This is a genomic window from Corynebacterium hylobatis (genome assembly GCF_003955685.1).
Classification (GTDB): Bacteria; Actinomycetota; Actinomycetes; order Mycobacteriales; family Mycobacteriaceae; genus Corynebacterium; species Corynebacterium hylobatis.
In genome coordinates this window covers 112,460-214,539 of record NZ_RXHJ01000007.1, presented here as the reverse complement: position 1 = coordinate 214,539, position 102,080 = coordinate 112,460, and the positions used below count along the sequence as shown (strand labels likewise).

At 68.0% G+C, this 102,080-nt stretch carries 96 protein-coding genes (1 of these 96 cut by a window edge); 69 read left to right on the top strand and 27 right to left on the bottom strand.

Translation table 11 applies throughout. The features are described 5' to 3' along the window. Together EAH68_RS07935 and arr are read left to right on the top strand one after the other, a co-directional pair. Nucleotides 1-693 (top strand): HNH endonuclease signature motif containing protein (locus EAH68_RS07935; protein WP_164546434.1); only part of this gene is annotated, 693 nt, incomplete at its 5' end. Between the two features lie 195 nt (nucleotides 694-888). Beyond that, nucleotides 889-1,317 carry an NAD(+)--rifampin ADP-ribosyltransferase gene (gene arr / locus EAH68_RS07930; RefSeq protein WP_126120802.1) on the top strand — a complete coding sequence of 143 codons (429 nt, stop codon included), beginning with the start codon at nucleotides 889-891 and terminating at the stop codon, nucleotides 1,315-1,317. Nucleotides 1,318-1,328: 11 nt separating this feature from the next. Here the strand turns inward: arr and ypfJ are convergent, their stop codons facing one another. Continuing rightward, on the bottom strand, nucleotides 1,329-2,213 hold the full coding sequence (ypfJ, locus tag EAH68_RS07925) for a KPN_02809 family neutral zinc metallopeptidase (RefSeq protein WP_126120772.1): 885 nt from the start codon (nucleotides 2,211-2,213) through the stop codon (nucleotides 1,329-1,331). A 289-nt stretch (nucleotides 2,214-2,502) separates the two neighbouring features. Between ypfJ and aspS the strand changes: the two genes are divergently transcribed. The 16 genes from aspS (at nucleotide 2,503) to EAH68_RS07845 (ending at nucleotide 19,276) form a co-directional block, all read left to right on the top strand. Next, the gene (gene aspS, locus EAH68_RS07920; RefSeq protein WP_126120771.1) at nucleotides 2,503-4,314 is read left to right on the top strand and encodes an aspartate--tRNA ligase; all 1,812 of its coding nucleotides are present in this window, start codon (nucleotides 2,503-2,505) and stop codon (nucleotides 4,312-4,314) included. A 23-nt stretch (nucleotides 4,315-4,337) separates the two neighbouring features. Then, nucleotides 4,338-5,564: an aminoglycoside phosphotransferase family protein gene (locus tag EAH68_RS07915; RefSeq protein ID WP_126120770.1), complete on the top strand. Its 1,227-nt coding sequence runs from the start codon at nucleotides 4,338-4,340 to the stop codon at nucleotides 5,562-5,564. Further along, complete coding sequence (locus tag EAH68_RS07910; protein WP_439647618.1) at nucleotides 5,561-6,907, top strand: replication-associated recombination protein A; 1,347 nt, start codon at nucleotides 5,561-5,563, stop codon at nucleotides 6,905-6,907. Before EAH68_RS07915 ends, EAH68_RS07910 begins: the two co-directional genes overlap by 4 nt. A 70-nt stretch (nucleotides 6,908-6,977) precedes the next feature. Then, nucleotides 6,978-9,644, top strand: a complete 2,667-nt coding sequence (gene alaS, locus EAH68_RS07905) for an alanine--tRNA ligase (RefSeq protein ID WP_126120769.1) — start codon at nucleotides 6,978-6,980, stop codon at nucleotides 9,642-9,644. Nucleotides 9,645-9,740: 96 nt separating this feature from the next. Continuing rightward, a complete protein-coding gene (gene ruvX / locus EAH68_RS07900; RefSeq protein ID WP_126120768.1) occupies nucleotides 9,741-10,250 on the top strand; it encodes a Holliday junction resolvase RuvX in 510 nt (169 codons plus the stop codon). After that, nucleotides 10,247-11,440 (top strand): endolytic transglycosylase MltG, encoded by a 1,194-nt coding sequence (gene mltG, locus EAH68_RS07895; protein WP_241228353.1) that lies wholly within the window; start codon nucleotides 10,247-10,249, stop codon nucleotides 11,438-11,440. Before ruvX ends, mltG begins: the two co-directional genes overlap by 4 nt. After that, nucleotides 11,437-12,279 (top strand): shikimate dehydrogenase, encoded by an 843-nt coding sequence (locus EAH68_RS07890; protein ID WP_126120767.1) that lies wholly within the window; start codon nucleotides 11,437-11,439, stop codon nucleotides 12,277-12,279. The genes mltG and EAH68_RS07890 overlap by 4 nt, the downstream gene beginning before the upstream one ends. 11 nt (nucleotides 12,280-12,290) lie before the next feature. Then, nucleotides 12,291-12,737, top strand: a complete 447-nt coding sequence (locus EAH68_RS07885; RefSeq protein ID WP_241228352.1) for a prepilin peptidase — start codon at nucleotides 12,291-12,293, stop codon at nucleotides 12,735-12,737. A gap of 12 nt (nucleotides 12,738-12,749) precedes the next feature. Further along, a complete protein-coding gene (gene aroC / locus EAH68_RS07880) occupies nucleotides 12,750-13,970 on the top strand; it encodes a chorismate synthase (RefSeq protein ID WP_126120766.1) in 1,221 nt (406 codons plus the stop codon). Continuing rightward, the gene (locus EAH68_RS07875; RefSeq protein WP_126120765.1) at nucleotides 13,971-14,501 is read left to right on the top strand and encodes a shikimate kinase; all 531 of its coding nucleotides are present in this window, start codon (nucleotides 13,971-13,973) and stop codon (nucleotides 14,499-14,501) included. It abuts the gene before it with no gap. Between the two features lie 24 nt (nucleotides 14,502-14,525). Next, nucleotides 14,526-15,602, top strand: a complete 1,077-nt coding sequence (gene aroB / locus EAH68_RS07870) for a 3-dehydroquinate synthase (RefSeq protein WP_126120764.1) — start codon at nucleotides 14,526-14,528, stop codon at nucleotides 15,600-15,602. After that, nucleotides 15,603-16,034, top strand: a complete 432-nt coding sequence (gene aroQ / locus EAH68_RS07865; RefSeq protein WP_126120763.1) for a type II 3-dehydroquinate dehydratase — start codon at nucleotides 15,603-15,605, stop codon at nucleotides 16,032-16,034. Between the two features lie 40 nt (nucleotides 16,035-16,074). After that, nucleotides 16,075-17,166 (top strand): aminopeptidase P family protein, encoded by a 1,092-nt coding sequence (locus tag EAH68_RS07860; protein ID WP_126120762.1) that lies wholly within the window; start codon nucleotides 16,075-16,077, stop codon nucleotides 17,164-17,166. 49 nt (nucleotides 17,167-17,215) lie between these two features. Further along, nucleotides 17,216-17,779: an elongation factor P gene (efp, locus tag EAH68_RS07855; RefSeq protein WP_126120761.1), complete on the top strand. Its 564-nt coding sequence runs from the start codon at nucleotides 17,216-17,218 to the stop codon at nucleotides 17,777-17,779. A 12-nt stretch (nucleotides 17,780-17,791) separates the two neighbouring features. Next, a complete protein-coding gene (gene nusB / locus EAH68_RS07850) occupies nucleotides 17,792-18,397 on the top strand; it encodes a transcription antitermination factor NusB (RefSeq protein ID WP_126120760.1) in 606 nt (201 codons plus the stop codon). A 27-nt stretch (nucleotides 18,398-18,424) separates the two neighbouring features. Beyond that, nucleotides 18,425-19,276: a PPK2 family polyphosphate kinase gene (locus tag EAH68_RS07845; protein WP_126120759.1), complete on the top strand. Its 852-nt coding sequence runs from the start codon at nucleotides 18,425-18,427 to the stop codon at nucleotides 19,274-19,276. Here EAH68_RS07845 and EAH68_RS07840 read toward each other — a convergent pair whose 3' ends face one another. The 3 genes from EAH68_RS07840 to EAH68_RS07830 are packed head-to-tail and all read right to left on the bottom strand — an operon-like array spanning nucleotide 19,277 to nucleotide 21,643. Beyond that, nucleotides 19,277-19,744, bottom strand: coding sequence for a YbjN domain-containing protein (locus EAH68_RS07840; RefSeq protein WP_126120758.1), 468 nt, complete (start codon nucleotides 19,742-19,744; stop codon nucleotides 19,277-19,279). It lies immediately after the preceding gene. After that, entirely contained in the window at nucleotides 19,737-20,240 is a 504-nt protein-coding gene (locus tag EAH68_RS07835) for a YbjN domain-containing protein (protein ID WP_126120757.1), read from the bottom strand. Before EAH68_RS07835 ends, EAH68_RS07840 begins: the two co-directional genes overlap by 8 nt. Then, a complete protein-coding gene (locus EAH68_RS07830) occupies nucleotides 20,237-21,643 on the bottom strand; it encodes a TIGR01777 family oxidoreductase (protein ID WP_126120756.1) in 1,407 nt (468 codons plus the stop codon). The genes EAH68_RS07835 and EAH68_RS07830 overlap by 4 nt, the downstream gene beginning before the upstream one ends. 154 nt (nucleotides 21,644-21,797) lie before the next feature. Between EAH68_RS07830 and pyrR the strand changes: the two genes are divergently transcribed. The 16 genes from pyrR (at nucleotide 21,798) to EAH68_RS07750 (ending at nucleotide 40,934) form a co-directional block, all read left to right on the top strand. Next, on the top strand, nucleotides 21,798-22,382 hold the full coding sequence (gene pyrR, locus EAH68_RS07825; protein WP_126120755.1) for a bifunctional pyr operon transcriptional regulator/uracil phosphoribosyltransferase PyrR: 585 nt from the start codon (nucleotides 21,798-21,800) through the stop codon (nucleotides 22,380-22,382). Then, nucleotides 22,382-23,323 (top strand): aspartate carbamoyltransferase catalytic subunit, encoded by a 942-nt coding sequence (locus EAH68_RS07820; protein ID WP_126120754.1) that lies wholly within the window; start codon nucleotides 22,382-22,384, stop codon nucleotides 23,321-23,323. Before pyrR ends, EAH68_RS07820 begins: the two co-directional genes overlap by 1 nt. 8 nt (nucleotides 23,324-23,331) lie before the next feature. After that, nucleotides 23,332-24,681 (top strand): dihydroorotase, encoded by a 1,350-nt coding sequence (locus EAH68_RS07815; protein WP_126120753.1) that lies wholly within the window; start codon nucleotides 23,332-23,334, stop codon nucleotides 24,679-24,681. Between the two features lie 24 nt (nucleotides 24,682-24,705). Continuing rightward, on the top strand, nucleotides 24,706-25,899 hold the full coding sequence (carA, locus tag EAH68_RS07810; RefSeq protein ID WP_126120798.1) for a glutamine-hydrolyzing carbamoyl-phosphate synthase small subunit: 1,194 nt from the start codon (nucleotides 24,706-24,708) through the stop codon (nucleotides 25,897-25,899). 29 nt (nucleotides 25,900-25,928) lie between these two features. After that, nucleotides 25,929-29,270, top strand: a complete 3,342-nt coding sequence (gene carB, locus EAH68_RS07805) for a carbamoyl-phosphate synthase large subunit (protein WP_126120752.1) — start codon at nucleotides 25,929-25,931, stop codon at nucleotides 29,268-29,270. Nucleotides 29,271-29,272: 2 nt separating this feature from the next. Next, on the top strand, nucleotides 29,273-30,097 hold the full coding sequence (gene pyrF, locus EAH68_RS07800; protein ID WP_126120751.1) for an orotidine-5'-phosphate decarboxylase: 825 nt from the start codon (nucleotides 29,273-29,275) through the stop codon (nucleotides 30,095-30,097). Nucleotides 30,098-30,304: 207 nt separating this feature from the next. Further along, complete coding sequence (gene mihF, locus EAH68_RS07795; protein ID WP_126120750.1) at nucleotides 30,305-30,628, top strand: integration host factor, actinobacterial type; 324 nt, start codon at nucleotides 30,305-30,307, stop codon at nucleotides 30,626-30,628. A 3-nt stretch (nucleotides 30,629-30,631) separates the two neighbouring features. Continuing rightward, nucleotides 30,632-31,213, top strand: a complete 582-nt coding sequence (gene gmk, locus EAH68_RS07790) for a guanylate kinase (protein WP_126120749.1) — start codon at nucleotides 30,632-30,634, stop codon at nucleotides 31,211-31,213. Nucleotides 31,214-31,272: 59 nt separating this feature from the next. Then, the gene (rpoZ, locus tag EAH68_RS07785) at nucleotides 31,273-31,563 is read left to right on the top strand and encodes a DNA-directed RNA polymerase subunit omega (RefSeq protein WP_126120748.1); all 291 of its coding nucleotides are present in this window, start codon (nucleotides 31,273-31,275) and stop codon (nucleotides 31,561-31,563) included. A gap of 116 nt (nucleotides 31,564-31,679) precedes the next feature. Further along, a complete protein-coding gene (coaBC, locus tag EAH68_RS07780) occupies nucleotides 31,680-32,924 on the top strand; it encodes a bifunctional phosphopantothenoylcysteine decarboxylase/phosphopantothenate--cysteine ligase CoaBC (protein ID WP_126120747.1) in 1,245 nt (414 codons plus the stop codon). Between the two features lie 122 nt (nucleotides 32,925-33,046). After that, on the top strand, nucleotides 33,047-34,273 hold the full coding sequence (gene metK / locus EAH68_RS07775; protein WP_126120797.1) for a methionine adenosyltransferase: 1,227 nt from the start codon (nucleotides 33,047-33,049) through the stop codon (nucleotides 34,271-34,273). A gap of 11 nt (nucleotides 34,274-34,284) precedes the next feature. After that, nucleotides 34,285-36,309 (top strand): primosomal protein N', encoded by a 2,025-nt coding sequence (locus tag EAH68_RS07770; RefSeq protein ID WP_126120746.1) that lies wholly within the window; start codon nucleotides 34,285-34,287, stop codon nucleotides 36,307-36,309. A gap of 99 nt (nucleotides 36,310-36,408) precedes the next feature. Then, a complete protein-coding gene (locus EAH68_RS07765) occupies nucleotides 36,409-37,890 on the top strand; it encodes an HNH endonuclease signature motif containing protein (RefSeq protein ID WP_126120745.1) in 1,482 nt (493 codons plus the stop codon). Nucleotides 37,891-37,971: 81 nt separating this feature from the next. Next, entirely contained in the window at nucleotides 37,972-38,481 is a 510-nt protein-coding gene (gene def / locus EAH68_RS07760; protein ID WP_126120744.1) for a peptide deformylase, read from the top strand. Between the two features lie 18 nt (nucleotides 38,482-38,499). Beyond that, complete coding sequence (gene fmt / locus EAH68_RS07755) at nucleotides 38,500-39,447, top strand: methionyl-tRNA formyltransferase (protein WP_126120743.1); 948 nt, start codon at nucleotides 38,500-38,502, stop codon at nucleotides 39,445-39,447. Continuing rightward, nucleotides 39,444-40,934, top strand: a complete 1,491-nt coding sequence (locus EAH68_RS07750) for an RsmB/NOP family class I SAM-dependent RNA methyltransferase (RefSeq protein ID WP_126120742.1) — start codon at nucleotides 39,444-39,446, stop codon at nucleotides 40,932-40,934. The genes fmt and EAH68_RS07750 overlap by 4 nt, the downstream gene beginning before the upstream one ends. Here the strand turns inward: EAH68_RS07750 and EAH68_RS07745 are convergent, their stop codons facing one another. Continuing rightward, nucleotides 40,935-41,702 carry an enoyl-CoA hydratase gene (locus tag EAH68_RS07745; RefSeq protein ID WP_126120741.1) on the bottom strand — a complete coding sequence of 256 codons (768 nt, stop codon included), beginning with the start codon at nucleotides 41,700-41,702 and terminating at the stop codon, nucleotides 40,935-40,937. It abuts the gene before it with no gap. Nucleotides 41,703-41,774: 72 nt separating this feature from the next. Beyond that, entirely contained in the window at nucleotides 41,775-42,911 is a 1,137-nt protein-coding gene (locus EAH68_RS07740) for a hypothetical protein (protein WP_164546433.1), read from the bottom strand. A gap of 202 nt (nucleotides 42,912-43,113) precedes the next feature. Between EAH68_RS07740 and EAH68_RS07735 the strand changes: the two genes are divergently transcribed. The 16 genes from EAH68_RS07735 to secG all read left to right on the top strand — a co-directional run bounded on the left by EAH68_RS07735 (nucleotide 43,114) and on the right by secG (nucleotide 60,188). Then, nucleotides 43,114-43,980, top strand: a complete 867-nt coding sequence (locus EAH68_RS07735) for a DUF4349 domain-containing protein (protein ID WP_164546432.1) — start codon at nucleotides 43,114-43,116, stop codon at nucleotides 43,978-43,980. A 10-nt stretch (nucleotides 43,981-43,990) separates the two neighbouring features. Beyond that, complete coding sequence (rpe, locus tag EAH68_RS07730; RefSeq protein ID WP_126120738.1) at nucleotides 43,991-44,647, top strand: ribulose-phosphate 3-epimerase; 657 nt, start codon at nucleotides 43,991-43,993, stop codon at nucleotides 44,645-44,647. A gap of 6 nt (nucleotides 44,648-44,653) precedes the next feature. Next, nucleotides 44,654-45,643 carry a bifunctional diaminohydroxyphosphoribosylaminopyrimidine deaminase/5-amino-6-(5-phosphoribosylamino)uracil reductase RibD gene (gene ribD, locus EAH68_RS07725; RefSeq protein WP_126120737.1) on the top strand — a complete coding sequence of 330 codons (990 nt, stop codon included), beginning with the start codon at nucleotides 44,654-44,656 and terminating at the stop codon, nucleotides 45,641-45,643. A 3-nt stretch (nucleotides 45,644-45,646) separates the two neighbouring features. Beyond that, a complete protein-coding gene (locus tag EAH68_RS07720) occupies nucleotides 45,647-46,267 on the top strand; it encodes a riboflavin synthase (protein WP_126120736.1) in 621 nt (206 codons plus the stop codon). Between the two features lie 11 nt (nucleotides 46,268-46,278). Then, nucleotides 46,279-47,556 carry a bifunctional 3,4-dihydroxy-2-butanone-4-phosphate synthase/GTP cyclohydrolase II gene (locus EAH68_RS07715; protein WP_241228349.1) on the top strand — a complete coding sequence of 426 codons (1,278 nt, stop codon included), beginning with the start codon at nucleotides 46,279-46,281 and terminating at the stop codon, nucleotides 47,554-47,556. Further along, complete coding sequence (ribH, locus tag EAH68_RS07710) at nucleotides 47,553-48,035, top strand: 6,7-dimethyl-8-ribityllumazine synthase (protein ID WP_126120735.1); 483 nt, start codon at nucleotides 47,553-47,555, stop codon at nucleotides 48,033-48,035. Before EAH68_RS07715 ends, ribH begins: the two co-directional genes overlap by 4 nt. Before the next feature lie 4 nt (nucleotides 48,036-48,039). After that, nucleotides 48,040-48,594 (top strand): PH domain-containing protein, encoded by a 555-nt coding sequence (locus EAH68_RS07705; protein ID WP_126120734.1) that lies wholly within the window; start codon nucleotides 48,040-48,042, stop codon nucleotides 48,592-48,594. A gap of 12 nt (nucleotides 48,595-48,606) precedes the next feature. Further along, nucleotides 48,607-50,640 (top strand): excinuclease ABC subunit UvrC, encoded by a 2,034-nt coding sequence (gene uvrC, locus EAH68_RS07700; RefSeq protein ID WP_126120733.1) that lies wholly within the window; start codon nucleotides 48,607-48,609, stop codon nucleotides 50,638-50,640. Then, a complete protein-coding gene (rapZ, locus tag EAH68_RS07695; RefSeq protein WP_126120732.1) occupies nucleotides 50,637-51,530 on the top strand; it encodes an RNase adapter RapZ in 894 nt (297 codons plus the stop codon). The genes uvrC and rapZ overlap by 4 nt, the downstream gene beginning before the upstream one ends. A gap of 41 nt (nucleotides 51,531-51,571) precedes the next feature. After that, entirely contained in the window at nucleotides 51,572-52,543 is a 972-nt protein-coding gene (locus EAH68_RS07690; RefSeq protein ID WP_277600465.1) for a gluconeogenesis factor YvcK family protein, read from the top strand. Between the two features lie 46 nt (nucleotides 52,544-52,589). Beyond that, nucleotides 52,590-53,573: a DNA-binding protein WhiA gene (whiA, locus tag EAH68_RS07685; RefSeq protein WP_241228348.1), complete on the top strand. Its 984-nt coding sequence runs from the start codon at nucleotides 52,590-52,592 to the stop codon at nucleotides 53,571-53,573. Between the two features lie 305 nt (nucleotides 53,574-53,878). Continuing rightward, nucleotides 53,879-54,886 carry a type I glyceraldehyde-3-phosphate dehydrogenase gene (gene gap / locus EAH68_RS07680; protein WP_126120730.1) on the top strand — a complete coding sequence of 336 codons (1,008 nt, stop codon included), beginning with the start codon at nucleotides 53,879-53,881 and terminating at the stop codon, nucleotides 54,884-54,886. A gap of 162 nt (nucleotides 54,887-55,048) precedes the next feature. Beyond that, nucleotides 55,049-56,266 carry a phosphoglycerate kinase gene (gene pgk, locus EAH68_RS07675; RefSeq protein WP_126120729.1) on the top strand — a complete coding sequence of 406 codons (1,218 nt, stop codon included), beginning with the start codon at nucleotides 55,049-55,051 and terminating at the stop codon, nucleotides 56,264-56,266. Nucleotides 56,267-56,299: 33 nt separating this feature from the next. After that, complete coding sequence (tpiA, locus tag EAH68_RS07670) at nucleotides 56,300-57,082, top strand: triose-phosphate isomerase (RefSeq protein ID WP_126120728.1); 783 nt, start codon at nucleotides 56,300-56,302, stop codon at nucleotides 57,080-57,082. 37 nt (nucleotides 57,083-57,119) lie between these two features. Further along, a complete protein-coding gene (gene ppc, locus EAH68_RS07665; RefSeq protein ID WP_126120727.1) occupies nucleotides 57,120-59,891 on the top strand; it encodes a phosphoenolpyruvate carboxylase in 2,772 nt (923 codons plus the stop codon). A 60-nt stretch (nucleotides 59,892-59,951) separates the two neighbouring features. Further along, nucleotides 59,952-60,188 (top strand): preprotein translocase subunit SecG, encoded by a 237-nt coding sequence (secG, locus tag EAH68_RS07660; RefSeq protein ID WP_126120726.1) that lies wholly within the window; start codon nucleotides 59,952-59,954, stop codon nucleotides 60,186-60,188. Here the strand turns inward: secG and EAH68_RS07655 are convergent. The 6 genes from EAH68_RS07655 to tkt are packed head-to-tail and all read right to left on the bottom strand — an operon-like array spanning nucleotide 60,185 to nucleotide 67,605. Then, on the bottom strand, nucleotides 60,185-61,102 hold the full coding sequence (locus tag EAH68_RS07655; protein WP_126120725.1) for an alpha/beta fold hydrolase: 918 nt from the start codon (nucleotides 61,100-61,102) through the stop codon (nucleotides 60,185-60,187). The two genes, secG and EAH68_RS07655, sit on opposite strands and share 4 nt — an antisense overlap. After that, the gene (pgl, locus tag EAH68_RS07650) at nucleotides 61,102-61,842 is read right to left on the bottom strand and encodes a 6-phosphogluconolactonase (protein WP_126120724.1); all 741 of its coding nucleotides are present in this window, start codon (nucleotides 61,840-61,842) and stop codon (nucleotides 61,102-61,104) included. Before pgl ends, EAH68_RS07655 begins: the two co-directional genes overlap by 1 nt. Nucleotides 61,843-61,859: 17 nt before the next feature. Continuing rightward, complete coding sequence (locus EAH68_RS07645) at nucleotides 61,860-62,786, bottom strand: glucose-6-phosphate dehydrogenase assembly protein OpcA (protein ID WP_126120723.1); 927 nt, start codon at nucleotides 62,784-62,786, stop codon at nucleotides 61,860-61,862. A 21-nt stretch (nucleotides 62,787-62,807) separates the two neighbouring features. After that, complete coding sequence (gene zwf / locus EAH68_RS07640; RefSeq protein ID WP_126120722.1) at nucleotides 62,808-64,352, bottom strand: glucose-6-phosphate dehydrogenase; 1,545 nt, start codon at nucleotides 64,350-64,352, stop codon at nucleotides 62,808-62,810. 39 nt (nucleotides 64,353-64,391) lie between these two features. After that, entirely contained in the window at nucleotides 64,392-65,471 is a 1,080-nt protein-coding gene (gene tal / locus EAH68_RS07635) for a transaldolase (RefSeq protein ID WP_126120721.1), read from the bottom strand. A gap of 34 nt (nucleotides 65,472-65,505) precedes the next feature. Then, nucleotides 65,506-67,605 (bottom strand): transketolase, encoded by a 2,100-nt coding sequence (gene tkt, locus EAH68_RS07630; protein ID WP_126120720.1) that lies wholly within the window; start codon nucleotides 67,603-67,605, stop codon nucleotides 65,506-65,508. Nucleotides 67,606-67,925: 320 nt separating this feature from the next. Here tkt and EAH68_RS07625 point away from each other — a divergent pair, with 320 nt between their 5' ends. After that, entirely contained in the window at nucleotides 67,926-68,858 is a 933-nt protein-coding gene (locus EAH68_RS07625) for a heme o synthase (protein WP_126120719.1), read from the top strand. 30 nt (nucleotides 68,859-68,888) lie between these two features. Here the strand turns inward: EAH68_RS07625 and EAH68_RS07620 are convergent, their stop codons facing one another. The 5 genes from EAH68_RS07620 to mptB all read right to left on the bottom strand — a co-directional run bounded on the left by EAH68_RS07620 (nucleotide 68,889) and on the right by mptB (nucleotide 74,307). Then, complete coding sequence (locus tag EAH68_RS07620; protein ID WP_126120718.1) at nucleotides 68,889-69,854, bottom strand: quinone oxidoreductase family protein; 966 nt, start codon at nucleotides 69,852-69,854, stop codon at nucleotides 68,889-68,891. A gap of 14 nt (nucleotides 69,855-69,868) precedes the next feature. Beyond that, nucleotides 69,869-70,852, bottom strand: a complete 984-nt coding sequence (locus EAH68_RS07615; RefSeq protein ID WP_126120717.1) for a COX15/CtaA family protein — start codon at nucleotides 70,850-70,852, stop codon at nucleotides 69,869-69,871. A 61-nt stretch (nucleotides 70,853-70,913) separates the two neighbouring features. Then, nucleotides 70,914-71,699 (bottom strand): ABC transporter permease, encoded by a 786-nt coding sequence (locus tag EAH68_RS07610; protein WP_241228345.1) that lies wholly within the window; start codon nucleotides 71,697-71,699, stop codon nucleotides 70,914-70,916. A 1-nt stretch (nucleotide 71,700) separates the two neighbouring features. Continuing rightward, nucleotides 71,701-72,672: an ABC transporter ATP-binding protein gene (locus tag EAH68_RS07605; protein ID WP_126120716.1), complete on the bottom strand. Its 972-nt coding sequence runs from the start codon at nucleotides 72,670-72,672 to the stop codon at nucleotides 71,701-71,703. 6 nt (nucleotides 72,673-72,678) lie between these two features. After that, the gene (gene mptB, locus EAH68_RS07600; RefSeq protein WP_206436382.1) at nucleotides 72,679-74,307 is read right to left on the bottom strand and encodes a polyprenol phosphomannose-dependent alpha 1,6 mannosyltransferase MptB; all 1,629 of its coding nucleotides are present in this window, start codon (nucleotides 74,305-74,307) and stop codon (nucleotides 72,679-72,681) included. A gap of 250 nt (nucleotides 74,308-74,557) precedes the next feature. On the opposite strand from mptB, the gene EAH68_RS07595 reads away from it, so the two are divergent. The 7 genes from EAH68_RS07595 to EAH68_RS07565 are packed head-to-tail and all read left to right on the top strand — an operon-like array spanning nucleotide 74,558 to nucleotide 80,843. After that, nucleotides 74,558-75,280: a helix-turn-helix transcriptional regulator gene (locus EAH68_RS07595; RefSeq protein ID WP_277600464.1), complete on the top strand. Its 723-nt coding sequence runs from the start codon at nucleotides 74,558-74,560 to the stop codon at nucleotides 75,278-75,280. After that, the gene (gene sufB / locus EAH68_RS07590) at nucleotides 75,277-76,731 is read left to right on the top strand and encodes a Fe-S cluster assembly protein SufB (RefSeq protein ID WP_126120714.1); all 1,455 of its coding nucleotides are present in this window, start codon (nucleotides 75,277-75,279) and stop codon (nucleotides 76,729-76,731) included. The genes EAH68_RS07595 and sufB overlap by 4 nt, the downstream gene beginning before the upstream one ends. Before the next feature lie 3 nt (nucleotides 76,732-76,734). Further along, entirely contained in the window at nucleotides 76,735-77,928 is a 1,194-nt protein-coding gene (gene sufD / locus EAH68_RS07585; protein WP_126120713.1) for a Fe-S cluster assembly protein SufD, read from the top strand. Nucleotides 77,929-77,972: 44 nt separating this feature from the next. Continuing rightward, nucleotides 77,973-78,728: a Fe-S cluster assembly ATPase SufC gene (gene sufC, locus EAH68_RS07580; RefSeq protein ID WP_126120712.1), complete on the top strand. Its 756-nt coding sequence runs from the start codon at nucleotides 77,973-77,975 to the stop codon at nucleotides 78,726-78,728. Next, nucleotides 78,728-79,993 carry a cysteine desulfurase gene (locus EAH68_RS07575; protein ID WP_126120711.1) on the top strand — a complete coding sequence of 422 codons (1,266 nt, stop codon included), beginning with the start codon at nucleotides 78,728-78,730 and terminating at the stop codon, nucleotides 79,991-79,993. The genes sufC and EAH68_RS07575 overlap by 1 nt, the downstream gene beginning before the upstream one ends. After that, entirely contained in the window at nucleotides 79,993-80,448 is a 456-nt protein-coding gene (sufU, locus tag EAH68_RS07570; protein WP_126120710.1) for a Fe-S cluster assembly sulfur transfer protein SufU, read from the top strand. The genes EAH68_RS07575 and sufU overlap by 1 nt, the downstream gene beginning before the upstream one ends. Continuing rightward, nucleotides 80,445-80,843, top strand: coding sequence for a metal-sulfur cluster assembly factor (locus EAH68_RS07565; protein WP_126120709.1), 399 nt, complete (start codon nucleotides 80,445-80,447; stop codon nucleotides 80,841-80,843). The genes sufU and EAH68_RS07565 overlap by 4 nt, the downstream gene beginning before the upstream one ends. Here the strand turns inward: EAH68_RS07565 and EAH68_RS07560 are convergent. Beyond that, nucleotides 80,840-81,418: a hypothetical protein gene (locus tag EAH68_RS07560; protein WP_126120708.1), complete on the bottom strand. Its 579-nt coding sequence runs from the start codon at nucleotides 81,416-81,418 to the stop codon at nucleotides 80,840-80,842. The genes EAH68_RS07565 and EAH68_RS07560 overlap by 4 nt on opposite strands. Before the next feature lie 77 nt (nucleotides 81,419-81,495). Here EAH68_RS07560 and EAH68_RS07555 point away from each other — a divergent pair, with 77 nt between their 5' ends. Further along, nucleotides 81,496-83,127 (top strand): ABC-F family ATP-binding cassette domain-containing protein, encoded by a 1,632-nt coding sequence (locus tag EAH68_RS07555; protein ID WP_126120707.1) that lies wholly within the window; start codon nucleotides 81,496-81,498, stop codon nucleotides 83,125-83,127. Here EAH68_RS07555 and EAH68_RS07550 read toward each other — a convergent pair. The 4 genes from EAH68_RS07550 to EAH68_RS07535 are packed head-to-tail and all read right to left on the bottom strand — an operon-like array spanning nucleotide 83,124 to nucleotide 88,214. After that, nucleotides 83,124-83,864, bottom strand: a complete 741-nt coding sequence (locus EAH68_RS07550) for a glutamine amidotransferase (RefSeq protein ID WP_241228344.1) — start codon at nucleotides 83,862-83,864, stop codon at nucleotides 83,124-83,126. The two genes, EAH68_RS07555 and EAH68_RS07550, sit on opposite strands and share 4 nt — an antisense overlap. 10 nt (nucleotides 83,865-83,874) lie before the next feature. Further along, nucleotides 83,875-86,526: a cation-transporting P-type ATPase gene (locus tag EAH68_RS07545; RefSeq protein WP_277600463.1), complete on the bottom strand. Its 2,652-nt coding sequence runs from the start codon at nucleotides 86,524-86,526 to the stop codon at nucleotides 83,875-83,877. Between the two features lie 34 nt (nucleotides 86,527-86,560). Continuing rightward, nucleotides 86,561-87,928 (bottom strand): PFL family protein, encoded by a 1,368-nt coding sequence (locus EAH68_RS07540; protein WP_126120705.1) that lies wholly within the window; start codon nucleotides 87,926-87,928, stop codon nucleotides 86,561-86,563. A 16-nt stretch (nucleotides 87,929-87,944) separates the two neighbouring features. Then, nucleotides 87,945-88,214, bottom strand: coding sequence for an ACT domain-containing protein (locus tag EAH68_RS07535; RefSeq protein ID WP_126120704.1), 270 nt, complete (start codon nucleotides 88,212-88,214; stop codon nucleotides 87,945-87,947). Between the two features lie 54 nt (nucleotides 88,215-88,268). Here EAH68_RS07535 and EAH68_RS07530 point away from each other — a divergent pair, with 54 nt between their 5' ends. Genes EAH68_RS07530 through EAH68_RS07520 form a run of 3 tightly spaced genes read left to right on the top strand, consistent with a single transcriptional unit; the run spans nucleotide 88,269 to nucleotide 89,740 of the window. Continuing rightward, entirely contained in the window at nucleotides 88,269-88,508 is a 240-nt protein-coding gene (locus tag EAH68_RS07530) for a PLDc N-terminal domain-containing protein (RefSeq protein ID WP_241228343.1), read from the top strand. Next, nucleotides 88,505-89,020 (top strand): DUF1990 domain-containing protein, encoded by a 516-nt coding sequence (locus EAH68_RS07525; protein WP_126120703.1) that lies wholly within the window; start codon nucleotides 88,505-88,507, stop codon nucleotides 89,018-89,020. The genes EAH68_RS07530 and EAH68_RS07525 overlap by 4 nt, the downstream gene beginning before the upstream one ends. Nucleotides 89,021-89,029: 9 nt before the next feature. Next, nucleotides 89,030-89,740, top strand: coding sequence for an NAD(P)H-binding protein (locus EAH68_RS07520; protein ID WP_126120702.1), 711 nt, complete (start codon nucleotides 89,030-89,032; stop codon nucleotides 89,738-89,740). Here the strand turns inward: EAH68_RS07520 and EAH68_RS07515 are convergent. Beyond that, a complete protein-coding gene (locus tag EAH68_RS07515; protein ID WP_126120701.1) occupies nucleotides 89,737-90,648 on the bottom strand; it encodes a VOC family protein in 912 nt (303 codons plus the stop codon). The genes EAH68_RS07520 and EAH68_RS07515 overlap by 4 nt on opposite strands. Nucleotides 90,649-90,928: 280 nt before the next feature. On the opposite strand from EAH68_RS07515, the gene EAH68_RS07510 reads away from it, so the two are divergent. Further along, nucleotides 90,929-91,426: a DUF3267 domain-containing protein gene (locus EAH68_RS07510; RefSeq protein WP_206436378.1), complete on the top strand. Its 498-nt coding sequence runs from the start codon at nucleotides 90,929-90,931 to the stop codon at nucleotides 91,424-91,426. Nucleotides 91,427-91,448: 22 nt separating this feature from the next. On the opposite strand, the gene EAH68_RS07505 is transcribed toward EAH68_RS07510, so the two are convergent. The 3 genes from EAH68_RS07505 to acnA form a co-directional block, all read right to left on the bottom strand. Next, nucleotides 91,449-92,189 carry a glutamine amidotransferase gene (locus tag EAH68_RS07505; protein ID WP_126120699.1) on the bottom strand — a complete coding sequence of 247 codons (741 nt, stop codon included), beginning with the start codon at nucleotides 92,187-92,189 and terminating at the stop codon, nucleotides 91,449-91,451. A gap of 33 nt (nucleotides 92,190-92,222) precedes the next feature. Then, entirely contained in the window at nucleotides 92,223-92,789 is a 567-nt protein-coding gene (locus EAH68_RS07500; RefSeq protein ID WP_126120698.1) for a TetR/AcrR family transcriptional regulator, read from the bottom strand. 122 nt (nucleotides 92,790-92,911) lie between these two features. After that, on the bottom strand, nucleotides 92,912-95,692 hold the full coding sequence (acnA, locus tag EAH68_RS07495) for an aconitate hydratase AcnA (RefSeq protein ID WP_206436377.1): 2,781 nt from the start codon (nucleotides 95,690-95,692) through the stop codon (nucleotides 92,912-92,914). 293 nt (nucleotides 95,693-95,985) lie between these two features. On the opposite strand from acnA, the gene EAH68_RS07490 reads away from it, so the two are divergent. The 3 genes from EAH68_RS07490 (at nucleotide 95,986) to EAH68_RS07480 (ending at nucleotide 99,964) form a co-directional block, all read left to right on the top strand. Next, nucleotides 95,986-96,501 (top strand): Rv1476 family membrane protein, encoded by a 516-nt coding sequence (locus EAH68_RS07490; RefSeq protein WP_126120696.1) that lies wholly within the window; start codon nucleotides 95,986-95,988, stop codon nucleotides 96,499-96,501. A gap of 452 nt (nucleotides 96,502-96,953) precedes the next feature. Further along, nucleotides 96,954-98,840: a DIP1281 family NlpC/P60 protein gene (locus tag EAH68_RS07485; RefSeq protein WP_241228342.1), complete on the top strand. Its 1,887-nt coding sequence runs from the start codon at nucleotides 96,954-96,956 to the stop codon at nucleotides 98,838-98,840. A gap of 47 nt (nucleotides 98,841-98,887) precedes the next feature. Continuing rightward, nucleotides 98,888-99,964 carry a ferrochelatase gene (locus EAH68_RS07480; protein WP_126120695.1) on the top strand — a complete coding sequence of 359 codons (1,077 nt, stop codon included), beginning with the start codon at nucleotides 98,888-98,890 and terminating at the stop codon, nucleotides 99,962-99,964. Here EAH68_RS07480 and EAH68_RS07475 read toward each other — a convergent pair. Next, complete coding sequence (locus EAH68_RS07475) at nucleotides 99,931-100,668, bottom strand: Rv1486c family protein (RefSeq protein WP_126120694.1); 738 nt, start codon at nucleotides 100,666-100,668, stop codon at nucleotides 99,931-99,933. The genes EAH68_RS07480 and EAH68_RS07475 overlap by 34 nt on opposite strands. 33 nt (nucleotides 100,669-100,701) lie before the next feature. Between EAH68_RS07475 and EAH68_RS07470 the strand changes: the two genes are divergently transcribed. The 3 genes in view from EAH68_RS07470 to EAH68_RS07460 are tightly spaced (at most 23 nt apart) and all read left to right on the top strand, a layout consistent with a single transcriptional unit that may run on beyond the window. Further along, complete coding sequence (locus tag EAH68_RS07470) at nucleotides 100,702-101,550, top strand: DUF3097 domain-containing protein (protein ID WP_126120693.1); 849 nt, start codon at nucleotides 100,702-100,704, stop codon at nucleotides 101,548-101,550. A 23-nt stretch (nucleotides 101,551-101,573) separates the two neighbouring features. After that, nucleotides 101,574-102,002 carry an NfeD family protein gene (locus EAH68_RS07465; RefSeq protein WP_126120692.1) on the top strand — a complete coding sequence of 143 codons (429 nt, stop codon included), beginning with the start codon at nucleotides 101,574-101,576 and terminating at the stop codon, nucleotides 102,000-102,002. Between the two features lie 3 nt (nucleotides 102,003-102,005). Beyond that, nucleotides 102,006-102,080, top strand: partial view of an SPFH domain-containing protein gene (locus EAH68_RS07460; protein ID WP_126120691.1) — the beginning only. Its footprint extends 1,134 nt past the window's final position; only the first 75 of its 1,209 coding nucleotides appear in the window; it begins with the start codon at nucleotides 102,006-102,008; its stop codon lies off the right edge, out of view.

Here is a 102,080-nt window from a genome sequence, read left to right as displayed (position 1 = left end):
GGCATCAGCCAGGCCCGCGCGATGGTCATGCTCATCCTCGGTCAGTCCACCACCTCGGTGACCACCCACCTCTACACCGCCAAAGATGTCCCCGGTGCGCCGGTGTTCCACCCGCTGGCGGGTGTGCTCACCGAGCAGGCCGCCGCCCGTCTGCTGGCCATCTCTGAGCGCACCACGGATATGGACACTGCTGCCACCGCGCACACCCCGGCCTACACCCCGACCGAAGCGATCCGGGCGTTTCTGGTGGGTCGGGACTGGTGCTGCCGGTGGCCGGGCTGCGGGACGCTCGCATTCGGTGGGGATAATGACCACCGGATCAACCACCACGAGGGTGGGCCCACGACAGCGGCGAACATGGTGATGCTGTGCCGGCACCACCACAACCGCAAGACTGACCTCCAGGCGCACTATCTGCTCGATCCCATCACGGGGGATGTGTTCTGGTTGTTCGCCGACGGTACCTGGGCGGTGGATCATGCGGAGGGGCCGTTGGCGCCGGTGGAGAAACGCTGGGTGCAGACCTACACGCAACGCCGCCAACGTCGGGGTGAGCGGGCAGCAGCGAGGGCGGCGGCGCAGGAATTCGAGGCGTACCAGTACGGGGCGGAAGCGCGTGCCCGGGCGCAGGAGGAATTCGAGGAGGCCATCAACCAGGCCAAGGCTGAAAACGGCCCCGATCCACCCGAGTAACAACCGACCCCGGGCACCTGGATGGTGACCCGGGGCGGAGCTCACGCAGGATCAGGCCTCGCCACCATCATGTTCCTACGGACCGGATGGCTGAAGGGGCTTTTCGGAACCATGCTCGGGCCGGGCCATGTCAGCGATTCCGCACGGATCGACCGCAGCGTAAAGTGACCCTTCCCACTCTGAAAGAGGCTCACCATCAACGTTGATCCATCCCGCTACGGCTCGACTGACCCGGGCCCGTTCTATCACGGTACGAAAGCTGAACTGCAACCCGGTGACCTGCTGGTTCCTGGGCGCAATTCCAACTTCGGTACAGGGAAGGTCGCCAACTTCATTTATCTCACTGCCACGCTAGATGCGGCCACGTGGGCAGCTGAGCTGGCGTCCGGGGAGGGGAAAGGCAGGATATACCGGGTCAATCCCACCGGCCCCTTCGAGGACGATCCGAACCTGACGGACAAGCGGTTTCCCGGCAACCCCACGCGGTCCTACCGCACCCGTGCGTCACTTCGCGTGATGGAGGAGGTGATGGGCTGGCAGCCGCATCCGCCTGAGCGGGTCCGGGAGATGCGCAGACACCTCACGGAACTGGAACGCCAGGGGATTGAGGCCATCAATGATTGAGGGGTAGGTGCCTAACTGCGGTAGACGCCGCGATCCAGGGTGTCGCAGGCGGCCATCGTGCCCTCGTTGTAGCCGGTGATGAAGGCGCTCTGGCGCTGCTCGGAAGAGCCGTGTGTCCACGTGTCGGGACGGACCTGGCCGCCGGAGCGCTGCTGGATGTTGTCGTCACCGACGGCGCGGGCGGTGTCGATGGCGGAGGCGACCTGTTCGCGGGTGACCGGCTCGAGCCAGGCACCCTCACCCTTGTCGGCGTGGGAGACCCAGATACCGGCGTAGCAGTCGGCCTGGAGCTCGATCTTCACGGCGTTGGAGTCGGCACCGGGGTCGTTGTAGTTCGACAGTGACAGCGTGCCCTCGAGCTGCTGGATGTGATGGCCGAATTCGTGGGCGACGATGTACATCTGCGCCAGTGGGGAGTTGGTGCCACCCAGCTGGTCGAGCTGGTCGAAGAAGGAGACGTCGAAGTAGGCCGACTGGTCAGCGGGGCAGTAGAAGGGGCCGGTCGCTGCCGAGGCCTGACCGCATCCGGACTGGGTCGCACCTTGGAAGACGACGCGGCCGGGCGGGACGTACTCGATGCCGGCCTGCTCCGGGAGCAGGGTCTCCCACATCTGGTCGACCGCACCGGCGGTGTAGTCGACGCGGCAGTCGGCGTGGATATTTCCGTCCTCGGGTGTGTTGCAGTGCTCCAGCTCGCTGGTCTGCCCGCCCGGCAGCTGGGCCTGGTTGCCGCCGCCGATCATCTGGCCGATGTCCCCCGGATTTCCACCCATCAGGAGAAATAGCCCGATGAGCAGCAGTGAGCCGATGCCGCCACCGGCCGCGATCCTGCCGCCTCTGCCACCGGTGGTGGCTTTCCGGCGGCCGCTGATGTCAGCGTCTTCACGGAACGTCATGCTCTGATCATGCCATATTCAGAGGGTGGTCAGAGCAGGATCTTCCGGAGCCCTCTCCGCCCTCCGGTGGGCGGGATCGTCGGGGAGTTGTTTGTGTGTGGAGATCAGGGAAAAACCCTAAAATATGCGCTCGTCCGCATTATTGTGGAGTACATGTACGGACGCCATCCCGGCGGTATGGCTGCTGCGGGGGTTGGAGGGGCGTCGATAAGCAGGGTGGCGGGACCAGGTAGAATGCCCGTGTTGTCTATAAGCCCCACCCCACCCCACACGGAAGGACCACCAGCACGTGCTCCGCACTCATCTTGCAGGCGAACTGCGTAAAGAACACGCCGGACAGACCGTCACCCTCACCGGATGGGTCTCACGGCGCCGTGACCACGGCGGCGTGATCTTCATCGACCTGCGCGACCGCTCCGGTCTGGCCCAGGTCGTATTCCGTGAATCCGATGTTGCCGAGCGCGCCCATGATCTGCGCAGCGAGTTCGTGCTGCAGGTCACCGGTGTGGTGGAGCCGCGTCCGGAGGGTTCGGAAAACCCTAACCTGTCCTCCGGTGACATCGAGCTCAACGTCACCGAGCTCAACGTCCTCAACACCTCCGCGGCGCTGCCATTCCAGATCGGCGACTCCGCCCAGGGTGGTGGCGAGGTCGGTGAGGAGACCCGCCTGAAGTACCGCTACCTGGACCTGCGCCGCGACCGTCAGGCCGAGGCCCTGCGTCTGCGTTCCCGCGCGAACCAGGCCGCCCGCCGCGTACTGGACAACCACGACTTCACCGAGATCGAGACCCCGACGCTGACGCGTTCCACCCCGGAGGGTGCTCGTGACTTCCTGGTTCCGGCACGCCTGAAGCCGGGCTCCTTCTACGCCCTGCCGCAGTCCCCGCAGCTGTTCAAGCAGCTGCTCATGGTCGCCGGCATGGAGCGTTACTACCAGATCGCCCGCTGCTACCGCGACGAGGATTTCCGTGCGGACCGTCAGCCGGAGTTCACCCAGCTGGACGTCGAGATGAGCTTCGTCGACCAGGATGACGTCATCGCCCTGGCCGAGGAGGTCCTGGCCGAGCTGTGGAAGCTGATCGGCTACGAGATCACCACCCCGATCCCGCGTATCACCTACGCCGAGGCCATGCGCCGTTTCGGTTCCGACAAGCCGGACCTGCGTTTCGATATCGAGATCACCGAGTGCACCGACTTCTTCGCCGACACCACCTTCCGGGTGTTCAAGAACGAGTACGTGGGCGCCGTGGTCATGAAGGGCGGGGCCTCCCAGCCGCGCCGTCAGCTCGACGCCTGGCAGGAGTGGGCCAAGCAGCGCGGTGCGAAGGGCCTGGCCTACATCCTCGTCGGTGAGGACGGGGAGCTCGGTGGCCCGGTGGCCAAGAACATCACCGACGCGGAGCGTGCCGGCATCGCCGCCCACGTCGGCGCGGAGCCGGGCGACTGCATTTTCTTCGCCGCAGGTGAAACCAAGTCCTCCCGCGCCCTGCTGGGTGCGGCCCGCGGTGAGATCGCCGAGAAGCTGGGCCTGATCAAGGAGGGTGACTGGGCCTTCACCTGGGTCGTCGACGCCCCGCTGTTCGAGCCGGCCGCTGACGCGACCGCCTCCGGTGACGTGGCCCTGGGCAGCTCCGCCTGGACCGCCGTCCACCACGCCTTCACCTCCCCGAAGCCGGAGTTCCTCGACACCTTCGACGAGAACCCGGGTGAGGCCAACGCCTACGCCTACGACATCGTCTGCAACGGCAACGAGATCGGTGGCGGTTCCATCCGTATCCACCAGCGTGACGTGCAGGAGCGGGTATTCAAGGTCATGGGTATCTCCGAGGAGGAGGCGCAGGACAAGTTCGGCTTCCTGCTCGACGCCTTCGCCTACGGTGCCCCGCCGCACGGCGGCATCGCCTTCGGCTGGGACCGCATTGTGTCCCTGCTGGGCGGTTTCGACTCGATCCGCGACGTCATCGCCTTCCCGAAGTCCGGTGGCGGTGTGGACCCGCTGACCGAGGCCCCGGCGCCGATCACCGCGCAGCAGCGCAAGGAGGCGGGCATCGACGCCAGGCCGGAGAAGAAGAACGAGAAGAAGGGCGAGAAGACCGAATAGTCCCCGGTCTGACGGAACACATCATGATCAAGCTCAAGCACGCCGACATCGTCGACACCGCGGAGGATCTCCTCTCGAAGCGTTTCGGGGGAGCGCAGGAGCTCAGCGAGGTAACTCAGCTCAGCGGCTCCGGCACTGCGGTGGTACTCCGCGCCCGCGTGGCGACATCGCCGTTCCTGCAGCAGCGTTCCGTCATCCTCAAATACGTCCCCGAGGCCGGCGACCCCATCGATGATGCGGCGCTGGTCCGGGAGATCGTCTCCTACCAGTTCACCACCTCCCTCAGCGAGGAGGTCCGCCCAGGCCCGGTGCTGCTGGCCCATGACGTGAAGAAGCGCATCATGGTGCTCAGCGACTCCGGTGACGGCGACACCTTCGCTGACCTCCTGCAGCTGGAGGACCCGGAGCGGCGGGTGGCGATCCTGCGCAACCTGGGCACCTCCCTGGGCCGCATGCACGCCGGCACGGCGCAACGGGAGCAGGACTTCAACACCCTGCTCTCCCGTATGCTGCGCCAGCACCCGGACTCCGCCGAGATCCAGGAACTGCGTGACACGGCGCTGATCCAGTCCATCCAGGTGGGTGAGGAGCTGCTGCGCCAGGCTGACATCGAGCTTCCGGAGCTGGTCAGCGAGTTCGCCGCCGAGGGGCGCAACCGGCTGCTGGGGGCCCACCACCGGGCCTTCACCCCCTTCGACCTCTCGCCGGACAACATCATCGTCGCCGAGGAGACCCACTTCCTCGACTACGAGTGGGCGGGTTTCCGTGACGTCAGCTTCGACCTGGCGTGCGTCATCGCCGGTTTCCCGCAGTTCCTGTTCAGTCACCCCATCTCGGATGACGAGGCGGACGTCTTCGTCGAGGCGTGGGTCCACGAGGTCAACTCGCTGTGGCCGAACGTGAACAACGAGGCCCACCTGCATTCGCGGATCATGGCGGCGCTGCTGGGTTGGGCGTTGTCGAGTGTGGCGCTGCTGCACTTCGGTTCCGTGTCTGCGGCGATCGGGATGCTCCACGAGGGGGAGGAGCAGCTGGACCCGAACCTCGTCGAGGGGGTCAGCGATCTGCTGCGGCCGGCCTCCCACGGGCCGTTCACCGCGGAGGAGGTCGTGGTGCGCCGGGATCTCTTCGAGACCTTCGAGGCGCTGGCCCGCTACGCCGCCCGCGGCACCGACCCCTCCTTCGGCGTCATCGCGGCCTTCAGCCAGGGCATCGCGGACCGGGTGGCGGAGCCCGGCGCGGGCCGGTGACCCAGGACTCGTTGTTCGGGGCGCCGGAGCCCGAACGCCCGCCCGGGTCCGATTTCTTCCGGGCCGGCGACCATGCCCCGCTGGCGGCACGCATGCGCCCGCGCACGCTCGATGAGATCGCCGGCCAGGAGCACCTGCTCGGTCCCGGCCGGCCGTTACGTCGGCTGGTGGAGGGTTCGGGGGAGGCCTCGGTCATCCTCTACGGCCCGCCGGGTACGGGCAAGACGACGATTGCCTCGCTGATCTCGACGGCGACAAACCAGCACTTCGTGGGGCTCTCCGCCCTGGATTCGGGGGTCAAGCAGGTCCGGGAGGTCATTGACCGTGCCCGCCGGGACCTCATCCAGGGGCAGCGCACCGTCCTGTTCATCGATGAGGTGCACCGGTTCTCCAAGACGCAGCAGGATGCGCTGCTCGCCGCGGTGGAGAACCGTACGGTGCTGCTCGTCGCGGCAACGACGGAGAACCCATCCTTCTCCGTGGTCGCGCCGCTGCTCTCCCGCTCGCTGCTGCTCCAGCTCCAGCCGCTTGACGACGCCGCCGTCCGCGAGGTCGTCACCCGCGCACTGGTCGATGAGCGGGGCCTGGGCGGGCGCGTCACCGCCGATGAGGAGGCCCTCGACCAGCTGGTCCTGCTCGCGGGGGGCGATGCGCGCCGCGCGCTGACCTACCTGGAGGCGGCCGCGGAGGCGGTGGCGGACGGGGCGTCGATAAGCGTGGCGGTGATCCGGGAGAACGTCAACCGGGCTGTCGTGCGCTATGACCGTGACGGCGACCAGCACTACGACGTGGTCAGCGCCTTCATCAAGTCGATCCGCGGCTCGGATGTCGACGCCGCCCTGCACTACCTCGCGCGGATGCTCGAGGCGGGGGAGGACCCGCGGTTCATCGCCCGCCGGCTGGTCATCCACGCCAGCGAGGACATCGGCATGGCCGACCCCTCCGCCCTGCAGTCGGCGGTGGCCGCCGCACAGGCTGTCGCGCTGATCGGCATGCCCGAGGCGCGGCTGACCCTGGCGCAGGCGACCGTGCACCTGGCCACCGCTCCGAAGTCGAATGCCGTCTACGAGGCAATCAACCGCGCGCAGCAGGACGTCCGCGAGGGGAGGATCGGGCACGTGCCGGCCCACCTGCGCGACGGCCATTATGAAGGGGCGAAGAAGCTCGGTAACGCGGTGGGCTACCTGTACCCGCACGATGACCCGCGCGGGGTGGTCAGCCAGCAGTATCTGCCCGGCCAGCTCGGCGACGCCGTCTACTATGAACCCACCGACCACGGTGCGGAGAAACGGATCCGTGACTACATCGGTCGTCTGCGCCGGATTGTACGGGGGAAGCAGTAGTCTCCCCTCCGTGGGAGTAGAGTGGTGAGCCGACCCAGACAACAATCTGTCAGAAGCGAGGACCACTGCCGTGCAGACCCATGAGATCCGGGAGCGTTTCACCCAGCACTTCGTCAAGGCCGGCCACACCGCCGTGCCGAGTGCATCCCTCATCCTCGAGGACCCGGACCTGCTCTTCGTCAACGCCGGCATGGTGCCGTTCAAGCCCTACTTCCTCGGCCAGCAGAACCCGCCGTACCCCAACGGCACCGCCACCTCCATCCAGAAGTGCGTGCGCACCCTCGACATCGATGAGGTGGGCATCACCACCCGCCACAACACCTTCTTCCAGATGGCCGGCAACTTCTCCTTCGGCCAGTACTTCAAGGAAGGCGCCATCACCCATGCCTGGGAGCTGCTGACCAGCTCGATCGAGGACGGCGGCTACGGCCTCGACCCGGAGCGCCTGTGGGCCACCGTCTACCTCGACGACGACGAGGCCGCCGAGATCTGGGAGAAGAAGATCGGCCTGCCCGCCGAGCGCATCCAGCGCCTGGGCATGGCCGACAACTACTGGCACATGGGCGTGCCCGGTCCCTGCGGACCCTGCTCCGAGATCTACTACGACCGCGGCCCCGAGCACGGCCAGGAGGGTGGCCCGGCAGTCGACGACACCCGCTACCTGGAGATCTGGAACCTCGTCTTCATGGAGAAGGAACGCGGGCAGAGCACCGGCCCGGACTCCTTCGAGATCCTCGGCGACCTGCCGAAGAAGAACATCGACACCGGCATGGGTGTGGAGCGTGTCGCCGCCCTCCTCCAGGGCGTGGACAACGTCTACGAGACCGATCTCCTGCGCCCGGTCATTGACGCCGCCCAGGAGATCACCGGCGCGGAATACGGCACCGACGACACCGCTGACGTGCGCTTCCGCGTCATCGCCGACCACTCGCGCACCGGCATGATGCTCATTCTCGACGGCGTGACCCCCGCCAACGAGGGCCGCGGTTACATCCTGCGTCGCCTGCTGCGCCGCATCGTGCGTTCCGCCCGCCTGCTGGGCGCCACCGGTGAGACCCTCGAGCAGTTCATGACCGTGATCATGGACACCATGACCCCCTCCTATCCGGAGATCGCCGACAACCGCGAACGCATCACCCGCGTCGCCGTCGCCGAGGAACGCGCCTTCCTCAGGACCCTGGAATCCGGCACCCACCGCTTCGACGAGGCCGCCACCAAGACCCGCGGGACCGGGGCGAAGGTATTCTCCGGCGAGGAGGCCTTCACCCTCCACGACACCTACGGCTTCCCGATCGACCTGACCCTCGAGATGGCCGCCGAGGCCGGACTCGAGGTCGACGTCGCCGGCTTCGAGGCCGCCATGAGCGAGCAGCGGGCCCGCGCCAAGGCCGACAACCTGGCCAAGAAGCACGGCCACGCCGACGAGTCCGTCTACCGCGAGTGGGTGGACAACAACCCGACCGAGTTCGTCGGTTTCTCCGAGCTGACCGCCGACGCGAAGATCCTCGGCCTGGTCGCCGACGGTGTCTCCGTCACCCATGCCGCCGCGGGCGATGAAATCGAGGTCATCCTCGACGTCTCCCCGATGTACGCAGAATCCGGCGGCCAGCTCGGCGACCGCGGCCGCCTCGTCACCGACGGCACGATCCTGGACGTCACGGACGTGCAGAAGATCGGCAAGCGCCTGTGGGTGCACAAGGCGACCGTCGTCTCCGGCGGCCTCGACCTGGGGCAGTCCGTCCGCGCCGAGGTCGACGCCGACTGGCGTCACGGCGCCACCCAGGCACACACCGCCACCCACCTCATCCACGCCGCACTGCGGCAGGTGCTCGGCCCCACCGCAGTGCAGGCCGGTTCCCTCAACCGCCCCGGCTACCTGCGTTTCGACTTCAATTACACCGAGCAGCTCAGCCCGGCCCAGCTGGAGGAGATCGCCCTGATCACCAACCAGGCCGTCGACTCCAACCTGGCGGTCAACACCATCGAGACCTCCCTTGATGAGGCGAAGAAGATGGGCGCCATGGCCCTGTTCGGCGAGAACTACGGCGATGACGTCCGCGTCGTCGAGATCGGCGGGCCCTTCTCCATCGAGCTGTGCGGCGGCACCCACGTGGACTCCTCCGCCCAGATCGGCCCCGTCGCCGTCCTGGGCGAGTCCTCCGTCGGCTCCGGGGCACGGCGCATCGAGGCCTACTCCGGCATGGACTCCTTCAAATACCTGTCGAAGGAGACCGCCCTGGCCACCGGGCTGGCCGCCTCCCTCAAGGCCCCGACCGAGGAGCTGCCGGACCGCGTCGCCCAGCTCACCGAGAAGCTGCGTGCCGCCGAGAAGGAGATCGCCAACCTGCACCGCCAGCAGCTGGCGGCCCAGACCGGCGCCCTGGTCGAGCAGGCCACAGAGGTGGGTAAATTCACCGTGCTCACCCACCGTCTGCCCGACGGTGTGTCCGGTGGAGACCTCCGCACCGTCGCCACCGACCTGCGCGGCCGTCTGGCCGGCAGGCCCGGCGTGGTGGTGCTCGCCTCCGCCGAGGGGGAGAAGCTGCCCTTCATCGTCGGCGCCACGAAGGAGGCCGTTGAGTTGGGGGTGAAGTCCGGCGAGCTGGTCAAACTGCTCTCCGGCTACGTCGACGGCCGCGGCGGCGGCAAGCCTGACATGGCCCAGGGCTCCGGTTCGAAGCCCGCGGGGCTCGACGCCGGCTTCCACGCCCTGCGCGAGGAGCTGGCCGGCCGCTGAGCCGGGGCGGAGACACGCCGGGGGACATGTCATCGACCGGCGTGCCTCCCCGCTACCGTGTACATCGACCTACGTGACGAAAGGGAACCGACGACGATGAAGGTGACCCCGGATACTCCAGGAGCCGATGACCCGGGAACGGGCAGACGCATCGGCCTCGACGTGGGGACGGTGCGCATCGGCGTGGCCGTCTCCGACCGGAACGCGAAACTCGCCACCCCCGTGGAGACCGTCGCGCGGGAGACCGGTTTGCGGGACCGCGACAAGGGCGACATCGACCGCCTGCTGGAGATCATCGAGGAATACGACGCCGTCGAGATCGTCGTCGGCCTGCCACGGGATCTGAAGGGGCACGGCTCCGTCAGCGTCAAACACGCGAAGGAGATCGCCTTCCGCCTCAACCGGCGGTTGACCGGGGCGGGGAAGACCATCCCGGTGCGCATGGGCGATGAGCGGCTGACCACTGTGGCCGCGACCACCGCGTTGCGCGCCTCCGGGGTCTCCGAGAAGGCCGGCCGGAAGGTCATCGACCAGGCCGCCGCAGTGGAGATCCTCCAGTCCTGGCTCGACGCCCGGGCCGCCTACAACCAGGAGCTGCATCCATGAGCACACAGACCCGGACGAGACGCGACCGGAATATGGAACCGAAGTATGTGAAGCGGCGTCAGCGGGGACTCGCGGTCTTCGCTGCATCGCTGATCCTCATCATCGGCGCAGTCGTCTACATCGGCGTCCAGATCTCCGGACAGGCACCCACCGTGAACGAACGTGATTTCCAGGGCAGCGGCAACAGCGTCTACCAGCTCGTCGAGATCCCCGAGGGCTCCTCGGTCTCCCAGCTGGGCCCCGAACTGGAGGAGCGCGGCATCGTCAGGACCGACTCCGCCTTCCAGACCGCCGCGGCCAACAACCCTGAGGCCGCCAGCATCCAGCCCGGTTTCTACCGCCTCCAGGGTGAGATGAGCGCCGCCTCCGCGGTGCAGGCCCTGCTCGATCCGGCCAACCGGGTGGAGCTCCTCGACATCCACGGCGGTTCCACCCTCATGGACGTACAGGTCGTCGGCGGCAGTAACCGTCCCGGCGTCTACTCCCAGATCTCGCAGGTCACCTGCACGGAGGGTTCGTCGAACTGCATCAGCTCTGAGGAGCTGCAGCGGGTCGGCGCCACCACGGACCCTGCGGCTCTCGGCGTGCCCGAGTGGGCGCAGGCAACCGTCGCCGCCCGGGGCGAGGACCCCAAGCGACTCGAGGGACTCATCGTGCCCGGCCGTTACGTGGTCAACCCGGAGCTCGACGCCACAGGCATCATCACCGACCTGGTGACCCGCTCCGCTCAGCAGTACGCCGACACGGGCATCGTCGAGCGCGCCGACGCCCTGGGACTCAGCCCCTATGAGCTGCTCACCGCCGCTTCCCTGGTCGAGCGCGAGGCCCCGGCCGGGGACTTCGACAAGGTCGCACGCGTGATCCTCAACCGCCTGGAGGAGCCGATGCGTCTGGAGTTCGACTCCACGGTCAACTACGGACTCCCCGACGTCGAGATCGCCACCACGGACGAGGACCGCGCTCAGGTCACCCCGTGGAACACCTATGCCAGTGACGGCCTGCCGGAGACCCCCATCGCGGCGGCCTCCATCGAGGCGATCGAGGCGATGGAGAACCCGGCCGAGGGTGACTGGCTGTTCTTCGTCACCATCGACAGGGACGGCACCACCGTCTTCAACGACACCTTCGAGGAGCACCTCGCCGACGTGCAGCAGTCCCTCGACGCCGGAGTACTGGACACCAACCGTTGAGCCATCCTCTGGAGATTCCCGACATCCGGCATCGCGCGGCGGTGCTCGGTTCCCCGATCACGCACTCCCGTTCGCCCATTCTGCACAACGCCGGCTATGAGGCACTCGGCATGGACGACTGGGAGTACTCCCGCATCGAGTGCACCGCCGAGCAGCTGCCGGAGATTGTCGGTGGGGCGGGGGCGGAGTTCGCCGGTTTCTCGGTGACCATGCCCGCCAAATTCGCCGCCCTCGAATTCGCCGATGAGGTCACCGACCGGGCCCGGCAGATCGGTTCCGCCAACACCCTCGTACGCACGGCCGGTGGTTGGCGGGCGGACAACACCGACTGCGACGGCATCACCGGTGCCCTGGGTGAACTGCTCGGCGACCGGCTCGCAGGGACGCGCCATGCCCTGGTCATCGGAGGTGGCGGTACCGCCCGTCCCGCGTTGTGGGCGCTGGCGCAGGCCGGGATCACCGACATCACGGTGATCAACCGTTCCGACCGCAGCGCCGAACTGGCCCCGCTGCTCGAACCCGCCGGGGTGGAGTTCCGTTTCGCCGGTTTCGACTCTGACCTGCTGGCCGCCTCCCGGGCTGCCGAGGTCATCGTCTCGACGGTGCCCTCCGCGGCCGTCGTCGGTCACGAACAGGCCCTGGCGCACGCGCCGATCCTCGACGTCATCTACGAGCCCTGGCCGACCCCGCTGACTGTCGCCGCGGCCGCCAACGGCCACCTCACCGTCGGGGGCCACGTCATGCTCGCACATCAGGCCTACGGCCAGTTCGAGCAGTTCACCGGCCGGTCGGCCCCGCGGGAGGCCATGCGCCGCGCGCTGGAGGCCTCGCTGCGGTAGTCTGCCCCGGTGTGTGGGGGATCCTGCTGCTCGGGGGAGCAGTCATCATCACCGTCTGGTGGGCGGTCCGGCTCGTGCTTGTCGACGAGACGCAGCGCCGCCTCCCGGACCACCTCACCCTGCCCGCCGCCCTCGGGGCGGGGACCGGTGCCCTGCTCACCGAACCGGTGCTCATCCTCGGCGGCCTGGCCTGGGCCGGGGCCTATCTTCTCGGCCGGGGCATCGGGGGCGGGGACGTGAAACTGGCGCTGAGCCTCGGGGTGCTCGCCGCCGCCGCGGGCGGGGTCATCGGAGTGCTGGCGGCGGTGGTGGCAGCGAGCGCGGTGACGGTGGTGCGGTCGGTGCTCAGGCGGGGGAAAGCAGTGCCGCACGGGCCATCCATGCTGGTGGGGACGTTCATTGTGGTTCTCTACGACACCTGGCAGGGAGCCTTATCGCACTTGGGCGGCGCCTCATGAGACAATGACCGCATGCTTCGATGGACCACAGCAGGAGAATCCCACGGTCAGGCGCTGATTGCCCTGCTCGAAAACATGCCCGCCGGTGTCTCCGTGACCCGGGAAGAAATCTCTGAGCAGCTCGCCCGCCGCCGACTCGGCTACGGCCGCGGCGCCCGGATGAAGTTCGAGGCCGATGAGCTCACCCTGCTCACCGGCATCCGGCACGGGAAGACCCTCGGCAGCCCGGTCGCCATCATGATCGGCAACACCGAGTGGCCGAAGTGGACCACCATCATGTCCGCCGAGCCGGTGGACATGGAGGATGCGGAGGTCGCCGCCGCGATGAGCTCCGGCCGCGGCGCCAAGCTCACCCGCCCACGCCCGGGCCACGCCGATTTCGCCGGGATGATCAAATACGACGTCGACGAGGCACGTCCGATCCTGGAGCGTTCCTCCGCACGCGAGACCGCCGCCCGTGTCGCCGCCGCCACCGTCGCCCGCAGTTTCCTGCGTGAGACCCTCGGTGTCGAGGTGCTCTCCCACGTCGTCTCCATCGGCCGCTCCGAGCCCTACACCGGCCCCGAGCCGACCTTCGCGGACCTGCCGGCCGTGGACGAGTCTCCGGTGCGCGCCTTCGACAAGGACGCCGAGGCCGCCATGATCGCCGAGATCGAGGCCGCCAAGAAGGCCGGCGACACCCTCGGCGGTGTCGTCGAGGTCGTCGTCGAGGGCCTGCCCATCGGACTGGGTTCGCACGTCTCCGGTGAGGAGCGTCTCGACGCCCAGCTCGCCGCCGCCCTCATGGGTATCCAGGCCATCAAGGGCGTCGAGGTCGGTGACGGCTTCGAGGAGGCCCGCCGCCGCGGCAGCGAGGCCCACGACGAGATGGTCCGGGCAGAGGACGGCGTCGACCGTCTGAGCAACCGCGCCGGCGGCATCGAGGGCGGCATGACCAACGGCCAGGCCCTGCGGGTCCGCGCCGCGATGAAGCCGATCTCCACCGTGCCGCGCGCACTGAAGACCGTGGACATGACCGACGGTTCCGCCGCCACCGGCATCCACCAGCGTTCCGATGTCTGCGCCGTCCCGGCCGCCGGTGTCGTCGCCGAGGCGATGGTGGCACTCGTCCTGGCGCGTGCCGTGCTGAAGAAGTTCGGTGGTGACTCCGTCGCCGAGACCCGCCGCAACATCGACGCCTACAACGAGTATGTCGTCCAGCGACTGCGGTTCCAGGATTCCGGGGAGGCGTAGATGAGCAGCCCGGAGGTCTGCCACACCCGGCCGAAGGTGGTCCTCGTCGGCCCGCCCGGGGCCGGCAAATCCACCATCGGCCGCCGCCTGGCCCGCGCACTGTCCCTCCCACTGGTCGATTCTGACCAGCTCATCGAGGAGGCCTACGGAAAACCCTGCGGCGAGGTGTTCAGCGAGCTCGGTGAGCCCACCTTCCGGGAGGTCGAGGCCCGCCACGTCGCAACGGCCCTGACCAGCGGTGGCGTGGTCAGCCTCGGTGGGGGAGCGGTGCTCACCGAATCCACCCGCCAGCTGCTCGCGCAGCACACCGTCGTGTGGATCGACGTCTCCGTCGAGGAGGGTGTGCGCCGCACCGCCGGTGAATCCACCCGGCCCGTCCTCGCCGCCGAGGACCCGGCCGCCCACTACCGCAACCTCATGGAGCAGCGCGCCCCGCTCTATCATGAGGTGGCCACCTTCCGGGTGCGCACCGACGGCCGCACCCCCCAGCAGTCCGTGGCCGGCATCCTCGGCTTCCTGGACACCCTCTAGTCAACCGCGCAAAGGAACCCTCCCGTGACGACGATTCCGGTCAACGGACCCGCCCCGTACCAGGTCACCATCGACCACGACCTCGATGCCGCAGTCGCCGACTGCGCCGCCGCCACCGGTGCCGCCAAGGTGATGGTCATCCATCAGCCGACGCTGGTGGCCCCGGCCGAGAAGCTCGGCACGGCCCTGAGCGCCCGTGGCCTGGAGGTCGTCCTCGCCCCGGTGCCCGACGCGGAGGAGGGCAAGACCCTCCAGGTCGCCGGAGCCCTGTGGGACCGCCTGGGCGCGGAGACCTTCGGCCGCCGCGACGCGATCGTCGGCCTGGGCGGCGGTGCAGTCACCGACCTCGCCGGTTTCGTCGCCGCGGCCTGGATGCGCGGCATCAAGGTCATCCAGGTGCCCACCACGCTGCTGGCCATGGTGGATGCTGCCGTGGGCGGCAAGACCGGCATCAACACCGCCGCCGGGAAGAACCTCGTCGGTGCCTTCCATGAGCCGACGGCGGTCTTCATCGACCTCGACCGTCTGGACACACTCCCGGAGGCGGAGATCGTCGCGGGTTCCGCGGAGATCATCAAGACCGGTTTCATCGCCGACCCGGTCATCCTCCAGCGCTACGAGGAGGACCCGGCCGCCTGCCTGCGTGGCGACGGTCACCTGCCCGAACTCATCGCCCGCTCCGTGACCGTCAAGGCCGATGTCGTCGGCCAGGACCTCAAGGAGTCCGGCCTGCGGGAGATCCTCAACTACGGCCACACCTTCGGCCACGCCGTGGAACTGCGGGAGAACTACCGCTGGCGCCACGGCCACGCCGTCGGCGTGGGCATGATGTTCATCGCCCACCTGGCCGCCAACCGTGGCCTCATCGACGCCGGGCTGGTGGAGCGACACCACCGGATCCTCGAGTCCGTCGGCCTGAGCACCACCTACCCGGCCGGCCACTTCGAGGAGCTCTACGCGGGTATGACACGCGACAAGAAGAACCGCGACGGCCATATCCGCTTCGTGGCGCTGACCGGGGTGGGGGAGACCACCCGCCTGGAGGGCCCCTCGACCGAGGAGCTGCGCGCCGCCTACGAGGCCATCTCGGGGGAGAAGTAGATGAAGGTGCTGGTCCTCAACGGCCCCAACCTCAACCGGCTGGGTAAACGCCAGCCGGAGGTCTACGGCGCGACGACGCTCGCGGACGTCGAGAAGCTCATCGGCGAACGGGCGGCACAACTCGGCGTCGAGGTGGAGTGTCGCCAGTCCAACCACGAGGGGGAACTCATCGACTGGGTGCACGAGACGGCCGACGAGGGCTGGCCCGTGATCATCAACCCCGGCGGATTCACCCACACCTCCGTCGCGCTGCGCGACGCCCTGGCGGAGGTCGCCGACGGCGCCGGCTTCATCGAGGTGCACATCTCCAACGTCCACGCCCGTGAGGACTTCCGGGGCCACTCCTATCTCTCCGCCATAGCGGTGGGTGTCATCGCCGGGCTCGGCGTGCGGGGGTACGTCCTGGCGCTGGAGGCGCTCGCGAACCGCTAGGGTTGTGGGGAATCACACAACGAGCAGGCTGGAGGGCCACATGGCATACGCGGACACCCGATTCCTCACCCGACGACGCGCACTCTCCGCGCGGTTGGCGGGCATGCGCATCGACGAGATGCTGGTGACCAACCTCATCCACGTCCGTTACCTCTCCGGGTTCTCCGGCTCCCAGGGCGCGCTCGTCCTGTCGAAGGACCTCACCGCCGAGATCGCCACCGACGGCCGCTACAGCACCCAGATCACCGAGGAGGTCCCGGACATCCCGGTGGTCATCGAACGGCAGTCGGCACTCGCCCTGCTGCGCCGCATCGAGGGGCCACGCCGCGTGGGCTTCGAGGCCGACCACGTCACCGTCGCCCAGCTCGAACGCCTCCAGGAGGCCTGCAACGAGGACGTCACGCTCGTGCCCGTCAGCGGCGCCATCGAGGATCTGCGCCTGACCAAGGACAACACCGAGCGCATCCGCCTGGCGGAGGTCGCGGAACTGGCCTCCACGGCCTTCGAGGAACTGCTCGCCGCCGGGGAACTGGCGGTCGGCCGCAGCGAGCGCGAGATCGCCGCCGATCTCGAGTACCGCATGCGCCGCCTGGGGGCGGAGCGCCCCAGCTTCGACACCATCGTCGCCTCCGGACCCAATTCCGCGAAGCCACACCACACCGCCGGCGACCGTATCATCCACCGCGGGGACATCGTCCTCATCGACTTCGGCGCGCACGCCCGCGGCTTCAACTCGGACATGACCCGGACCGTCGCCATGGGTGAGGCCGATGACTTCACCCGGGAGATCTACGACATCGTCCTGCGTGCCCAGCTCGCCGGCATCGAGGCCGCCACCCCGGGCCGGCACCTCGTCGACGTCGACGCCGCCGCCCGCTCCGTCATCGAGGAGGCCGGTTACGGGGAGTTCTTCGTCCACTCCACCGGCCACGGCGTCGGACTGGAGCTCCACGAGCGTCCCGCGGCCTCCCAGATTGCGGAGGGGATCCTTGAGGAGCACATGTCGCTGACCATCGAACCGGGCATCTACGTGCCGGGACGGGGCGGGGTCCGGATCGAGGACACGGTGCTGATCACGCAGGGCCCCGCCCGCATCATCACGCCTGCCGGTAAGGAACTGCGCGTGGTGTAGTCTGGTTAGGTCTAATATCCAGGACCACCCACAACGAGGGAGAGACTTCGTGGCTTCTACCGCCGATTTCAAGAACGGCCTTGTGCTCAAGGTTGATGGCAAGCTGCAGCAGATCGTCGAGTTCCAGCATGTCAAGCCGGGCAAGGGCCCTGCCTTCGTCCGCACCAAGCTCAAGGACGTCCTCACCGGCAAGCTCGTGGACAAGACCTGGAACGCCGGCGTGAAGGTGGAGACCGCCACCGTCGACCGCCGTGACATGACCTACCTGTACAACGACGGCACCTCCTACGTCGTCATGGACGAGAAGACCTACGAGCAGTACGAACTCTCCGAGGACAAGTTCGGCGACGCCGCCGCCTTCCTCAAGGAGAACATGCACATCCAGGTCTCTTTCCACGAGGGCGAGGCCCTCTTCGGCGAGCTGCCCGTTTCCGTCGACCTGGAGATCACCCACACCGAGCCTGGCCTGCAGGGCGACCGCTCCACCGGTGGTTCCAAGCCCGCCACCGTCGAGACCGGCGCCGAGATCCAGGTTCCGCTGTTCCTGGAGACCGGCAATGTGGTCAAGGTGGACACCCGCACCGGCGAGTACCTCTCCCGCGTCACCAACTAGGACCCATCACACGTGACCGATACACCTGAGGAGACCAACTGGCGCCGTCACGGCGCCCGTTACCGTGCGCGCCGTCGCGCCGTTGACATCCTGTTCGAGGCGGAGGCACGCGACATCGATCCCGTCGCCGTCGTCGAGGACCGGGTCGTACTCTCCCGCGACCCCGATAATTCCGTGGCCCCCGTCGCCGACTACACCCGGCAGATCATCAACGGTGCCGCAGAACAGCTCGACACCATTGACGAGACCATCGAGCGCTACCTCGCCGAGACCTGGGAACTGAACCGGCTGCCCGCCGTCGACCGTGCCATCCTGCGCGTCGGCGTGTGGGAGATCCTGTTCAACCCCGAGGTCGACGGGCCCGTCGCCGTCGTCGAGGGCGTGGAGCTGGCCAGCCAGTACGGCAACGACGTCGCCGCTCCCTACATCCACGCCGTGCTTGATGACGTCGTGCAGGCCGGCGCCGCCGACAACCCCTTCACGGAGCCGATCTCCGACCCGGACTCTGATCCGCAGTTCACCCCGCACGAGCCGGGCCTCGACGCGGAACCCCGCCACGCGAGTGCGGCGGACCCGGGCCCCGGGCCGGTGCGCAAGCACGATTCCCCCGACGTGTAGGCCGCCTCTTTCATTACCATCGGGGACATGGACAAGTTCACGATGGAAGAGGCCAAATCCCACCGGGTCGGCCCCGATTTCCGGATCGCTGACGTCGATCCCACATCGACCCCCGGTTTCGAGTGGGACAAAGAAGCCTGGGAACGCGAGTTCCACGAGCATGACGAGGAACTCGACGAACTCCAGGAGAAACTGTTCGCCAACGGCCGGGCAGAGGTACCGGGAACCGGTGGCCTCCTGCTTATATTGCAAGGCATGGACACCTCCGGCAAGGGAGGCGTGGTCCGCCACGTGTTCCGCGCCTTCGACCCGCAGGCGCTGAAGATCGCGACCTTCGGCCCGCCCACCGCGGAGGAACGCCGACACGATTTCCTGTGGCGGGTGCGCCCCCAGGAGCCGGCGATCGGCCAGATCGCCATCTTCGACCGTTCCCATTACGAGGACGTGCTCGTCCAGCGGGTGCGTAAGATGGCACCTGCGGAGGAGATCGAACGCCGCTACGGCCGCATCGTCGAATATGAACGGGAGCTGGCGGAACGCAACATCCGCATCATCAAGGTCATGCTGCACATCTCGGAGGATTTCCAGAAGGAGAACCTCATTGAGCGGCTTGAGGATCCCGCCAAGCACTGGAAGTACAACCCCGGGGATCTCGACGACCGCGAGCTGTGGGACGAGTACATGGAGGCCTACGAGATCGCGCTGCGGCGCACCTCCACCGACTTCGCCCCCTGGTACTGCATCCCGGGCGACCGGAAGAAATACGCCCGCATGGCCGTGAAGTACCTGGTCCTCGACGCGCTGCGTTCGATGAACCTGGAGTGGCCCGCCGCCGACTTCGACGTCGAGGCCGAACTGGAGCGGGCACGCAAGGCCTGATCAGGCCTGTTCGCCCAGTTCCTGTTCCATCTTCGCGCGCAGCTCGGAGAGTTCCCCGGCGGCGGCGGTCATGGCGTCCTGGGTGGCCAGCACAGCGTCGACCGCGGAACGCAGGGAGGCGCCCAGCTGCTCGTCGTTCATCCCGGCGGCGATGGACACATCCCGCTCGGTGCGCACGATGAGGTGCTCGGCGCGGTCGACGATGGTGGCACGCGCCCCGAGGCCGACGGAGTTGATCTGGTTCGCGGCGAGGTAGAGCGTCGGGTCGGCATCGTTGAGGGTCTGCCCGGTGACGGTGTCGGCGCGGACGATGAACACGGAACCGAGCACCGCGAAGGTGACGGGCAGGTCGTTGAGGTTGGCGGTGGCGACATCCTGGTCGCCCATGCGCTCCAGCTCGACGTCGAAACCCTGCATCGTGTCGATGACGCGGTCGATGCTGACGGTGGACAGTTCGCTGCTACTCATGGTCGTGCTCCTCCCAGGTGACCAGGTCGGGGAACTGGCCCTCGACCCATTCGAAGGCGCGCAGAACGCCGTCGAGGCTGGACATGACGAATGCGCCGATCTGGTTGCGGCTCAGGCCGTGTTCCACGTTGATCTGGCGCAGGGCGCTGATGGTCAGGTGACCCTCACCGGCGGAGTTCTCGAAGAACCGCAGGGTGGGCATGTACTGGGTCTGGTTCCACTCGTTGACCACACCGAGGACGCGCGGGGCCTCGGTGGTGGGCACCTCGCCGCGCCACATGGAGTCGCAGATGAGGTGGTCGTTGTCGATGCTCAGGGCGATGGCGGCGTTGATGAAACCGGTGCGCACGACGGTGGCCGGTTCATCACCGGAGCCCACGGGAGCGGATTCGAGGCGGTACTGCAGTCCCTCGGCGTCCAGCAGCTCTGCGATTCGCTGCGGGGTGGCCGGGGACACAGCAGTGTCTGGGATGGGGGATCGGGGTGCTGTCGTCACCCGTCCCACCCTAGCTGGCCGGGTTCCTCCTCCGTGTCAGCTGCCTCCAGCTCCGGGGCCCGGTCATAGAGCTCCTCGCCGCCGAGTTCGTGGGCGAGTGCGCGGTCGAGGGCAGGGTGGCGGAAGGTGTGGGCGGCGTCGAGAAGCAGCTGCGGTGAGACGCGCTGGTTGGCCAGGGCGAGCTCCTGCGCGCCCTCGCGGCCGAGGATCAGCGCCGGGCCGATCGACGGGATGGGGATGAAGGCGGGGCGGCGGACCTCCTTCGACAGGGCGGCGGTGAAATCCCGGTTGAGCGACTCGGCGGGGGAGACGGCGTTGACGGGTCCGGACCAGGCGGGGTCGAGGACACCGCGGGTGACGATGTCGGTGGCGTCGTCCAGCGAGACCCAGGGGAACCAGAAATTGCCGTCGCCGAAATTGCCGCCCAGGCCGGTGGAGAACAATGCCTTGAGCACGGGCAGCATGCCGGAACGCCCCGAGAGGACGGTGCCGAAGCGGACCAGCAGCACCCGCTTGCCGGCCTCCCGGGCGGGATCGGTGGCGGCCTCCCATGCGGAGACGACGTCGGCGAGGAAACCTTCACCCCGCTCGGAGTTCTCGGTGAGGACCTCATCGCCCCGGTCGGGGCCGTAGATGCCCACCGCGGAGGCGGAGACCATCGTCGTGACCGACTCCGAGTCCGCGACCAGCCGTGCTAGGCGTTCGGTGGGTGCGATGCGGGAATCGCGCACGGCCTGCTTGTGGCTGTCGTTGAACCGGCCGTAGATGGGCTCACCCGCCAGGTGGACGAGGACGTCGACGCCCTCGAGCAGATCCTCGGCCGGGTGCCAGGGCTCCCAGAGCCGCTGGCCCTCCTTCGGGTTCTTGCGCACCAGCTGGATCACCTTGTGCCCTGCGGTGCTCAGCTGGGCGGTCAGCGCCCGGCCGACCAGGCCGCGGGAACCGGTGACCGCCACCGTGAGCGGTTCGGCCGGCTGCAGGTGGGCGATGCGTCCGAGGAAGGCGATGTCGTTGATCAGCTGCTGCTGGCGGTAGGCGAAATAGGGCGTCAGCGCGGAGCCGGGCAGTCGGGTGGTGATCGTGTCGGTGATCAGCGTGCCCCCGGGGTGGTCGGCGAACTCGTGGACGTGGCGCCAGTTCGCCAGGACCTTGATGGGCGCGTTGATGCACACGTCGGTGAAGCGGTGGCCGCGGCGGTAGTTGGACAGGTCGTGACGCGAGACCCACTTCAGGCCGGCGGGCATCCCGAGGATGGTGGTGCCGTCGGAGAGTTTCTCCGCCTGACTGATCGGGGTGAAGGGCAGGAACGGGGGTGTCAGACGTGCGAGCGCACCCTGCCGGGTGTGCCAGTCCCACACCTGCTCACGCGGTGCCGGTACGACGTGACTTGTGGTCAGGCTCACGGGCTTTGTCCCTCTCCTCGTCGGGGTGCGCACCCCTGGGGTGGCGGGTGCTAGTATCAGCACCAGTCTTCAAGCATAGACACCATCAGGACATTGCCTGTCTTTGTCCGACATCCTTTAAAGACCGCACAGAGAGGCGGGGAAGGAGGTCCCGATGAGTGAACGCATGGACGCTGCGACGACCGTGGAGCTGCTCGGCTCCGACGACGTCGCGCGCACTGTCGCACGCATCGCGCACCAGATCATCGAGAAAACTGCGTTGGATTCCCCGGACGCCGGGACAGTGATGCTGCTGGGTATCCCCTCGGGGGGAGTGCCCCTGGCCGAGCGCCTGGCAGCCAAGATCGAGGAGTTCTCGGGCGTGACGGTTCCCGTCGGCGCCCTCGACATCACCCTCTACCGCGACGACCTGCGCAATAAACCGCACCGCGCACTCAAACCCACCACCATCCCCGCCGGCGGCATCGACGGCACGACGGTGGTGCTGGTCGACGACGTGCTCTTCTCCGGCCGCACGATCCGCGCCGCCCTCGACGCGCTGCGCGACATCGGCCGCCCCGAGAACATCCAGCTGGCCGTCCTGGTCGACCGCGGCCACCGCCAGCTGCCCATCCGCGCCGATTATGTGGGCAAGAACCTGCCCACCTCCCGCAGCGAGGGTGTGGACGTGCTCCTCGAGGCGATCGACGGGCGGGACGCCGTCATCCTCACCCGAACAGACAACCGGGAGAACAACTGATGAAGCACCTGCTGTCCATCACGGATCTGGACCGCGACGAGATCCTGGGCCTCATGGACGAGGCCGACCGTTTCCGGGAGGCGCTCGAGGGCCGGGAGATCAAGAAGCTGCCGACCCTGCGCGGCCGCACCATCTACTCCCTGTTCTACGAGAACTCCACCCGCACCCGCTCCTCCTTCGAGACCGCCGGCAAGTGGATGAGCGCCGACGTGATCAACCTCTCGGCATCCACCTCATCGGTGAAGAAGGGTGAGTCCCTCAAGGACACCGCGATGACCCTGGCCGCCATCGGCGCCGACGCCATCGTCATGCGCCACCCCTCCTCGGGTGCCGCACAGCTGGTCGCCGACTGGGTCGCGCCGGACGGTGTCGGCCCTTCGGTGATCAACGCCGGCGACGGCTTCCACCAGCACCCCACCCAGGCGCTGCTGGACGCGGTGACCATGCGTCAGCGCATCGGGGACATCACAGGCCGCAAGGTCCTCATCGTCGGTGACATCCTGCACTCGCGCGTGGTGCGCTCCAACGTGGACCTGCTGTCCGCCCTCGGCGCCGAGGTCGTGCTCGTCGCCCCGCAGACCCTCCTGCCCACCGGTGTGGAGCACTGGCCGGTGCGGGTGGCCGATGACTTCGACGCCGAGATCCCCGACGCCGATGTCGTCATGATGCTGCGCGTGCAGGCCGAGCGCATGCTGGGTGGTTTCTTCCCCTCCCACCGCGAGTACGCCACCTTCTACGGACTGTCGAAGGCGCGCGCCGCGAAGATGAAGGAGGGGGCGATCATCATGCACCCCGGCCCGATGCTGCGCGGCATGGAGATCAACCACGCCGTCGCCGACTACGGCAACGCGGCCGTCCTGCAGCAGGTCAACAACGGTGTCCACCTGCGCATGGCCGTCCTGTTCACCCTGCTCGCCGCCGACGGCGCGCCCGGAATCTAGGAGTTTTCATGACCACCACTGACTACCCCGCCACGGGTCCGTTGGCCGCCGCCGAGGCAGGCACGCTCAAGCTTGTCGACGTCCACCTCTACGGCGAGGGTGAGCCCGTCACCGTCCTCATCGAGGACGGGGTGATCACCGACCTCGACGCTGACCGTGATGCCGCGGCCGACCGCACCGTTGACGGCGGCGGGCATGTCCTGCTGCCGGGCCTGGTGGACATCCACGTCCACCTGCGCGAGCCGGGCCGCGAGGACACCGAGACCATCATCACCGGTTCCCAGGCCGCCGCGAAGGGCGGGTTCACCGCCGTGTTCACCATGGCCAACACCAACCCCGTCACCGACCAGCCGGTCATCGCCGAGTCCGTGTGGCTCAAGGGCCAGCACGCCGCGATCTGCGATGTGCACCCGGTCGGTTCCATCACCAAGGGGCTGGAGGGCAGGGAGCTCACCGAGTTCGGCATGATGGCCACCTCCCAGGCGAAGGTGCGGATGTTCTCCGACGACGGCAAGTGCGTCGACAACCCGCAGCTGATGCGCCGGGCCCTGGAGTACGCCAAGGGTCAGGGCGTGCTGCTGTCCCAGCACGCCGAGGAGCCGCGCCTGACCGAGGGTGCGGTCGCCCACGAGGGGGAGACCGCCGCAAAGCTCGGCCTGCGCGGCTGGCCGCGCGCCGCCGAGGAGTCCATCGTGGCCCGTGACGCGCTGCTGGCCCGGGACTACGGCAACCGCATCCATGTCTGCCACGCCTCGACCACCGGCACCGTGGAGCTGCTCAAGTGGGCCAAGGGCCAGGACATCCCGATGTCCGCCGAGGTCACCCCGCACCACCTGCTGCTCACCGACGAGAAGCTCAACACCTACGACGGTAACTTCCGGGTGAACCCGCCGCTGCGCGAGGAGCACGACACCCTCGCCCTGCGGGAGGCGCTGCTGGACGGGACCATCGACTGCGTGGCCACCGACCATGCCCCGCACGGCTCCGAGGACAAGTGCGTCGAGTTCGAGCACGCCAAGCCCGGCATGCTGGGCCTGGAGACCTCGCTGGCCGTGATCGCGGAGCTCTTCGTCGCCACCGGGAAGGCCGACTGGCGCTGGGTGGCGAAGGTGATGAGCGAGCGTCCGGCGGAGATTGTGCAGCTGCCGGGCCACGGCCGTCCCATCGCGGTCGGTGAGCCGGCGAACCTGGCCATCGTCGATCCGGGCAGCACCTGGGTCGCGCGTGGTGAGGAGATGGCCTCCAAGGCGGAGAACACCCCCTATGAAGGGATGGAGTTCTCTGCGAAGGTGACCACCACCGTCCTGCGTGGCCGCCTGACCTGCATCGACGGCGTGCCCGCCGAGCCGCGTGACTGAATAAGATACATTTGATTGAATAACATGCAAAATAACCCCGACACTTCCGCGAAAGGTGACGCCTTGACGCCCTCCACCACCAACCGCATCCCCGCCGTGTTCGTCCTCGGCGACGGCCGCACCTTCCGGGGCTTCAGCTTCGGCGCCGCCGGCCAAACCCTCGGCGAGGCGGTGTTCACCACCGCCATGACCGGCTACCAGGAGACACTGACCGACCCCTCCTACCACCGCCAGATCGTCGTGGCCACCGCCCCGCAGATCGGCAATACCGGCTGGAACGACGAGGACAATGAGTCCCGCGACGGCCGCATCTGGGCCGCCGGCCTGGTCATCCGCGACCTGGCCCACCGCGTGTCCAACTGGCGTGCCACCCGCAGCCTGCCCGAGGAGATGGAGACCCAGGGCCTGGTGGGCATCCGCGGCGTCGACACGCGCGCCATCGTCCGCCACCTGCGCGACAACGGCGCCCAGCCCGCCGGCATCTTCACCGGCGAGGAGGCCGGCCGTCCCGTCGAGGAGCTTGTCGCCGAGGTCAACACCCAGCCGGCCATGGCCGGAGCGGACCTCACCTCCCAGGTCACCACCCCCGAGGTCTACGAGGTCCCGGCCGAGGGGGAGACGAAGTACACCGTCGTCGCCTACGACCTGGGCATCAAGTCCGCGACCCCGGCGCAGTTCGCCGCCCGCGGCATCCGCACCGTCGTCGTGCCCGCGGACACCCCCTTCGAGGAACTGGCGCAGTACAACCCGGACGGGATCTTCCTGTCCAACGGCCCCGGTGACCCGGCCGCGGCCGACGACATCGTCGCCACCACCCGCAAGGTCATTGAGGCCGGCATCCCGCTGTTCGGCATCTGCTTCGGCAACCAGATCCTCGGCCGTGCCCTCGGCCTGGACACCTACAAGCTGAAGTTCGGCCACCGCGGCATCAACGTGCCCGTCAAGAACATCGTCACCGGCAAGATCGACATCACCTCCCAGAACCACGGCTTCGCCCTCGAGGCACCGGCGGGGGAGAGCTTCGACACCGACTTCGGCCCGGCACGGGTCACCCACATCTGCCTCAACGACCAGACGGTCGAGGGCGTCGCCCTGAGCAACGGCCGCGCCTTCTCCGTCCAGTACCACCCGGAGTCCGCCGCCGGACCCCGTGACGCCAACCCGCTCTTCGACCAGTTCATCGGTCTGATGGGCGGCACCGCGGGCGTCGAGAAGTAAAGCACCAGGAAGGAAAAGAAGGAACACACATGCCCAAGCGCACCGACCTCAAGCACGTCCTGGTCATCGGCTCCGGACCCATCGTCATCGGACAGGCCTGCGAATTCGACTACTCCGGCACCCAGGCCTGCCGCGTCCTCCGGGAGGAGGGCCTGCGGGTCACCCTCATCAACTCCAACCCGGCCACGATCATGACCGACCCGGAGTTCGCCGACCACACCTACGTCGAGCCCATCGAGCCCGAGTACATCGAGAAGATCTTCGAGAAGGAGATCGAGCAAGGCCACCCGATCGACGCCGTCCTGGCCACCCTGGGTGGTCAGACCGCCCTCAACGCCGCCATCCAGCTGGACCGCCGCGGCACCCTGGAGAAGTACGGCGTCGAGCTCATCGGCGCCGACATCCCCGCCATCCAGCGCGGCGAGGACCGCCAGATGTTCAAGGACATCGTCGCCTCCGTCGGCGGCGAATCCGCCCGTTCGCGCGTGTGCCACAACATGGACGAGGTCTATGAGACCGTCGCTGAGCTGGGCCTGCCGGTCGTCGTCCGCCCCTCCTTCACCATGGGTGGCCTGGGCTCCGGCATGGCGTACAACGACGAGGACCTCAAGCGCATCGCCGGCGACGGCCTGGCCGCGTCGCCTGAGGCCAACGTCCTCATCGAGGAGTCCATCCTCGGCTGGAAGGAATTTGAGCTCGAGCTCATGCGCGACTCGGACGACAACGTCGTGGCCATCGCCTCCATCGAGAACGTCGACGCCATGGGCGTGCACACCGGTGACTCGGTCACCGTCGCCCCGGCCCTGACCCTGACCGACCGCGAGTACCAGGAGCTGCGTGACCTGGGCATCGCCATCATCCGCGCCGTCGGCGTGGACACCGGCGGCTGCAACATCCAGTTCGCCATCAACCCGGCCGACGGCCGCGTCATCGTCATCGAGATGAACCCGCGCGTCTCGCGTTCCTCCGCGCTGGCCTCGAAGGCCACCGGTTTCCCCATCGCGAAGCTGGCCGCCAAGCTGGCCATCGGCTACACCCTCGACGAGGTCACCAACGACATCACCGGTGTCACCCCGGCGGCCTTCGAACCGACCCTGGACTACGTCATCGTCAAGGCCCCGCGCTTCGCCTTCGAAAAGTTCCCGGGCGCCGAGGACACCCTGACCACCACCATGAAGTCCGTCGGTGAGGCCATGGGCATCGGCCGCAACTACATCAGCGGCCTGAACAAGGTCATGCGTTCCCTGGAGCAGAAGCAGTCCGGCTTCTGGACCACCTCCGACGAGTCCTTCGCCGGCGAGCGCGCCACCGATCTCGACGCCGTGCTCGAGGATCTCAGGCGTCCGACCGACGGCCGTCTCTACGACATGGAACTCGCCCTGCGCCTGGGCGCCAGCGTCGATGAGCTCCACGAGGCATCCTCCGTCGACCCGTGGTTCCTCGCCGAACTCAAGGCCCTCGTCGACTTCCGCCAGGTGCTCATCGACGCCCCCGTGCTCGACGCCGATCTCCTCCGCGAGGCCAAGTTCTTCGGCCTCTCCGACGCCCAGATCGCGGCCCTGCGACCCGAGCTCGCCGGCGAGGATGGCGTGCGCCGCCTCCGCTGGTCCCTGGGTATCCGCCCGGTGTTCAAGACCGTGGACACCTGCGCAGCCGAATTCGAGGCCCGGACCCCGTACCACTACTCCGCCTATGAGCTGGACCCCTCCGCCGAGTCCGAGGTCGAGCCGCAGACGGAGAAGGAGAAGGTCATCATCCTGGGCTCCGGTCCGAACCGCATCGGCCAGGGCATCGAGTTCGACTACTCCTGTGTCCACGCAGCCCTGGAGCTCTCCCGCATCGGCTACGAGACCGTCATGGTCAACTGCAACCCGGAGACCGTCTCCACCGACTACGACACCGCCGACCGCCTCTACTTCGAGCCGCTGACGTTCGAGGACGTCATGGAGGTCTACCACGCGGAGTCCCAGTCGGGCACCGTCGCGGGTGTCGTCGTACAGCTCGGCGGCCAGACCCCGCTGGGCCTGGCCCAGAAGCTCGCCGACGCGGGTGTCCCGGTCGTGGGCACCACCCCGGAGGCCATCGACCTGGCTGAGGACCGCGGCGAATTCGGTGAGGTGCTGCGCATCGCGGACCTGCCGGCCCCGGCCTTCGGCACCGCCACCTCCTTCCCGGAGGCCCGCGAGGTCGCCGACGAGATCGGCTACCCGGTCCTGGTCCGCCCCTCCTATGTGCTGGGTGGCCGCGGCATGGAGATCGTCTACGACGAGGCTTCCCTGTCCGACTACATCGAGCGCGCCACCGAGCTGTCCCCGGACCACCCGGTCCTGGTCGACCGCTTCCTGGACTCCGCCATCGAGATTGACGTCGACGCCCTGTGCGACGGGGAGGACGTCTACCTCGCCGGCGTCATGGAGCACATCGAGGAGGCCGGCATCCACTCCGGTGACTCCGCCTGCGCACTGCCGCCCATGACCCTGGGTGCGGAGGACATCGAGAAGGTCCGCGAGTCCACGAAGGCACTGGCCCACGGCATCGGAGTCAAGGGCCTGATGAACGTCCAGTTCGCCCTCAAGGACGACATCCTCTACGTCATCGAGGCCAACCCGCGTGCCTCCCGCACCGTGCCGTTCGTGTCCAAGGCCACCGGTGTCCACCTGGCCAAGGCCGCCTCCCGCATCATGATGGGTGCGACCCTGGCCGAGCTGAAGGCCGAGGGCATGATCCCCACCGACTACGACGGTGGCTCCCTCCCGCTGGACCACCCGATCGCCGTGAAGGAGGCTGTGCTGCCCTTCAACCGCTTCCGCCGCGAGGACGGCACCATGCTCGACACCCTGCTCAGCCCGGAGATGAAGTCCACCGGTGAGGTCATGGGCCTGGCCGACAACTTCGGCGCAGCCTACGCCAAGGCCGAGGCCGCAGCCTTCGGCGCCCTGCCGACCGGGGGCCGGATCTTCGTGTCCGTGGCCAACCGCGACAAGCGCACCCTGATCCTGCCGATCCAGCGCCTGTCCTCCCTCGGCTTCACGCTGCTGGCCACCGCCGGCACGGCCTCCATGCTGCGCCGCAACGGCATCGAGTGCGAGACCGTGCTCAAGGCCTCCGACGTGCGTGGCGGGGCCGAGGGCCAGTCCATCGTGGACCTGATCCTCAACGGGGAGATCAACCTCATCCTCAACACCCCGGCGGGTTCCGCGGGTGCCCGTCACGACGGCTACGACATCCGTGGCGCGGCCGTCAGTGCCGGTGTCCCCCTGGTGACCACCGTCCAGGGCATCACCGCCGCGGTCCAGGGCATCGAGGCGCTGCGCGACGATGAGCTCAGCGTCCTCGCGCTGCAGGAGCTCGACCACACGGCGGGGCGGTAGCGGTGACCTTCGGTTCCCGGCTGCTCGACGCCGCCGCCAGCCGCGGCCGTCTCTGCGTCGGCATCGACCCCCACGCCGCCCTGCTGGCGGCCTGGGGGTTGGCTGACGACGTCGCCGGCCTCGCCGAGTTCAGCCGCCGCTGCGTCGAGGCCTTCGCCGACACCGCGGCGCTGGTCAAGCCCCAGGTGGCCTTCTACGAGCGCCACGGCTCCGCCGGTTTCCGCGTCCTGGAGGACACCCTGGCAGCCCTGCGCGAGGCGGGCTGCCTGACGGTCGCGGACGCCAAGCGCGGCGACATCGGCTCCACCATGGCCGGCTACGCCGACGCCTGGTTGGGGGAGGATTCCCCGCTGCGTGCCGACGCCGTCACCGTCTCCCCCTACCTGGGTGTCGGGGCACTGGCCCCGGTGCTCGACCTGGCGGAGGGGACCGGCCGTGGTGTCTTCGTGCTCGCGGCGACCTCCAACCCGGAGGCCGTGGTGCTGCAGAACCACCGCGACGCGGATGGCCGGACCATCGCCCAGCAGGTGGTGGACGAGTGTGCCCGCCGCAATGCGGTCCACGGCGGCCCGGGCAACATCGGTGTCGTCGTCGGCGCCACCCTGGCGCAGGCACCCGACCTCTCGCAGCTCAACGGCCCTGTCCTCATGCCCGGCGTGGGCGCGCAGGGTGGGTCGGCGGAGGACGTCGCGCGGATTGCGGCGGGTGTCGAGAAGCTCGCGTTCCCGAACATCTCGCGGGCTGTTCTCGGGGCCGGCCCTGACGTGGAGGCCCTGCGTGCGGCCACGGTTGAGGCTGCCAGTGAATTCCCAGGTCAACAGAATTGAGTCTCCCGGGACCCGACCTGGTACTTTAGGAAACGCAACCCGTTGACGTGCTGGAACACAGCACATCGACCGGGGCGCACCCTGGCCGGTGCTAAACTGGTCCGGAGTCAGTGAGTTGCACGCGTGGCATTTGCGCGGAGGCCACTGAGATCTGGTACTCATGTACCCGAACAACCGACACATTCACTTTCGAATCGGAGGAATCCCGTGGCCCTTCCCCAGTTGACTGACGAGCAGCGTAAGCAGGCTCTCGCCAAGGCCGCTGAGGCCCGTAAGGCCCGTGCTGAGCTCAAGGAGAAGCTCAAGCGTGGCGAAACCAACCTCAAGGAGGTTCTGGACCAGGCCCAGACCAACGAGATCATCGGCAAGACCAAGGTCTCCGCCCTGCTCGAGGCTCTCCCGAAGGTGGGCAAGGTCAAGGCCAAGGAGATCATGGAGCAGCTGGAGATCGCCCAGACCCGCCGTCTGCGCGGTCTCGGCGACCGCCAGCGCCGTGCCCTGCTGGAGCGCTTCGGTTTCTCCGAGGACTAGGGGATGTCCGGCGATAACCTAGCGAGTCGGCTGGTTGTTCTGGCCGGCCCCTCCGCGGTGGGGAAGTCCACCGTGGTTCATCGCCTGCGCAGTGACGTTGACCGTCTGTACTTCAGTGTGTCGATGACCACCCGGGCCCCACGGCCCGGGGAGGTTGACGGCGTCGACTACTTCTTCGTCACCCCGGATCAGTTCCAGGAGAACATCGACCGCGGTCTGATGCTCGAATGGGCCGACATCCACGGTGGCATCCAGCGTTCCGGCACCCCGGCCGCCCCGGTGCAGGAGGCCCTCTCGGAGGGTCGCCCCGTGCTGATTGAGGTCGACATGGAGGGTGCCCGCAACGTCAAGTCGATGATGCCGGAGGCGGAGACCGTCTTCCTGGCACCGCCGTCCTGGGAAGTGCTCGTCGAGCGCCTCACCGGCCGTGGAACCGAGCCGGAGGACGTCATCGCCCGCCGCCTGGAGACGGCCCGCGAGGAGCTGACCTGCCAGGACTGGTTCGACCATGTGGTGGTCAATGATCAGGTGGATGACGCTGTCTCGGCCATCAGTGGTATCCTGCAGGGCAGACTTCCGCGCTGACCTGTCCCGTTCGTGGGAAAGCGCAGGTAACGAATAATTTCAATCAGAAAAAGGTGTACGTGACCAACGTGAACAACGAGACGTCCAACTCCACCGCCGTCTACGATCCGCCGGAGGGCATCACCTCCCCGCCGATCGACGGGCTGCTGGAGAAGGTGTCCTCCAAGTATGCGCTGGTGATCTTCGCGGCCAAGCGTGCCCGCCAGATCAACAGCTACTACCAGCAGCACGACGAGGGTGTCTTCGAGTTCGTCGGCCCGCTGGTGACCCCGGAGCCCGGCGAGAAGCCGCTGTCCATCGCCCTGCGCGAGATCGACGCCGGCCTGCTGGAGCACGAGGAAGGCAACTAGCCCACTCCGCTGCGAGCGCCCCCTGACACATGTCAGGGGGCGCTTCGTCGATTCGACGTCGCGGTAGAGTCGGGGCAGACCTGAAACATGTACACGGATCCGTGGGGAGCAACTGCATGACCGATCAGCACCGGCCGCGCCGCATAGTCGTGGGAGTCTCCGGGGGCATCGCCGCCTACAAGGCCTGCCACCTGGTGAGGGACCTGAAGGAGGCGGGTGATGATGTCCGGGTGGTGCCCACCCCGAGTGCCCTCAACTTCGTCGGCGCAGCAACCTTCGAGGCGCTGAGCGGGCATCCGGTGTCCACGACCGTCTTCGACGCCGTCGACGAGGTCCAGCACGTGCGCGTCGGCCAGGAGGCCGATGCGGTGGTCATCGCACCGGCGACCGCCGACCTCATCGCCCGACTGGTGGCGGGCCGGGCCGATGACCTGCTCACCGCGACTGTGCTCGTGGCCACCTGCCCGGTCATCGTCGTACCGGCGATGCACACGGAGATGTGGTGGAACGCGGCGACCCAGGCGAACGTCGCCACCCTGCGGGAACGCGGTGTCATCGTCCTTGAGCCCGCCCACGGGCGGCTCACCGGCAAGGACACCGGGCCGGGGCGGCTGCCGGAACCCGACCAGATCGCGGATCTGGTGCGTGCGGTCCTCGACGGCGCGAACCTGCGCCCCGACTGGCGGGGCCGGAAGGTGCTCATCACCGCCGGTGGCACGCAGGAGAACCTGGACCCGGTGCGTTTCCTGGGTAACCGTTCCTCCGGGCGGCAGGGTTTCGCCCTGGCGGAGATCGCCGCCCACCGGGGCGCGCAGGTGACCATCGTCGTCGGCGACACCGACCAGCTGCCGACCCCCTCTGGGGCGGTCATCGAGAAGGTGGGCAGTGCACGGGAGATGGCGGCGGCCGTCGGCAAGCATGCGCCGGAGGCGGACGTGATCATCATGGCCGCGGCGGTGGCGGATTTCCGGCCCGCGGCCGAGGCCGGTGCGAAGATGAAGAAGGGCGGCGACGATGAGGCGCTGCGCACCGTCGAACTCGTGGAGAACCCCGACATCCTGGCGACCACGGTCCAGCGACGCCGCGACGGGGAGGTGCCCGCCGCCGCCGCCATCGTCGGTTTCGCGGCGGAGACCGGTGACGAGACAACCACGGCACTGGATTTCGCCCGCGCCAAGCTGGAGCGCAAGGGCTGTGACCTGCTGATGTGCAATGAGGTGGGGGAGGGGAAGGTCTTCGGTGAGGCGCGTAACCGGGGCTGGCTGCTCACGGCGGACGGAGCGGTACGGGAGGTGGCCGACGGGTCCAAGCATGTGGTGGCCGCGCAGATCCTCGAGGCGGTGGACACCCTGCGGGGTTGAGGCCAATTGACTGTTTTAGACAGCTTGGTCTATATTGGGCGAGGTGCTCAGCAGCGCCCGCCTAGCCTTCTATCTGTCTTTCGAAAAGGACCGCCCACGTGTCAGACACCCCCGCCACCACCGTGGCCTTCGACAAGCCCGCCCCGACCCGTCTCTTCACCAGCGAATCGGTGACCGAGGGGCACCCTGACAAGATCTGCGACGCCATCTCCGACGCCATCCTGGACGCCATGCTGCGTGAGGACCCCCACTCGCGCGTCGCCGTGGAGACCCTCGTGACCACCGGGCAGGTCCACGTGGTCGGCGAGGTCACTACCGAGTCCTACGTGGACATCGCGAACCTGGTACGTAAGACGCTGGTGGACATCGGCTTCACCTCCTCCGACGTCGGTTTCGACGGCCGGACCTGCGGTGTGAACATCGCCATCGGTGAACAGTCGAAGGAGATCGGCGACGGCGTCACCCGCTCCCACGAGGCCCGCTCCGGCGCGGAGGTCGAGGACGATGACCGGGCCGGTGCCGGCGACCAGGGCCTCATGTTCGGTTACGCCACCAATGAGACCCCGGAGTTCATGCCGCTGCCCATCGCCCTGGCGCACCGGCTGTCCCGCCGCCTGACCCAGGTACGCAAGGAGGGCATCGTGCCCGACCTGCGCCCCGACGGCAAGACCCAGGTCACCTTCGCCTACGACGAGAATGACCGGCCTGTCCGTCTGGACACCGTGGTCATCTCCACCCAGCACGCCCCGGAAGCGACCCAGGAGTGGCTGGCCGCGCAGCTTCGTGAACACGTCCTCGACTGGGTCATCGCTGACGCGAACCTTGAGCACATGGTCGACGAGGAGCTGGCTCTGCTGGTCAACCCCTCCGGTTCCTTCATCCTCGGCGGCCCCATGGGGGATGCCGGCCTGACCGGCCGCAAGATCATCGTGGACACCTACGGCGGGATGGCGCGCCACGGCGGCGGCGCCTTCTCCGGCAAGGACCCGAGCAAGGTCGACCGCTCCGCCGCCTACGCCATGCGCTGGGTGGCCAAGAACATTGTCGCCGCTGAACTGGCTGAGCGCGTCGAGGTTCAGGTCGCCTACGCCATCGGTCGCGCCGCCCCGGTCGGCCTCTACGTGGAGACCTTCGGCACCGCCGCGGAGGGCCTGAACGACGAGGACATCCAGGGTGCGGTGGAGAAGGTCTTCGACCTGCGACCGGCCGCCATCATCCGCGAGCTGGAGCTGCTGGCACCGATCTACAGCCAGACCTCCGCCTACGGCCACTTCGGCCGGCTCGACCTGGATCTGCCGTGGGAGCACACCAACCGGGTGTCCGAGCTCAAGGCGGCCCTGGGTCGCTAGAGTGGTTGTCCATGGCCACACCCCGCGTCCCCGCAGCACACAGGTCGGTGGCGCGGGTTCTGCCTCTCCTGGGCCTGGCGCACCTGGACCGGCTCTTCGACTACCGGATCGCGGCTGAGGACGACGAGACCGCCCAGCCCGGCGTGCGCGTACGCATCCGCTTTGCCGGCCGCCTGGTCGACGCCATCCTGCTGGAGCGCGCCGCCGAATCCGAGCATGAGGGCACGCTGCGCTACATAGAGCGGGTCATCTCAGCCGACGTCGTCTACCCACGCCGCACCGCCGCGCTCATCGACGCTCTCTGCGACCGCTACGCCGGCATCCGCTCCGACCTCATCCGCTCAGCCGTCCCCTCCCGGCACGCCCGCGCCGAGGAGGCGGACACCTCCGTGTCCTGGCCGGAACTGGGGCCGGTGACCGAGCCGGACCTGTCCTCCTGGTCCGCCTACCAGTACGGCGAATCCTTCGTGGATGCCGTACTTGCCGGGCAGACGGCCCGCGCGGCCTGGCAGATCGCCCCCGGCGACGACTGGGCCGAGGCGCTGGCTGCCCTGGCTGTCAAGGTGGTCAAGGACGGCGGGGGAGCGCTGCTGGTGGTGCCGGACCAGCGCGACGTCGACAGGCTCGAGGCCGCCCTGCGGGAACTCGTCTCCGCGAAGCAGGTGACGACGCTGACCGCCGGCCTGGGGCCGCAGGCCCGCTACCGACGTTTTCTCGCGGTGCTGCACGGGCAGGCCCGCCTGGTGGTGGGCACCCGCTCAGCGGCTTTCGCGCCCGTGCAGGACCTGCGTCTGGCGGTCATCCTCCACGACGGCGACGAGAACCTCGTCGACCCCCGCGCCCCCTACGTCCACGCCCGGGAGGTGCTGACCACCCGCAGCGCGCTCGAAGGCTGCTCGCTGATCCTCGGGGGGCACTCCCGCACCGCCGAGGCACAGTTGCTGGTCGAATCGGGCTGGGCCCACGACCTGGTCGCCCCGCGGGAGGTGATCCGGCAGCGCTCACCCCTGATCCGTGCGGCAGCCGACACCGAATTCGAACTTGTCCGTGACCCGTTGGCGGCGAGTGCCCGCCTGCCGAAGCAGGCCTTCGAGGCCCTGCGCGGGGCGCTGGACCGGGGTGAACCGGCGCTCATCCAGGTGCCCCGCAAGGGCTACGTCCCGACCCTGGCCTGCGGCTCCTGCCGCGCACCCGCGCGTTGCCGGCAGTGCAACGGGCCGTTGGGGTTGCCCGCCGGCTCCGGGCAGCAGGGCGGGGTACCCACCTGCCGCTGGTGCGGACGCCCCGACGCCCGCCACCGCTGCGGCGAGTGCGGCTCCGTCCGCCTGCGCGCGGTGGTGCTGGGCGCAGACCGCACCGCCGAGGAACTGGGCCGCGCCTTCCCCTCGACCCGGGTGATCACCTCCGGAGGCAACAAGGTGGTGTCCGAGGTGTCATCCGGGCCGGCGCTGGTGGTGGCAACCCCGGGCGCGGAGCCTTTCGTGACGGAGGGGGCCTACGGTGCCGCGCTGCTGCTGGACACGTGGGCGCTGCTCGGCCGCCAGGATCTGCGCGCCACCGAGGAGGCGCTGTCCCGCTGGGCGGCCGCCGTCTCCCTCGTGGCGCCGGCCTGGAAGGGCGGGGAAGTGGTCGTCGTCGCCGATCCCGGCCTGGCGGTGGTGCAGTCGCTGATCCGGTGGGACATGGTCGGGGCTGCCTCCCGGGAACTCGCCCAGCGTCACGACGTCCGCTTCCCCCCGGCCGTCCACATGGCCGCCGTCGACGGTGCCAACGCCGCCCTGGACACCTTCCTGGAGATTCTCCAGCTCCCCGAGCACGCTGAGGTGCTCGGCCCGGTGGACCTCCCGCCCGGGGTGCACCTGCCCGGCGAATACGACGAGGAACGCTTCGGACCCGCGCAGCGCATCCTGCTCCGCACGCCGTTGGGCCCACGGTCGGTGCTGGGCAGGGCCCTGAAGGCGGCGGCGGTGGCCAAGGCCGGGCGCAAGGACGACCTGCCGCTGCGCATCCAGGTGGACCCGATCCACATCGGATAAAGGTGTGGTCGAATAAACGTTCTAAAGTTGGTGGTGGATGTTCGATGGGCGGATTAAAGTCGAACGTGTAAGCGACAGTGAACGTAGGGGGTGCGGCATATGGGTAGGCAGCGGATGATGGGGATCGTCGACCGGGTCGAGGGGGCTCTCTCAGAGCTGTCCGAACTGATGGCGGACCCTGGGGCGGTGGCCTTCGACGAGGTCCGGTCGGAATTCGAGCGCCTGGAGAAGGTCATCGGCGCCAAGGGCTATATTGATGCTGCCTTCGCCTACGCCGCCGACCGCGCCGGGGCGGGGAAGTATGTCGGGGCGGTGCATTCTCTTGACTACCTGGCCCGTGCCCTGGGACTGTCCCGCGCGGAGGCACGCTCCCGGCTGCGCCGCGGGGAGGACCTCTTCGCCCCGCCGAAGCCCTCACCGCCGGAACCGGAACCAGCTCCCGAACCGGATGAGACCGAAGAACAGCGTCGAGTCCGAGAAGAAGAGGCCGAGCGGATCCGCCGCGAGGAGGCTGAACGCCTGCGCCGCCAGGAGGAGGCCCAGCGCAAGGCCCGTGACGCCGCCCGGAAGGCAGCCTCCGCAGAGAAACAGGCGATGATCACCCGCGAGCTGGAGCACCTCAACGTCCACTCCGAGCCCAGCTACCAGGAGCTGCTCGCCCTGGCCCTGGTGGAGTCCGACCGCCGGTCCCTGGAGGATCTGCGGACCTGGCTGCGCGGGCGCATCCGGGAGGCCAACCGGCGCGGGCGGACCCCGGAAGGCAGGCCCGACCCCTTCGCTGCGCTGCGCAAGCGGAAGATCATCATCGGTGCCCAGGACGCCGACGGCGGGGCGCAGGTGTCGATGTACCTGGATGCCGCCGGGGTCGCCGTCCTCAGGGCGGCCCTCGCACCAGGCCGGCGCCCCGGGGTCAACGCCTCGGTGCCGGCGGAGGAGGACGCCCGGCCCATGCCCGCACGTCTGGTGGATCAGCTCATGGCCATCTGCCAGGGGTACCTGGCCGCAGACTCGGCCCACACCCGCCAGGGGGTGGGTTCGGTGGCGGTGTCGATGACCGCGGCTGAACTGGAGGGGGTGGCAGGTGGGGACCGGTTCCCGAGCAGTACCGGTCACCTGCTCGGCCCGGCCGATATCCTGCGCCTGGGGGCGGCGCGGTATGACCTGGGGGTGCTCCACGATGAGCAGGGTGCGGTGCTGCACCTGGGGCGCACGCAGCGGTCAGCGAGTCTGGCTCAGCGGTTGGCGCTGTTCGCCCAGGAGTTGTGCTGCACCCGGCCCGGGTGCACGGTGGGGGTGGGGGAGGCGGATATCCATCACATCCGGTCGTGGTTGGCCGGGGGTGGCACCGACATCGAGAATCTGACCGTTCTGTGCCGCAGTCATCACAGTGCCAACCGGGATCAGCGTGATGGTGCCGGGGGGTTGGGTCACATGGACACAGATCCCGGGTCCGGGCGGGTGGGGTGGTGCCCACCCGACGGTGGACAGTGGGAGTTCAACGACACCGAATTCCAGCAGCACTCCGCCGGAGCGAAGATCCGCAGCCGCGGCCACCCCACCCTCTTCGATTCCTTCGTCTGAAACCGGTGAATTCTGCCTGCAGCAGGGGCGACGTAGACTGTCTACACCACAGACATCAGCGTTAAGGAGCCCGCGCAGCCCATGACTATCCGTGACATCCGCCTGTTCGGCGATCCCGTCCTGACCACCCGGTCCGACGAGGTCACCGAGTTCGACGACGCCCTGCGGGGCATCGTCGACGACATGCTCGAGACGATGGACGACGCCGGGGGAGTCGGCCTTGCAGCCAACCAGATCGGTCTCACCCGGCGGATCTTCGTCTACGACACCACCCACGTCGAGGACGGCCTGCGCGGACACATCATCAACCCCGTCTGGGAGGCCATCGGCGAGGACACCCAGACCGGCGAAGAGGGCTGCCTGTCCATCCCCGACATCTCGGTGGAGACCGAACGTTTCCGGACCGTCCGCGTCTCAGGCCAGGACATCAACGGCAACCCCATCGCCCTGGTCGCCTCCGGTCTGATGGCCCGCTGCATCCAGCACGAGACCGACCACCTGGACGGGGTGCTCTTCCTCAAACGTCTCAGCCCCGAGCACCGCAAGGAAACCATGGCCACCATCCGTACCGCCGACTGGTTCAACTCTTAGAAGGAGCACCCCCACCACATGCGTCTCATCTTCGCCGGCACCCCGGAACCAGCGGTCGTCGCGCTGGAACGGCTGCTGCAGACAGACCACGAGGTCGTCGCTGTCCTCACCCGACCCGATGCACGCCGCGGCCGCGGCCGCACCCTCCACCCCTCCCCGGTGTCCGCCCTCGCACAGGAGCACGGCATCGAGGTGCTGACCCCCACCACCCTGAAGGCCGGCACCGAGGACGGTGACGCCATCCGCGCCCGCCTCACCGAGCTGGCCCCTGACGCCATCCCGGTCGTCGCCTACGGCAACCTCATCCCGGAGGGCCTGCTCGACCTGCCCACCCACGGCTGGGTCAACCTCCACTTCTCCCTGCTGCCGGCCTGGCGGGGCGCCGCCCCGGTGCAGGCCGCCATTCGCGCGGGTGACGACATCACCGGTGCCGCGACCTTCCGCATCGAGAAGGGCCTGGACACCGGTCCCGTCCTGGGCACCGTCACCGAGACGATCCGGCCCACCGACACCGCCGATGACCTGCTGACCCGCCTCGCCCACTCGGGCAGTGAGCTCCTCGCCGCCACCATGGACGGTCTCGAGGCCGGCGCGATCGTGCCGCAGCCGCAGACCGGCGAGCCGACCTACGCCCCGAAGATCACCACCGAGGACGCCCGCGTCGACTGGCAGCGTCCTGCCTTCGCCGTCGACCGTCACATCCGGGCTCACACCCCCGGCCCCGGCGCGTGGGCCATGCTCGGCGAGGACCGCATCAAGCTCGGCCCGGTCACCCCGGACGCCGAGGTCACCGACCTGGCCCCCGGCGAGGTCCGCGTGGACAAGAACACCGTCACCGTCGGCACCGGCAGCGGGGCGGTGACCCTCGGCCAGGCGCAGCCACCGGGCAAGAAGATGATGAACGCCGCCGACTGGGCCCGCGGCAACGCGGCCCTCCAGGCAGGGGAGCAGGTGAACTTCGCATGAGCGGAGGATTCCGGTCCCGGTCCAGGGGCGGCCAGCCGAAGAAGCAGGACGCGGCCCCGGCACAGGGCAGGCAGCAGCGTTCACGGCCACAAGGTGGAAAGCAGGGTGGCAGGCAAGGGGGCCAGCCGAAGAAGCAGGACCGCGCCCCGCGGACCTTCCCCGGCCTGGATGCCCCGCGTCTGCTGGCGCACGAGGTGCTCGGCCGGGTGCGTGCGGACGATGCCTACGCCAACCTGATCCTGCCGCGCCTGCTCAGCGAACGGCGGATCGTCGAACGTGACGCCGCCTTCACCACTGAGATCACCTACGGCACGCTGCGCACCATGGGGGTGCTTGATGCCGTGATCGCGGAGAGTTCCAGCCGTCCGCTCAGCCAGATCGCCCCCGAGGTGCTCGATGCGCTGCGTCTGGGTGCCTACCAGCTGCTGTACACGCGGGTGGAGCCGCACGCGGCCGTCGACACGACCGTGCGCCTGGTGGAGGCGAGCGGCAATGAGAAGGCCAAGGGCTTCGCCAACGCCGTCATGCGCACCATCTCGCGCACGCCTGCGGAGAAGTGGATCAGGAAGCTCACCCCTGACGGGGAGATCGCCGCGGTGGCCTTCCGTCACGCCCATCCGACCTGGATCGCGGAGTCCTTCTCCCGGGTGCTGGGTCTGGGGGATCTCGACGCCGCCCTCAGTGCGGACTCCGAGCGTCCCACCGTCCATCTGGTGGCCCGCCCGGGTGAGATCACCGCGGAGGAGCTCGCCCTGATGACGGGTGGTGAGGAGGGGGAGTACTCGCCCTACGCCGTCCACCTCGGTTCCGGTGACCCGGGTGATCTGGAACCGGTCCGGGAGGGCCTGGCTGCCGTGCAGGACGAGGGGTCACAGCTCATCGCCCGCGCGGTGGTCGAGGCCCCCGTCGAGGGGACGGACACCGGTCGCTGGCTTGACCTGTGCGCCGGACCCGGTGGCAAGGCCGCGCTCATGGGTGCGCTGGCGCGTATCGACGCCGCCCACGTCGATGCCGTCGAGGTCTCCCCGCACCGCGCGAAGCTGGTGGAGAAGACCACCCGCGGCCTGCCGGTGACGGTCCATGTCGCCGACGGCCGCGATCCCGGCCTGGAGCCGGGTTATGACCGCGTGCTCGTCGACGCCCCCTGCTCCGGCCTCGGCTCCCTGCGTCGCCGCCCCGAGGCGCGCTGGCGCAAGTCGGAGGATGACATCGCCGAGCTCAGCCCCCTGCAGTATGACCTGCTGTCCTCCGCGCTGAAGCTGGTGCGTCCCGGTGGCGTTGTCGTGTACTCGACGTGCTCACCGGATCTGCGCGAGACCCGCCAGATCGTGAACCGCGCCGTGGCCGAACTGGGCGCGGTCGAGGTGGATGCGCACGAGCTGGTCGCCCCCATGCAGGACGTGGGCTCGGAGAAGAGTGTCCAGATGTGGCCGCACCGCCATGGCACGGATGCGATGTTCTTCGCCGTGCTGCGCCGTGGGGCTTAGCTAACGCCCCTGGAACCGCGGGGCGCGCTTCTCCGCGCGTGCCCTGCGGGACTCCCCGACATCCTCCGAGTGCCAGGCTGCCGCGGCGGCCTCGTAGCGCTCCGCCTCCTCGTAGGGGCGGTGGGAGGTGCGGGCGAACTCGTGTTTGAGGTGGCGCATCGTCAGCGGGGCCTTCGAGGCGACCAGCTCGGCCAGTGCCATTGCCTCGGCGAATCCGCCCTGGGAGACCGCGAAGCCGGAGGACACCGCCTGCTCGTGGGACAGGGGCGCGTTGGTGAACAGCATCGTGCGGGCGACCGCGCCGCCGACGAGGTTCTCCAGGGTGGCGATGGTGACCTCGTCCAGCGCGATCGCCACGTCGGCGATGGGGACGCGGAACAGTGCCGTGCCGGAGACCACCCGCAGGTCGGAGGCCATCGCCAGCTGGGTGCCCGCCCCGATCGCCGGGCCGTTGACCCAGGCCACCACGGGGATGGGCAGGGTCTGGATGGTGCCCAGCATGTGCAGCAGCCGCGGGTAGAAGCCACCGGCGTAGACGTCGCCGGACAGGTCGGCCCCGGCGGAGAAGACCGTGCCCTCGCCGTGGAGGAGGACCACCCGGGCGCCGTCCGCAACCGCGGCGAGCATGGCCTCCTCAATCGCCTCGACCATGGGGATGTTGAGGCTGTTGCGTTTGGCGTGGTTGTTCAGCCTGATCTCCCGGATGAGCACACCCTCCTCCGGCTCGTGGTCGGTGCTGAGGACGAGCGGTTTGGTCTGGGGGGTCATGGTGAGGCGGTCCTTCCGGTGAGGAGGTTTCGGCGGGCAGTGCCCTGATTCTCACACACCACCGGTGCCGGTTCAGAAGGGGAGGGGCTCACGCCACCCATCCCGGGGGAGCTCTTCGTTGAGGAACTGCCTGTACAGGTGCTCGTCCTCGTAGCCCCGCTCATATTTGACCGGCGGGTCCTGTTTCTCCAGAAACTGCGCGAAGGTCAGTCCCGGGCTCTCCGGGCCGGCCACGGTGGGGTAGGGCACCGCGCCAATGCGGGCGCGGAGGATCTCCGCCTTCAGCCTGGCCAGCACCCCTTCCTCGCCGGTGAGGACCTCCCGACCGAAGTCGGTCGCCGTGAGCTGCTCACCCGGCCCCGCGGCGAGCACCCCGACCCGGCGGCCGAGTTCGATGATGCTGGTGAGCAGCTCCGCATCCCTGGACGAGTAGGAGTAGCGGAAATGACCGCCATGGTAGGAACTGCGTTGTACCGGGCGCAGCACCGGGAACTGCTCCACCAGCTGGCGGGTGTACTTCACGGGCAGGAAGCCGGGTTTGGTCAGACGCGGCGGGCTCTCCCCGGCGGCCAGGCGGAGCAACTCGAAGAGCACCTCCACGTCCGGGGTGGTGCGCACCAGCGGCTCAATCTCCGGCAGCGCGAAAGGCCGCCCGGCCTCCGACAGGACGGTGTAGAGCTCCATGGCGGAGACCGGGTCGGGGACCTCGGCGGCCATGTGCTCCAGCAGGGCGTCGACGATGATGGCCCGTTCCAGATCCGGAGGCAGGGGATCGCCTGCGTGGACCATCGTCACCGCGTTGAACTCCGGCAGCCGGATCTGCGGTCCGGGCAGCAGCGGAACGGTATCGGTCAGCTCCATCCGGATCGGCTCCAGGGACCAGGCAGGGTTCTCGTCGACGGTGATGTCGAAGATCCACCCCCCGATCCGGTCGAGGATCAACTGCATCCTCCCGGGCTCCACCGGCAGCGGTTCCTGCATGAGTTCGGCCCGCAGGTCGGGATGGCTGAAGTGGTACGCCCCGCGGCCGATGAAGGTCCCGTCCAGCCGGAACACGGCGTCCGGGGTGGGGTAACGGCCGAGCGCGATGCACGTCCGGTCGAGCAGTTCCTCGACCGGCATGTCGGTGGCGAAGGCCAGGTTTCTCCTGAAAGGTCGGCGCGCACCGCGCAGGGTGAGCGTCATGGTCCGCAGTTCGTGGCTGTTCATGGTGGTGGTTTCCCCTTCTTCCTCTTCTGGTGTCGGGCCCAGCCCACCACGCCAGGCCACACCCCGCCAGGGGCACTCCGCAGAGCTGTGGACAACCCGGCCCGTCGCCGTCGACTGTGGAGAACTCCGTTGCTTCTCGACACCCCTCACCACCACTGTGGTAGGTGACCGCCGTCACTCCCGTTTCGCTAGGCTGGACGGCATGAAGACGAGAAGGTTCGGTGCCACCCTGGTGTGTGCCGTGGTGCTGGGGCTGGCGGGCACCGCCTGCGGCACAGAATCGTGGGAGCAGCAGCAGCTCCAGGACAGCTTCCCCGTGGACAGGGCCACCGAGCCCGCCCCGGCCCAGTCTGAGAGGTCGGCCGTCGACTCCACCGCCGAGGACGTGCGGGAAGACGTCATCACCACCGGATCCGCCACCGTGCAGACCCAGGATCCCGAGATGGCCGCCGCGGACTTCACCACCCTGGTCCGGGACCGGGGCGGACGCATCGCCAGCTCAGAGACCAGCACCTGGTCCGAACAGCTGCGGGCCACGGTCACCGCCCGCGTACCGGCGGACAACTACCAGACGGTCGTCGATTCCCTGACCGACCACGGGGAGGTGGTGGCCCAGTCCACCCAGTCAACCGACGTCGGCCAGGAACGCGTTGACCTGGAGGCGCGCCGGGCGGCACTGCAGGCCTCCATCGACCGCCTGACTGAGCTGATGTCCACCGCTGGAACCGTGGAGGACCTGCTGGCCGCCGAGAACACCCTCACGCAGCGGCAGGCCGACCTGGATTCCCTCACCGCCCAGCTGGATTACCTGGCGGATCAGGTGGCCCTGTCGACTCTGACCGTGACCTTCACCGTCGACGATGAGGGTTACCGCCCACCCAACGCCTTCGAACGGGCCTGGGCCGCGTTCGTGGCCTCCCTGGCGTCGGTGCTCATCGTGTCCATGGCGGCGGTGCCGTGGCTGGTGATCCTCGCAGTACTCATCGCCGTGGTGTTCGTGCTGGTGCGCCGCCGCCGGAACCGCAACCACCCGCCACAGGAGGACGGGCAGGCCGGCCCCGCAGCGTAGACTCATAGGCATGGCTAAACCGATCATCGCCCCCAGCATCCTCGCCGCTGATTTCTCGAAACTGGGCGAGGAGGTGCGCGCCGTCGCGAACGCGGACTGGATCCACGTGGACATCATGGACGGCCACTTCGTACCCAACCTCTCCTTCGGCCCGGAGATCACGAAGGCCGTCGACAAGATCACGGACCAGCACCTCGACGTGCACCTCATGATCGAGAACCCCGAGAAGTGGGTCGACAGCTATATCGACGCCGGCGCTGACTGCGTCATCTTCCACGTCGAGGCCACCGACGACCATGTCGCCCTGGCCAAGCACATCCGCACAAAGGGGGCACGCGCCGGCTTCTCCCTCAAACCCGGCACCCCGATCGAGCCCTACCTGGCGGACCTGCGCTTCTTCGACCTCGTCCTGGTCATGAGCGTCGAGCCGGGTTTCGGCGGTCAGTCCTTCATGCCTGATCAGCTGGAGAAGGTCCGCACCCTGCGCGAGGCCATCGACAACAACCGACTGAAGACCCTCATCGAGATCGACGGCGGCATCTCCGAGAAAACCATCGCCGAGGCCGCGGAGGCCGGCTGCGACGCCTACGTCGCCGGCTCTGCGGTCTACGGCAAGGACGACCCGGCCGCAGCCGTCGACAATCTGCGCCGCCTGGCCACGGTCTAGGTCGGCATGGAGAATCTCCGGGAAGCACTCCAGGCGGCCATCGCAGCCGGCGAAGCCGTGCGCGGGACCACCAGCCCGAACCCGCCCGTCGGGGCAGCCATCCTCGACCGGGAGGGCAGGCTCGTCGGCACCGGAGCCACCGAACCGGCGGGCGGCCCCCACGCCGAGGTCATGGCCCTGCGCGAGGCAGGGGACAAGGCGGAGGGGGGCACAGCCGTGGTCACGCTCGAACCCTGCAACCACACCGGTCGCACCGGCCCGTGCTCGCAGGCGCTCGTCGACGCCGGCATCGAATTCGTCTACTACTGCCACCCCGACCCCGACCGGAACGCCGAGGGCGGGGCCGCCCACCTGCGGCAGCAGGGCGTGGGCGTGGAGCGGATCGACCGCGACGTCGACACGCTCCGGCCGTGGCTGGCCGCCGTGCGCAACAACCGCCCCCACGTGACACTGAAATTCGCCCAGACCCTCGACGGCTTCACCGCCGCCCTGGACGGCTCGAGCCAGTGGATCACCGGCGATCTCGCCCGCCGCCACGTCCACCGGGACCGCGGCAGACGTGACGCCATCATCGTCGGCACCGGCACCGCCATCGCGGATGACCCCTCGCTCACCGCGCGTGACGGCCAGATGGAGCTGCCCGACCAGCCGCGCCGGGTGGTCATCGGCGGGCGTTCCCTGACCGGGCACGCCCGCAATCTCCACCGGCTCGGTTTCGAGCAGTACCGCGGAATTCCCGAGGCGCTGTGGCAGTTGTGGGACACAGGTGCCCGCGACGTCCTCGTGGAGGGCGGGGCACACCTGGCCTCCGGCTTCGTGGAGTCCGGGATGGTGGACGCCATCCAGGCCTATATCGCCCCCACGCTGCTGGGGCAGGGCCGTTCCGTCCTCAGCGAGGCGCTCGGTCTGAGCCTGGCCGATGCCGCGACCTTCCAGCTGCAGAACATCACCCGTCTCGGGGATGATGTCCTGCTCGAACTCACCCGAAAGGACTGACCCATGTTCACCGGACTCGTCGAGGAGGTCGGCACCGTCGCCGCCCTGGAGCCGCAGGGGGATGCCCTCCGCCTGACCATCGAGGCCCCGAAGGTGCTTTCCGACGCCGCCCTCGGAGATTCCATCGCAGTCAACGGTGTGTGCTTGACTGTTGCCGATTTCGACGATCAGCGCTTCACCGCCGACGTCATGCAGGAATCCCTGGACCGCACCGGCCTGGGGCGGCTGGCGGTGGGTTCCCCCGTCAACCTCGAGCGCGCCCTGGCTGCCGGCGCGCGACTCGGCGGGCACATCATGCAGGGCCACGTGGACGGCACCTCCAACCTGCTCAGCCGCACCTCCTCGGAGCACTGGGATGTGCTGCGCTTCTCGCTGGGGGCCGACCTGGCCCGCTATGTCGTCGAGAAGGGCTCCATTGCTGTCAACGGCACATCCTTGACTGTCTCGGCAGTGGGGGAGGACTGGTTCGAGGTCTCCCTCATCCCGACCACCCTCGCGGAGACCACCCACGGCCAGCTCGCGGAGGGTGATGTGGTCAATATCGAGGTCGACGTCCTGGCCAAGTACGTGGAGAAGATGCTCGGTGCCCGGGTCGAAGGCCGGGCCGGGGACGGCGAGGGCTAAGGTTGACGCTCGTGAGTGACGAATCTGTGGACCCGAACGGCCGCCTGCGCCTGGACACCGTCGAGCGCGCCATCGCCGACATCAAGGCAGGGAAGGCGGTCGTCGTCGTGGACGACGAGGACCGTGAGAACGAGGGCGACCTCATCTTCGCGGCGGAGCTGGCGACCCCGGAGCTGGTGGCCTTCATGGTCAGGTACAGCTCCGGCTACATCTGCACCGCCCTGACCAACGAGGACTGTGACCGCCTCGCCCTGCCGCCCATGGTGGCCCGCAACGAGGACGCCCGGCACACCGCCTACACCGTCACCGTCGACGCGGCGACGGGCACCACCGGCATCTCCGCCTCCTCCCGCGCGGAGACCATCCTGCGCCTGGCGGACCCGGCCACCACCCGCCACGACTTCACCCGCCCCGGCCACGTCGTGCCGCTGCGCGCGGTGAAGGGGGGTGTGCTGGCCCGCGACGGTCACACGGAGGCAGCCGTCGACCTGTCGGTGCTCGCCGGCCTGCGCCCCGCCGGCGTGCTGTGCGAGATCGTCTCCGAGGATGACCCGACCGACATGGCGCGCGGCCCCGAGCTGCGCCGCTTCGCCGACACCCACGGCCTGGCGATGATCTCCATTGAGCAGCTCATCGATTACCGCCGCCGCCACGAGTCCCAGGTCGAGCGCCTCGTGGAGACCCGCATGCCCACCGAGTTCGGCGAGTTCCGCGTGGTCGGCTACCGCCACCTCATCGACGGCACCGAGTTCCTCGCCCTGGTCGCCGGCGAGCTCGAGGGCGCGGAGGACCTGCTGGTCCGCGTGCACTCGGAGTGCATGACCGGGGATGTCTTCGCCTCCCGCCGCTGCGACTGCGGCCCGCAGCTGCACGCCTCGATGCGCATGGTGCAGGAGGCCGGCCGCGGTGCGATCATCTACCTGCGCGGCCACGAGGGCCGCGGTATCGGACTGATGTCCAAGCTGGAGGCCTACCGACTGCAGGACCTCGGTCTGGACACCGTCGACGCCAATCTGGAGCAGGGCCTGCCGGCCGACGCCCGCGAGTACTCGGCCGCCGGCCAGATCCTCCGGGACCTGGGCGTGACGTCAATCTCCCTGATGACCAACAACCCCACCAAGTCCGCCGCGATGCAGGGCTACGGCGTGGAGATCACCGGCCGGACCTCCGTGCCGGTGGCCCCCAACGAGGACAACATCCGTTACCTGCGTACCAAGCGTGACCGCATGGGCCATGACCTGCCGGCCGTCGCACGCTGGGAGGCAGAGCACGAAGGAGCAGACAGTTGAGCAAGGAAGGACTCCCCGTCGTCGAGCGTATCGACGCCGCGGGCCTGAGCGTCGCGGTGGTCACCGCCCGCTGGAACACCGAGATCTGCGAGCAGATGCGCCGCCGCGCCGTGGAGACGGCGCGGCAGGCGGGCGTCGACAAGCTCACGGAGGCCCACGTCATGGGCGCCCTCGAGCTGCCCGTCATCGTCCAGGAACTCGCCCGCACCCATGACGCCGTCGTGGCGCTGGGCTGCGTCATCCGCGGCGGCACCCCCCACTTCGACTACGTCTGCGATTCCGTGACGGAGGGCCTCACGCGCATCGCGCTCGACGAATCCACCCCGATCGGCAACGGCGTGCTCACCACCAACGACCAGGAGCAGGCCGTCGACCGTGCCGGATTCCCGGATTCAGTCGAGGACAAGGGCGGCGAGGCGATGGCCGCGGCCCTCGACGCCGCGGTCACCCTGCGTCGGCTCCGCGGGAACCGGGGATAGACTGATGGATGTGAGTGAGAAGAACGTGGGAGCCGAGAACACCGGTCGCCGCCCGCTGACGGATGAGGAGCGTGCCTTCTACGCCGCCCTCGACCCGCATGCGCGGACGACCACCAGACCCTGGGAGCTGGAGGTCCGTTCGGCCTCGCTGAAGCGCTTCGCCTGGATCGCAGTGGTCATCGTCATGGCGGTGCACATTTTCATGGGCTACTTCCTGGACCTGGAGTTCACGGGCGCCACCGTCACGTTCATCGACAAGCTGGCCTTCCCGGGCGTCGGCGTGGTTATCTCCGTGCTGGCCTACCTCTCCTTCACCCGCCCGCGGGTGCGCGCCAACGCCGACGGCGTGGAGATCCGCAACATCATCGGCACCCGGTTCTACCCCTGGGCCGTGATCTACGGGTTGTTCTTCCCGGAGGGCGCCCGCATGGCCCGCCTGGAGCTGCCGGAGTTCGAGTACGTCCCCATGTGGGCGATGCAGGCCTCCGACGGCGCCTCCGTGGTCAGGGCCGTCTCGCAGTTCCGCGAGCTCGAGGCCCGCTACATGCCGCAGGACTAGTATCGTCGGTTTATGGCTGATCCGAGTACCTACCGCCCGGCACCGGGGACCATTCCCACGGAGCCGGGCGTCTACCGATTCCGGGACGAGAACCGCCGCGTCATCTACGTCGGCAAAGCCAACAGCCTCCGGGCCAGGCTGGCCAACTACTTCCAGGATGTGACCACCCTCCATCCGCGCACGCGGCAGATGGTCTTCGCCGCCGCCTCGGTGGAGTGGACCGTCGTCGCCAGCGAGGTCGAGGCCCTCCAGCTGGAGTACACCTGGATCAAGCGCTACGACCCGCGTTTCAACGTCAAATACCGCGACGACAAGACCTACCCGCTGTTGGCGGTGTCCACCGGTGAGGACATCCCACGGGCCTTCTTCTACCGCGGCCCCCGCCGCCGTGGGGTGCGCTATTTCGGCCCCTACTCCCACGCCTGGGCGGTGCGCGAGACCCTCGACCTGCTCACCCGCGTCTTCCCGGTGCGCACCTGTTCGAAGGGCGTGTACAACCGGCATGAGAAGCTCGGCCGGCCCTGCCTGCTGGGCTACATCGACAAATGCTCCGCCCCGTGTGTGGGCCGCGTCAGCCCTGAGGAGCACCGGGAGATCGTCGACGGTTTCGTCTCCTTCATGGCCGGGCACACCGACCAGGTGGTCCGCCAGCTCACCCGCGAGATGGAGCAGGCCGCCGAGGAGCTGGAATTCGAGCGCGCCGCCCGCCTGCGTGATGACCTGGGGGCCATCAACAAGGTGATGGAGCAGCAGGCCGTGGTCCTCGGCGACGGCACCGACGCCGACCTCATCGCCGTCGACTCCGACGAGCTGGAGGCCGGCGTCCAGATCTTCCACGTCCGCGGCGGCCGGATCCGCGGCCAGCGCGGCTGGGTGGTCGAACGCACCGAAGAACCGATCGAGGTGCTCGTCCAGAACTTCCTGATCCAGTTCTATTCGGACGCGGTGGAACGCGCCCGGGTGGATGCACAGGACGAGCAGAAGCAGATCGAACGCCGCGGCGTGGACCAGTTCTCGCACAACCCGCCGAAGCCAGGGGCCGTGGTGCCGCGTGAGATCCTCGTGCAGCATCTGCCCGCGGAAGCCGGGGAGGTGTCCGCCCTGCTCGCCGAGCTCAAGGGCGCAGCCGTGGACCTGCGGGTGCCGCAGCGCGGTGACAAGCGTGCCCTCATGGAGACCGTGGAACGCAACGCCAGGGAATCCCTGCGCCAGCACAAGCTCAGACGCGTCGGCGACCTCACGGCCCGTTCCGCGGCGCTGCAGGACATTCAGGAGGCCCTCGGCCTGGAGGAGGCGCCCCTGCGCATCGAGTGCACCGACATCTCCCACATCCAGGGCACCGATGTCGTCGCCTCGCTCGTCGTCTTCGAGGACGGCCTGCCGCGGAAATCAGACTACCGCCGCTACCGCATCAGGGAGGCCGCCGGCGGCGGGCACTCTGACGACGTGGCCTCCATCGCGGAAGTCACCCGGCGCCGTTTCCTGCGCCACCACCAGGACAAACTGGCCGTGCCCGACGAGGAGACGGAGGCGCAGACCTTCGCGGACGAACGCGTCGAGGAGATGAGCACCGACCAGCGGCGTTTCGCCTACCCGCCGAACCTGTTCATCGTCGACGGTGGTCTGCCCCAGGTCAACGCCGCGCAGAAGGTCTTCGACGAACTCGGTATCGTGGATGTCACCCTCATCGGCCTGGCCAAACGCCTCGAGGAGATCTGGATGCCGGGGGAGTCCGACCCCGTCATCCTGCCGCGCGCATCCCAGGGGCTGTATCTGCTGCAGCAGATCCGTGACGAGGCGCACCGGTTCGCCATCACCTACCACCGGCAACAACGTTCGAAGCGGATGCGGGTCTCCGAACTCGACGGCGTACCGGGACTGGGCGCGACCCGTCGCACCGAGCTGGTCAAGCACTTTGGTTCGGTGAAGAAGCTCAAGGCCGCCAGCCAGGCGGAGATCACCGAGGTGCGGGGTTTCGGCCCCCGCCTGGCGGCCGCCGTCTACGACCATCTCCATCCCGATACCCACGATAGGATGTCCCCATGACCTCAACCTCCGGTGTGCCGTCCCGCTTCTCGACACCCCCTGTCCTCATCACCGGCATGTCCGGTGGAGGACTCAGCTCCGCGGCGAAGGTACTGGAGGACAAGGGTTTCTTCGTGGTGCAGAACCTGCCGCCGCAGCTCATCGTCGACTTCCTGGAGCTGTGCCTGGCGCAGGATCCCCCGGTGGAGAAGGTCGCCTTCCTCGTCGATGTGCGCACCCGCCAGTTCGGCGGCAACCTGCGTGCCACCCTCCGGGAGCTGACGGACAAGGGGCTCAATCCCACGGTGCTGTTCATGGACGCCCGCGACGACGTACTCATCCGCCGTTTCGACAGCGTGCGCCGCACCCACCCCCTGCAGGGGGAGGACACCCTGTACCTGGGCATCGAGCGCGAGTGGGAGATCACCAACGGCATCAAGGAACAGGCGGACATCATCATCGACACCTCGAGTCTGTCGGTGCACGATCTGCGCCGGGCGATCGAGGCATCCCTCGGAACGATGGCGCACAACCGCCAGCACGTCACCCTCGAGTCCTTCGGTTTCAAACATGGCGCCCCCCAGGATGCGGACCTGATGATCGATGTCCGTTTCCTGCCCAACCCCTACTGGATCCCGGAGCTGCGCGGTTTCCGGGGTGTTGATGAACCGGTGAGTGACTACGTGCTGAGCAGGGAGGGAGCAGGGGAATTCATCGATAAGTTCGTCGATATGTTTGACTCAATGCTCGGTGGTTACCGCCATGAGGGCAAGAACTTCATCACCGTGGCCGTCGGCTGCACCGGCGGCCACCACCGTTCTGTGGCGGTGTCCGAGGAACTCGGACGCCGGCTGCGGGACCGGGGTGACATCGACGTCAACGTCATGCACCGCGACATCAACCGACACTGACCCTGCAACCGTAACTGACTTCCCGGGAGGAAATCTTGCACATCACCTCGATGGGAGGCGGTCACGGCCTCTACCAGACGCTCGTCGCCGCCCGGCTGAGCGCACCGGAATCGATCACCGCGGTGGTCACCGTCGCGGATGACGGCGGTTCCTCCGGTCGCTTGCGCCGCGAGCTCGGCATCATCCCGCCCGGCGATCTGCGCATGGCACTCGCCGCCCTGGCCAGTGACGACGAGGAGGGCAGTCTCTGGGCCCAGACCCTGCAGCACCGCTTCGGCGGCACCGGCGCACTGGCGGGTCATGCAGTCGGCAACCTGCTCATCGCCGGGCTGACCGGGATCCTGGGCAACGAGCAGGCGGCCCTGGACAAGGTCGCCGAGCTCACCGGCTCGCACGGCCGGGTCCTGCCCATGTGCAACCAGCCGCTGGAGATCGAGGCCGACGTCGCCGGGCTTGACGACGACCCCCGGGTCATCCGCCCCGTCCGCGGCCAGGTTGCCGTGGCCACCACCCCCGGCACGGTCCGCCGGGTACGGCTGATCCCGGAACGTCCCGAGGCCTGCGGTGCGGCAGTCCAGGCGATCGAGGCAGCCGACCTGGTGACCCTCGGCCCTGGCTCGTGGTTCTCCTCCGTCATCCCGCACCTGCTGATCCCGGGCATCGTCGACGCCCTCAACGCCACCGGTGCACTCAAGGTGGTCGTGCTCAACCTCTCGGCGGAACCGGGGGAGACCCACGGCTTCTCCTCGGAACGTCACATCCACATGCTCAGCCAGCACGCACCCGCCCTGCGCATCGACCGGATCCTCGTCGACGCGGACACCATCCCCACCGCCGCGGAGCGTTCCTACCTGGAGCGGGCCGCCGCCGGGCTGGGCGCGACGATCGTCTACGAGGATCTGCGCACTGAGGACGGCAACGGCCAACGCATCAACAAACATGACCCCTCCAAACTGGCTGCCGCGCTCACGGGCCTGTACCGGGAGGCCCGGGGTGGGGGAGCCTCCGACTAGACTGGTCCGGATCACAGGGCAGCTCGAGAGAAAGGCGGTCGCACCCGTGGCGTTGACGGCAAGAGTCAAGGACGAACTCGCAAAGGTGGTGGTTCCCCGGCAGTCCGCCCGGGTCGCCGAGACCGCGGCGCTGCTGCGTTTCGCCGGCCAGATGCAGGTCATCGCCGGGCGGCTGGTGCTGGAGGCCGAACTCGATTCCGGCGACGTCGCCCGGCGTCTGGCGGAGTCCCTGACGGAGATGTACGGCGTCGAGGTGCACGAGCACACGATCAGCCCGGGCGGGGCCTCGAAAAACTCCCGCCACCTGCTGCGCGTGACGGAAGGCACCCGGGATCTGTCCCGGCGGCTGGGACTGGTCACCCGTTCCGGGCATCCCGTGGTCGGTCTGCCGCCGCAGGTGATCTCCGGCACGGTCGCCGACAACGAGGCGGCCTGGCGCGGGGCCTTCCTCGCTCAGGGCTTCCTCACCGAGCCGGGGCGTTCCTCCGCGCTCGAGGTGGTCTGCCCCTGCCAGGAGGCGGCGCTGGCGCTGGTCGGTGCTGCCCGGCGGCTGGGTATCGCCGCCCGGACGAAGGAGACCCGCGGCACCGACCGGGTGGTCATCCGCGACGGTGACGCCATCGGCGCACTGCTGACCCGGATGGGTGCGCAGCAGGTCCGGCTGGAGTGGGAGGACAAGCGTCTGCGGCGGGAGAGCCGTTCCACCGCCAACCGGCTGGCCAATTTCGATGACGCGAACCTGCGCCGTTCAGCCCGCGCAGCTGTTGCCGCCGCCGCCCGCGTGGAGCGCGCCATGCAGATCCTCGGGGATGATGTTCCCGAGCACCTGGCTGAGGCCGGGCAGCTGCGTGTGGCCCACCGCCAGGCCTCTCTGGAGGAGCTGGGCCGGCTCGCGGATCCGCAGATGACCAAGGATGCCGTCGCCGGCCGCATCCGCCGTCTGCTGTCCATGGCCGACAAGCGGGCGGAGGAGCTGGGGCTGTCGGACACCAACGAGGCTGTCACCGACGACCTCCTCGAAGGGGCCTGACAGCGGCAGTTCTGTTCCATTCGGGGGTGGAACGGGCCTGCGGGTGCGGATTTAATTTCTCCCCTGCCTGCTCCTTGCCAGGGGCTTGAGGCGCTGTTGACAGCGATATTCATCAGTTCCCGGGGTTCGGCGGGCCGGGAAGCGGGGATATGACGTGTCCACAGGTCCGGATCCGTCTGTTTGACCGCTGCGGGGGTGGGAAACTGTCGCTAAACTGTGACCTGATGGGCCGTGACACATAGTCAACGCGACGGATAGCGCGGTCACATCCGGACATGACTATTCACAAACCCGAGGAGATTATCGTGACCATCCGCGTAGGCATCAACGGCTTCGGCCGCATCGGCCGTAACTTCTTCCGTGCAGTCCTGGAGCGCAGCGAGGCCGTCGAGGTTGTCGCCGTCAACGACCTCACCGACAACAAGACCCTGTCGACCCTGCTGAAGTACGACTCCATCCTGGGTCGCCTGCCGGGCGCGGTCGAGTTCGACGATGACTCCATCACCTACGACGGCAAGCGCATCGCCGTCTCTGCTGAGCGTGACCCGAAGAACCTCGACTGGGCCGCCCACAACGTCGACATCGTCATCGAGTCCACCGGATTCTTCACCGACGCCGAGGCAGCCAGGGCCCACATCGAGGCCGGCGCCAAGAAGGTCATCATCTCCGCCCCGGCGAAGAACGAGGACGCCACCTTCGTCTACGGCGTCAACCACCAGGACTACGACGCTGAGAACCACAACGTCATCTCCGCCGCATCCTGCACCACCAACTGCCTGGCGCCCGTCGCCCAGGTGCTGGACGAGAAGCTCGGCATCGAGCGTGGTCTGATGACCACCATCCACGCCTACACCGGTGACCAGCGTCTCCACGACGCCCCGCACAAGGACCTGCGCCGCGCCCGCGCAGCGGCCGTGAACATCGTCCCGACCTCCACCGGTGCCGCCAAGGCCGTCGCCCTGGTCCTGCCGCAGCTGAAGGGCAAGCTGGACGGCTACGCCCTGCGCGTCCCGACCATCACCGGCTCCGCCACCGACCTGACCTTCACCGCCTCCCGCGAGACCTCCGTCGAGGAGGTCAACGCCATCATCAAGGAGGCCGCGCAGGGTGAGTTCGGCGAGACCCTCGCCTACACCGAGGACCCGATCGTCTCCACCGACATCATCTCCGACCCGCACGGTTCCATCTTCGATTCCGGCCTGACCAAGGTCATCGGCGACCAGGTCAAGGTCGTCGCCTGGTACGACAACGAGTGGGGCTACACCTGCCAGCTGCTGCGTCTGACCGAGCTGGTCGCCGCCAAGCTCCAGTAGAGACACCCGGCATCTTCCCGGCCCACAGCTGAGGCCTGGGGAGGTGCGGCCCTGCGGCCCGGGTGTGCCTCGGCACACGCCGGGCCCTTCGGCTGTCCAGCCGGAGCCACCATCTTCAGCCGCCATTTTCACTCATCAACACATAGAGTCAAGGAGCCAGCCATGACCGTCAAGACCCTGCAGGACCTGCTCGACGAGGGTGTCGAAGACCGCCACATCCTCGTCCGCTCGGATTTCAACGTCCCGCTCAATGACGCCGGTGAGATCACCGACGCGGGACGCATCACCGCCTCCCTGCCCACCCTGCAGGCGCTCGTCGAGGGCGGCGCCAAGGTCATCGTCATGGCCCACCTCGGTCGCCCCAAGGGCGAGGTCAACGCCAGGTACTCCCTGGCCCCGGTCGCCGAGGCCCTGTCCGATGCCCTGGGCCAGTACGTGGCCCTGGCAGGCGACGTCGTCGGTGAGGACGCCCACGAGCGTGCCAACGGCCTGACCGGGGGCGATGTCCTCCTGCTGGAGAACGTGCGTTTCGACGCCCGCGAGACGTCCAAGGACGAGGCCGAGCGCGGCGCCTTCGCCGAGCAGCTCGCCGAGCTCGCCGCCGACAACGGTGCCTTCGTCTCTGACGGTTTCGGCGTCGTCCACCGTGCGCAGGCCTCCGTTTACGACGTGGCCAAGCGTCTCCCGGCCTACGCCGGCAGGCTGGTGGAGAAGGAGATCTCCGTCCTGGAGAAGACCGCCACCAACCCCGAATCCCCCTACGTGGTCATCCTCGGCGGCTCCAAGGTCTCCGACAAGCTGGGCGTCATCGAGGCCCTGGCCGGCAAGGCCGACAAGATCATCATCGGCGGTGGCATGTGCTACACCTTCCTCGCCTCCCAGGGTTACAACACCCAGAAGTCCCTCCTCCAGGAGGAGATGATCGACACCTGCAAGGACCTCCTCGCCCGCTTCGGCGACAAGATCGTCCTGCCGGTCGACCTCATCGCCGCCTCCGAGTTCTCCGCCGACGCCGAGCACAAGATTGTCGCCCTCGACGGCATCCCGGAGGGTTGGCTGTCCCCGGACATCGGCCCGGAGTCCGTGGAGAAGTTCGCCGAGGTGCTCGCCACCTCGAAGACCGTCTTCTGGAACGGCCCGATGGGCGTCTTCGAGATGGCACCGTTCTCCCAGGGCACCAAGGGCGTGGCCCAGGCCATCATCGACGCGACCGCCGACAACGGCTCCTTCTCCGTCGTCGGCGGCGGCGACTCCGCCGCCTCCGTCCGCGTCCTCGGCCTGGACGAGGCCGGCTTCTCCCACATCTCCACCGGTGGCGGCGCCTCCCTCGAATTCCTCGAGGGCAAGGAACTGCCGGGCGTCTCCGTCCTCAACCGCTAGCACCCGGTTTCCCCACCTGAAAGGAGTGCCACCATGGCACGCACCCCCCTCATCGCCGGCAACTGGAAGATGAACCTGGACCACCACCAGGCGATCGCGACCGTCCAGAAGCTGGACTTCGCCCTGCCGAAGGACCACTACGAGAAGGTCGACGTCGCCGTCACCGTTCCCTTCACCGACATTCGCTCCGTGCAGACCCTCGTCGACGGCGACAAGCTGAACATCACCTTCGGCGCACAGGACGTCTCGCAGCACGAGTCCGGCGCCTACACCGGTGAGGTCTCCGCCCAGATGCTGGCCAAGCTCGGCTGCACCTGGGTCATCGTCGGCCACTCCGAGCGCCGCGAGCACCACAACGAATCCGATGAGCTGGTCGCCGCCAAGGCCGCCGCCGCCCTCAGGCACGGCATCAGCCCGATCGTGTGCGTCGGCGAGCCGCTGGAGATCCGCGAGGCCGGCACCCACGTCGAGCACGTGGTCAACCAGACCCGCGATTCCCTCGCCGGTCTGTCCGCCGAGGACCTGGCGAAGACCGTCATCGCCTACGAGCCGGTCTGGGCCATCGGCACCGGCAAGGTCGCCTCCGCCGCCGACGCGCAGGAGGTGTGCGCCGCCATCCGTGGCCTCATCCGTGAGCTCGCCGGTGAGGAGGTCGCCGCCGGCATCCGCATCCTCTACGGCGGTTCCGTCAAGACCGACTCCATCGCGGAGATCATCAGCCAGACGGACGTCGACGGCGGTCTCGTCGGCGGTGCCTCGCTGGACGGCGAGGAATTCGCCCGTCTCGCGGCCGCCGCCGCAGGCGCCGTCGCCTGACCCGACCCCGCCACCGAACACCAGGAGAACCCACCTCATGGCCGACCGTGATCATCTGCAGGAAGACATCCGCTATCTGGGCCGGATCCTCGGCCAGGTGATCGCGGAACAGGAGGGGCAGGAGGTCTTTGACCTGGTTGAACACGCCCGCCGCCAGGCATTCGAGGTGGCCAAGGGCAACGCCTCCCTGGAGGTGCTCGTCGATCTGTTCCGCAACATCGACCCACACCGCGCGACCCCCGTCATCCGGGCCTTCAGCCACTTCGCCCTCATGGCGAATCTGGCGGAGGACATCCACGACGACTTCAACCATGAGGCCGTCCTCGACGGCGGCGGGGTCCCCGACTCCACGCTCGAGGCGACCTGGGAGAAGTACGAGGCCGCCGGGGTAGGGGCCGCGGACGTCGGGAAGATCCTGTCGGAGGCCCTGGTGGCCCCGGTGTTCACCGCGCATCCCACGGAGACACGCCGCCGCACGGTCTTCGACGCCCAGAAGAACATCACCCGGCTGATGCTGGACCGGCACCGCGTCCAGGACGCCGATCCGACGGCGCGCACCGAATCACGGCTCGCGGACATCGAGCACCGCATCCGCCGGCGCATGACCATCCTGTGGCAGACCGCGCTGATCCGCCAGTCCCGTCCCCGCATCGAGGACGAGATCGAGGTCGGCCTGCGCTACTACCTGCTCTCCCTGCTCCAGGAAATCCCGGCGCTGAACCAGGACGTCCACGACACCCTCACGGGTCGTTTCCATGCTGAACTGCAGGGCAGTGCGGCCCGGGCCATCGTCCGCCCCGGCTCCTGGATCGGGGGCGACCACGACGGCAACCCCTTCGTCACCGCCCAGACCCTCGACTACGCCTCCCGGCGGGCCGCGCAGACCGTTCTGCGCCACTACGCTGACCAGCTCCACGACCTCGAGAACGAACTCAGTCTCTCCGACCGGATGACCGCGGTCACCGTCGAGCTGGTCGAACTCGCCGGCCGCGGCCACAACGATGTCGCCTCACGCGTCGACGAACCCTACCGCCGTGCCGTCCACGGCATCCGGGGGCGCATCCTGGCCACCACCGCCGCCCTCATCGGTGAGGATGCCGTCGAAGGTACCTGGCACCGCGTGCACGAGCCTTACACCTCCCCGGTGGAATTCGACGCTGACCTGAAGATCGTCGACGATTCCCTGCGGATGTCCAACGACGCCATCATCGCCGACGACTGCCTGGCCACCATCCGGGCGGCGGTCGCCAGCTTCGGCTTCCACCTCCACTCGATCGACCTGCGCCAGAACTCCGAGAGCTTCGAGAATGTCCTCTCCGAGGTCTTCGCCACTGCGCACGTCCACCCCGCGTACCACTCGCTGGGGGAGGAGGAGAGGATCGAGCTGCTCACCCGGGAACTGCGCACCCCACGCCCGCTCGTCCCGCGCGGCTACCGCCGTTTCAGCGAGGCCACCCAGCGGGAACTCGACCTCATCCAGCAGGCGGCCGACAGCGTCGCCCGCTTCGGTGCGGACATGATCCCGCACCAGATCATCTCCATGGCCCAGTCGGTCAGTGACATCCTCGAGCCGATGGTGCTGCTCAAGGAAGTCGGTCTCATCCGGGCGAACGGGGAGGGGCCGGGCGGCAGCATCGACATCATCCCCCTGTTCGAGACCATCGACGACCTCGAGGCCGGCGCCGACATCCTCCGCAGGTTGTGGGAGCTGCCGCTGTACCGGGCTTACCTCGCCCAGCGCGGCAACGTCCAGGAGGTCATGTTGGGCTACTCCGACTCCAACAAGGACGGGGGTTACTTCGCCGCGAACTGGGCACTCTACGACGCGGAGACCCAGCTGGTGGCGGCCGGCCGGGAGCACGGGGTACGTCTGCGTCTGTTCCACGGCAGGGGCGGCACCGTCGGCCGGGGCGGCGGCCCCTCCTATGAGGCGCTGCTCGCCCAACCCCAGGGCGCGGTCGATGGTTCCGTGCGCATCACAGAGCAGGGCGAGATCATCTCCGCCAAGTACGGCTCGCCGCGCACCGCCCGCCGCAACCTCGAGGCGCTGGTCTCCGCGACGCTGGAGGCCAGCCTCCTGCCGGTCGACGAACTGGCCGACCGGGCACGCGCCGTGGACATCATGCGTGAACTGGCCGCCATCAGCCGCCGGAAATACTCCGCCCTCGTGCACGAGGATCCCGGCTTCATCCCTTATTTCACCCAGTCGACCCCGCTGGGTGAGATCGGTGCCCTCAACATCGGTTCCCGTCCGACATCGCGGAAGCAGACAAAGGGCGTGGAGGATCTGCGGGCCATCCCGTGGGTGCTCGCCTGGTCGCAGGCGCGCGTGCTGCTGCCCGGCTGGTTCGGCGTAGGCACGGCCCTGCAGGAGTGGATCGAATCAGGGGAGGACCGCGAGGCGCGCATCGCCGAACTGCGCGCCCTCTACGAGACGTGGCCCTTCTTCTCCTCGGTCGTCTCCAACATGGCCCAGGTCATGTCCAAGGCCGGCATGGAGCTGGCCGCCCTGTACGCCCGGCTTGTCGACGACCGCGAGATCGCCGGACGCATCCACGGCATCATCGCCGCGGAATTCGAACTGACCAGGGAGATGTTCAGCACCGTCACCGGCAGCGAGGAGCTGCTGGCGGACAACCCTGCCCTGGCCCGCTCCGTGCGGCGCCGTTTCCCCTATCTGCTGCCCCTGAACATCATCCAGGTGGAGCTGCTGCGCCGACACCGTGCCGGTGACAGCCGCGAGGCCGTCTCCCGCGGCATCCAGCTGACGATGAACGGGCTCGCCACCGCCCTCCGCAACTCCGGTTAGTCCTGATGTAGACTGTCCAGGAGTTTCACCCGCCGACCCCTCAAAGGACCACCAAGCACCATGACCCTTGCGCTCCAGATCATCCTCGTGCTCTCCGCCGTGCTCGTCACGGTGTTCGTGCTGCTGCACAAGGGCAAGGGCGGCGGCCTGTCCAGCCTCTTCGGTGGTGGCGTGCAGTCGAACCTGTCGGGTTCGACGATCGTCGAGAAGAACCTCGACCGTTACACCATCTTCATGGCGATCATCTGGATCGTCTGCATCATCGCCCTCAACCTCATCCAGGCCTACGGCGGCTAGTCAGCCACGAGGCCGAGGCAGGTCTGCTCGACCTCCTCGATGAGGTGGCCCAGGCCCGGTTCCTCCACCGGGAAGTGACCGCATTCCGCCAGCAGCCGGATCCCGGCCTGCGCGGGACTGCGCCGCAGCCACCGGACGCTGATCTCCGCCGGCGTCCAGTCATCCCTGGCCGGATGCGCCAGCAGGACCGGCGTCTCCACCTGTTCGGGTCGGGTGTGGGGGTAGCGGAGGTATGAGGCGAGGAAATCCACCGGTACCTGCACACCACCGCCGCGGGGATCCGTCGCGCACAACCAGGTGAGTCCCGGGTCGCGGCTCATGGCACCGAGGTCGGCCACCCAGTTCATGGGGATCAGCCGGTGGGCCAGCGGGCCGGGGAGTCGGCGCGGGAGCGCCGCCCCCAGCACACCCAGGAGACCGAAGCGGGCCATGGCCAGACGGGCCCGCCAGTCTGCGGGGTCCAACAGGCAGGTGACCACCGCCGCGGCGACCCGGCCTGAGCGTTCCGCGGTCTCCACGGACAACAGCCCGCCCATACTCGCGCCGAGCAGCACCAGCGGGCGGCCGTCGTCCTCCGTCGCGATGAAGTCGACAAGCAGACCCACCCAGTCGTCGTAACGCACCGCAGCCGGATCCGCCGGGAGAGTGGAGCCGTAGAGAGGCAGATCCACCGCGGCAAGATCGGCGACGTCGGCCCGGATGAGGGAGGCCAGCGGCCACAGCGCCTCGGCGTGCCCACCGCCCCCGTGGACCAGCAGCACCCGGACCGGTGCCTGCCCCGCACCGCGGCGCAGGATGCGGACATCATGGCCGCGCCACATCCACCGTTGCGTGGTCGGCGCAGCGACCTGCCTCCGCCTGCCTTCCGGGAGAAAGGCGGCGTAGTCACGCCAGGAGGGCAGGCGGCCGGGCATCACCGGTCCAGGTCGGTTGCGGCGTCGTCGGTGACGTACAGGACGGTGTCGTCATTGCCGCGCGCCCCGGCGGCAGGCCAGGCGGCCGGATCGGAACCGGCGAGGACGTGCGCCGCAGCCTCCGCCTTCTCCGCCCCGGCGACCAGCAGCCAGACCTGGTCGGCGCGGTGGATGGCCGGCAGCGTCAGGGTGACCCGCTCAGCCGGCGGCTTGGGGGAGTCCGTGATCGCGATGACCAGCCGTTCCGATTCCCGGACGGCCTCGGTGTGGGGGAACAGTGAGTTGATGTGGCCCTCATGGCCCATCCCCAGCAGGTGGAGGTCGAAGCCCTGCGGGGCCACCTCGTTGAGTACCGCCTGGTAGTTGTCGGCCGCCTCCCACATGGCGACCTGACCCAGGCCGTAACCGTGGATGTTCTCCTCGGGGATGTCCACGTGGTCGAGCAGCGCCTGCCGGGCCTGCCCCTCGTTGGAATCGGCGTGGGTGACGGGCACATTGCGTTCGTCTCCGAAGAAGACGTGGACATGCGACCAGTCGATCCTGGGGTCCTCGGCCTCCAGGACCCGGACGCGCTCCAGCAGGCCGATGCCGGCGCCGCCGCCGGTGAGCACGATCCGGGCGGTGCCGTCACGGTGGCGGCTGCGGCCGGTGGCCTGGACAGAGGTGATGACGTCGATGAACGAGGTTGCGGCCTGGTCGATGAGGGTGGACAGGGTGTCGGGACGACGGAGGGAGACCATGTTTTCCTTCACTGGGGTCAGTGCGCGACGCGGCTGAGGCCGCGCAGGGCATTGGCGTAGGCGAGATCGGGGTCGAGGTGGCGCAGTTCCTCGGCGATGCAGTCGGCGTCGGAACGGGCGTTCATCGCGACGAGGGACTCGGGGTTGCCGGGCAGCTGCACGCGGATGGTGCGGTGGTCGACCACCTCGACGGTGAGCGGCCCGGAGGCCCGGTCGAAACGCAGGGAACGGATTGGGAAGAGACGGTGATCGTCACCGGGGGCGCACACCACGCGGGCGACGGGCACCCCGAGGCGGTCGGCGAGCCAGCCGGCCGCGATGTCGATCGAGGGTTCGTGGGCCGGGCCGATGAGGGTGGCGGACTCGACGGCCTCCTGCGGGTGGCGGTCGAGGGCGGAGACGACGATGCCGCGCCAGCCGGTGATCTTCGACCACACCACGTCCGAGTCACCGGGGGCGTAGGAGCGGCTCATCTGCGAGAGGATGTCGTCGGTGGCGCAGTAATCGGCGTTGGTGATCCGGCGCTGGGCGAGCCGGCCCACCGGGTGGGCCGAGGGGTTGTCGGGGGCGGTGGTCGGCCACCACGCGACGACGGGGGTGTCGGGCAGCAGCAGGGGGGTGACCACTGCCGCGAGATGGTCGACCATCTCGCCGTTGATGCGCATGATGACCATTTCCGAGGCACCGGCGTGACCGCCGACGCGTACCTCGGCGTCGAGATGCGGTTTCCCCTCACCACTGCCGGTGAGCAGCACCAGCACGCGGGCGGGGTGTTCGTGGGAGGCGTCACGGGTGACGGAGATGATGTGGTCGACGTCGTCGTCGAGCGCGGCGACGACGATGAGGGTGAGCACCCGCCCGGTGGTCTGGGAGTAGTTCTCCCGGGCCTCGAGCAGACTGGTGGCGATGTTGCGGGTGTCGGTGTCCGGCAGGGTGATGATCATGTACGGCCTTTCTCGGATCTTCTAGGGACGGCGCCAGGCACGGCCGGTACGTTCGAGCACCCGGTCGGCGCTGACCGGACCCCAGGTACCGGACTCGTACTCCTCCGGCTGCCCGCTCTCCGCCCAGTAATCCAGGATCGGGTCGAGGATCGCCCAGGACAGTTCGACCTCCTCGTTGGTGGGGAAGAGGCTGGACTCGTCGAGCAGTGCATCCAGGATGAGGCGTTCGTATGCCTCCGGGGATTCCTCGGTGAAGGCCTCCGCATAGGAGAAGTCCATGTTCACGTCACGCACCTCCATCGCGGAGCCGGGTACCTTGGAGCCGAAGCGCATGAGCACACCCTCGTCCGGCTGGACGCGGATGACGATGGCGTTCTTGCCCAGCGAGGAGGTCTGCCCCTCGAGGAAGGGCTGGTGCGGGGCCTCCTTGAACACCAGGGCGATCTCCGTGACGCGGCGGCCCAGACGCTTCCCGGTCCGCAGGTAGAAGGGCACGCCCGCCCAGCGGCGGGAGTTGATCTCCAGGGTGCAGGCCGCGTAGGTCTCGGTGATGGACTCGGGATCGAAGCCCTCCTCCTCCCGCAGGCCGCGGACCTTGTGGGAGCCCTGCCAGCCGGCGGCGTACTGGCCACGTGCCGTGGTCCGGTTCAGCGGGTAGGCGGGTTTCGTGGCGCGCAGCACCTTGACCTTCTCGTCCTGCAGTTCCGTCGGGTCGAAGGAGACCGGCTCCTCCATGGCGACGAGGGCCAACAGCTGGAGGAGGTGGTTCTGCATGACGTCGCGGGCGGCGCCGATACCGTCGTAGTAGCCGGCGCGCCCACCGAGGCCGATGTCCTCGGCCATGGTGATCTGCACGTGGTCGACGTAGTGCGCGTTCCACAGCGGGTCGAAGAGCTGGTTGGCGAAGCGCAGCGCCAGGATGTTCTGCACCGTCTCCTTGCCCAGGTAGTGGTCGATGCGGAACACCGACTCCTCCGGGAAGACGGAGTTGACCACCTGGTTGAGCTCGCGCGCGGTGGCCTGGTCGTGGCCGAAGGGCTTCTCGATGATCACCCGCCGCCAGGACTGCTCCCCGGCTTCCGCGAGTCCGGAGCGCTGCAGCTGGTGGCAGACATCGGAGAAGTAGTCCGGTGGCACCGACAGGTAGAACGCCCAGTTACCGGCGGTACCGCGGGTGGCATCCATCTCGGAGAGCATGGCCGCCAACCGGTCGAAACCGTCGTCGTCGAAATTACCCTCGACGAAGTGCATGCCCTCCGCCAGCCGTTCCCAGACGTGCTCGCGGAAGCGGGTACGCGCACCCGCTTCGACGGCCTCACGGACGTAGGCCTCGAACTCGGGCTTCGTCCAGGCACGCCGCCCGAAACCGATGAGGGTGAATCCGGCGGGCAGGAGACCACGGCCGGCCAGGTCATAGATGGCCGGGAGCAGTTTCTTGCGGGCCAGGTCACCGGTGACGCCGAAGATCACCATGCCGGAGGGGCCGGCGATCCGGGGCAGCCGTTTGTCCTCGGTGCTGCGGAGCGGGTTGACCCAGGCATCAGTGTCGGTCACGGGCAGGGGCATGCGCGTTCTCTTCCTTTTCGGTGGGGAGGGTGCCGGGTGTTACTGCAGCTGGGTGGCCATCGAATCCAGGAGCTCGGACCAGGAGGCCACGAACTTCTCGACGCCCTCCCGCTCCAGCACCTCGAACACGTCATCCAGGTCGATGCCCACGGCGACGAGCTGCTCGAAGACGGCCTGCGCCTCCTCGGCGGTACCGCTGAGGGTGTCACCGTGGAGTCCGCCCTGCTCGAGGACGGCGTCGATGGTGGGCTCCGGCATGGTGTTGACGGTCTCCGGGCCGGCCAGCTCAGTGACATAGAGGGTGGCCGGGTAGTCCGGGTTCTTCACACCGGTCGAGGCCCACAGGGGGCGCTGGACATGTGCACCCTCGGGGAGGTCCTTCTCCCCGATCTCCTGGAAGACGGCGTAGGCGCGGCGGGCGTTGGCGATGCCGACCTTACCGCGCAGGGCCAGGGCCTCCTCGGAGCCGATCTCCTCGAGACGGCGGTCGATCTCGACGTCGAGACGCGAGACGAAGAAGGAGGCCACGGAGCGGATCTGCGATACGTCATGGCCGGCTGCGGCGGCGCGCTGCACACCGGTGCGGTAGGCGGCGATGACCTCGCGGTAGCGGGCCACAGAGAAGATGAGGGTGACGTTGACGGAGATGCCTTCAGCCAGGGCGTCGGTGATCGCCGGGATCGACTCGGAGGTCGCCGGGATCTTGATCATGACGTTCGGGCGGTCGACGCGCTTCCACAGCTGGCGGGCCTGCGCGATGGTGGCATCGTGATCGGCGGAGATACGTGGGTCCACCTCGATGGAGACGCGCCCGTCCCGGCCGTCGGTGGCCTCGTAGATGGGCAGGAAGATGTCGCAGGCGTCACGGACGTCGTCGACGGTCATGGCGTAGACGGCCTCGTCGACGGCGGCGCCGGCCTCGCGGAGGGCGGCGATCTGCTCGTCGTAGGCGTCGCCGGCGCTCATGGCGGCGGCGAAGATGGACGGGTTGGTGGTCACGCCGACGATGGACTTGTTGTCGATGACCTCCTGCAGGTTGCCGGAGGTGAGACGCTCGCGGGAGAGGTCGTCCAGCCAGGTGGACGTGCCCAGCGAGGCGAGCTCGTCAATGTGGGTCATGGTTGTGTCCTTTACTTGAAGGTCGGATGTACGGCTACTGGGCGGCGGCGATGGACTCGCGGGAGGCCTCGACCACGGCGTCGGCGGTGATGCCGAACTCCTCGAAGAGCTTCTGGAAGGGGGCGGAGGCACCGAAGTGCTCGAGGGAGACGTTGCGGCCGGCGGTGCCGGTGAAACGGTGCCACGGCATCGCGATGCCGGCCTCGACGGAGACACGTGCGGTGACGGCGGTGGGCAGGACCGACTCGATGTAGGCGGCGTCCTGCTCCAGGAACCACTCGACACACGGCATGGAGACGACGCGGGCGGCGACACCCTCGGCCTCCAGGGTCTTCGCGGCCTCGACAGCCAGCTGGACCTCGGAACCGGTGGCCATGAGGATGACGTCCGGGGTCTCCTTCGAGCCCTCGACCAGGATGTAGCCGCCGCGGCGGACACCCTCGGCGGCCTTCTCCTTCGTGCCCTCCAGCACCGGGACGTTCTGGCGGGTCAGGGCCAGCCCCTTGGGGGACTCGCGGTACTCGAGCGCGGCGGCCCAGGCCTGGGCGGTCTCGTTGGCGTCGGCCGGGCGGATGATGGACAGGCCCGGGATGGCACGCAGCGCGGCCAGGGTCTCCACCGGCTGGTGGGTCGGGCCGTCCTCGCCGAGGCCGATGGAGTCGTGGGTCCACACGTAGTAGACGTCGGATTTCATCAGGGCACCCAGGCGGACGGCCGGGCGCATGTAGTCGGAGAAGATGAGGAAGGTGCCGCCGTAGGGGCGGGTCGGGCCGTGCAGGGCCATGCCGTTGAGGATGGAGCCCATGGCGTGCTCACGGATACCGAAGTGCAGGTTGCGGCCGTAGGGCTCGGCGGACCAGGTGTCGGTGGAGATGTGCTCCGGGCCGAAGGAGGGCGAGCCCTTGATCACGGTGTTGTTGGAGCCGGCCAGGTCGGCGGAACCACCCCACAGCTCCGGCATCTGCTCACCCAGGATCTGCAGTGCGGCCTCGGAGGCCTTGCGGGTGGCCACGCCCTTGGCGTCGGCGTCCCAGCTCGGCATGGCCTCGGCCAGGCCCTCGGGCAGCTCGCGGGCGGTGGCGCGGTCGAGCAGTGCCTTGGCCTCCGGGTTGGCCTCGGCCCAGGCGTCGAACTTCGGCTGCCACTCGGCGCGCTTGCGTGCACTGCGCTCACCCAGCTTGCGGGTGTGGGCGAGGACCTCATCGTCGATGTGGAAGTGGGCTGCCGGGTCGAAGCCCAGGATCTCCTTGGTCGCGGCGACCTCCTCCGCACCGAGGGCTGCGCCGTGGGAGGCGCCGGTGTTCTGGGCGTTGGGGGCCGGGTGGGCGATGACGGTGCGCAGACGGATGAAGGTCGGGCGCTCCGTCTCGGCCTTGGCGGCGACCACGGCGGCCTCGATGGCCGCGACGTCCTCGCCGCCCTCGATCTCGATGGTCTGCCAGCCGTAGGCGGCGTAGCGGGCGACGACGTCCTCGGTGAAGGCGATCTGGGTGTCATCCTCGATGGAGATGCGGTTGTCGTCCCAGAAGACGATGAGGTTGCCCAGCTGCTGGGTGCCGGCCAGGGAGGAGGCCTCAGCGGTGACACCCTCCTGGAGGTCACCGTCGGAGGCGATGACGTAGATGAAGTGGTCGAAGGGGGACTCGCCGGCCGGGGTCTCCGGGTCGAAGAGGCCGCGCTCACGGCGGGCGGCCATGGCCATGCCGACGGCGGAGGCCAGGCCCTGACCCAGCGGGCCGGTGGTGATCTCCACGCCACGGGTGTGGTGGACCTCGGGGTGGCCCGGGGTCTGGGAGTCCCAGGAGCGCAGTGCCTTCAGGTCATCCATCTCGAGGCCGAAGCCGCCGAGGTAGAGCTGGATGTACTGGGTCAACGAGGTGTGACCGCAGGACAGGACGAAATGGTCGCGGCCGATCCAGTCGGTGTCGTTGGGGTCATGGTCCAGAACCCGCTGGTAGAGGGTGTAGGCCAACGGCGCCAGGGACATCGCGGTACCCGGATGGCCGGAGCCGCAGTTCTGGACCGCGTCGGCGGCCAGGACGCGGACGGTGTCCACCGCGCGGGTGTCAGTCTCGGTCCAGTCGGTGGGGTAACGGCGCTCCGTCAGGGCCTGCAGGTCGGGCGACAGGGTCACGATCGGATTCCTCACTTCAAAGTTGATCGTCAAGGGGGTTCTGGTGGTGTGCGATCCGGCACGCAGGCGCCGGGCAGCCACAGCACCCACCACCTTAGTGACTCAACGTCTCCCGGGGTGCTGCGGCCCACACAAGATTCTCCGGACCTGGTGGGGGATTATCAGGCTGGGGGAGGTGGACGTTAGGATGGCAGGGCTGGATCCCCGAGGTTTATCGCGGCCGGGAACTTTTCCGCCGCCCCACCCGACCAGTCCAGGTAGGCGCCACCTTGAGATGCGCCCCCGTCTTTTCACACACCTGCCGTTGGAGGAACTTTCCCTTGGAGACAATCAAGGCCTATATTGCGCTGACGAAGCCGAGGGTCATTGAGCTGCTCCTCGTAGCCACCATCCCCGCAATGCTGCAGGCCGACCGCGGCGAGAACAACATCGTCCTCATCCTGCTCACCCTGGTGGGTGGCTGGATGGGCGCCGCCGCCGCGAACACCTTCAACATGGTCGCCGACTCGGACATCGACCACAAGATGGGCCGCACCCGCGCCCGTCCGCTGGTCCGCCACACCGTGTCCAACCGCAACGCCACCATCTTCGCGTGGACGCTGCTGGTTCTGTCGGTGCTGTGGCTGGGGCTGCTGTGCGGCTCCTGGCTCGCGGCCTTCTTCATCGTGCTGACGAACTGGTTCTACGTCTACGTCTACACCAAGTGGCTCAAGCGCCGGACCTGGCAGAACGTCATCTGGGGCGGTGCCGCCGGCTGCATGCCCGTCATGGTCGGTTGGGCCGTCATCACCGACAACCTGCCTGAGGGCGTGCCCGCCCAGTGGTGGCAGGCGATCGTGCTGTTCCTCATCATCTTCTTCTGGACCCCGCCGCACACCTGGGCCCTGGCCATGAAATACCGCGACGACTACAAGAACGCCGGCGTGCCGATGCTCCCGGTGGTCCGTGAGCCCGTCGAGGTCACCCGCCAGATCGTCTGGTACACGTGGGCGACCGTGCTGACCACCCTGCTGCTCGTCCCGGCCGCCTCCTGGATCTACCTGGCCGGTGCCGTGGCCGGTGGCGCCTATTTCCTCATCTCGGCGATCCTGCTGCACAACGGCGTGAAGAAGGGCACAAAGGTCAAGCCCCTCAAGCTGTTCATCCTCTCGAACAACTACCTGGCACTGGTCTTCGTGGCCCTGTCCATCGACGCCGTCCTGGGCTGGGAGACCATCGGCTCCATGCTGGGCTGGACCACCACGTTCTTCTAGTCTCCCGGCGCAGCTCATCGACGACCGCGGTCAGTCCTGCACGTGCAGGACAATCGACCCGGTCGTTTTTCGTGCCTGGAGGTCGCGGTGGGCCTGCGCGGCGTCGGCAAGCTCATAGGAACCGGAGATCCGGAACTGCAGTGTCCCGTCCACGATGGCCTGGGTGACTGCCTGGGCGCGCATGCGGAACTCGCCCTCCCCGGACGTCCAGGCGCCGATGGAGGGGCGCGTGAGGAAGATTGAGCCGTGGGTGTTCAGCAGCTGCGGGTCAAAGGGCTCCACAGGCCCGGAGGCCGCACCGAACAGGGCGACGGTGCCGCGGGGGCGCACGGCCTCCAGGGATTCGCCGAAGGTGTCCCTGCCGACGCCGTCGTAGACGACGTCCACGCCCACCCCGCCGTTGCGGCGGCGCACGACCTCCGCGAGGTTCTCGGAGTAGTGGAAGACCTCCGTGGCGCCGGCCTCGCGGGCCAGCTCCGCCTTCTCGTCGGAGGAGACCACGGAGAACACCCGCGCGCCCTTCGCCGCGGCCATCTGGGTGACCAGCAGGCCCACGCCGCCGGCACCGGCGGTGATGAGGCAGGAATCGCCCTCGTTCAGGTCATAGACACCGTGGGTGAGGTAGTGGGCGGTGATGCCCTGCAGCAGCATGGAGGCCGCCACCTCCGGCTCCACGCCCTCAGGGACGGCGACCAGGCGGTCACGGGCGACGCACACCTGCTCGGCGTAGGAGCCGAAGGCCTCGGACCAGGCGACGACGGTGCCCTCGGCGATCTCGCCCAGGGGGTCGTGGACGACCCGTCCGGTGCCCTCCAGTCCCGGGATGAAGGGGAGTCCGGCGTGGTAGACGCCCTCGCGGTAGTAGGTGTCGATGTAGTTGACGCCGGCCACCATGACGTCGACGAGTACCTCGTCTTCGCCCGGGACCGGCGCCTCGACGTTGCGCAGGACGAGGACCTCGGGTCCTCCGGTTTCAGTGATCTGGATTGCCTTCATGGCATCCAGGTTAGTTACCGCTGTGCGTTTGCGTCGGCCTTTGCGCGCAGTGGGGTGTAACTGGTGCGGCGCAGACCGTGCGCGTAGAGGAAGGCGGAGAAGGCCACCACGACCGAGGACATGGCGATGTGGACGGGGATGGTCCAGCGGGGGATACCCAGGTAGAACTGGATCAGGCCGATGCCCCACTGGACGAGGATCATCGCGATGAGGACGTAGGCGGTCTGTCGGGCGGCGGCCGGGGCCTTGTGGCGGTGCAGCAGCCAGGTGACCACAAGGGTGGCGGCCAGATAGAGGTACATGGCGCTGGCGTGGATGTAGGCCATCAGTTTGATGTCCACCTCCAGGCGGCCCTCCATACCCACCCCGGCGTCACCGGAGTGCACCCCGGCTCCGGTGGTCATGGTGCCGGTGATGAGCACCAGCGCCAGGGCCACGGCGGCCACGACGGTGAGCGTGCGGATCAGAGCGGGGAACATCCGCACCGGCTGGGCATCGTCCGGTTCGGCCAGGCGCATGTACAGCAGGGCGGCGATCCACACCAGGACCATGGACGGCAGGAAGTGGATGGCCACGGCCCACCACTGCAGGTCCAGGAGCACGGAGACCCCGCCGATGACGGCCTGCAGGATGATACCAATACCAGAAATCAAGGCATAAACCTTGATTTCTCGTCGACGGCCCGCCCGGAGCACCGCGATGAACACGGCCAACGCGATGGCGGCGAGGACGAAGGTGAGCAGGCGGTTGCCGAACTCGATCGCCTGGTGGAGGGCCGGGGCGGCGCCGGCGACGGGTACCAGCGAACCCTCGTGACAGTTGGGCCAGGTGTCGCAGCCTAGGCCGGATCCGGTTACCCGCACGACCGAGCCGGTGACGGTGATGCCACCCTGGGCCAGCAGCAGAATGAAGGCCAGTATGCGCTGGAGGCGGACCGAGGGTCCGCGGGAGGTTCGTGGGTTGTCAGTGGCGGTCACGGTGTCAGTCACGGTACCCATCCTATCTGTGTGTTCCGGCAGGTCCGGAGAAGTGATCCGGTGTGTGGGGTGTGGGGAATATCTACGCCTCGAAGCGGAACCATTTCGCCGCCGCAGCCGACGCCGCACCCGCCCAGGCCAGCAGGACGAGGATCTCCAGCCAGGGCAGCGAGCCGTCGAAGGCCAGCGTGAGGCCGGAGGCCAGTGCCACGGAGGGGACCAGCGTCCACCAACCGGCCACGTCTAACCCCTGGGACCACAGCACCCAGCCGACGACGCCGACGAGCAGGACCCAGATCAGGTTGCCGAGGGCGAGCACCAGCTCGGAGCTCAGCGTCCCGCCCATGAGCAGCCCCAGGGCGCTGAAGGCGGCGACGCCGATGAACAGCACCACCAGGGCCAGGAGCACGCCGAGGGGTTCGGCCCGCCAGCCGAGCACAAGCGCGACAGTGCCCAGCAGGAGGGTCTGCAGGCCGGCCATGACAGCGACGGCGATGACCTTGCCGGCGATGATCGTCGAAGCAGGGACCCCGGAAGCACCGGTGCGCTTGAGGGCCCCGTAGCGGCGGTCGAAGGCCAGGGCGATGGCCTGGCCGGTGAAACCGGAGCTGGTGGTGGCGATCGCCAGGATCATGGGCAGGATCTGCTGGATGGTGGTCTCCTCACCCAGCAGGGGCATCCGGGCGGTGGCCACGAGCATGATCAGGGGGATGATCACGCTGAGCAGCAGCTGCTCGCCGTGCCGCAGGAACAGGATCGTCTCCATCCGGCCCTGTGCGGCGAACATGCGGGCGGCGGAGGCACGTTTCGGGGCAGGGGTGAAGGTGCCGGGGGCGAAGCGGGTGGTGGTCATGGTTTCTTTGGTCATGTCAGCTCCTCAGATTCCGTCCGGTGATATCGAGGAAGACCTCCTCCAGGTTCCGGTGGTCGACGTCGAGCCGTCGGACGAGCACGTCCTGTTCGGCGGCGGCGTCGGTGAGGGCGGCGATGAGCGCCGGGGTGGCGACGGTGGACAGGCAGTAGTGCAGGGGGCGGATCGCCTCGATGGGGGCGGCACCGGGGCAGCGGCGGGTGATCTCCCGGCCGGCCCGGGCGGTGTCGAGGGGGCTGTCGGTGGCGAAGGTCACCCGGGCGCCGGTCTCACCGTTGGTGGTCAGTTCAGCCGGGGTGCCCTGCGCGACGATCTCACCCTTGTCCATGATGACGATGTGGTCGGCCAGGGCCTCCGCCTCGTCCATGAGGTGGGTGGTGAGGATGACGGTGACGCCGTCGGCACGCAGGGCGTCGATGAGCTCCCACACCGCGAGACGCGACTGGGCGTCCATCCCGGCGGTCGGCTCGTCGAGGAAGATCAGCTCCGGCCGACCGATGAGGGCCAGGGCCAGGGACAGCCGCTGCTGCTGACCGCCCGACAGGCGCCGCCAGGTGGTGTTGCGTACCCCCTCGAGGCCGAGGACGTCGATGAGCCACTCGGGGTCGTGCGGATCGTCGTTGTAGGCGGCGGCGAGGCGCAGCATCTCGCCCACCCGGATGCCGGAGTAGGAGCCGCCGCCCTGCAGCATGATGCCGATGCGGCGGCGGACCTCGTCCGGTTGGGTGACCGGATCAAGTCCGAGCACGCGGATATCACCGGAGGTGGGGCGGATGAAGCCCTCGCACATTTCGATCGTGGTCGTCTTGCCGGCGCCGTTGGGTCCGAGCAGGGCGAAGACCTCGCCCCGCCGGGCGCTCAACGAAATCCCGTTGACGGCGGTGGTGGCACCGAAGTTCCTGACCACGTCCCTGAGTTCCAGAGCGGGCCCGACCAGAGGGTCAGACGCTCCACCGAAAGTTGCAGACACGGTTATTCAGTGTAGGCCACGGGCCGCGCGGCGCCGCATCAGCCACCAGCCCAGCGCAATCACGACGCTGAGGGCGAGCACTGAACCGAGGTAGATCGTCCCGACCGTCGCCGGTGGCAGGGACAGTCCCCGCGGCAGGACGGTGAAGGAGAAGAAGGTGGAGTAGGCGACCACGGCGACGCGGAACAGGAAGCGGTTCGCCCACGCCGCCAGTGGCACGATGGCCCACAGCATGTACCAGGGGTGGACCACGGGGAAGAGGATGACCAGCACGAAGGTGGCCACACCCAGGCCGCCGACCGGGTGGATCGTGCCCCGGAAGGTGGCGAAGAGCATGCGCACGAGAAAGCCGGCGGCGATGAGCACGCCGACGGTGCGTGTGACGCTGAGCATGGCGTCGGTGTGGTCGCCCAGGCCCAGCAGCATGCCGATGAATCCGGTGACCACGCCGATGTCGGTGGTCATCGACAGCCAGCTGCGTATCGACGCCGCCCCGCCCTGGCCCGTCACCCAGCCCAGGCCGATGCCCGTCGCCGCGGTCACCGCCGCGATGGCGGCCGCCAGCAGCACCACCTGTACGGCGACGGCGGCGGCGATGGCGCTGACCGGGCCGCGCCCGACCCGTACGAGGTGGCGGGCGAGGTTCATACCCACGAAGCCCAGCGCCAGGAAACCGGTCACCTTGACCATGCCCGCCCCGGCGATGAGCACCGCCGAGGCCGCGACGAGTCCGGCTCCGGCGGAGGTGTCCACCGGCTGGCCGTTGCGCCCCCCGAGCTTGTCCACCCCGCGCAGACCCAGCTCCATGCCCACGAGCATGAGGCCGAGCAGGATGGACTCGTTGTGGATGCCGCCGATCAGGTGGAGGATCGTCAACGGGTTGAGCATGCCCAGCCACAACGCTGTGACGGGGTTGACCCGGCAGCGCCGTGCCAGGCGGCTGATGGCCCAGCCGGCGGCTATGAGCCCCAGCAGGGAGATCAGCCTGTGGCCGATGACACCCATGATGATGGAGTCTGCGGTGACGCGACTGATCACCGAGGCCAGGCCCAGGGCCACCGGTCCGTAGGGGGAGGGGGAGTGGGACCAGATGAACGGCACGGAGCGGGCCAGCGGGTCCTCCGTGCCGAGCAGGTCCACCGGCCCCGCGGCGTAGGGGTCCATCCCGCGGGCGACGATCGCGCCCTGCGCCAGATAGGAGTAGATGTCCTGGGTGAACAGCGGAGCGGTGAACAGGATGGGCAGCACCCAGGCGGCGAAGGTCCGTTTGATCAGGGAGGATGTGACGGTCGCCTGGCCGGGCACCGTGCCGCGGTAGGGTGCGCCGACGAACGGCCCCATGAACACCCAGGCCAGCACGAGCAGGCCGACGCCGACGAGCACCATGATCGAGGAGGTCTGCAACATCCGGGACATGAAGGTGCCACCGGGGAAAGAGGAGTAGGGGTTGCCCACCACGGGCAGGGCCCCGGCCCCCAGCGCGCCGAGTCCGATGAGCAGGGCACCGATGGTGCCGATCCAGCGCAGCACCTGGAAACGGTTGAGTTCGCGGACGCCCAGGCGCCCGGAGCGGGGCTGGTCATCGGCGCCCGGGTCGACGTGGAGCAGCGCGGACCGGGAGCCGGCGTATCCCATCCGGGGCAGGCTGGCGCTCAGGGAGCTGAGGACCCCCGGTCGTCTGATGTGCACACGGTCATCCTAGCCACCCGGGCAGCGACGGCGGACACGCCGGGGATTCGCAAGGTTGGACAGTGGGAATGAATTAGGGAACACTAGTGTTGTCGAATAGTAGGACCGTCTCGGGGATTTTCCTGATCCCCGCAGGTGGCTCCCACGAATTCGAGTATCAGGCAGCACCCCGAGTCAGTGTGAGGAGGAGACGACAGTGTCCGGAGAATCCCAGGAGCATGGAAACCCGACCGTTCCCGAAACCCGATCGGTGGAAGGAGACACCCGTCGTCAGATCATGCTCATGCTGCTCAAGCACGGACCGTCCACGGCCTCCGAGCTCGCCGGCCGCCTCGACATGTCCGCCGCCGGAGTCCGGCGGCACCTGGACATCCTGGTGGCAGAGGGCCTGGGGGAGGCGGTCGACCGCAGACCACGGTCAGCCACCGCCACCCGCGGACGTCCCGCCAAGGCCTTCCGGCTCACCCCCCGGGGGCGTTCCATCTTCGGCCACTCCTACGACCAGTTGGCCGTGGACGCGCTGGAGACCCTCCGGGAGACGGGCGGCGAAGAGGCTGTCCGTAAGCTGGCACGCAAGCGCATCCAGCGCATCGTCGAGGGGGTGACCCCGGCGGACGGGGACGAGAATTCCATCCAGCGCACGGCCGGTGAGCTGGCCGACGCCTTCGACCGCCACGGGTACGCCGCAACCGTGACCCGGGCGGGTGCGGGCATCCAGATCTGCCAGCACCACTGCCCGGTAGCCAATGTGGCCGCTGAACACCCGGAACTGTGCGAGGCCGAGCACGAGATCATCTCGAACCTGGTCGGCCTCCACGTCCAGCCGCTGGCCACCATCACCGGTGGCCACGGCATCTGCACGACCAACATCCCGTTGACACCCATTGAGAATCTTCCAGAGGAAAGGAGCGGATCATGACCCAGGCAACGCAGAACCCCGGTTCGACCAAGCCGGAGACCCCGATGAGCGATGACCAGATCATCGAGTCGATCGGTCCGTACAACTACGGCTGGCACGACTCCGACGAGGCCGGCGCATCCGCGCGCCGTGGCCTGAACGAGGAGGTCGTCCGCGACATCTCCGCCAAGAAGGACGAGCCCGAGTGGATGCTCGAGGAGCGCCTCAAGGCCCTGAACACCTTCGACCGCAAGCCCATGCCGACCTGGGGTGCGGATCTGTCGGGCATCGACTTCGACACGATCAAGTACTTCGTCCGCTCCACGGAGGGCCAGGCCCAGTCCTGGGAGGACCTGCCCGAGGACATCAAGAACACCTACGACCGTCTGGGTATCCCGGAGGCCGAGAAGCAGCGCCTCGTCGCCGGCGTCGCCGCACAGTACGAGTCCGAGGTCGTCTACCACCAGATCCGTGAGGACCTGGAGGAGCAGGGTGTCATCTTCCTCGACACCGACACCGCCCTCAAGGAGCAGCCGGAGCTGTTCAAGGAGTACTTCGGTTCGGTCATTCCGGCCGGCGACAACAAGTTCTCCGCACTCAACACCGCGGTGTGGTCCGGTGGCTCCTTCATCTACGTCCCGCCGGGAGTCCACGTGGACATCCCGCTGCAGGCCTACTTCCGCATCAACACGGAGAACATGGGCCAGTTCGAGCGCACCCTCATCATCGTCGACGAGGATGCCTACGTGCACTACGTCGAGGGTTGCACCGCCCCGATCTACAAGTCCGATTCGCTGCACTCCGCAGTGGTCGAGATCATCGTGAAGAAGGGCGGCCGCTGCCGCTACACCACCATCCAGAACTGGTCGAACAACGTCTACAACCTGGTGACCAAGCGCGCCAAGGCAGAAGAGGGCGCGACCATGGAGTGGGTCGACGGCAACATCGGCTCCAAGGTGACCATGAAGTACCCGGCCGTGTGGATGACCGGTCCGCACGCCAGGGGTGAGGTCCTGTCCGTCGCCTTCGCCGGCGAGGGTCAGTTCCAGGACACCGGCGCGAAGATGACCCACATGGCGCCGTACACCTCCTCGAACATCGTCTCCAAGTCCGTGGCCCGTGGTGGCGGCCGTTCCGCCTACCGTGGTCTGGTGCAGGTCAACGCCAATGCGCACCACTCGTACTCCAACGTCGAGTGTGACGCGCTGCTGGTGGACAACATCTCCCGCTCGGACACCTACCCCTACAACGACATCCGTAATGACCATGTCACCCTCGGCCACGAGGCGACCGTGTCGAAGGTGTCGGAGGACCAGCTCTTCTACCTGATGTCCCGTGGACTCAAGGAGGAGGAGGCCATGGCGATGATCGTCCGTGGCTTCGTCGAGCCCGTCGCCAAGGAACTGCCGATGGAGTACGCGCTTGAGCTCAACCGACTCATTGAACTGCAGATGGAAGGATCGGTGGGCTAACCGATGACCACAGCTACCACTGGACAGGCAACTGTCGACGCCGCCACCCCGCACAACAACAAGGGTGACGTCTTCGCCTCCTTCAACGTGGAGGACTTCCCGGTTCCGGCCGGGCGGGACGAGGTCTGGCGCTTCATTTCCCTGCGCCGCATCCGCGGCCTGCACAACGGCAAGTTCGCCGAGGCCGTCGAACAGGATGTGCGTGTCGACGTCCCGTCGTCCGCCACCGGTTCCGTCACCGTCGAGACCGTGGGCAAGGACGATGAGCGGCTCGGCCGCGCCGGCGCCCCGACCGACCGCGTCGCCGCGCAGGCCTGGACCTCGATGACCGAGGCGACGTACATCGACGTCGCCAAGGACTCGGTCCTCAGCGAGCCGGTCGTCGTGACCGTCACCGGGCGCGGTGAGGGAGTCACCTCCTTCGGCGCCACCACCGTCAACATCGCCGCCGGCGCTGACGCCGTCGTCGCTGTCCGCTACACCGGTACCGGCACCCACGCCGACAACCTGGAGTTCGTCGTCGGCGACAACGCCCGTCTCACCGTCATCGTCGACGCCGACTGGGACAAGGGCGCCGTCCACCTCTCCGGCCAGCACATCCTGCTGGGCCGTGACGCCACGTTGCGCTACAACGCCGCGACCTTCGGCGGCGACATCGTCCGCATGGTCCCGCGCGTGGACTTCAGCGGCCCCGGCGGCGACGCCGAGCTGCTCGGCGTCTACTTCGCCGACGACGGCCAGTACTTCGAGAACCGTCTCCTCGTCGACCACTCCGTGCCGAACTGCCGCTCCAACGTCATGTACAAGGGCGCGCTGCAGGCCGATCCGGGCTCAGATCTCCCGGACGCCCACGCCACCTGGGTCGGTGACGTGCTCATCCGCGCCAACGCGCAGGGCACCGACACCTACGAGGTCAACCGCAACCTGCTGCTCACCGACGGTGCCCGCGCCGACTCGATCCCGAACCTGGAGATCGAGACCGGTGAGATCGCCGGTGCCGGCCACGCCGCCACCGTCGGCCGTTTCGACGACGAGCAGGTCTTCTACCTCATGGCCCGCGGTATCCCCGAGGCCGAGGCACGCCGCCTGATCATCCGTGGGTTCTTCTCCGAGGTCATCAACCGCATCCCGGTGGAGTCGATCCGTGAGGAACTGGAGCAGCGCGTCGCCGCCGAGCTCGAGTCCGTCCACGCTTAACCCCCTTAAAGAACCCAATTTCTAGACCCGAAAGAGACGTGTACATGTCCACCCTGGAAATCAAGAACCTCCACGCACAGGTGCTGCCGACGGACGGTTCCGAAGAGCCGAAGCAGATCCTCAAGGGCGTCAACCTGACCATCAAGTCCGGTGAGATCCACGCCATCATGGGCCCCAACGGCTCCGGCAAGTCCACCCTGTCCTACGTCATCGCCGGCCACCCGAAGTACGAGGTGACCGAGGGCGAGATCCTGCTCGACGGCGTCAACGTCCTCGAGATGGAGGTCGACGAGCGCGCCCGTGCCGGCCTGTTCCTGGCCATGCAGTACCCGACCGAGGTGCCGGGTGTCTCCTCCTCCAACTTCATGCGCTCCGCCGTCACCGCCGTGCGTGGTGAGGCCCCGAAGCTGCGTGAGTGGATCAAGGAGCTCAACACCGCCCGCGAGAACCTGCAGATCGACCGCTCCTTCGGTGAGCGTTCCGTCAACGAGGGTTTCTCCGGTGGCGAGAAGAAGCGCCACGAGGTGCTGCAGCTGGACCTGCTCAAGCCGCGTTTCGCCGTGATGGATGAGACCGACTCCGGCCTCGACGTCGACGCCCTGCGCGTCGTCTCCGACGGGATCAACCGCTACCAGGATGAGACCAACGGTGGCATCCTGATGATCACCCACTACAAGCGCATCCTCAACTACGTCAACCCGGACTTCGTCCACGTGTTCGCCGACGGCCGCATCGTCCACACCGGAGATGCCGGACTCGCCGACAAGCTCGAGGCCGACGGCTACGATCAGTTCCTGTGATGGCCGGATACACCGTGGAGTCAGGCGCACTGGACGTTGAGAAGATCAGGGCTGAGTTCCCGATCCTCTCGCGCACCGTGCGCGATGACCGACCGCTGGTCTACCTGGATTCCGGGGCCACCTCGCAGCGTCCGCTGCGGGTCTGGAGGGCGGAGGAGGAGTTCGTGCTGAACACCTTCGCGCCCGTCCACCGGGGTGCATACCAGCTGGCCGAGGAGGCGACCGACGCCTACGAGAACGCCCGTGAGAAGATCGCGGACTTCGTCGGGGCGCAGGGCCATGAGATCGCTTTCGTGAAGAACGCGACCGAGGGCCTCAACCTGGTCGCCTACGTCCTGGGCGATGACCGCGCGGGTGCGCTGCAGGTGAAGGAGGGCGACACCGTCGTCATCACCGAGCTCGAGCACCACGCGAACCTCGTGCCCTGGCAGGAGCTGTGCCGCCGGACCGGTGCCACCCTCAAGTGGTACCGGGCGACCCCGGACGGCCGGATCGACCTCGATTCCCTCGAGCTCGACGAGACCGTCAAGGTGGTGGCCTTCACGCACCAGTCGAATGTGACCGGTGCGGTCGTCGACGTGGCCGAAGTTGTCCGTCGCGCGAAGGCCGTCGGTGCCCTGACCGTGCTCGATGCCTGCCAGTCCGTCCCGCACATGCCCGTTGACTTCCACGAGCTGGATGTTGATTTCGCGGCCTTCTCCGGCCACAAGATGTGCGGACCCTCCGGTGTCGGCGTGGTCTACGCCAAGGCCCCCCTCCTCGATGAGCTGCCGCCCTTCCTCACGGGTGGCTCCATGATCGAGGTCGTGCGGATGGAGGAGTCCACCTTCGCCCCCGCCCCGCAGCGTTTCGAGGCGGGCACCCAGATGACCAGTCAGGTCGTCGGGCTGGGTGCGGCGGTGGAGTTCCTCAACGAGATCGGTATGGACGCCATCCACACCCACGAGAAGGATCTCACCGCCTACGCGCTCGAGCGTCTGCAGACGGTCGAGGGGCTGAGCATCGTCGGCCCGACCACCGCCGAGGACCGCGGGGCGGCCATCGCCTTCGTGCTCGACGGTGTGCACCCGCACGATCTGGGTCAGGTGCTCGACAGTCAGGGTGTGTGCATCCGCGTCGGACATCACTGCGCATGGCCGGCCCACCGGTGCCTGGAGGTCCAGTCCACCGCGAGGGCCAGTTTCTACCTGTACAACACGCGTGCTGAGGTCGACGCCCTGGTCGACGGCATCAACCACGCCCGGGAATTCTTCGGGGTGAACTGATGAATCTGGAGTCCATGTACCAGGAAGTGATCCTGGACCACTACAAACACCCGCAGCACGCGGGTCTGCGTGACCCGTTCGAGGCGGAGGTCCACCACGTGAACCCCTCCTGCGGTGATGAGCTGACGCTGCGCGTCCAGCTCTCCGAGGACGGTTCGCGTGTCGAGGACGTCTCCTACGACGCCGAGGGCTGCTCCATCTCCCAGGCCTCGACCTCCGTCATGGCCGAGGAGATCATCGGGCAGCCGGTGGAGCAGGCCATGGCCAAGCTCGCGGAGTTCGAGAAGATGATCACCTCGCGCGGCACCGCGCAGGGCGACGAGGACCTCATCGGCGACGGCATCGCCTTCTCCGGTGTGGCCAGGTACCCTGCCCGCGTGAAGTGCGCACTGCTCGGCTGGAAGGCCTTCCAGGCCGCGACCTCCGACGCTCTCAATGAAAGGGAGAAGAAATGACCGAGAACACCGGACAGAACCCCACCGATGCCGTCCAGCGTCAGCGCCCTGAGTCGCTGACCCCGGAGCATGAGTCGCTGGCCTTCGACGTCACCGAGTATCTCCACGACGTCATCGACCCCGAGCTGGGCATCAACGTCGTCGATCTGGGTCTCGTCTACGACGTGTGGATCGAGGACCGGGAAGGGGAGGACGTGGCCATGCTCAACATGACCCTGACCTCCCCGGCCTGCCCGCTGACCGACGTCATCGAGGACCAGGTCCAGGCCGCCCTCGTGGGCAACGGCATCGTGGACAAGGTCGATCTTGAGTGGGTCTGGCTCCCGCCGTGGGGCCACCACATGATCACCGAGGACGGCCGCGAGCAGCTCCGCGCGCTCGGCTTCGCCGTCTAGTCGCCGGAGGCCGCCGCGAGGCAGGAGACGTAGAAGGCCGCGTTCGCCGGAGTCGCGACGAACGAGGTCGGCTCCTGTGAGAACAACCCGCCGATGAACCCCTCCCCGGGGTCCGCGGCGGCGCGGGCGGCCCCGAGCGCATTCGCGCAACCCACGACCATCGTCTCGGTGGTCAGGAAGTCGCCGGCGAACATGCCGGCGACTTTCGCGTTCTCCGCGAAGGTGGCCCCGGCGCCGAAGGCGATGATCAGCAGGATCACGAACATCCGGCCCCCACTGCAACCGGGGCGCTTCTTCTCCGCCAGCTCCGGCTGCGGCAGTGGGGCCGACGGCGTCCTCTGGGCCGGCTGCGCCACGGGGGACCGCCGGGGCCCGGACGACTGTAGTGGGCGGGCGCGGACCTCCTCCAGGGCGCGGCCGGGCAGACCGTAGGCGATGAGGGCCTCGCGGAGCTGCCGCTCGTTCGGTTCGGCGTCGAAACGCAGCACCAGCGAACCGTTCTGGAACTGGCCCGCGCGGTACTCGACGATGTAGTCGCGGCTGAGGCCGCCGGAACTGTCGGGCTGTGCGCTCATGCCCCCAATCTATCCCCCCGGGTGCGGAATCTGCTGCCCTTTAGGTATATCGGCCGAGGTTGATACACTGTCCCGTTGTGATTGTCACCAATGACCTCGAAGTCCGCGTCGGCGCCCGTACCCTGCTCACCGCACCCGGGGCGCTCCTGCGTGTCCAGCCCGGCGACCGCATCGGACTCGTGGGCCGCAACGGTGCCGGCAAGACCACGACCATGCGAATCCTGGCGGGGGAGACCCAGCCCTACGGTGGCACCGTGACCAGCTCCGGGGAGATCGGCTACCTGCCGCAGGACTCCCGCGAGGGCAACATCGACCAGACCGCCCTGGACCGCGTGCTCTCCGCACGTGGCCTCGACCGCATCCGCAGCTCCATGGAACGCCAGCAGGAGATCATGGAGACCGCGACGGACACCGGCAGGCGTGACGCCGCGATCCGCAAGTACTCCCGCTTCGAGGAACAGTACGCCTCCCTCGGCGGCTACGAGGCAGATTCCGAGGCCGCCCAGATCTGCGACAACCTCGGCCTCCCGGCCCGTATCCTCGATCAGCCGCTGCACACCCTCTCCGGTGGTCAGCGCCGCCGCGTGGAGCTCGCCCAGATCCTCTTCGCCGCCACCAACGGCTCCGGCAAATCGCAGACCACCCTGCTCCTCGATGAGCCCACCAACCACCTCGACGCCGACTCCATCGACTGGCTCCGTGGTTTCCTGGCCAAGCACGAGGGCGGGCTGATCATGATCTCCCACGACGTGGAGCTTCTCGACGCCGTGTGCAACAAGGTCTGGTTCCTTGACGCCGTCCGCGCCGAGGCCGACGTCTACAACATGGGCTTCGCCAAGTACAAGGACGCCCGCGCCCTTGACGAGGCACGCCGCCGCCGCGAGCGCGCCAACGCGGAGAAGAAGGCCTCCGCCCTGCACAAGCAGGCCGCCAAGCTCGGCGCCAAGGCCACCAAGGCCGCCGCCGCGAAGCAGATGCTCGCCCGCGCCGACCGCATGATCGGCCGACTCGACGACATCCGCGTCGCCGACCGTGTCGCCGCCATCTCCTTTCCGGAGCCGGCCCCCTGCGGCAAGACCCCGCTGTTCGCCAAGGGTCTGACCAAGATGTACGGCTCGCTGGAGGTCTTCGCCGGCGTGGACCTGGCCATTGACAAGGGCAGCCGCGTCGTCGTCCTCGGTTTCAACGGCGCCGGCAAGACCACCCTGCTCAAGCTGCTGGCCGGGGTGGAGCGCACCGACGGTGAGGGTGGCATCGTCTCCGGCCACGGCCTGAAGATCGGTTACTTCGCGCAGGAGCACGACACCATCGACCCGGAGAAGTCCGTCTGGCAGAACACCATCGAGGCCTGCCCCGAGGCAGGGGAGCAGGACCTGCGCGGTCTGCTCGGTGCCTTCATGTTCTCCGGTGACCAGCTCGAGCAGCCCGCCGGCACGCTCTCCGGTGGTGAGAAGACCCGCCTCGCGCTCGCCGCGCTGGTCTCCTCGCGCGCCAACGTCCTGCTTCTCGACGAGCCCACCAACAACCTCGACCCGCAGTCCCGCGAGCAGGTCCTCGACGCCCTGCGCACCTACACCGGCGCTGTCGTCCTGGTCACCCACGACCCGGGTGCCGTCAAGGCCCTCGAGCCCGAGCGCGTCATCGTGCTGCCTGACGGCGACGAGGACCTGTGGTCGGACGAGTACATGGAGATCGTCGAACTCGCCTAACGCACGTAGCGCAGGGCGAAGTTGCGCAGAAGGGCGTCGTCCACGGTCAGATCCACCCCGCGAGTGCCGGCGATGATCGCACCCAGCTCGCCGGGCTCGTAGTAACCGGCGTTGGCGTAGATGCGCAGGCGCTGTTCGAATTCGGCCGGAGCCAGCTCCGGGTGGAACTGGGTGGCGTAGATGTTCTCCTGCACCCGAAACATCTGGGTGGGGCAGTCCTCGCCGGTGATCAGGACCTCGGCGACGTCAGGAAGCACGGTGATGGCCTCCTTGTGGCCGACCATCGTGTGGAACCGCTCCGGCAGGCCGTCGAGAAGCGGGTCCTGCCCGGTGACGCGGACCTCGATGACGCGGGGTTTCTCGCTGTAGGTGCCGTCGATGACCGCCCCGATGGCCGTGCCCACGGTGCCGACCCCGTAGCAGGCGCCGAACAGCGGGTAGTCCCGGTCGAGGACCTCGTCCATGAGGCGGGCCAGGTCGGCCTCCACGCGCTGCTGTAGCGGGGCCTTGACCGGTTCGGAGGAGTTGAAGGGGCTGCCGCCGAGCAGGATCCCGGAGAACTCCGCCAGGTCCAGGCGCTCCAGGGGGCGCGACTCCAGCCGGAACTGCACCAGGCCGTCCGCTTCCAGGCCCATCTTCGCGCGGAAGCTGAGGAACTCGGCCGCGGCGGCCTCGTCCTCCGGTCGGGTACTCAGCAGGAGGAAGGGTCGGCGGGGGCGGATCAGCGGGCGGGACACACCCTCGATTCTAGTGGCGGCGGATGAGTTTATCGGCCTCCACCGCGAGGAAGACCACAATCCCGGCGGCGACGGGCACCACCCAACCGAACCAGCCGACGGCGGTGGTGTGGAAGGCCGCCTGCATGAAGGGCAGGTAGCAGAAGGCGAGCTGCAGGGCGAGCATGATGCCCACGCACAGCCAGGAGACGGGGTTGGTGGTGAACAGTTCCTTCCGCAGCGCGCTGACCCGGGAGAAGCGGGCCGTGAACAGGTAGAAGACCTGCCCCAGCACGAGGGTGTTCACGGCGATGGTGCGGGAGGTCTCCAGGGAGGAGCCGTTCATCTGCAGGTACTGGAACACCGCGATCGTGGCCCCGCCGATGAGGACGGAGACGTAGAGGATCCGCAGGATGGCCTCCGAATCCAGGATGGAGTCCTCCGGGTCGCGGGGCCGGCGTTTCATGATGCCCGGTTCCGCCGGCTCGAAGGACAGCGCGAGCGACAGGGTGACGGCGGTGATGAGGTTGACCCACAGGACCTGCAGGGGAGTGATCGGCAGGGTCATGCCGACGAGCATTGCCACGAAGATGACCAGTCCCTGAGCACCGTTGGTGGGCAGCATGAACACGATGGCCTTGCGCAGGTTGTCGTAGATCGTGCGCCCCATCTTCACCGCCGCGGCGATGGTGGCGAAATTGTCGTCGGCGAGCACGACATCGGCGGCGTCCTTGGTCGCCTCGGTGCCCTTGATGCCCATGGCCACGCCCACGTCGGACTGTTTGAGGGAGGGGGCGTCGTTGACGCCGTCGCCGGTCATGGCGACCACCTCGCCGTTGGCCTGCAGCGCCTGCACCAGGCGGAGTTTGTGCTCGGGTGAGGTGCGGGCGTAGATGTCATGGTCGTGGACGATGCTGCGCAGATCGGAGTCGCTGGCGGCCTCCAGTTCGGCGCCGGTGATCGCCCGCTCGCCGCGCAGGCCGATCTCCTTCGCGATGGCCGTCGCGGTCGAGGCATGGTCGCCGGTGATCATCCGGACCCGCACGCCGGCCTCCTGGACGGTGCGCACCGCCTCGGTGACCTCGTCGCGCGGCGGGTCGATGATCCCGTAGAGGCCGAGGAATACGAAGCCACCCCCGTCGACGTCGGAGGTGTCCAGTTCGTCGGTCTCCGCCCCCTCGCGCCAGGCGGCGGCGAGCACACGCATGCCCCGGAATCCGAGGCGTTCGATGTGCTCCTCCCAGTAGGCTGCGTCGAGTGCCTCGGTGCCACCCCCGGGTGCGCTCTGCCGGTCACAGCGCTCCAGCAGGCGGTCGGGGGCACCCTTGAGGTGGATGATCGGCCCGTCGGGCATGTCGTCGACGGTGGCCATGTACTTGTACTCGGAGTCGAAGGGCACAGCCGCCAACCGCTGTGCGCTGCCGTCCTCCCCGGCCTTGAGCGCGAAGGTGCGGATGCCGCCGTCCGTGGGCTCGCCCGTCAGCTGCCACTCACCGTCGTGCTTCTCGACGCTCGCGTCATTCGCGTACACCGCCACCTCCGCCATCCGAGCGAGGTCGGGGTGATCAGCGGTGGTCACGGGGGCGTCATCAAGCAGGATCTCACCCTCGGGGGCGTAGCCGGTGCCGGTGACCTCGTAGGTGTGCTCGCGGGTGTGGATGGCGCGCACCGTCATCTCGTTGCGGGTGAGGGTGCCGGTCTTGTCGGTGCAGATGGTGGTGACCGAGCCCAGGGTCTCCACGGAGTTGAGTCGGCGGGTGATGGCGTTGCGGTCGGCCATCTTCTGCACGCCCAATGCGAGGGTGATGGCCATGACGGCCGGCAGGCCCTCCGGGATCGCGGCGACCGCGAAGCCGATCGCCGACATGAGGACCTCACCCCAGTCGGTGCCGTAGAGGATCACCGAGACGATGATCATCAGCACCGCCAGCCCGACCGCGCCGACCGCCAGGATCGAGGAGAACCGGGTCATGGACCGGGTCAGCGGGGTCTCGACCTTCTGCACCTCGCCCAGCATGGTGGTGATCCGGCCGATCTCGGTGTCCTCACCGGTGGCGGTGACCACGCCCTGTCCCGAGCCCGCCGCCACCGTGGTGCCGGAGAAGGCCATGGAGGAACGGTCCCCGAGGTCCGCGTCCGCCGCCACCGGCCGCGTGTTCTTGTCCGCGGGTACGGACTCACCGGTCAGCGCCGACTCCTCCACCCGCAGGCTGGCGGTCTCGAACAGGCGCAGATCAGCCGGGATCCGGTCACCGGCCCGCAACCGGATGACATCCCCGGGGACCAGCTCACCGGAGTCGAGGGTGGCCCAGGTGCCGTCGCGGCGCACCTCCGTGGTCGGGGAGAGCATGTCCCGGATCGCGGCCAGCGCGTTCGCGGCCTTGCCCTCCTGGAAGAAACCCACCAGTGAGTTGATGATCACCACCGCGGCGATGACGACCGTGTCCACGATGTGGCCGAGGAAGGCGGTGACCACCGCCGCGGCGATGAGCACGTAGATCATCGGGTCACGCAGCTGGCGCAGCAGCCGCTGGAGAGCGGTCTCCTCCTGGGCCTGCGGCAGCGCATTGGGGCCGTACTTCTCCAGCGCAGCGGACACGGCCCCGTCGCTCAATCCCTCCGGACGGCTGCCGAGCTCAGTGAAGACCTCTTGAACATCGGTGGCATGTGCTGGTGTACTCACATGATTCGATTGTACGCACGTCAGCGCAGCCGCATCAGTTCCGCAGACCGTGCACCGGGGCGGGGATGAAACCGCCGCGGCCGATGAAACCTGCGTTGCCGACCTGGTTGACCGGAATCACCGGGGCATAGCCGAGCAGCCCGCCGAAATTCACCTCGTCACCGGGGGCCGTGCCCGGCACCGGGATGACGCGCACGGCGGTGGTCTTGTGGTTCATCACCCCGATGGCCGCCTCATCGGCGATCATGCCCGCGATGGTCTCCGCGCTGGTGTCACCCGGGATGGCGATCATGTCGAAACCCACCGAACAGATCGCGGTCATCGCCTCCAACTTGTCCAGGGTGATGGACCCGGCGCGCACGGCGTCGATCATCCCCTTGTCCTCAGAGACAGGGATGAAGGAGCCCGACAGCCCACCCACGCGGGAACAGGCCATCATGCCGCCCTTCTTCACCGCGTCGTTGAGCAGGGCGAGCGCCGCCGTGGTGCCGTGGGTGCCCACCTGATCCAGTCCCATGCGCTCGAGGATGTGGGCGACGGAATCCCCCTGTTCCGCGGTGGGGGCCAGGGAGAGGTCGACGATGCCGAAGGGCACGCCGAGGCGTTCGGAGGCCATGTCTCCGACGAGCTGGCCGGCGCGGGTGATCTTGAAGGCGGCCTTCTTGATCTCCTCGGCGACCTGGTCGAGGGTGGCGGCCTCCGGCAGGGACTCCAGTGCACGGTGGATCACACCGGGGCCGGAGACGCCGACGGAGACGACGCAGTCCGGTTCCTCCACACCATGGTAGGCGCCGGCCATGAACGGGTTGTCGCCGACGGAATTGGCGAAGACCACCAGCTTCGCGCAGGCGATGGCGGAACGGTCCTTCGTCAGCTCGGCGGCCTCCTTGATGACCCGGCCCATCTCAGCTGCGACATTCATGTTGATGCCGGCGCGCGAGGTGGCGATGTTGACCGAGCCGCAGACCAGGTCGGTCTCACTCAGGGCCTCCGGGATGGAACGGATGAGCGCCTTCTCGGAGGTGGTTGCACCCTTGGCCACCAGGGCGGAGTAGCCGCCGAGGAAATTGACGCCGACCTCCTTCGCCGCCCGGTCCAGGGCCCGGGCCACATCAGCCGGGTTGCCCTCCAGCCCGGCGGTGATCAGGGCGACCGGGGTGACGGAGATCCGCTTGTTCACGATGGGGATGCCCAGCTCGGCCTCGATGCTCTCGCAGACCTCGACGAGCCGGGCTGCCTGGGTGACCACCCGGTCGTAGACGGCCTGGCAGGTCTCGGCCATGGTCGTCCGGCTGCAGGAGAGCAGCGAGATCCCCATGGTCACGGTGCGGATATCGAGGCGGTACTTCTCGATCATCTCGATGGTGTCGAGGATGTTGCGGGAGTTCAGGTGGAAGCTCATGGTCGCGTCCTTCCGCCTAGATCTCGTTGACCGCGGTGAACAGTGCCTCGGACTGGATCCGGATGACCAGCCCCTGAGACTTCTCCACCGGTTCCATCGCCTGTTGAATTCTGGCGATGTCGAGGGAGGTCTCATCGAACTCCACCCGCAGGATCATGGTGAAGAACTGGTCCATGATGGTCTGGGAGACGTCGAGGATGTTGATGTCCATCTCGGCGAGGGCGGTGGTGACGGAGGCGATGATCCCGGTGTGGTCAGCCCCGGTGACAGTCATGATTGCGAACATGCATCCATGGTAATCGCGTCACCCGCTGGGGGAGCGGCCGGTAGAGTGAGAGCCATGAGCAGCAGAAACCCCAGCCTCGCCAAACTACGGACGGATTTCACCGCCATGTCCACCCCCGCCCGGATCAGCCTCATCGTCGGCGTCGTCGTCGAGGTCTCGGCCAAGATCGCCGCCTGGGTGGACCTCTCGCGCCGCCCGGCGGAGAAGGTCCGGGGCCCGAAGTGGGCGTGGGCCCTGGCTCAGCTGATCAACGGCCTCGGCCCCGCGGCGTACTGGAGCCTCGGTAGGAAGTGACCACCCGCTCCGACCTGACCTATCCCGCCCACCTGCGGCTGGCCACCCTGAAGCTGGCCGCCGGCCGCACCCCCGGTGAGCTGGGCCTGAACAGATGGACGATCACCGATCACGAAGAGGTACTCGGTCACGGTGAGGACTGCTTCCGCGAGGCCAGCCACCGGCTGCTGACCTGGCAGGCACACCGGCGGGCCCGCGTGCACGCGGAACGCTTCGGGCCGCTCGTCCGCCTGTACATGGGCCCGCGGATGTCATCGTGCTACATCCTTCTGGAGGAGCAGACCCCCACCCGCACGGTCCTCGTCTACGGCACCCTGCCCGCCCACGTGGAACTGGGGGAGGAGGCCTTCATCATCGACCTCGCCCCCGACGGCACCGTCACCGGCCGGGTGATCGCCTTCTCCCGCCACGCCTGGTGGCTGGCCAAAATCGGCGCCCCGGCAGCCCGGGCAGTCCAACGCTGGGCCAACCGCGCCTATGTTTCGGGCATGCGTCCCGGAAACTTTCCGTAGGGTGGGGACATGAATGATGCACAGAGCAGGAACACCGGAAATATTCTCATCATCGGCGGACACGGCAAGGTCGCGCAGCTGGTCACCCCACGCCTGATCACAGCCGGCCTGGACGTGACATCGCTGATCCGCAACCCGGAGCAGACCCCGGACATCGAGGCGCTGGGCTCCACCCCGTTGATCCGCGACCTCACCGGCCTCAGCGTCGATGACTGGGCCGCCCTGCTCCGGGACCACGACACCGTCATCTGGACCGCCGGCAACGCCGGTAAGAACGGCGCGAAGGCCACCTACGCCATCGACCGCGACGGCGCCCTCGCCTGCATCGACGCCCTCGAGCAGCTGCGGAAGGAGGGAGGCGACACCCCCCGCCTTCTCATGGTCTCCTACCTGGGATCCGTCGACCACGGCGTGGATCCGGAGGACCCCTTCTTCCCCTATGCGGATTCCAAGGAGTCCGTGGACCGCCGCCTGCTCTCCACGGAACTGGAGTACCTCATCCTCGCGCCGGGTGCGCTGACGATGGAGCCGGCCGGGGGACTGGCGGTCGTCGATAATGTCCGGCCCACGGATGACTCCGTGACCACTTCACGCGAGCTGGTGGCGAAGGTGCTGGTGGAGATGTCCACCCGCGAGAATCTCCCCGACCGGCAGATCCTGCCCTTCGTTGATGCGGAGGGCGGCGCCGAGGCCGGGGAAGCCGCGATCCGGCAGATCTAGATTTCCCGGAGTAGCTGTTCGGTGCTGGTGCCGGGCAGCGAGAGCGTGACCAGGGTGTCCCAGGGGTCCCGGGTGCTCAGGGTGTGGCCGTCATCGGCCAACCAGAGACCGCGGTCCCTGAGCCGCTGTGCCACCTGGTCCAGCTGCTCCCTGTCGGGCACCGTGATGGCCAGGCTGCCCAGCCCCAGGCTCGCCGCCCGCGGGCCAGCGCCGCGGCTGTGCCAGGAGTTCATGGCCACGTGGTGGTGGTATCCGCCGGCCGAGGCGAACAGGGCCCCACGGTAGCCGGTCTGGGTCGGCTCGAAGCCGAGGGCGTCGACGTAGAACTCCCGTGCCCGTGCGATGTCACCGACCTGCAGATGGACGTGGCCGACCTTGCCTGCCAGCGTGCCGGTCATGGCGATCCGGTCCTCCTGGAGATGTTCCGTGAGGAATTTCTGCGGGTCGAGGGGGAGAGTGTCCATGGCGATCTCGCCGCCCTGGTGCACCCACTCCTCCCGGGGGCGGTCGATGTAGAGCTCGATGCCGTTGCCCTCCGGGTCGGTGAAGTAGAAGGCCTCACTGACCAGGTGGTCACTGGAACCGACGAAGCGGCTGCGCGGGTCCCGGGCGCTGTGGTAGACGGTGGCGGCCAGCGCCTCCCGGTCAGGGAAGAGCCAGGCGGTGTGGTACAGGCCGGCCTGGCTTCGGTCCACCGCCGGCAGCCCCGGCGTGGATATCAACCGGATGAAGGGGACCGTGCCCCGGCCCAGCACCCGGTAGACCTGGCCGCGGTGGCTCTTCTCCTCCAGCGGCTCCAGGGAGAGGGTGTTGGAGTAGTAGGAGGTCATGTTCTCCAGGTCGCCGACCCGGAGGGTGACGGCGTCCATGCCGGTGGCGGGGGACAGGATCTGGGTGTCAGTGATCATTATTCGTGCTCCTGATGACTCGTTGGTTGGATATGGGCTTCATAGTACCATAAATGATGACACGTCATTAACTTGATGGGAGTCCGATCTGTCCACCACCGGAACCGGCCGTCAACCCCGGACTTTCTGCCATGCTGAAGAGGCCCCCGCGTACCCGTCCACAATCTCCGGAATTGAGGAAACCATGGAGCTCAGAGCCAGGAATACGTGCCGACTACCGGTGGATTATCACCGGCGCACCACCATCGACCTGAAGAGGAACCGCGGGTTCAACCTGTGGGTGCAGGGGACTGCTGGGGCTGTGGCGGTCCTCGCCATCGCCCTGGGTATCAGGCTTGAGCTGCCGGCGGCCGCCACCTGGGGCCCCCTGGCCACCACGGTGCTGACCATCCTGGCAGGACTGTGTTACCTGGCTGCGCACGAGCTCACCCACGGCCTCGTATTGCGCTGGCGGACCGGGGTCAAGCCCACCTATGCCGTGAAGTTCCCCTTCGTGACCACCGGTAGCCCCGCCTACCTCAACCCCGGCACCACGACTTTCGTCGCGCTCGCTCCCAGCCTGCTGTGGGGAGCGATTCTGCTGACCGCGCTTCTACTGGTACCGGCTGAACTGCGGCTCACCCTCTACATCCTGGTGGTCCTCAACTTCGCAGGTTCTTCGGGAGACTACGTGGAGGCTGCGGTGGCACTCCGGCAGCCACCGGAATCTCTCATCCGAGATGATGGCAAGGAGATCGGGATATACCGTCCCAGGGAATCTGACCCTGCCACCGACTGAGGCCTCCCCGGAGTGGGACCGGTCAGGCCCTGGCGCCTGCCCGGCTGGTGCAGTAATCGACGAAGTTGGCGAGCAGACGGTTGCTCCACGTCGTGTTGATCGAGGGGAGCGAGGCCACGATCGTGTGGTAGTCGTCGGGGGAGAAGTACCCGTAGTCGTAATAGAAGTCCATCCGGTCCTTCATTGCCTGTGCATCCATGTCCGCGTGGAACTGGGTGGCCCAGACATGCTCACCCGCCCGGAGGAACTGCACCGGGCAGGAGGGGCCGGTGGCCAGCACGGTGAGGTCCGCACCGAGCAGCTCCACGCTCTCGGTGTGCCCGGTGAGGGAGGTGAAGGTCTCGGGCAGACCCGCGCACAGCGGGTCGCGCCTGCCCTCCTCCGTCAGCTCAATGACAGTGGGCCCGGAACCCTCAGCATGGGCGGGGCCGACCTGCCCGCCGTGCATGTGGCTGAGCCAGCTGGCCCCGTAGCAGACCAGGAAGGCCGGCACCCCCGAACCGCTGATACGTGCCATCTCCTCGTGCACGTGCAGCTGCCACTCGTCCCAGTGGGGGTTGGTGATGTTCAGGGAGCTGCCACCGACCAGCACCCCGTCATAACCGTCGAGCTCACCCGCGGTCTGGCTGACCTCGGCGATATTGACATGGGTCAGATCCGCCGGGTCGAGCCGGGTCGCCCGCAGGAAATCACGCAGCTCCGCGGCGGCGATCTGCTCAGCCAGTTCACCGGAACGCAGGGAGACGAGGAGGAAGTTCGGCATAGGGAGAGATTCTATACGTCGACCCGTCCGGCTCTACGGGCGGTGCCGCACGGTCCCCTCCACGAGATCGAGCACCTGCTCGAGCCCCTCGGTGGATCCACCGGAGGCCAGGCGGGTGATCAGACCGTCGAGGAAGGTCTCCAGGTAGGTGTGCAGGACCTCCGGGGTGACGTCGGTACGCATGCGGCCGTCCACGACCAGGCGGGCGAGACGATCCCGTACCGCCCGGTCGAGGACCTCCTGGTGCTTCTGCCACTGCGCGCGGAATTCGGCGTCGGTACGCAGCATCTTGGAGATCTCCAGGCGCGTGCCCAGCCACTCGTGGCGCTCCGGGTGATGGAGGATATCCCGCATCACCTCGACCAGGCCCTCCTCAGCGGCCAACTCGGCCTGACGGGCGGCGTCCTCACGGGCGAGCGCGAGGAACAGGTTCTCCTTGTCGCCGAAATGGTGGAAGATGGCCCCCCGGGACTTGCCGGTGGCCTCCTCCAGGCGCCGGACTGTGGCGCCGTGATATCCGTGCTCGGCGAAACACCGCCGGGCGCCTTCGAGGATCTCCAGACGACGGCGGGAGAGTTCGGTGTTGCTGACCACGGGCATGAGGGGACCTCCTTACTGCGAAGAAAAAAGGGGAGAGGGGGCTGCCCTCCCCGGCTGGCATGACGCCTGACCGGGGATGCAGCCCCCTCTCAAGGGCAGTTCATACTGCGGCAGAGATGCGCTTAGGCGTTGGCCGAGGCGATCATCTGGCGGAGGACGTACTGCAGGATGCCGCCGTTACGGAAGTAGTCGGCCTCACCCGGGGTATCGATGCGGACAGTCGCATCGAACTTGACGGTGGAGCCGTCCTCCTTGGTGGCGGTGACCGCGACGGTCTTCGGGGTCTCACCGTTGTTCAGCGCGGTGATGCCCTCGATGTCGAAGGTCTCGGTGCCGTCCAGGCCCAGGGACTCGTGGGACTCGCCGACCGGGAACTGCAGCGGGATGACGCCCATACCGATGAGGTTCGAGCGGTGGATACGCTCGAAGGACTCGGTGATGACGGCCTTCACGCCGAGCAGGTTGGTGCCCTTCGCAGCCCAGTCGCGGGAGGAACCGGTGCCGTACTCCTTGCCACCCAGGACGACCAGCGGGGTGCCGGCGGCCTTGTAGTTCTCGGCGGCGTCGTAGATGAAGGCCTGGGGGCCACCCTCCTGGGTGAAGTCACGGGTGTAGCCACCGGTGATGTCAACCAGCTGGTTCTGCAGACGGATGTTGGCGAAGGTGCCGCGGACCATGACCTCGTGGTTGCCACGACGGGAACCCAGGGAGTTGTAGTCCTTGCGCTCGACACCGTTGGCGTCCAGGTACTGGGCCGCCGGGGTGCCCGGCTTGATGGAGGAGGCCGGGGAGATGTGGTCGGTGGTGACCGAGTCGCCCAGCTTGGCCAGGACGCGAGCGCCCTTGATGTCGGTGACATCCTCCGGCTCGAGCGGCATGCCGTCGAAGTACGGCGCCTTTCGGATGTAGGTGGAGTTGTCGTCCCACTCGAAGGTCTTTCCGGTCGGGATCTCCAGATCCTGCCACTGCTTATCGCCCTTGAAGACGTCAGCGTAGTCAGCCTCGTAGAGCTCGCGGGAGATCGCACCCTCGATGGTGGACTCGATCTCCTCGGTGGAGGGCCAGATGTCCTTCAGGAAGACGTCGTTGCCGTTCTGGTCCTGACCCAGTGCGTCGGCCTCGAAGTCGAAGTCCATGGTGCCGGCGATGGCGTAGGCGATGACCAGCGGCGGGGAGGCCAGGTAGTTCATCTTGACGTCGGGGGAGATGCGACCCTCGAAGTTACGGTTACCGGACAGGACTGCAGTGGCGGCCAGGTCGTGCTCGTTGATGGCGGAGGAGACCTCTGCCGGGAGCGGACCGGAGTTGCCGATGCAGGAGGTGCAGCCGAAGCCGGAGAGGTAGAAGCCCATGGCCTCCAGGTCCTTCCAGAGGTCGGCGCGCTTGAAGTAGCCGTCGACGACCTGGGAGCCCGGTGCGCAGATGGTCTTGACCCACGGCTTGGACTGCAGACCCAGCTCGCTGGCCTTGCGGGCCAGCAGGCCGGCGGCGACCAGGACAGACGGGTTGGAGGTGTTGGTGCAGGAGGTGATGGAGGCGATGGCGACCATGCCGTGGTCGAGGGTGAACTCGCCGCCCTGCGGGGACTCCACGATGACCGGCTTGGAGGCACGGCCTTCGGCGTTCGCGGCAGCGGACTCGCCATTGGCCGGGAAGGACTGGTTGTAGTCGTCGCCCTCGACCTTGGTGGCGCGGACCGGCTCAGCGGTCTCGTTGTCGGCGTAGGTCGGCAGGTCCTTGCGGAACTGCTCCTTGGCCTCGGTCAGCAGGATACGGTCCTGCGGGCGCTTCGGTCCTGCGATGGACGGAACGACCGTGGACAGGTCCAGCTCGAGGTACTCGGAGTACTCGGCCTCCGGGGCGTCCTCCAGGAGCCACATGCCCTGAGCCTTGGCATAAGCCTCGACGCGGGCGACGTCCTCCTGGCTGCGGCCGGTGAGCTCGAGGTACTTGATGGTCTCCTCGTCGATGGGGAACATCGCACAGGTGGAGCCGAACTCGGGGGACATGTTGCCGATGGTGGCGCGGTTGGCCAGCGGGACGGACTTGACGCCGTTGCCGTAGAACTCGACGAACTTCTGAACGACACCGTGGTTGCGCAGCATCTCGGTGATGGTCAGAACGACGTCGGTGGCGGTGACGCCGGCCGGGATCTCACCGGTCAGCTTGAAGCCGACGACACGCGGGATGAGCATGGAGACCGGCTGGCCGAGCATGGCTGCCTCGGCCTCGATGCCGCCGACGCCCCAGCCCAGGATGCCCAGGCCGTTCTGCATGGTGGTGTGGGAGTCGGTGCCGATGCAGGTGTCCGGGTAGGCGACACCGTCGTTGTCGAAGACAACGCGGGACAGGTACTCGATGTTGACCTGGTGGACGATGCCGGTTCCCGGGGGAACGACGCGGAAGTTGGAGAAGTTCTCGGCGCCCCAGCGCAGGAACTGGTAGCGCTCCTCGTTGCGCTGGTACTCGATGGCGACGTTCTTCTCGATCGCATCGGAGGTACCGAAGGCCTCGACGATGACGGAGTGGTCAATGACCATCTCGGCCGGGTTCAGCGGGTTGACCTCGTCCGGGTTGCCGCCGAGGGTCTTCACTGCCTCACGCATGGTGGCCAGGTCGACGACACAGGGGACACCGGTGAAGTCCTGCATGAGGACACGTGCCGGGGTGAACTGGATCTCGATGGAGGGATCAGCCTTCGGATCCCAGTTGGCGATTGCCTCGATGTGCTCGGTGGTGATGTTCGCGCCGTCCTCCGTGCGGAGAAGGTTCTCGCCGAGAACCTTCAGGGAGTACGGCAGCTTCTCCATGCCCGGCACGGCGTCGAGGGCGTAGTAGTCGTAGGACTTCTCGCCGACCTCGAGGGTGCGCTTGGCGTTGAAGGAGTTCTTGCTTTCGGTCACAGGGAGCTCCATTTCCTCTTGTTGAACTGAAATGTTCGATACCCGCGGGCGATCTGCCCCGGTCAAGGCAGTCACACACCGGTAGAACGCGATGGTCCGTAACCAGACTAAGGTTCCGTACCAACGACCGCTCACCATCCTAACAGTACAAGCGTCTTGTTTTTTAGTTTGACCTGACAGAAGGGCGGCGCGTCGCCACCCCCGCCACACCCGCGGGGGATATAACCGACAGTGACAGACCGCAGTGGACGCCGTCCCTACTGCAGAATCCCGATGGGAAGTGGCCACAGAAGATGATCCCCGCCGACGTAGACCTGGACGATCTCAACCGCCAGCTCGGCGAGGATGCCGTCGCCTTCGGGGCCTTCGTCCCAGAAGGAAAGGCCGCCGACCTGGAACCCGGCCTCCTCGATGCCGTGGCCCACGCCCGGGACACGGACTTCGGAACCCTGGGACTGGTCATCCTCGAGCACACGCCCCCGCAGACGGCTGACATGCGCGATGTGGCCCAGGAACTGCTGATGTCCACCGATCTGGACACGGTCATCGTGCGGGCGCCGCACTCCGGGGCGGTGGTCAGTGACGTGCACTCCCGGGCCGGGCTGGAGGTGGCGCAGTACCCCTTCCTGGGGAACCCGGATGTCGTGGGCGCCGCCCACCGCTTCGTTGATGACGTCAATGCGGCTGCGGCCAGCTGGCCCTCCGTGATCGCGCTTATCCTGCTCGGGGTTGCGGGGACGTCAGCCTTCACTGTGGTGGGCGCCCGTCGTCAACGTCGGGATTCCCAAAAATCAAGCCTCCAGTCTTGACAGGGTGTAATCAATTCTTTTCTACATTGTTATGCCCCTATCGTCCGGCGGGACCTTGCGACTAGCGATATGTGGTCAAAATCACATGCACGTTACTTAAGCGTGATCATGCAGGTCAGTCACATGCCACTCGTCATGTGGCCAACCTTTACTTCTGTGAATATTGATAAAGATTGAGTCACGGGCGGCTGGGGTGTCCTATGGTGCTTTTATCGGCTCACGGGTCGATGGAAACCCCAACAGAATCAGGTGTCACGGCCGGACCGCGTGAAGATTGCAGTTCCGGCCTCATTGCCATCGCACGGGCATGTGGGGAAGCACGCCGAGCGCGAAGGGGCACCTGGAGCCGTTCCGGGGTCTGGGTACCCGTGCGCCTGTACCGGTGAACAATCAACCCGACACTCACCCTGTCAAGGATATAAGCTTGATATGGGGGTTCTCGAGGAGGACACGTGGCCCAGACCACACTCAACCGCGCGCGTCTGCGCACGGTTCTCGCCACTGCGCTCTGCCTGGGGACGCTCACCGCCTTCCAGCCGGTCGTGGCCACAGCGACCCCCGAGACCCCGGCGGTCACCGCCACCGGACTTGTCGGTGACATCACCCGGACCGAGTCCGAGATGGACCGGCTGACCCTCGAAATCGGCGGACTGCACGAGGGGGTCAACAAGGCTCTCGTGGATCTGCATGACGCGCAGGCCACCGCCGAGCAGGCCCGTCAGGCCGTCATCACCGCCCGTGCGGAACTGGATGAGACCCAGGCGAAGATCGAGGAGGCCCAGGCCCAACTCGATGAAATCTCCCGCGCGGCCTACCGCCGGACGACCACCCCGACCGCTGTGGCCACGCTGGCCGGTGAGGAGGCCTCCGATAACTCCCTGGACCGTCGCACCTACCTGCGCACCCATGCAGAGAAGCAGCGTGCCGCGATCGAGGAGCTCGACCAGCTGCGCACCGAGCAGGCCAACCGGGAATCCCAGCTGCGCCTGGCGCGCGACCTGGCGGAACAGCGGGAGGCCAGGGCGCTGACCCGGGAGTCCGACGCCCGTGCAGCCATCGAGACCAACAACGCACAGATCGCCGTCCTCACCGCGGAGCGCGACCGCCTGGCTGCCGAGCGTGATGCCGCGCAGGAACAGCTCAACGCAGCCCGCAACGAGATTGCCGCCGGTAATGCGGCACAGCAGGACGCGGAGGAGTACCGGGCTGCCGAGGCCGCCCGCAAGGAGGCCGAGGATACGGCGGCCGCCGACGCGGAGGCTGCGGCTGAGGCGCAGCGCATCGCCGAGGAGGAGACCGCGGCCGCCGAAACTGCCCGCCTCGAAGCGGAGGAGGCCGCCGCGGCTGCAGCCGCGGCGGAGGAAGCGGCGGAGGAAGCGGCGCAGGCCGCCCGCGACGCAGAGGCACAGCAGCGCGAGCAGGAACGCGCTGAGCAGGAGGCCGCGGCCGAGGAAGCGGCGCAGGCCGCTCAGGAGGAGCGCGAGCGTCGCGAAGCAGAGGCGGCGGCAGCTGAGGAAGCAGCCCGCGAGGCCCGCGAGGCCGCCCAGCGTGCGGAGGAGGAGGCCCGCCTCCGTGCCGAGGCGCAGCAACAGGCGGAACAGGAGGCCGCCGAGCGCGCCCGTGAGCAGGAGCAGACACAGGCCTTCCGCGATGCGGCAACGGCTGCCGCCGTCGCCGCCGCGGCAGCCGTCATCGCAGAATCGCAGCCGGACCACACGACGCTGGAGAACCCGTACCCTGCCGTCGCGGATGAGGAGACTGCCCCGGCGGACATCGCCGCTGTCCAGAACCCGGAGGGGCTGGCCGGTGACACCGCCGACGCAGAGACGTCCACGGACGTCACCACCGCCCCCGTCATCGACACCATCGAGGAGGTCACCGAGCAGGCCTCCGGCGAGGTCGCCGCGATCGGTGACCGCGCGGCACAGATCGAGGCTGTCATCGCCCGTGCCGAGTCCCAGCTGGGCATGCCCTACGCCTGGGGTGGCGGCAACGCCAACGGCCCCACGCAGGGTATCCGGGACGGCGGCGTCGCCGACTCCTTCGGTGACTTCAACAAGGTCGGTTTCGACTGCTCCGGCCTGGTGCTCTACGCCTTCGCCGGCGCCGGCATCGCCCTGCCGCACTACACCGGCTACCAGTACAACCACGGCACAAAGGTCGATCCGGGGCAGATGCAGCGCGGCGACCTCATCTTCTACGGTCCCGGCGGCGGCAACCACGTGGCCATCTACCTCGGTGACGGCATGATGCTCGAGGCCCCCAACTCCGGTTCGGTTGTGCAGAAGGCACCGGTGCGCTGGTCGGGTATGTCCGACCATGCCGTCCGCCTGATCTAGTCACCTTCCGCTCAGACGTCAATCGAATGGTTGATAGTCTGAGCGGTATGACTGATGATCTGAGTTTCGACGCCCTTCTCGTCCTCTCCTTCGGTGGTCCCGAAGGAAACGAGGAGGTCGTTCCTTTTCTGGAGAACGTCACCCGGGGGCGCGGCATCCCGCGCGAGCGCCTGGAGAAGGTCGGTGAGCACTACTTCCACTTCGACGGTGTGAGCCCGCTGAACCGCCTCAACCGCGAGATCATCACCAACCTGGAGAAGGAGCTGGCCGCCCGGGGGAAGGAACTTCCGGTCTACTTCGGCAACCGCAACTGGCACCCCTTCGCAGAGGACACGGCCGAGCAGATGGTGGCCGACGGTGTGCGCCGCGCCCTGGTCTTCGCGACCTCCGCCTGGGGTGGTTATTCCGCCTGCCTGCAGTACAACGAGGACATCCGCCGCGTCATCGCGCACCTGGAGGACAAGGGGCTCGCCGCGATCGAGTTCACCAAGCTGCGCCAGTTCTTCGACCACCCCACCTTCGTGAGCGTGATGGCGGAGGCCGTCGAGGAGGCCTATGCGAAGATCCCGGCGGAGCAGCTGGACACCACCCGCCTGCTGTTCACCGCCCATTCCGTACCCACCGCCGCGGATGAGGCCGCCGGCGGCCCGACGGACCCGCACCTCTACTCCCGCCAGGTCGGGGAGGCCTCCCGGCTGATCGCCCAGGCCGCCGGCGTGGACGTCTACGACGTCGTCTGGCAGTCCCGCTCCGGTAATCCGCGCACCCCGTGGCTCGAGCCCGACATCGTCGACCACACCCTCGCCATCGGTGAGAAGGAGGGGGTCACGGCCGTGGTGGTCTGCCCCGTGGGCTTCGTCTCCGACCACATGGAGGTCATCTGGGACCTCGACACCGAGCTTGCCGACGCCGCCCGCGACGCCGGCATCCTCGTCGAACGCACCCGCACCGCGGGCCCCGAGCAGGAGTTCGCCGGCATGGTCGTCGACATCATCGACGAGCTGGTGGACAATTCCGCCCGCGCCGGCCTGGGCACCGTCACCGTGCAGGGCTGCACCGTCAACGGTGCCGCCTGCCGGCCGGGCTGCTGTCAGGTCAGCCGGCCGAACTCCCGGACCGCATAGGCCACGCCGGACATCCGGGCGGCGCGGACGTGCCGCCACAGGCCCAGCAGCTGCGGGTCGATGCGGTGGTCGTTCATCCGGGCGATGACTGTCTCGATGATCGCGGCCACCCGGTCCGCCCGGGTAAACAGCTTTGCCGCCCGCCCGGGCACCGCCGCCGGCAGACCGGGGGTGTCATAGAAGTCGGCGAGGGTGCCCACCGTCAGACGCGGGGAGTTCAGCGCGTCGGTGCGGTAGCCGGAGGCCGTCACGAGGCGGGCCGCCTCCGTGGTGGCCTGCGTGAGCAGCTGGTCCGCCTCCCCGGGGCTCAGCCACGCCGGGGCAGGCAGGGGACTGTCCTCCACGAACCACTGCCAGTCGCCCGCCGCATCGGGAATGAGGATGTGGGAGGTGAGCGGATCGACGTCGCGGAGGACGAGGGCACCGAGCCCGCCTGCCGACGCCGCCTCAGCCGCCGCCCCGCCCGCCGGCAGGGCGGGTGCCTCCCCGGGGCCCGAGAGCACCAGCCGGAGCACCGGCTCCCCATCGGCGGCCACGCCGGTGGCTGTCCGGCGGATGTCGCCCAGCACCCCCACGAGGCCCTCCCCGCCCAGATCCGTCAGCGCCCCGACAAGATTGTCGGTGGGGGTCAGCCCGTGCAGCCATGCACCGAGCCAGACGGCGGTGTTCTGCAGCGGGGACCAGACTTCGGTACGGATATCCATGGCGGGGGAGTGTAGCCGATAGACTGGGCCGACATGAGCTTCCGTGATCCATATCGCGGCGACATCTTCGCCGGACATGCCCGTTCCCGTCCCCGTGAGTACCCGAAGGTGGAGGCCACACCCGGTCTGGTGGTCGAGGTCACCGGTGAGGATTATGTCGGGGCGGTGGTCGGCTGGGAACGGACCTACGACGGGGAATTCGTCCGTCTCGAGGACCGTCGCGGTGTGCAGCGGCTGTTCCAGCTGCTCAGTGGTGGCTTCCTCATCGACGGCCGACCGGTCACGCTCATCCGGCACATCCCGAAGAAGAAGGAGGCTCCCCGCCACTCGAACTCCGGTTCCCGCAAGGTGGAGAACCTCGAGGCGAAGGTGGCCGCCCCCTCCCGTATCTGGGTCGAGGGTATTCATGATGCCGCGATCGTGGAGAAGGTGTGGGGGCACGACCTGCGCGTGGAGGGTGTGGTTGTCGAGTATCTGGAAGGTCTGGACAATCTCGAGTCCCGCCTCGCGGAGTTCGGTCCGGGTCAGGGTCGGCGGGTGGGGGTGCTCGCCGATCACCTCGTCGAGGGTTCCAAGGAGACCCGGATGACGCAGACGGTGGGGGAGCACGTGCTGGTCACCGGCCACCCGTACATCGACATCTGGGCGGCAGTGAAGCCGGCGGCAGTCGGTATCCGCGCCTGGCCGGAGGTGCCCTACGGGGAGGACTGGAAGACCGGGGTGTGTGAGCGTCTCGGCTGGTCGGATCCCCGGGAGGGCTGGCGCCGCGTCTACTCCGCCGTCTCCAGCTTCCGGGACCTGGACTCCACCCTCATCGGTGCCGTGGAAAGGCTCGTCGATTTCGTCACCACACCCGAACTGAAGAAGTCCGACCTGATCTAGCTCGCGTTGGTACGTTGGGGGACGTGGGAGCAATCATCTGGTTCATCGCGGCACTCGTCCTCGCGGGCCTGGAGCTCGCCGTGGGCGAATTCACCCTGCTCATGCTCGCCGGTGCGGCCCTGGCCGCGGCTGGGGTGTCGCTGGCGGGGGCCCCGCTCTGGGGCTCGGTGGTGGCCTTCGCCATCACCGCCTTCGGCCTGCTGGTTTTCCTGCGGCCGTTCCTGCGTCGCCACCTGCAGGCCCCGAAAGCGCTGGACACCTCCGTCCGGGCACTGGTCGGCACCACCGCAGAGGTGATCTCCCAGGTCCACGGCAGCACCGGCCAGGTGCGGCTCGACGGTTCCATCTGGTCGGCCCGCCCCCTGGACCCCGAACTGACATTCGCCGAGGGTGAGCGCGTCACCGTCGTTGACATCGACGGCGCCACCGCCGTCGTGTGGAAGGAGCACTAGACCATGGAAGCCATCGGCCTGATTCTCTTGGTGGTGGCGCTCGCCTTCGTGGCGTTCGTCGTCATCAAATCCATCGCC

What these genes read in the sequence shown, in the direction of transcription:
- EAH68_RS07535 (WP_126120704.1), bottom strand. Translation starts at nt 88,214, where the DNA reads ATGTTCGCAATCATGACTGTCACCGGGGCTGACCACACCGGGATCATC.
- EAH68_RS07735 (WP_164546432.1), top strand. Translation starts at nt 43,114, where the DNA reads ATGAAGACGAGAAGGTTCGGTGCCACCCTGGTGTGTGCCGTGGTGCTG.
- zwf (WP_126120722.1), bottom strand. Translation starts at nt 64,352, where the DNA reads ATGCCCCTGCCCGTGACCGACACTGATGCCTGGGTCAACCCGCTCCGC.
- EAH68_RS07875 (WP_126120765.1), top strand. Translation starts at nt 13,971, where the DNA reads ATGAGCAGCCCGGAGGTCTGCCACACCCGGCCGAAGGTGGTCCTCGTC.
- uvrC (WP_126120733.1), top strand. Translation starts at nt 48,607, where the DNA reads ATGGCTGATCCGAGTACCTACCGCCCGGCACCGGGGACCATTCCCACG.
- EAH68_RS07515 (WP_126120701.1), bottom strand. Translation starts at nt 90,648, where the DNA reads ATGATCACTGACACCCAGATCCTGTCCCCCGCCACCGGCATGGACGCC.
- aroC (WP_126120766.1), top strand. Translation starts at nt 12,750, where the DNA reads ATGCTTCGATGGACCACAGCAGGAGAATCCCACGGTCAGGCGCTGATT.
- ribD (WP_126120737.1), top strand. Translation starts at nt 44,654, where the DNA reads ATGGAGAATCTCCGGGAAGCACTCCAGGCGGCCATCGCAGCCGGCGAA.
- EAH68_RS07475 (WP_126120694.1), bottom strand. Translation starts at nt 100,668, where the DNA reads ATGGATATCCGTACCGAAGTCTGGTCCCCGCTGCAGAACACCGCCGTC.
- sufU (WP_126120710.1), top strand. Translation starts at nt 79,993, where the DNA reads ATGAATCTGGAGTCCATGTACCAGGAAGTGATCCTGGACCACTACAAA.
- tpiA (WP_126120728.1), top strand. Translation starts at nt 56,300, where the DNA reads ATGGCACGCACCCCCCTCATCGCCGGCAACTGGAAGATGAACCTGGAC.
- EAH68_RS07540 (WP_126120705.1), bottom strand. Translation starts at nt 87,928, where the DNA reads ATGAGCTTCCACCTGAACTCCCGCAACATCCTCGACACCATCGAGATG.
- EAH68_RS07845 (WP_126120759.1), top strand. Translation starts at nt 18,425, where the DNA reads ATGGACAAGTTCACGATGGAAGAGGCCAAATCCCACCGGGTCGGCCCC.
- pgl (WP_126120724.1), bottom strand. Translation starts at nt 61,842, where the DNA reads ATGGTCTCCCTCCGTCGTCCCGACACCCTGTCCACCCTCATCGACCAG.
- EAH68_RS07615 (WP_126120717.1), bottom strand. Translation starts at nt 70,852, where the DNA reads ATGGGTACCGTGACTGACACCGTGACCGCCACTGACAACCCACGAACC.
- ypfJ (WP_126120772.1), bottom strand. Translation starts at nt 2,213, where the DNA reads ATGACGTTCCGTGAAGACGCTGACATCAGCGGCCGCCGGAAAGCCACC.
- tal (WP_126120721.1), bottom strand. Translation starts at nt 65,471, where the DNA reads ATGACCCACATTGACGAGCTCGCCTCGCTGGGCACGTCCACCTGGCTG.
- mptB (WP_206436382.1), bottom strand. Translation starts at nt 74,307, where the DNA reads ATGGGATACGCCGGCTCCCGGTCCGCGCTGCTCCACGTCGACCCGGGC.
- pyrR (WP_126120755.1), top strand. Translation starts at nt 21,798, where the DNA reads ATGAGTGAACGCATGGACGCTGCGACGACCGTGGAGCTGCTCGGCTCC.
- sufC (WP_126120712.1), top strand. Translation starts at nt 77,973, where the DNA reads ATGTCCACCCTGGAAATCAAGAACCTCCACGCACAGGTGCTGCCGACG.
- EAH68_RS07915 (WP_126120770.1), top strand. Translation starts at nt 4,338, where the DNA reads ATGATCAAGCTCAAGCACGCCGACATCGTCGACACCGCGGAGGATCTC.
- EAH68_RS07765 (WP_126120745.1), top strand. Translation starts at nt 36,409, where the DNA reads ATGGGTAGGCAGCGGATGATGGGGATCGTCGACCGGGTCGAGGGGGCT.
- EAH68_RS07655 (WP_126120725.1), bottom strand. Translation starts at nt 61,102, where the DNA reads ATGCCCGGCCGCCTGCCCTCCTGGCGTGACTACGCCGCCTTTCTCCCG.
- EAH68_RS07520 (WP_126120702.1), top strand. Translation starts at nt 89,030, where the DNA reads ATGAATGATGCACAGAGCAGGAACACCGGAAATATTCTCATCATCGGC.
- EAH68_RS07705 (WP_126120734.1), top strand. Translation starts at nt 48,040, where the DNA reads ATGGATGTGAGTGAGAAGAACGTGGGAGCCGAGAACACCGGTCGCCGC.
- EAH68_RS07740 (WP_164546433.1), bottom strand. Translation starts at nt 42,911, where the DNA reads ATGAACAGCCACGAACTGCGGACCATGACGCTCACCCTGCGCGGTGCG.
- EAH68_RS07575 (WP_126120711.1), top strand. Translation starts at nt 78,728, where the DNA reads ATGGCCGGATACACCGTGGAGTCAGGCGCACTGGACGTTGAGAAGATC.
- rpe (WP_126120738.1), top strand. Translation starts at nt 43,991, where the DNA reads ATGGCTAAACCGATCATCGCCCCCAGCATCCTCGCCGCTGATTTCTCG.
- EAH68_RS07530 (WP_241228343.1), top strand. Translation starts at nt 88,269, where the DNA reads ATGAGCAGCAGAAACCCCAGCCTCGCCAAACTACGGACGGATTTCACC.
- sufB (WP_126120714.1), top strand. Translation starts at nt 75,277, where the DNA reads ATGACCCAGGCAACGCAGAACCCCGGTTCGACCAAGCCGGAGACCCCG.
- gmk (WP_126120749.1), top strand. Translation starts at nt 30,632, where the DNA reads ATGTCCGGCGATAACCTAGCGAGTCGGCTGGTTGTTCTGGCCGGCCCC.
- EAH68_RS07815 (WP_126120753.1), top strand. Translation starts at nt 23,332, where the DNA reads ATGACCACCACTGACTACCCCGCCACGGGTCCGTTGGCCGCCGCCGAG.
- aroQ (WP_126120763.1), top strand. Translation starts at nt 15,603, where the DNA reads ATGAAGGTGCTGGTCCTCAACGGCCCCAACCTCAACCGGCTGGGTAAA.
- EAH68_RS07490 (WP_126120696.1), top strand. Translation starts at nt 95,986, where the DNA reads ATGATCCCCGCCGACGTAGACCTGGACGATCTCAACCGCCAGCTCGGC.
- pgk (WP_126120729.1), top strand. Translation starts at nt 55,049, where the DNA reads ATGACCGTCAAGACCCTGCAGGACCTGCTCGACGAGGGTGTCGAAGAC.
- coaBC (WP_126120747.1), top strand. Translation starts at nt 31,680, where the DNA reads ATGACCGATCAGCACCGGCCGCGCCGCATAGTCGTGGGAGTCTCCGGG.
- secG (WP_126120726.1), top strand. Translation starts at nt 59,952, where the DNA reads ATGACCCTTGCGCTCCAGATCATCCTCGTGCTCTCCGCCGTGCTCGTC.
- def (WP_126120744.1), top strand. Translation starts at nt 37,972, where the DNA reads ATGACTATCCGTGACATCCGCCTGTTCGGCGATCCCGTCCTGACCACC.
- fmt (WP_126120743.1), top strand. Translation starts at nt 38,500, where the DNA reads ATGCGTCTCATCTTCGCCGGCACCCCGGAACCAGCGGTCGTCGCGCTG.
- EAH68_RS07750 (WP_126120742.1), top strand. Translation starts at nt 39,444, where the DNA reads ATGAGCGGAGGATTCCGGTCCCGGTCCAGGGGCGGCCAGCCGAAGAAG.
- EAH68_RS07720 (WP_126120736.1), top strand. Translation starts at nt 45,647, where the DNA reads ATGTTCACCGGACTCGTCGAGGAGGTCGGCACCGTCGCCGCCCTGGAG.
- EAH68_RS07770 (WP_126120746.1), top strand. Translation starts at nt 34,285, where the DNA reads ATGGCCACACCCCGCGTCCCCGCAGCACACAGGTCGGTGGCGCGGGTT.
- EAH68_RS07560 (WP_126120708.1), bottom strand. Translation starts at nt 81,418, where the DNA reads ATGAGCGCACAGCCCGACAGTTCCGGCGGCCTCAGCCGCGACTACATC.
- EAH68_RS07620 (WP_126120718.1), bottom strand. Translation starts at nt 69,854, where the DNA reads ATGAAGGCAATCCAGATCACTGAAACCGGAGGACCCGAGGTCCTCGTC.
- carA (WP_126120798.1), top strand. Translation starts at nt 24,706, where the DNA reads ATGCAAAATAACCCCGACACTTCCGCGAAAGGTGACGCCTTGACGCCC.
- sufD (WP_126120713.1), top strand. Translation starts at nt 76,735, where the DNA reads ATGACCACAGCTACCACTGGACAGGCAACTGTCGACGCCGCCACCCCG.
- mltG (WP_241228353.1), top strand. Translation starts at nt 10,247, where the DNA reads ATGAGCACACAGACCCGGACGAGACGCGACCGGAATATGGAACCGAAG.
- ruvX (WP_126120768.1), top strand. Translation starts at nt 9,741, where the DNA reads ATGAAGGTGACCCCGGATACTCCAGGAGCCGATGACCCGGGAACGGGC.
- EAH68_RS07840 (WP_126120758.1), bottom strand. Translation starts at nt 19,744, where the DNA reads ATGAGTAGCAGCGAACTGTCCACCGTCAGCATCGACCGCGTCATCGAC.
- EAH68_RS07745 (WP_126120741.1), bottom strand. Translation starts at nt 41,702, where the DNA reads ATGACCCCCCAGACCAAACCGCTCGTCCTCAGCACCGACCACGAGCCG.
- ppc (WP_126120727.1), top strand. Translation starts at nt 57,120, where the DNA reads ATGGCCGACCGTGATCATCTGCAGGAAGACATCCGCTATCTGGGCCGG.
- EAH68_RS07470 (WP_126120693.1), top strand. Translation starts at nt 100,702, where the DNA reads ATGAGCTTCCGTGATCCATATCGCGGCGACATCTTCGCCGGACATGCC.
- EAH68_RS07610 (WP_241228345.1), bottom strand. Translation starts at nt 71,699, where the DNA reads ATGACCAAAGAAACCATGACCACCACCCGCTTCGCCCCCGGCACCTTC.
- EAH68_RS07645 (WP_126120723.1), bottom strand. Translation starts at nt 62,786, where the DNA reads ATGATCATCACCCTGCCGGACACCGACACCCGCAACATCGCCACCAGT.
- carB (WP_126120752.1), top strand. Translation starts at nt 25,929, where the DNA reads ATGCCCAAGCGCACCGACCTCAAGCACGTCCTGGTCATCGGCTCCGGA.
- EAH68_RS07860 (WP_126120762.1), top strand. Translation starts at nt 16,075, where the DNA reads ATGGCATACGCGGACACCCGATTCCTCACCCGACGACGCGCACTCTCC.
- EAH68_RS07480 (WP_126120695.1), top strand. Translation starts at nt 98,888, where the DNA reads ATGACTGATGATCTGAGTTTCGACGCCCTTCTCGTCCTCTCCTTCGGT.
- rapZ (WP_126120732.1), top strand. Translation starts at nt 50,637, where the DNA reads ATGACCTCAACCTCCGGTGTGCCGTCCCGCTTCTCGACACCCCCTGTC.
- EAH68_RS07505 (WP_126120699.1), bottom strand. Translation starts at nt 92,189, where the DNA reads ATGCCGAACTTCCTCCTCGTCTCCCTGCGTTCCGGTGAACTGGCTGAG.
- EAH68_RS07565 (WP_126120709.1), top strand. Translation starts at nt 80,445, where the DNA reads ATGACCGAGAACACCGGACAGAACCCCACCGATGCCGTCCAGCGTCAG.
- EAH68_RS07500 (WP_126120698.1), bottom strand. Translation starts at nt 92,789, where the DNA reads ATGCCCGTGGTCAGCAACACCGAACTCTCCCGCCGTCGTCTGGAGATC.
- EAH68_RS07820 (WP_126120754.1), top strand. Translation starts at nt 22,382, where the DNA reads ATGAAGCACCTGCTGTCCATCACGGATCTGGACCGCGACGAGATCCTG.